This is a genomic window from Mesorhizobium sp. WSM3866 (assembly GCF_002294795.1).
Classification (GTDB): domain Bacteria; phylum Pseudomonadota; class Alphaproteobacteria; order Rhizobiales; family Rhizobiaceae; genus Mesorhizobium.
In genome coordinates, this window is record NZ_NSGC01000007.1 from 230687 (window position 1) to 339610 (window position 108924).

Below are 108924 nucleotides of genomic sequence, written 5' to 3' on the forward strand. Positions count from 1 at the left end.
GACCACGTGCCGGGTACCGTCTTCGAAAACCTGACCTACAAGAACCTCGGCTTTTCCGATGCGGCAGAGGCCTTCGTTTTGATCTCCGGCATCTCGGTGGCGCTCGCCTATGGCACCAAGTTCAAGCCGGGGGGCAGGCTGCTGGCGACCCTCAAGATGTGGCGGCGCGCCGGCGTGCTCTACGTCACCCACATCGTCATCACCATGCTGGTGATCGCCCTGTTTTCGGCCACGGCCGTGTTCGCCCACCGCCCGGAGCTGTTGAAGATGATCAACATCGAGCCGCTGATGAAGGACACGCCGGAGGTGCTTTTCGGCATCGTCACCCTCGGCCATCAGCTCGGCTACAACAACATCCTGCCGGTCTATGCCGCGCTGCTTCTGGCGGCGCCGGCCTTCGTTCTGTTCGTCAGCTACAGGCCCGTGGCGGCACTGACGGTATCCGGGCTGCTGTGGCTGGTCGCCGGCATCTGGCAGATCGCTCCGCCGAATTATCCCGAGCCGGGTCTCTGGTTCTTGAACCCGCTGTCCTGGCAGTTTCTGTTCAACATCGGCCTTGCCGCCATGCTGCATATCAAGCGCGGCGGCACCATCCCCGTAAACCGGTGGCTGGTGGGTTTCGCCGGCGTCTATGTGGTGGGCGCGGCGATCTGGGTGCACAGCCCACTCTGGGGGCAGATCACCTGGTTCAATCTGCCGGTGGTGATCGGCGGCTTCGACAAGACCTTCCTGTCGCTGCCGCGGCTGCTGCATATCTTGGCCGTCAGCTATCTGGTAGTCGCCCTGCCGGCCGTATCGAACCTTTTCCGCGCCAAGCCCGACAATCCGCTGGCGATCCTCGGCAAGCGTTCGCTGCCCGTCTTCGTTGCCGGCACGCTGATTGCCATGGCCGCTCAGGTGCTCAAGCTGATCAATCCGGGCGGCCTCGCCTATGACACGTTGCTGATCGCTGCCGGCATCGCCATGCAGTTCGCACTGGCGCTCTATCTCGAATGGCTCGCCGGTCTCGGCCCGACCCGCATCAAACCGGCGCGTGCGGAGCCGGCGCGCACCGGGTTCGCTGCGCCGCCCATGCCGGCGCGGGTCGGCGGATATTGAGATGTGGTTCTAGGATATGGGAGCAGGGCCCGTCGAGGCCCTGACGACGAGCTCAACGCCCATCGTCTCGCGCCGCACGGCGCCGTCATAGTCGAGGATCATGCGCGCGGCCCGCCGGCCGATCTCGGTGATCGGCTGCGCGATCGTGGTCAGCGGCGGGTCGCAGAGCGCGCCGTCGGGCACGCCGTCGAAGCCGACAACGGAAACGTCTTCCGGCACTTTCAGACCGCGCGCAGTCAGCCAGTCGATGGCGATCATGGCCATCCTGTCCGACATTGCCAGGATGGCGGTCGGCCGCTCGCCGCCGGCAAAGATCGCTTCGAGCCCCGCCCAGGTGCTCCTTTGCTCGTTCTCGGTCTCGAAGACCGGGATGCTCTTCGTGTCGACACCGAAGCCGGACAGTTCCTCGAAATAGCCGGCCAGACGGTCGCGCGTTCCCGTGTAGACGGCCGAGCGGACCATTTCGGGTGTGACGAAGCCGGTGCGGTCATCACCGAGAGTAAGCGACAGCACGGCGAAACGGCGATGTCCGAGTTCGGCAAGATGCCGCGCGGCGAGCCGTCCGCCGGCGATGTTGTCGACGCCGATCGCCGAGATCGTCTCGTCATGAAAGCCGAGCTCCAACGCCACGAAGGGCAGCCTGCGTTCGCGCGTCAGCTCGACGAGACGCGAGCCACCTTCGATGCAGAACAGGATGAAACCGTCGACCAGCGCGCTCTGGATGTTCCAGGCGAGCTTCTCCTGGTTGGCCGCCGAAACCAATGCGATCCCGGCGCCGGTGGCGTCACAGGCCTCGGAAATGCCCGCCATCATGACGCGGGCGAAGGGATCCTCGAAGAAGTAGGAAAGGGGCTCAGTCGTGCCGACGCCGATGGCATTGACCTTGCCGGCGCGCAGCAGGCGGCCTTTCGGATCAGGCCCGGCGTAGCCCATCGCCTCCGCCACCGCCCTGACCCGCTCGCGCACCTCGGCGCGCACGACCTCCGGGCGACTGAAGACATTGGAGGCCGTCCCATGCGAGACGCCCGCCGCCTTGGCAATATCCGCCAGCCGGATGGGGCGTGCCTGGCCTTCGATAAGTGATGCCATGTCTGTTCTCCGAATCCGGTCGCATGTCGAACATGGACGCGGAATGTCTGACGGTCCACTTACTACTTTTATTGGATCGATTCAAATTTTCGCTTGACTACGGCGGGGCAGGGGTTATGATTTGAATCGATCCAAGTCTGTGACATGAAGCAAGATTCGAGAAGGAGGGTGCCGTGCATCCGGTCAACTTTTTGTTCGAGGACGTCTACCGCAACGATTGGGGCATTGCTTCGGCCGAGCAGAGTGAGCGGCGCCGCGGCAAGACAGGCCCGTGGAAGCGTCAGCCCCGCTTCATGGTGGAGCGCAAGCGCGCCTGAGCAGCCCGTCTTTTTCGCGTCGGTCTATTGGATCGATTCAATTCAAGGAAGTAAGTCATGCATCCCATCAGCCATCTCTTCGAGGACATCTATCGCAACTACTGGGGCATTTCGCGGCCAACCGACCGGCCGGAACGGCGGCGCGCGGCGGAGCCGGCGTCGCGCAAGCGGCGGCTGCGTCGGGGAGGGCGGTAGTCGCGGCCCATTTTCCGACGAGCCTCAGCAATGGCAAGGCGGATCTAGGACCCTGGGCGCCACTGCGCCGAGATCGCAATCGCCAGCCAGCCGACGATAAGCAGCGTGCCGCCGATCGGCGCCGACATCGGAAACAGCCGCGAACCGAGGAAATCCCGGGCGAGAAGATCGCCCGAGAACAGCAGCAGGCCGACAAGCAGCGCCAGGCTTGCGATCCTGAGATACCGGCTGCCGCCGATAAGGCCGATGGCGAGGAAGACCGGCGCATGCATCAGCAGGAAGGATGCGGCCGTGCCGGTGAAGGCGCCGCCGCCGTGCGCAGCCGCCGCCGACAGCGCCACCCCTGCCGCGCCGACGAGACCGCCTGCCAGCACGAGGATGCGGCTGCCGCCGTCTGATGGTTGCCCGGCAAGACTCATTTCGATGCTCCGTCTTCGATCGCGCGCGGCTCAGGATTCGCCGGCCTCGAGCAGCATATGCCGTGCGCGCCGCGTCTGGACAATCCAGTTATAGACCGCCCCCAGCGCCATCAGCACCGATGTGCCCAAGAACACCGCCCGCATGCCGAAATGGCCGCCGACGAAGCCTCCGGCGAGCGGTCCCGCGACCTGGCCGACATACTGCGCCGAGATCGATAGTCCGAGCACATTGCCGCCGACGCCGTCGGGGATGTTGTGACGGATGACGCTGGTGATGCAGGGCAGGAGGCCGCCCAGCGCCAGCCCCATCAGGAAGCGCAACCCGATCAGCTGCCAACCGTCGGTGACGAAAGCTTGCGGGACAAGCAGCAGCGCAGAAATCGCGAGCGCGCCGACGACCACGTTCCAGTGGCCGACCCGATCGGCAAGCTTGCCCAGCCACGACGAGGACAGGATGGTTCCAAGCGCGGCCGCCGACATCACCACGCCCGCGACCATCGTCACCTTGCTCTGGTCCGCGACGAGCTGCTGCACATAGACCGTGATGATCGGCTCGATCGACATGGTTGCAAAGGCGAGCAGCATGCCGGTCGTCAGCATCGCGACGACCGGGCGCTTGTCGGGAATCTGTGCCCAGCCGCTCTTCGGCTTTGCCGACGAGACAGGTTTGGGAGCCGGCGGGTTTTCCTTGATCAGGAAAGTCGTGGCCAGAAAAGCGAGAAAGATGACAGCGCCCGACAACAGGAAGGTGGCGCGGATGCCGATCAGCGGCGGCAGCATGCCACCAAGCAGCGGTCCGACCAGCGAGCCGGCCGTGATGCCGGCCGACAGCACGCCGAGCGCCCAGCCGGAGCGCTCCTTTGGCGTCTGCATCGCCACCAATATCGTCGAGCCCGAGGAGTAGCCGCCGGCAAAGCCGATCAGGAGCCTCAGCAACACCAATTGCCAGATGCTTTCGACCATACCGGTCAGCGACATGCAGATCGCCATGCCGAACGAGGCGCGCACCAGCATCAGCTTGCGGCCGTAACGGTCGCCGAGCCGCCCCCACAGAGGGGCGACCAGCGCCGCGGCAAAGAAGGTGGCACCGTAAGCAACTCCTGACCATTGCACGATTGCCGCGTGCCCTTCGGCACCCAGCTGTTCGACATAAAGCGGCAGGAACGGCAACAGCAGCGTCATGGCAATCAGCGTGCTGAACGAGCCGGCGAAGCAGACGGCGAGATTGCCTCGCCAATGGATATTGTAGCCGCTCTGGGTGCTATTTTCTGCCATGTCATGCCTGCTTGGTTATCCGGGATTGTTCCGGATACCATTTTGGGATACCAAGTCGGTATCCGTCATGAACCTCAACCCCGCCGCTGTCAATGCGGTGCCGAAGAGCGGAACGACAATGTCGCAAATGCAGAATGTCGAAAGGCAGCTTCGCGAAATGATCCTCGGGCTCGAGATCGGCCCGGGCGAGCGGCTGACCGAGCGTTGGATCGAAAGCCGCTTCGGCGCCTCCCGCACCCCGGTCAGGGCGGCGCTGCTGCGCCTCGAGACCGAAGGGCTGATCGCTCGTGACGGCCGCGGCTGGACGGTGGCGCCGATCGATCTCGCCGAGCTCGGCCAGATCGCCGTCTACCGCGAGGCGGTCGAGGTGGCGGCGGTGCGGTTGACGGCGTCGCTGGAAGATCGCAGCGGGATCGAGGTGATCGCGGCGATGCTCGATTCCTGCGACGCCGGTACGCCGCGCGAGGAATGGCACCGCGTTGGTCTGGATTTTCACATCGAGCTGGCCAGGCTTTCCGGCAATGAATTCCTGCTTAGGGGAGTCCGCGATGCAATGACCAGGCTCTCCCGCGCGCGTTGGCTGGAAGTGCGCGACGAGGCGGCGCTTGGCCGCGCCTGGGCCGAGCACCACGCCATCCTGGCTGCCGTGCGAAAGGGTGACGCCGAAAAGGCGGCACGGCTGCTCTCGGCCCACATCGCCGGCAGCCGCGACCGCCTGGTGACTTCGCTGCATGACGAGCGGCGCGGCCTGCGCGCCAGGGGCTTTGCTGTCGTCGGTGGCTGATCTTCGGCCATCGTCGAATATTAGAACTTCAACAAGTTCGTCAGCTTGGGCGGGCTTGCAAGATGTTCGGCACAATGCTGTAGGAGGCGACGGACATCTTTAAACGACGGACGCATGGCCTCGCCCTTACGCACCGCAGCGCGGGTATTTTATTTCATACGCAACATCACCCGCGATGTGGCGCCGCAGGCTCTCTTTCGCCAGCGGCTTGCGCGCCGGCTGGAGCAGGCACGGCTCTCCAGCAAAACGGTCCGTGATCGGGTCAACTACTACAACCGGCTCGACCATAGCTTCGTGCCGAGCGCGGCGGCGGTGCCCGCCAGTCAAATACCCAAGTTCGGGAGCATGTACTATTACGACCTGAAGGAGTTCGCCCGCTACTTCGATCGCCACCTGCTCATCGATCTCGAGTTCGGCGACGTCGTCGACGTTCCGGCGGTGCCATCAATCGTCAAGGATCGCCCGATCCGCAACGACAACGGCAACGCCGTGATCATGAAGCTCGACAAGTTCCGCCATTTCAACATGCCAAAGGACAATCTGTCCTTCGCCGACAAGCGCCCGATGGCGGTCTGGCGCGGTCATTTCAACAATCCGATCCGCAAACGGTTCGTCGATGCCGTGCGCGACCTGCCGTCTTGCGATGCCGGCTCGCCCAAGCCAAGCGCCCCGGAGAACTATCGCAAGCCGTATCTCACGATCGCGCAGCAGCGGCAGTTCCGCTACATCGTCTCGCTGGAAGGCAATGACGTGGCGACGAACCTCAAGTGGATCATGAGCTCGAATTCGCTCTGCCTGATGCCGCCGCCGACCTACGAAACCTGGTTCGCCGAGGCTGAGCTCGAGGCCGATGTCCACTACGTGCCTCTGGCGTCGGATTTTTCGGACGTCGCCGACAAGATCGCCTATTTCGAAAAACACCCGGCGGAAGCCCAACGCATCATAACGGCAGCCAACGCCTATTGCCGCCGGTTCAGCAACGAAAAGGACGAGCGGGCGGTATCGCTGCTCGTCCTCTACAAATATTTCGTGCTCAGCGGCCAGATCGAACCCGACCCGGAGGTCTGGCGTTTTATCGCCGGCTGACCTCCGCGCGTTTTCGGGTGCGGAGCACGGCGCGGATTCTTAGATATCGCTGCGGTCGAGCACCAGGTCGGCGGGGCCGAACCGGTTCTTGGCGGTGAGCTGCTGGTGCCAGTAGGGATAAAGCACCGGCGGGCGGCTGACGTCGTCGAGGCGCAGGCGCTCGTCCAGGGACAGCGTCAGGCTGGCCGCGGCGAGGTTGTCCTTGAGTTGGGCTTCGTTGCGGGCGCCGATCACCAGCGAAGAAACGGCCGGGCGGCCGAGCAGCCAGGCAAGCGCCACCTGTGCCGCCGAAACGCCGCGCGCCTTGCCGATTTCGACCAGAACGTCGACGATCCGCCACAACCTTCCCTCGTCCCGGATCGGCGGTTCGGACCAGCCGCCAAGCTGGCGGGCCGTCGGGCTGTCGCGACGGTATTTGCCCGACAGCAGGCCGCCGGCCAGCGGGCTCCACACCAGCACGCCAAGACCCTGGTCGACCGAGATCGGCAGCAACTCGTACTCCGCCTCGCGCGCTTCCAGCGTGTAGTGGATCTGCTGCGTGACGAAGCGCGGCTGATGATGGCTGTCGCTGATCGAGAGCGCCTTCATCACCTGCCAGCCCGAATAATTGGAACAGCCGACATAACGGATCTTGCCCTGGCTGACCAAAGTGTCGAGCGCAGCGATCGTTTCCTCCAGCGGCGTGACCCCATCCCACTCATGCAGGAAATAGATGTCGATGACGTCGGTCTTGAGCCGCTTCAGGCTCCGCTCGCATTCCCGGATCAGGTGATGGCGCGACAGGCCTTCGTCGTTGGGGCCGTTTCCGATCCGCATGCGCGCCTTGGAGGCGATGAGCACATCGTTCTTGCGCTTGCCGCCGAGCGCCTCGCCGACGATCTCCTCCGACAGGCCGTTCGAATACACGTTGGCGCTGTCGATGAGATTGATGCCGGCATCGATGCAGGTATCGATGATGCGGCTCGCCTCCGAGAGATCGGATTTGCCGACGGCGGCGAACGGGCCCGTCCCGCCGAAGGTCATCGTGCCAAGGGTCAATGTCGAAACCTTCAGGCCGGAACGGCCAAGCGTGCGGTATTCCATGTCAGGTCCTTGCGATTTGTTTTGAAGAGGCGCGCCGTCGCGGGCGCCGGGAAGAGGCGAAAGTATTTGTAGGACAATTCGGGCGGCTTGTCGCCCCGCCATCGATACGGGCCGATCACATATCGGCTGGTCCAGCGTTGCCGGCTCCTGCTCGCAATAAAACCGTCATTGCGCGTCTGTATCTCAGTCGGCTTACGGAGTTGTGTTTCCGGCCGCGGCCGGAGCGCATCCGAGGCGAAAGTGGCTGACAGGCAGGAGCTGCGCAATGAACGAGGTCAAGACGAATTCCGGAGCCAAGGACTGGCTGGAAGCCGAACTCGAGGACACGCTCGACGAGGACTATGAGCTGGAGATTTCCGAGCCCGCGCTCTCGCTTGAGATCGCCAGGATCTACAAGAAGTCGCATCCGCCCTCCATCGAGCGGACGACCTATTTCCGCGAGCTGCTGCGTCTGCAGTCGGAGCTCATCAAGCTGCAGTCCTGGGTTGCCTACCACAAGAAGAAGCTGGTGGTGATCTTCGAGGGACGCGACTCGGCCGGCAAGGGCGGCGTCATCAAGCGCATCACCCAGCGCCTCAATCCGCGCATCTGCCGCGTCGTCGCGCTGCCGGCGCCGACCGAGCGTGAAAGATCGCAATGGTATTTCCAGCGCTACGTGCCGCATCTGCCGGCGGGCGGCGAGATCGTGCTGTTCGACCGCTCCTGGTACAACCGATCGGGCGTCGAGCAGGTGATGGGCTTTGCCAATGCGGATCAGGTCGAAGAGTTTTTCCGCGACGTGCCGGAATTCGAACGCATGCTGGTGCGCTCCGGCATCACGCTGGTGAAATACTGGTTCTCGATTACCGACGAGGAGCAGCAGATGCGCTTTTTGATGCGCATCCACGATCCGATGAAGCAGTGGAAGCTGTCGCCGATGGACCTGCAGTCGCGCGTGCGCTGGGAACAATACACCAAAGCCAAGGAAGAGACCTTCGCCCGTACCAACATCAAGGAAGCGCCGTGGTTCATTGTCGAAGGCAACGACAAGAAGCGGGCCCGACTGAACTGCATCGATCACCTGCTGCAGCAAATGCCTTACGAAGACGTGCCGCATGAGGAGATCACGCTGCCGGAGCGCGTCTTCAACCCGGCCTACGAGCGCCAGGTGCTGCCGCGCGCGCTTTATGTGCCGGAAAAGTATTGAGCACTTCCGCATCTCCCACAGGGGAGAAGGGGGAGCCTAGCTTACGCGCGCCCGATCATCACATGCGTCGCGTCGGCGGTCGCGACCTGGCTGGTGCAGCGGTAGCCGAGCTTCGGCATGTCCAGCCCGGCGAAAAGATGCTCGCCGGAGCCGAGCAGGATCGGCGAGATCGCGAGATGCATCTCGTCGATCAGGCTTTCCTTCAGATATTGCCGGATCGTGGCGACGCCGCCGCCGACCCGCACATCCTTGTCCTTGGCGGCCGTCTTCGCCTGTTCGAGCGCCGAATGGATGCCGTCGGTGACGAAGTAAAACGTCGTGCCGCCTTCCATTAAGATCGGCGCCCGCTTGTGATGGGTGAGCACGAAGACCGGCACGTGATAGGGCGGGTTGTCGCCCCACCAGCCTTTCCAGCTCTCGTCCGGCCATTCGCCGCGGACCGGCCCGAACATGTTGCGGCCAAGGATCCAGGCGCCGACATTCTCAAAACTGCGCGCGGCGAAGCTGTCGTCGCTGCCGGTGGTGCCGCCGTCTTTGCCGATCACCATCTCACGAAAGGTGCGCGTGCCGATCATCCATTTATGCAGTCCTTCGCCGCCGACGCCGAGCGGGCTTTCGAGAGTCTGATCGGGGCCGGCGCCGTAACCGTCCAGCGACAGGGTGAAAGCGTTGACGCGCAGCTTTGACATGATCGCCTCGTGAACTAGTTGCATTTTGCAAGCAGTCATGGAGTAGCTTAACTGATTGCATTATGCAAGCGGAATTTTCCGGCGAGCGATCAACTCGTCGGGCGGCGCCCAGGTGACGCGGCGAGAATTTAAAATTGCGCCTGGGCCTAGCCCCTCAGCATCTCCGCAACGGTCGGCGCGAAATAGGTGAGGACACCGTCGCAGCCGGCTCGCTTGAGCGCGAGAAGCGATTCCAGCATCGCCTTTTCGCCGTCGATCCAGCCATTGGCGCTGGCCGCCTTGATCATCGAATATTCGCCCGACACCTGGTAGGCGAAGGTCGGCATCTGGAACTCGTCCTTCAGCCGGCGGATGATGTCAAGATAGGGCAGCCCAGGCTTCACCATCAGCATGTCGGCGCCTTCGGCCAGATCCTGCTCGGCCTCGCGCACGGCTTCATCGGAATTCGCGTGGTCGATATAATAGGTCTTCTTGTCGCCTTTGAGCAGGCCGGCGGTGCCGACAGCCTCGCGATAGGGGCCGTAGAAGGCCGAGGCGAATTTCGTCGCATAGGACATGATCGCCACGTCCTGGAAGCCGTTGGCGTCCAGCGCGTCGCGGATCGCGCCGATACGGCCGTCCATCATGTCGGACGGCGCGATGATGTCCGCGCCGGCGGCTGCCTGGATGACGGCCGCGGCCGTGACCTGCTCGACGGTTTCGTCATTGACGATGATGCCGTCGCGCAGGATGCCGTCATGGCCATGGCTGGTGAACGGATCGAGCGCTGCGTCGGTAATGATGCCGATCTCCGGCACCGCATCCTTGATGGCGCGGGTGGCTCGGTTGATGACATTGTCGGGATCGAGGATATGCGAGCCCGTCTGGTCGCGCAGCGAAAGCTCGATGTTGGGGAAAGTCGCGATCGCCGGGATGCCGAGCTTGGCGGCGCGCTCCGCTTCCTTCACCGCGAGGTCGACCGACAGGCGGTAGACGACCGGCATGGCGGCGATCGGCTCGCGCACATTTTTGCCCTCGACGACGAAGATCGGCCAGATCAGATCGTTGACCGAGAGCTGGTTTTCCTGCACCAGCCGGCGCGACCAGTCGGCCTTGCGCATGCGCCGCAGCCTGCGGCTGCCTGTGATCTCGTCGATGCTGCGGGCGCCGGCGGGCTTTGCGGGGGTGAACTTGTTCATCGCCAGAACTCTGTTGTCGTCCCGGCTTTTACCATGCGCCCCTGCCGCTGACCAATGCGACACGATTGTGCCAGTTGCTTCCGTGAAGGACGAGGGAGGGATCGCCGGCGCTGGAGCACTTCCCTTCTCCCTTGACGGGGAGAAGGTGCCGGCAGGCGGATGAGCGGCAGCGCCGACGTTTACGGCTGTCCATTCCCCGACAGAATCTGTGCCGCGCCCTTCACAGCCACGCGAAAAGCCTCGTCGAAGCTGACGCCACGCACCTGCCATTGATAGGTCTTGCCGTGTTCGGCCAGCCGCCAGTCGGCGATCCAGCCCAATTCCTTGTCGTTCCACACGATGCTGCCGGCGAGCGCCCGGTCGGCACCCGCCTGCCGGGCGAGCTGGTCGAGCTTTGCCATATCGGCAGTGCGCAGCGCCTTGTCGTCGAGGCCGGCGAGCTGGTCAGCCTTTGGAAAGCTGACATGCACCGAGAGCGGCGCCGTGGCATTGGCAAAGGATTCGCGCATTGACTCGCCGCGATCCTCGTCGGCCGTCAGCACGAAATGTTGCGCCCCTTGCTCGGCCGTTATGAAGACGGCAATCAGCGGCCGCTCGCCCTGCCATGGCTTGCTGCCGAGCTGCGCCAGGAGCTTGTCGACCACTGTGGCCTTGTAGAGGCAGGTGAGATCGTGCGGCCGGTCATGCGTGCCTTGCTCGTCATGGATCGGAACGCCTTCCAGCCGGTCGCGGTAGCGGAAGGATTGGACGAAGTCAGCCGCCTTATTGCGCAGCGCCAGCATCTCCGGCTTCTGCGTCAGCCGCTGATCGCCTGAAACCTTGACCAGCACCTTGTCCAGGCAATCCTTGAAGCCGATCTCGCGATTAGGCTCGCCGGTGCCGGTGACGATCGTCTGCGCCAGGTAGAGTTCGGAGGCTGCCTCGGCGGCGGCCGGCGCAACTCCCAGAAAGAGGAGACCTGCCAATCCAGCAACGAGACGAGAAACCCCAGCCATGTCGATTAGCTCGAAATCTGTCGCGCCGCCTACGCGCGACACTTTGCCGGTTACCTAACACCGGAAGCGGCTGGCCGCCAGCGCGGCGTTGCCGCCATTGACGCATCCTTATGCCCCCTTTAGCACTTCAATCCCCCTGGAAGGGCGGAGAGGAGGATTCTCTGGCGATGGATTTTGGCGGAGGCGACGAGATTCGCTTCGAGCGTCTAGGCAAGGCGGGCGTCGTCACACTGACGCGGCCGCAGGCGCTCAATGCCGTCACCCATCGCATGGTCAAGGCGCTTGGCAAGGCGCTTGACGCCTGGGAGGGCGATGCCGGCGTCGCCGTCGTCGTCGTCAAGGCTGAGGGCAGGGCGTTTTCCGCCGGTGGCGATATTCTGCACATTTACGAGGCGGGCCGCGCCGGCAAGCCGCCGGTCGACTTCTTCGCCGACGAGTATCGTCTCAATGCCCGCATCGCCCGCTTCAGGAAACCCTATGTCGCGCTGATCGACGGCATCGTCATGGGCGGCGGGGTCGGCATTTCCTTCCACGGCTCGCACCGCGTGCTGACCGAGAACGCGCAATTCGCCATGCCGGAAGTCGGCATCGGCTTCTTCCCCGATGTTGGCGCCAGCCATTTGCTGCCCGATCTCGGCGGCAGCTTCGGCATGTATCTGGGGCTGACGGGAAACCGCATCCGCTATGGTGATGCCCTGTGGTCGGGCCTCGCCACCCACACGATCAAGGCCGAGGACCAGGCGGGGCTTCTTGACGAGCTGGCGACAAGCGGCGACGCGAACGCGGAGTTGCGCGATTTCTTCACACCCGCAAGACGCGAGACCGAGCGGCAGGATCTGGAATCGATCGCCCGCCATTTTTCGCAACCCTCGCTCGCCGCTATCGTCGCCAGCCTGGAACGAGCATCCGCCACCGACGCTTTCGCCGCCAAGACGCTGGCGACGATCAGGACGCGTTCGCCGACCAGCCTCAACGTCGCCTGGCGCGAGATCAGCGCCGGGTCGACGCTGCCGATGGACGAGTGCATGAAGATGGAGTTCCGCATCCTCAACCGCATGCTGGCCGGCCACGACTTTTATGAAGGCATCCGCGCCGCCATCATCGACAAGGGTTCGAAGCCGGAATGGCGGCCCGCCAGCCTCGATACGGTGAGCGCGGCCGATGTCGACGCGTATTTCGCGCCGCTCGGGGCCGGGGAGCTGGAGCTGTGAGCGAGGTCACCTCCAGGCGCGTGGTGCTGCAGCCCTCGACCACCGAGATCATCTTCGCCTGGTTCCAGCGGGTCATTGCCGGCTACTGCCTGCTGTTCGGCGTCCTCTACTGGGTCCGGCTGATCGGCATCTATCCGGGCGAGCTCTGGCGCTTCGACCTGATGCCGGTGCACTGGCAGGTGGTCGCGGCCACGCTTGCCGTCTTCTTTCCTTTCGCCGCCGCGGGCCTTTGGATGCTTGCCTCTTGGGGGCCGGTGATCTGGTTCATCTGCGCGGCGACCGAGACCGTCATGTATGCCGGCTTTCCCAATCTCTTCGGACATCGGATCCTGATCGTCGTCTCACATGCCTGCGTGGCGCTGCTCTACATAGTCTTCCGCGTGGTCATCTGGCTGCAGAAGCGCCAGCTCAGGCAATAGCTTGCCGGGCGGCGTCAGGAACCTAGATATGGGTCGGCGACTGCCCTAGAACCCTTGGCTAAATCTTTAGGTTAATTGTTCTTGCTCGCATGACCGTTCGTTAAGCCTCTTTCGAAACCTCTTACCGGTAAGCTCTTGTTAGCCCTGGCGTTTAAGTCGAATTTTATGAGTATTCGATAGTGTCGCGATCAAGGTGAAGAACAAAAAATCACCGGGCGACAAACGAGAGGCAAAGACAATGATCAATTCGCGTCCGGCGGCGAAGACCGCCAACGTTTCCGACGATCGCCGCGAGGCGATCCGTTCGCTGTACATGGAATCGCTGCAGCTGGTGGAGCGTCTGCACCGCCGTCTGCTTGACGTGATCAAGGACGAGTTCGACCGCAACGGCCGCTCCGACATCAATGCCATCCAGGCGCTTTTGCTCTTCAACATCGGCAATTCGGAGCTGACCGCCGGCGAGCTGCGCTCGCGCGGTTATTATCTCGGCTCGAACGTCTCCTACAATCTGAAGAAGCTGGTCGACCTCGGCTTCATCAACCACCAGCGCTCGCGCATCGACCGCCGCTCGGTCCGCGTCTCGCTGACGCCGAAGGGCAACGAGGTGGCCGAGGTCGTCGCCGGCCTCTACGAGCGCCATGTCGGCTCGATCGAGGCCGTGGGCGGCATCAACACCGACGAGTTCAAGCAGATGAACCGCGCGCTCCAGCGTCTGGATCGCTTCTGGAACGACACGATCGCTTACCGGATGTAAGCGGATTCGAAATCTGAGACGATCGAAGCCGCGCCGAAGAAGCGCGGCCGGAGGAAACAATCAGGGCCGGTGCCGACAGGTGCCGGTTCTTTTCTTTTGCGAAAGCGCGCTGCAGCAGGGCGCTTGACCGCCGAGCAGCGCGCGTGGAAGCTCTGCAGGCAAAAGAGGAGGGCCTCATGCGTCATATCCTGCTTGCGATTTGCGCTGTGATCCTTGTTTCACCGGCCGCCGCCCGGACCCTCGCTTATGGCTCCAAGGCCGGAATGGAGGTTACGGTCGTCAAGCAATCCGGCATCAACACCTCGCATGCCAGCATCCTGACCAAACATACGAGGCAGAACGCCATCGGATACTGCCGCGACTATGTCGGTAAGGTGACCGAGGATTGCATCGCTAAGGAAATGAAAACGCCCTTGCATCTGGAGATCACAGCGGACTGCAAGAGCGGAAAATTCACCACCTTTTACGGCGCCAACATGCTGTTCCAGGGGCGCAGCCCCGCCGGAAGCGAGACGGATTATCAGATCACCGACACCGACGAGAACGTGGTGCTCGATGGCTCGGGGGCCTCGGGCTACGACTACACGCTGGAGCAGTTCAAAGCCCTCTGCCCGAACCGGGTGAAATAGGGCAAACCGAGGATGACGGCGGGCATCCTGTGAACCCGCCGCTATCGGCGATGCCAAAATGCCTCGGTCCCATTTTTTGATCATCTTGCCGGATGCAAATCGCGGGCCAAGGTCACGTTGCCGCCATAATCGCAGTGAAAGCGAGAATGCGGGTGATGCTGCGGCCGAGGCCCTGCGCTTCCTGGAGCAGGTGTCGTGGTCCTACGTTTTCACGCCCTGGTGACGCAAGTCATGGTTGGCTAATTGTTAAGATTGCCGACCCTAGAGTGCGGGCAACCCGCCAGTAGCGCGAACTGAGCGAGATTAGATATAGCTAAAATGTCTGGAACATCCATGAGAACCAGCCGCCGTTTCTTCCTGACCGGAGCCTCTGCGCTCGCCGCCGCCGTCGTCGCCGGCCATGCCAGCGCGCAGGATGTGATCGGCGACATTCTAAAATCCTCGACCCGCGGCAATTGGGACGACCAGTTCGACGCCCGTGCAAGCGAGACCGGCAAGGTTGCCTCGACGCTGCCGATCTTCAGCCTGCAGACCGTAGCCTTCACCGAGCAGGCGGTGGCGCAGTACCAGGGCATTGTCGGCCAGGGCGGCTGGGAGCAGGTTCCGGCAACCAAGAAATTGCAGCTCGGCGTCGACGATCCGGATGTCGTGCCGCTGCGCAAGCGGCTGATGGTCTCGGGCGACCTGTCGCAGAGCGCCGGCATTTCGACGGCGTTCGATTCCTATGTCGACTCGGCGGTCAAGCGCTTCCAGCTCCGTCACGGCCTGCCGGCCGACGGCTCCATGGGCAAATACACTTATTCGGCGATGAACGTGCCGGCGCCGATCCGGCTTGGCCAGCTGCAGACCAATCTGCAGCGGCTGCGCGAAAAGGCGGGCACGCTTGGCGACCGCTATGTGCTGGTCGATATTCCGGCCGCGCAGGTGGAAGCCGTCGAGAACGACCGCGTCGTGCTGCGCCACACCGCGATCGTCGGCAAGATCGACCGCCAGACGCCGATCGTGAATTCCAAGATCAACGAGATCATCGTCAATCCTTACTGGAACGCGCCGGTCTCGATCGTGCGCAAGGACATCATTCCGCTGATGCGGAAGGACCCGAACTACCTCAAGGACAGCCACATCCGGCTGTTCGCGCCTGACGGCAGCGAGGTCGATCCGATGACCGTCGACTGGTCGACGGACGATGCCGCCAAGTACCGCTTCCGCCAGGATCCCGGCGCCGGCAACGCCATGGCCTCGGTCAAGATCAATTTCCCGAGCCCGGACGGCGTCTACATGCACGACACGCCGCAGCAGAGCCTGTTCGGCAAGCTGATGCGCTTCGACTCTTCCGGCTGCGTGCGCGTCCAGAATGTGCGCGACCTCGTCACCTGGATCCTGCGTGATACGCCCGGCTGGGATCGCCAGCATTTCGAGGCGGCGATCAAGACTGGCGAGAATACGCCGGTTCAGGTGGTCAACCCGGTGCCGGTCCACTTCCTGTACCTGTCGGCATGGTCGACCGGACCCGGCGTCGTGCAGTTCCGCGACGACATTTACGGCCTCGACGGCAACAGCGAGCTGCAGATTAGTTCTGCTCTGTAACCGATTGATATAAATCAAGAAAAGGCCGCTCTTGGAGCGGCTTTTTTGTTTGCATGTCCCCAAACAGTGCGCAGCGGTTTTGGCAGAGCGACATGCGTCGAAAAGTGAGACTTAAAACGCGAGCAGCTGGAATAGCATCATGGACGTCGCCGTCTTCATTCTCGTCGTGCTTGCTTTCGTGGCGCTTTCCGGCGCTCTCGTGCGGCTGGTGCGGGTGCCGCTCCCCGTGCTGCAGATTGCGATCGGCGCCGCGCTTGCCTGGCCGGCCAAGGGACTGCATGTCGAGATCGATCCGGAACTCTTTCTGCTGGTGTTCATTCCGCCGCTTCTGTTCGGTGATGCCTTCGCGGCGCCGAAACGGGAGCTGATCCAGCTGCGCCGGCCGATCCTCGATCTCGCCGTCGGACTTGTCTTCTTCACCATCGTCGGCTTCGGGTATGCTCTGCACTGGCTGGTGCCAACCATCCCGCTGGCGGTTGCGTTCGCTTTAGCCGCCGTGCTGTCACCGACCGATGCCGTTGCCGTGTCCTCGATTGTCGACCGCAATGTCGTTCCGGCTCGGCTGATGCACATATTGGAAGGCGAATCCCTGCTCAATGATGCCTCCGGCCTGGTCATGTTCCGCTTTGCCGTTGCGGCGGCGCTGACCGGCAGTTTTTCGTTCGCCGCCGCCTCGTTGAGCTTTCTTTACGCCGTGGCGGCCGGCATCCTCGCGGGCATTGCGGCGTTGTTCGTCGCCGCCAAGGCGCTGCAGGTGCTTGGCCGCATCGGCGGCACGCCGGCGGGGGCGCAGGTGCTGGTGATGGTTCTGCTGCCCTTCGTCGCCTATCTCATTGCCGAGCATGTCGGCGCTTCCGGCATTCTGGCCGCGGTCACCGCCGGCCTGGTTACGGGCACCTCCGGCATTTTCCGCCATCTCTCGGTCTCGGCGCGGATTCAGGCGATGTCGCTATGGTCGATGCTGACCTTCGTCTTCAACGGCGCTCTCTTCATCCTGCTCGGCCTGCAGCTTCCTGACATCATCCGCAGGGTCCCGCCGGAGCTCACCAGCCGGCACTGGCTGTTCGAGCCGGTGCTGACCGTGCTCATTTTGACGCTCTGCGTGATCGGCCTGCGCTTCCTCTGGATCTGGATCGGCGACATGGCATCGATGATCGCCGCGCGGCTCGGCAAGCGCAAGGCAGAGCCCTTTGGTTTCCGCGTCAGGCTTGCCGGATCGGTGGCCGGTGTGCGCGGCGCGATCACGCTTGCCGGCATCCTGTCGCTGCCGCTCGCTCTGCAGGATGGCTCGCCCTTTCCAGCGCGAGACGTGGTGATCTTCCTCGCCGCCGGCGTCATCATCTGCTCGCTGGTCATCGCCAGCCTTGCTTTGCCGGGGATCGCCCGCGGGCTGGTCGAGCCAGGCGAGGATCCGGGTGCGGCCGAGGAGCGGCGGGCGCGTGCGGGCGCCGCCAAGGCCGCCATCGCCAAGATCGAGAGCCTCGCCAGCGAGGGCGGCGAAGGCGAGGCGGCCGAGGCCCGGCTCGCGGTCGCCGACAGCATCGTTGCCGGCTACCGGCGCCGCATCGCGGCTTCCGACGAGGCCGAAGAGGCGCGCGCCGAGGCGCGCGAATCCGGGCGGCTGGAGCTTGAGCTCAGGCACGCCGGCATAGAGGCGGAGCGCGCCGCCGTGCGCGCCATGTTCCGCACCCGCCAGATCAACGACCACACGATGCGGGCGCTGCTTTCCGAGATCACTTTGACAGAAGCGCTGCTCAAAAGCCGGCGCGACCGGAAATAGTGTTCAGCCGATTTGCTTGGCGCAATCCGGCCAGCAAATTTCGCGCCGCAAACGTGGCGGGCTCCAAACAACTGTGTTAATGGCGCGGCGACCTCGCAGACCTCCGGCCCCAAGGGAAAGCAAGCCATGTCAAATGCCGCGGCAGCCGCCAACAAATTCGAATCCTTCTTCGAGACCACGCTTGCCGACGCCGATCCGGAAATTTTCGGCGCCATCCGCAACGAGCTTGGCCGCCAGCGCCATGAGATCGAACTGATCGCCTCGGAAAACATCGTGTCCCGCGCCGTGCTCGAGGCGCAGGGGTCGATCATGACCAACAAATATGCCGAGGGTTATCCGGGCAAGCGCTATTACGGCGGCTGCCAGTTCGTCGACGTGGCCGAGGAACTGGCCATCGAGCGCGCCAAGAAGCTTTTCGGCTGCAACTTCGCCAATGTCCAGCCGAACTCGGGCAGCCAGATGAACCAGGCCGTCTTCCTGGCGCTTCTGCAGCCCGGCGACACGTTCATGGGCCTCGATTTGAACTCCGGCGGCCATCTCACGCATGGCTCGCCGGTCAACATGAGCGGCAAATGGTTCAAGGTCGTTTCCTACGGGGTGCGCAAGGACGACCACCTGCTCGACATGGACGCGATCGAGAAGACCGCGCATGAGACGAAGCCGAAGCTGATCCTGGCCGGCGGCACGGCCTATTCGCGCATCTGGGACTGGAAGCGTTTCCGCGAGATTGCCGATTCGATCGGCGCCTATCTGATGGTCGACATGGCGCATATCGCCGGGCTAGTCGCCGGCGGTATGCACCCGTCGCCGCTGCCTTATGCGCATGTCGTGACCACGACGACGCACAAGTCGCTGCGCGGGCCCCGCGGCGGCATGATCCTGTGCAACGACGAGGAGATCGCCAAGAAGATGAACTCGGCGGTTTTCCCAGGCCTCCAGGGCGGCCCGCTGATGCATGTCGTCGCGGCCAAGGCGGTGGCGCTCGGCGAGGCGCTGAAGCCGAGCTTCAAAGCCTATGCCGAGAGCATCGTCGCCAACGCCAAGGCGCTGGCTTCGAGCCTGCAGGAAACCGGCCTCGACATCGTGTCGGGCGGCACCGACAACCATCTGATGCTGGTCGACCTGCGCCCGAAAAACGCCACCGGCAAGCGCGCCGAGGCGGCTCTCGGCCGCGCCAACATCACCTGCAACAAGAACGGCATCCCCTTCGACCCCGAAAAGCCGTTCGTCACCTCCGGCGTTCGCCTCGGCACACCGGCCGGCACCACGCGCGGCTTCGGCCAGGCCGAGTTCCGCGAGATCGGCAAGCTGATCGCCGAGGTGCTGGACGGGCTGAAGGCGGCGAATTCCGACGAGGGCAATGCGGTAGTCGAGGCTGCGGTCAAGGCCAAAGTCACGGCGTTGACGGATCGCTTCCCGCTCTATCCTTATCTCGGTTGACCGGAAGCCGCGCGTCATCTTTTATCCGCCGGCAGTGCGCCGTCCTGATTGGGCGGCGTCGCGAACTGGAGACTTGATGATGCGCATTTTCCATCTTGCCGCCTTGGCCCTGGTCGGCTCGCTGGCCGGTTTCGCCGTGTCCGGCGCGGCCGGGCAGGAGCAGGCGCAGCCAGAACCGGCCACAAACACCTTCGGCAGATGGACCACGATCATCGACACGCTCGACATCGGGCAGGATGCACACAAGACCTGCGCGGCCTCCGCAGCTTTCGTCGACGGCATCGGCAATGCTGGCACGCTAACGCTGTCGATCTCGACCGGCGACGCGCTGCCGCCGGATGCCTATCCCGCCATCATGATCGCCGTCGACAACAAGGACCTGCCGACCGGCAAGGACATCGCGGCGACCTTCGGCGACCCCGGCATCAAGGTTTCCGCGAAAGTCTATTCGAATGCCGTCGGCGGTCGTCCCAGCTGGACGGTCGACAACCAGGCGAAGACAAGTCTCGCTCTGCTGCGCGCCATGCGCAAAGTCACCTCGCTCGATGTTGTTTTTGGCAAGCAGACCGTGGCCAGCATTCCGATGGACGGCTTCACCAAGGCCTACCGCAACCTCGGCACGTCCTGCGGATTCCCGACCAAGGACGTCGCGCCCTGAACCGACCGGGCACGACAGGGGCAGGGCGCTGGCAATCTTTCTCGCGCCTCGCTATCTCTGAGAAATGAAAGGCTCCAAGCCTTCCGCTCACCAGAGCGAGATGACGCTTCCTTGAATCGCCATCTCGCTCTAAGATTTTGTTTTTGAAGCATGATCTTCTCCGAAGAGTCTGCAACTTTTCGGGATCATGCTCTGAATCGCAAACCCAAGGCTCTCCATGCGCTGCCCCTATTGCCAGTCCGAAGATACGCAGGTGAAGGATTCGCGTCCCGCCGAGGATGGCGCGGCGATCCGCAGGCGCCGCGTCTGTCCGGACTGCGGCGGCCGCTTCACCACCTTCGAGCGCGTGCAACTGCGCGATCTCGTCGTCATCAAGAAGTCCGGCCGCAAGGTGCCGTTCGACCGCGACAAGCTGCTGCGCTCGGTCGAGATCGCGGTGCGCAAGCGCAATGTCGACCCCGAGCGGATCGATCGCGCCGTGACCGGCATCGTGCGCCAGCTCGAAAGCTCCGGCGAGACGGAAGTGGCCTCCGGCGAGGTCGGTCGGCTCGTCATGGAGGCGCTGAAATCGCTCGACGACGTCGCCTATGTCCGCTTCGCTTCGGTCTATCGCAATTTCCGTGAAGCCAAGGATTTCCACGAGTTGCTGGGCGAACTGAAGGGCGACGAAGAAAAGACCGAAGAGGACGCCGGCTGATCATGGCGAAAGCTCAATTGGGCGGGGCCGAGCAAGCAGCCCTTGATCGCCGTTTCATGGCGGCGGCCATCCGGCTGTCGCGCCGCAATGCCGGCCGCACCGCGACCAACCCTTCCGTCGGCACCATCATCGTGCGCGACGACGGCGCCGGCCCGATGATCGTCGGCACCGGCGTCACTGCTGTCGGCGGCCGGCCGCACGCCGAGACCGAGGCGCTGGCCGAGGCCGGCGAACTGGCCCGCGGCGCCACCGCCTATGTGACGCTTGAGCCCTGCGCCCATCACGGCCGCACGCCGCCTTGCGCCGCCGCGCTGGTCAATGCCGGCATTGCGCGCGTCGTCGGCGCGGCAAGCGATCCCGATCCGCGCGTTTCCGGCAAGGGTTACGCCATGCTGCGCGCCGCCGGCATCGAGGTCGTGGAGAAGGTGCTCGCCACAGAGGCCGCCGAGCAGATGGCCGGCTATCTGATTCGATCTTTGAAGAAACGTCCCGAAGTGACGCTGAAGCTTGCGCTTTCGAGCGACGGCAAGATCGGCCGCAAAGGCGCCGGCCAGGTCGCCATCACGGGTGAGATCGCCAGGCGCGAAGTCTATCTTATGCGCGCGGAGGCCGACGCTATCCTCGTCGGCATCGGCACTGCGCTGGAGGACGACCCGGCGCTGACCGTGCGCCTGCCGGGGTTGGAGAACCGCTCCCCGGCTCGCATCATCCTCGATCGCCAGATCCGGCTGCCGGAGTCGTCGAAGCTCGTTTCCGGGGTGGATCGTGTCCCGCTCTATGTCGCGGCATGCGCCGAGGCCGACCCGCAGCGGCGGGCTGCGCTCGAACGCGCGGGCGTGCACTTCATCGGCACTGAAACTTACGAGAGCGAAGTAGCCCTGCCGGAACTGCTCGAGGATATTGCAGCCCTCGGCATGGCGAGCGTGCTGGTCGAAGGCGGCGCCAAGGTAGCCGAGGCCTTCCTGGCGGAAGACCTCGTTGACCGCATCGTCCTGTTCCAGGGACCGGAGGCGATCGGCGAGGATGGTATCGCCTCGCCGATCGACGCTGCGCATATCCCGCCGGGATTCCGCAAATTGCGTGAGATGCGCTTCGGCGAGGACAGCTATGCCGAGTGGGTAAGACCATGATCCCAAAAAGTGGGAAATGGTTTTCGGATAAGAGCATGGTCAAACTGGAAGACACGATCTGATGTTTACGGGAATCGTTACGGATGTCGGCACTGTCGCTTCGGTGAAGCCGCTCAGCGAAGGCGTCGGCCTGCGCATCGACACGGCCTATGACCCGGAAACGATCGCGATCGGCGCTTCGATTTCCTGCGGCGGCGTCTGCCTGACCGTAACGGCGCTGCCCGAAAACGGCTCGAACGCGCGCTGGTTTGAGGTCGAAGCCTGGGAAGAGGCGCTCAGGCTGACGACTGCATCCGGTTGGAAATCGGGCACCAGGATCAATCTCGAACGGGCGCTGAAGATCGGCGACGAGCTCGGTGGCCATATCGTCTCCGGCCATGTCGACGGCACGGCGGAAATCGTGGAGCGCAGGGAAGAGGGCGATGCCGTGCGCTTCACGCTGGAGGCGCCGCGTCACCTAGCGAAGTTCATCGCGCCGAAAGGCTCCGTCGCGCTCGACGGCACCTCGCTTACCGTCAACAAGGTCGAAGCTACGCGCTTCGATGTGCTTTTGATCCAGCACTCGCTGAGCGTCACTACCTGGGGCGAGCGCCAGGCTGGCGACCGCGTCAACATCGAGATCGATACCATGGCCCGGTATGCCGCGCGCCTCGCCGAGGCGGCGAAACAGGGGCTTTGAGCGAAACCGACCGGTTCCGGGGAGGCGGCGCGGATCGCTGAGGCGCCACGTCGCGCCGGCGCCTCAGCTTCCCTTCTGCTCACGCGATCTGCGGCGCCCCGGCTGGCAACGTCTAAGTGATCAAAGAACAACGAGCCCGATCAGATCAAATTCATCGATGTGGTCAGGCTGGCGGTTACAGGCGGCCTCGAGCGGACGCGGGCACAATATGCCCGCCTGTTCGAAGGCGTCGGACTGAAGCTTGAGCGGGTGATCGGCCCTCGAGCATCGATCTCGAACATCGAGGCTTTGCCCGCTAGCTGAAGAAAGCCCCGGAAGATCGCGCGGCTTGGGATCCGGACCTTGTCGGGAGATGCTGTGTCGGGCGGCAATCTTGTGCTTGCGATCGATCCGGCTTCGGCCTAAGTCACCGGCAACCCCCCGGAGACGTTTATGGCAGGCATATCCCAACACGGCAAAGCGTTCATTCGTCCGCAGGCGAAGGCGCATCTGCTTATCGTCGAGGCGCGTTTCCACGACGACCTCGCCGACGCGCTGCTCGAAGGCGCGACCAGCGCGCTGGACGAGGCCGGCGCCACTTATGACGTCGTGACTGTTCCTGGCTCGCTCGAAATTCCGGCCGTCATCACCTTCGCGCTGGACGGTGCCGGCGAGGGCGGCGTACACTATGACGGCTTCGTCGCGCTCGGCACCATCATCCGTGGCGACACCTATCATTTCGACATCGTCGCCAATGAATCGAGCCGTGCGCTGATGGATCTTTCCGTGCAGGAAGCGGTCGCGATCGGCAACGGCATCCTGACCACCGAAAACGATGCGCAGGCCTGGACGCGGGCCAAGCGCACCGAAGGCGACAAGGGCGGCTTTGCCGCCCGCGCGGCGCTGACCATGATCGCGCTCAAAGAGAAATTCGGAGCCCAATCGTGAGCGATCCTGCCCAGACCGGTGCGGCGCGCCACGCCAACAAGCGCGGTGCCGCCCGTCTTGCCGCCGTCCAGGCGCTCTATCAGATGGACGTGGCCGGCAGCGGTGTTTTCGAGATCACCGCCGAATACGAGGCCTTCCGCCTCGGCAAGGAAGTCGACGGCGCGCTCTATCGCGAGGCCGACGCGCAATGGTTCCGCGCCATCCTGACCGGCGTCGTCGAGAACCAGAAGACCATCGATCCGATCATCCGCCAGGCGCTGACCGACGACTGGCCGCTGTCGCGGCTGGACTCGACGCTGCGCGCCATCCTGCGCGCCGGCGTCTATGAGCTGATGAAGCGCGAGGACGTGCCGGTGGCCGTGATCGTGTCGGAATATGTCGACATCGCCAAGGCCTTCTACGAGGAAGACGAGCCGAAGCTGGTCAATGCCCTGCTCGACCGTGTCTCGCGCCGGGTACGTGGCGAGGGTCGCGGCAAGGACGCATCGTGACCGCCACGGCAGTCGTCGCTGACGCCGGCAGGGAAGCGCGCCGCACGGCAGTGCTCCTCGCGGCCGCGCAGGCGATCGTCGGTTCCGCCGCGCCGATCGCCATTTCGATCGGCGCGCTTGCCGGCCAATACCTGCTCGGCCAAGACAAATCTCTGGCGACGGCGCCGGTCACCGGCTTCAACCTCGGCGTTGCGCTCGGCGCCCTGCCGGCGGCCGCCATCATCCGCCGGCTCGGCCATCGCGGCGGCTTCATGATCGGCACCATCGTCACTGCCCTCGGCGGGCTGATCGCGACGCTCGCGCTCTTTCAGGCGAGCTTCTGGCTGTTCGCCTTTGGCCTGGGCGTGATCGGTGTCGGCGGCGCCTTCGTGCAGCAGTTCCGCTTCGCCGCCGCCGACAACGCGCCGCCGCAATTCAAGGCGCGCGCCATCTCCTTCGTGCTGGCTGGCGGCATCGTCACCGCCATCCTCGGGCCTCAGATCGTCATCTACACCGGCGACCTTCTGGCGCCGGTGATGTTTGCCGGATCCTTCGCCTCCATCCCGGTGCTGGCCGCCATAGGCGCGATTATCCTTTCCTTCCTGCATACGTCCAGGCGGACGAGCAGCGCCGCCGAAGCCGCCGCAAGCGACGCACGTCCGCTGGTCGAGATCGCCACCCAACCGCGTTTCGTCGCGGCGCTGTTCTGTGCCGTAGGCAGCTATGCGCTCATGAGCTTCGTCATGACCGGCGCGCCGCTCGCCATGGTCGGCTGCGGTCTTTCGACCGACGATGCCACGCTTGGCATCTCCTGGCACGTTATGGCGATGTTCGGGCCGAGCTTCTTCACCGGTTCGCTGATCCACCGCTTCGGCGCCGAGCGCATCGTCGCTATTGGGTTGGTGCTGCTCATCGCCTGCGTAGTGGTGGCGCTCTCAGGCCTTGCGCTATGGCAGTTCTGGACCGCGCTGATCCTGCTCGGCCTCGGCTGGAATTTCGGTTTCATCGGCGCGACCGCCATGGTCGCCGCGAGCTACCATCCATCCGAAAAAGGCAAGGTGCAGGGCTTCCATGACTTCGTCCTGTTCGGCTCCGTCGCCTTCGCCTCGCTGATGTCGGGCGCGGTCTACAATGCCTGGGGCTGGACCATGCTGAACTGGATCGTGTTCCCGGTCGTTGTGCTCTGCTTCCTGGCGCTCGGCACCCTGAAGCTGCCGGGCTTGCGCCGCGCCAACTGACATTGCGCCGTTTGCCGGTGCGCAATCGATCTAAATGCACGGCGGCCCCTGCCGGTGAGTCGCGGCGTTCGTCTTTCCGGCGAAAGCGGGCAAAAACCGAACAATATCTTGACGTTCCCAGCCCTGTTTCGCATACACCTTAGCCAAGGGGTGGATTCCGCGTGCGGCGTTCATCTCCGTCCCAACGGCCCAGGGAGGGGTTCTTCTGGGCCATCAATCGAGGAAAATTCGGCAATGACCATCATTACCGCCGTCATCGCCTGCGGCTTGCTGTCAGTCCTGTACGCCATCTGGGCGACACGATCGGTCCTGGCGTCCGATCAGGGCAACCAGCGCATGCAGGAAATCTCCGCCGCCATTCGCGAAGGTGCTCAAGCCTATCTGGCGCGCCAGTACACCACCATCGCCGTCGTCGGCATCGTCGTGCTTCTTCTCGCCTGGTGGCTGCTCTCCATCACGTCCGCGATCGGCTTCCTGATCGGCGCGGTGCTTTCGGGCGCTGCCGGCTTCATCGGCATGCATGTCTCGGTGCGCGCCAATGTCCGCACCGCGCAGGCTGCTTCCAACAGCCTCGCCGCCGGCCTCGACATCGCCTTCAAGTCGGGCGCCATCACCGGCCTGCTGGTGGCGGGCCTGGCGCTGCTCGGCGTCTCCATCTACTACCTCATCCTGACCGGCCCGATGGGCCTGCAGCCAAACGACCGCATCGTCATCGACGCGCTGGTCTCGCTCGGCTTCGGGGCCTCGCTGATCTCGATCTTCGCCCGTCTCGGCGGCGGCATCTTCACCAAGGGCGCCGACGTCGGCGGCGACCTCGTCGGCAAGGTGGAAGCCGGCATTCCGGAGGACGATCCGCGCAACCCGGCCACCATCGCCGACAACGTCGGCGACAATGTCGGCGACTGCGCCGGCATGGCCGCCGACCTGTTCGAGACCTATGCGGTGACGGTCGTCGCCACCATGGTTCTGGCCGCAATCTTCTTCGGCGGCACGGCGGTGCTGGGCGCCGCCATGCTCTATCCGCTCGCCATTTGCGGCGCCTGCATCCTGACCTCGATCGTCGGCACCTTCTTCGTCAAGCTCGGCTCCAACGGCTCGATCATGGGCGCGCTCTACAAGGGCCTGATCGTCACCGGCCTGCTGTCGATCGTCGGCCTGGCCGTCGCCACTTCGGCGACGCTCGGTTGGGGTGAGGTCGGCACCGTCGCCGGCATCGTCATCACCGGCAAGAACCTGTTCATCTGCGGCCTGATCGGTCTTCTGGTGACCGGCCTCATCGTGGTGATCACCGAATACTACACCGGCACCAACAAGCGCCCGGTGAATTCGATCGCCCAGGCCTCGGTGACCGGCCACGGCACCAACGTCATCCAGGGCCTCGCGGTCTCCTTGGAATCGACGGCGCTGCCGGCCATCGTCATCGTCGGCGGCATCATCGCCACCTACCAGCTTGGCGGCCTGTTCGGAACTGCGATCGCCGTCACCACCATGCTCGGTCTCGCCGGCATGATCGTGGCGCTCGACGCCTTCGGCCCGGTCACCGACAATGCCGGCGGCATCGCCGAAATGTCGGGCCTGCCCAAGGAAGTGCGCCACTCCACCGACGCGCTCGACGCGGTCGGCAACACCACCAAGGCCGTGACCAAGGGCTATGCCATCGGCTCCGCCGGCCTCGGCGCGCTGGTGTTGTTCGCCGCCTATTCGAACGACCTCAGGTTCTTTGCCGCCAATGGCGACAAGTACCCGTACTTCCAGGGCATGGGCGAGATCTCCTTCGACCTTTCCAACCCGTATGTCGTTGCCGGCCTGATCTTCGGCGGCCTCATTCCGTATCTGTTCGGCGGCATCGCCATGACCGCCGTCGGCCGCGCGGCGGGCTCGATCGTCGAGGAAGTGCGCAAGCAGTTCCGCGAGGACAAGGGCATCATGGCCGGGACCTCGAAACCGAACTACGCGCGCGCCGTCGACCTGCTGACCCGGGCAGCGATCCGGGAAATGATCATCCCGTCGCTGCTGCCGGTGCTGGCGCCGCTCGTCGTCTATTTCGGCGTGCTCCTGATCTCGGGCTCGAAGGCCTCGGCCTTCGCGGCCCTTGGCGCCTCGCTGCTCGGCGTCATCGTCAACGGCCTCTTCGTCGCCGTCTCGATGACCTCCGGCGGCGGCGCCTGGGACAACGCCAAGAAGTCGTTCGAGGACGGCTTTACCGACAAGAATGGCGTCAAGCACCTGAAGGGCTCCGAGGCTCATAAGGCCTCGGTCACCGGCGACACCGTCGGCGATCCCTACAAGGACACCGCCGGCCCGGCGGTCAATCCGGCGATCAAGATCACCAATATCGTGGCGCTGCTGCTCCTGGCCGTGCTCGCGCACGGCTGAGCCACATTCTTTCTGCACCAAGTGACCCGCGGGAGCGAGCCCGCGGGTTTTGTTTACGGCCAAGCCGTTTCGGCGAAACAAAAAACCCGCCGAAGCGGATTCGGCGGGTCTTGGTCCGTGGACGTCGCTGACAGCGAACTCAGGGCGTGCCGCCGCCCGGGATCCCGGGCGCCAGCTTGCTGGCGCCGTTGATGATCTGGCTGAGGAAGTTCTGGTCCTTGCCGCCCGTCGGCGTCGTCCTCGAGATGAAGTCGAAGACCTTGCCGTCCTTCAGGCCGTAATTGGCGATCTGGGTGACGCGGCCGTCGGCGCCGAAATAGACCGCCAGCACGTGCTGGTCGACGATGCGCGGGTTGTCGAAGGCGACGTAGCGCTTGCGCGTCTGTGAGATATAATAGAACGCCTCGTTGTCGAAGGTCGCCGTCGTCGACGGCGTGCCCAGCGCAAGAAGAACCTGCTCGCGACTCGATCCGACCGGCACCGAGTCGATCGCCGCCTGGTCGATGACGTAGCCTTTCGTCAGCGTCTCGCTCGGACGCAGATCACCGAACATCTTGGACGAATTGCAGGCGGAAAGCGCGGATACCGCCACCAGCAGAGTGGCCACGCCCGCCCGCACAGGCATGAAAAACGACTTGAATTTCAGCGCACCCAACAACAATTCTCCATCACATCCCCGCAGCTTGCGCTGGGCCGCAAAACCGGTAAACCAGCTTGCATGCCGATGCAACAAGGCCAAATCAAACAAAAGGTCCCGGGAGACCACCCTCAATGTTCCAGCGCCTTTTTGGTCGCGAACGTCACGCCAACCGCGCCATCACCGAGGCGCTCTACGCACAAATCGTGGCGGCGGCGCGGCAAACGGTGTTTTATTCCGACTGGAATGTGCCGGATACGCCGCTCGGCCGCTTCGAGATGCTGTCGCTCCATATGTACCTGATCCAGCACCGGCTGCGCGGCGAGGGCGGAGCCGCGGCCGAGGTCGCTCAGGTGCTGATCGACGAGTTCTTCCTCGATGTCGACCATTCGCTGAGGGAACTCGGCATCAGCGATGTCGGCGTGCCGAAGCGCATGAAGAAGCTGGCAAAGATGTTCTATGGCCGCACTGCGGCCTACGACGAAGCCTTGCGGGACGACGACGGCGCGGCGCTTGCCGTGGCGCTCGCCCGCAATGTCAGGCCCGAGGCCGGCGAATGGCCTGAGGCGTCGCTGCTGGCGAATTATGTTAGCGCGGCGACCGGGCAGCTTGCCGCTCAGCCGACCGAATCAATCATGGCTGGCGCCGTCGCGTTCCCGGCCGCCGGAGCCACCTGAAGGAGGCGAGAATGAAGCACGCCGAACCGCAGAGCCCCGTATCCTTTGTCGCCAATGTCGCCCGCCTCCCGCAAAAGGGTTTGCCGGTTGCAATCGAGGCCGACGAAAGGCAGCGCACTGCGCTTGCCGCCGAACATGACCTGCTTTCCGTCGAGAGCTATCGCGCCGAGCTCTTGGTGGCGTCCTGGAAACGCAACGGCGTTAAGGTCAGCGGTCGCGTCGAAGCCGACATCACCCAGGCCTGCATCGTCACACTCGATCCGGTCGCGGCTCACATCGACGAGCCCGTCGAGGCGCTGTTCTTGCCGGAGCAGTCGAAACTCGGACGCGAAGGCTTCGACGGCGGCGGCGAGATCGTCCTCGACGCCGACGGGCCCGACAGCCCGGAAACTTTTTCCGGCGACACCATCGATGTCGGGGCGCTCGCCGAGCAGTTTTTCGGCCTGGCGATCGACCCTTATCCGCGCAAGCCCGGCGCCTCGCTCGAGGGCGCGGGTGACGATCAGCCCGAGGAAAGCGAATTCCAGAAAAAGCTGCGTTCGCTGCTCGGAAAATCCTGAAGGCGGCCTGGATTTTGGAAAAGTTGGTTGTGCGGCAGCCCAAAACCGCTATTTTCGCCGAACCTTCGCGAGCCCCCTTACCTCGGCAGGCGCCCGCCGCTAGCCAGGCAAACCGTGAGAAAAACACCGCGTGATCAGGATTTCCATCGATGCCATGGGCGGGGATCACGGACCAGGCGTCGTCATCCCCGCGCTGATGACGGTCGCCATCCGCCGCCCTGACATCCGTTTCGTCATCTATGGCCGCGAGGACGCTGTGCGTCCCGAACTGGCCAAGTTTCCCAAGCTCGCCGAGGTGAGCGAGTTCGTCCATTGCGAGATCGCTGTCAGGATGGACGACAAACCGAGCCAGGCGCTGCGCCACGGCCGCTGGAAATCGTCGATGTGGAAAGCGGTCGAGGCGGTGAAGAACGGCGCCGCGCAGGCCTGCATCTCGGCCGGCAACACCGGCGCGTTGATGGCGATGTCGAAATTCTGCCTGCGCACCATGGCCACCATCGACCGCCCGGCGATCGCGGCGCTTTGGCCGACGACGCGCGGCGAGAGCGTGGTGCTCGATGTCGGCGCCACCATCGGCGCGGATGCGCATCAGCTCGTCGATTTCGCCATCTTGGGCACCGGAATGGCGCGCTCGGTGTTCGGTATCGAGCGGCCGAGCGTCGGCCTGCTCAATGTCGGCGTCGAGGAGATCAAGGGCCAGGAGGAGGTCAAGGAGGCCGGGCGCATGCTGCGCGAGGCCAACATGGCCTCGATGAACTATCGCGGCTTCGTCGAGGGCGACGACATCGGCAAGGGAACGGTCGACGTGGTCGTCACCGAGGGCTTTGCCGGCAACATCGCGCTCAAGACCGCCGAGGGCACCGCAAGGCAGATCGCCGGCTATTTGCGGGCCGCCATGAGCCGCACGCTGATGGCCAGGATCGGCTACGTGTTTGCCAAAGGTGCCTTCGACCGGCTGCGCGAAAAGATGGATGTCGGCCGCTCCAATGGCGGCGTCTTTCTGGGCCTGAACGGCATTGTGGTGAAGAGCCATGGCGGTGCCGATTCGGATGGCTTTGCCGCGGCGATCGAGCTCGGCTACGACATGGTGCGCAACAATCTGCTTGACCGGATCGAGGCCGATCTCGATCTGTTCCATGCGCGCAATCCGACTGCCCAGGCAAACAGGAAATCCGGCGTCGCCGTCGAGGCCGAGGAATAGGAACGAACCTTGATCAGATCAGTTGTGCGCGGCAACGGTGCCGCGCTGCCCCGCCGCATCATGAAGAATGCCGATTTCGAAGGCATGGTCGAGACCTCCGACGAGTGGATCGTCCAGCGCACCGGCATTCGCCAGCGCCACGTCGCAGCCGATGACGAGACGACGGCCTCGCTGGGCGAGGCGGCGGCGCGCGCCGCGCTCGACAGCGCCGGCCTGACGCCAGCGGATATCGACCTGATCGTGCTGGCGACCTCGACGCCTAATAACACGTTCCCGGCGACGGCTGTCGAAATCCAGAACCGCCTCGGCATGCATCACGGCTTTGCCTTCGACATGCAGGCCGTGTGTTCCGGCTTCGTCTATGCGGTCGCCACCGCCGATCTCTATATCCGCGGCGGGCTGGCAAAACGCGTCCTGGTGATCGGCTCCGAAACCTTCTCGCGCATCCTCGACTGGAGCGACCGCTCGACCTGCGTGCTGTTTGGCGATGGCGCCGGCGCCGTGGTGCTCGAAGCGGCGAAAGGGGCTGGCAACATCGCCGATCGCGGCGTGCTGGCCGCCAGCCTGCGTTCGGATGGCGTCCACAAGGAAAAACTCTTCGTCGACGGCGGCCCGTCCACCACGGGAACGGTCGGCCATCTCAAGATGGAAGGCCGCGAGGTCTTCAAGCACGCGGTCGGCATGATCACCGACGTTATCGAGGCCACTTTCGCCGAGGCCGGCATCACGGCGGAAGACCTCGACTGGTTCGTGCCGCATCAGGCCAATAAACGGATCATTGACGCTTCCGCCAAGAAGCTCGGGATAGCCGAAGAGAAAGTCGTGGTCACCGTCGATTTGCACGGTAATACCTCGGCTGCCTCCGTGCCGCTCGCTTTGTCGGTGGCCGTCGCCGACGGCCGCATCAAGAAGGGCGACCTTGTTCTGCTCGAGGCGATGGGCGGGGGTTTTACCTGGGGCGCGGTGTTGCTGCGCTGGTAAGTGCCGAGCGCGTGGGTTCGGTCCTTGACCTTGCCGGATCAATTACTTACGCTCTGCCGCTGCCTGTATCGATTTATGTTTTTGAGCTGATGGGACGGTCGCATGGGGGGAAAGACACTGACGCGTGCCGACCTAGCCGAAGCCGTTTACCGCAAGGTTGGTTTGTCGCGAACTGAATCGGCCGAGCTGGTCGAGGCCGTCCTGGATGAGATTTGCGAAGCCATCGTTCGCGGCGAGACGGTGAAGCTGTCTTCCTTCGCGACTTTCCATGTCCGCTCCAAGAATGAGCGCATCGGCCGCAATCCCAAAACCGGCGAAGAAGTGCCGATCCTGCCGCGCCGCGTGATGACCTTCAAATCCTCGAACGTGCTGAAGAACCGCATCTTGCGTTCGCACCAGAACAGCAAGGCCAAGGGCGTCAAGTAACCCTCGAATGCCGGTTGAAAACCGCGGCCCCTTTGACGCCGGGCTTGAATATCGCTTCATAAACCGCTGAAATAAGGTGCGATTCGGATCAACTCCGGATTGCGGTCCAGCGTGAGGATTCGCCCATGGACAAGAGCCCCGATGCTTTCCGTACCATCAGCGAGGTTGCGGAAGATCTCGACCTGCCGCAGCACGTGCTGCGTTTCTGGGAAACCCGTTTCAACCAGATCAAGCCGATGAAGCGTGGTGGCGGCCGCCGTTACTACCGGCCGCAGGATGTCGAACTGATCAAGGGCATCCGGCACATGCTTTATGATCAGGGCTATACGATCAAAGGCGTGCAGAAGCTGTTGCGCGAGAACGGCAACCATTTCCTGGTCGCGATCGGCAATGGCGACATGGCAGCCGTCGAGGCGATCGCGCAGCGCCGCCAGGCCGAGCAGGTGCCGCTGACCGCGGCTGCCCAGCCGCGCGGCGACGAGGATGCGCTGGTCGGTCAGCCCAAGGTGAAGCCCAGCCGCCGTTTCTTCGGCCTTGGCAAGGGAGACGACGAAGGTCCCGTGCAGCCGGACTCCTCGAAATTGTCGCGCGACAACCGGGCCTTGCTGCAGGAGGCGCTCTTCGACCTCCTGGAGTGCAAGCGCCTGCTCGACCAGGTCCGTTGAGCTTCGGGTGCCGCTCCGGCGGCTTGGACGGCCGACGTCTCTGACAGCCGGAACTGCTGTGGCATCCATGCGTTAGCCCTTCTCTGCAAGAGAAGGACATCAGGCATGGCGTGGTTTTCGACCCTTTCCGATCTTGATCTGGACAGGCAGGTCGCGGCGCTCTCGCGTCAACTTGACGATGTCAGGAAAGCCTTGGCCAAACGCGGCGACGCCTATTACGAGGACGGCCGCGAGGCGGCGTCCGATTATTATTCGCAGCTCGCCGACCGCTTTCACGAGGCGCTGCCGGCAATCAGGCGCCGGGGCAGGGCGCTCGAGCACACCGCGCGCGAGCATCCGGCCACCGTGGCCGCCGTCGGACTGGTCGTGGTCGGCCTGCTTGCCGGCCTTCTGATCAGCCGGCGCTGACTCCGGGCTGCGAAACAGAAATGGCGACCGTTCGCGCCGGCCGCCATTCCGTCAGCACGAGAGCCCAACCGGATGAAATCGGGATGGAGTGGGCTCCGGCTTCGATCAGTTCGCGAGCTTGATCCGGCTCTTAGGATCGACCTTCATGACCTGGCTGCATTTGCCGTAGACGGTGCCGTTCTTATCGGTGGCGTCGGTGTAGGTGCCCTTACAGTCGAGCTGCAGCACCAGACAGGAGCCGGAGCCTTTGCAGACCGCGCCGCCGTCGCCGGTCGGATGCGTGCCGGCAAAGGCCGGCGCGGAAACCGAGCCGAAAGCCGAGACGACGAAGGCGGCGGCGAGCGAGATACGCTTGAAGTTGGTCATTTGAGCATTTCCTTCCATTGGTTGCTGGGAGCGCTTTCTGGCGTCCCGGTCGGGTTGAGGAACGCCTTCGTGGCGTCCATGACCGCTTGGTGCGGCCTCCAATGGAAAGGTTGATGGCCCGCGCGATTTTTGTCGCCTGGCGAGCATTGCTGTGAAGGTGTCAGGGTTCAGGGATTACCGTAGGTGCCGGATCTGCCAGCAGCGCTAAGCGCTCGTTGGGCAGTGGCGACTTGATGCGGCAAGAGGTCGGGACCGCTTGACAAGCGATCGAACCCGGCTGCGCTCATCAGGGGACAGCGGGTGCTCAAAGGAGAGGCTTGTCCCACGAAGCGAAAAATTCCGATGGGAAGACTTGCGCGACCATACAATGAAGGCCTGTCTTCCCATCGGCATGTGGGAAGGATCAGGCCTTCTTCTCAACCACCTTCTTATGGTGGTGATGGTGGTGCCGGCGATGATGCTTGTGGTGGTGGTGCTTTACCACCGGGGCCGCATCGGCGCTGGTCGTGCCGAGGATCGGCGTGGTGAATGCCAGGGCCAGAGCCAGCCCGAGCGCGGAGAGGAGGGACTTCTTCATGATTTCGTTTCCTTTTACGCGGGCGTTCCGGAGTTCACCGGACCAAATCGGTGACCCAAGCCCCGCGATCGGCACTATCCTCCTGGATTTTTTCGACACTTTTTCCGGACTGTAGATTTTTGTTTCTGGATTGTTTCTGGCGAACCACCATCGCGCCGCGCGCCCTTGCGGGCGCGCATGGACGGCTCGACATCATGCTTTTCGAGCCTGATGCGTCAGCTGCGCGCCTCACATCGGCGGCGCCACGCCATGATTGCCGACCACCACCCGGCGCGAAACGAGCTTGCCGCCGCTGCCGCGCTCGGCGCTGACGAACACGGTCATGCCTGGCTTGAGATCCGCAGGCGCAGCGGGCGCGAATTTCACGATCGGCGTCGATTGCGGGATGGCGATCTCTTTCTTCTGGCCATTGCTGTAGGTCAGCGTCACGGTCCTGCCGTTGACCTCGGTCACGTCGGCGACAGTGCCGTTGGTCATTCGGCTGTTGGGCTGCAAATCCCAATCGCGGTCGCCTTCTCCGGTTCCCTTTAACGCCGCCGGGAAGATCACGACTTCCAGCGCGCCGCTGCCGCCGTCGGCCTTGGACACCGATGCGATGCCGAGGAAATCGCCCTGTTTGATATCGGCGGCCGACGCCTTGGCGACACCGGAGATCATCCAGTCGGGGGAAAGGGTGATCGTATCGGTCTTGCCGTCGCGGGCTTTCACCTTCAGCGTCGTACCGGCGAGGTCGACCACCGTGCCGCGCAAGCGCACGGTGTCCGCCTGAGCGGCGCCCGCAAAGCCTGAGATCATGCCGAGTACGATAGTGAATAGCTTCAGTTTCATGGAATCCGATCCTCTTCAAAGGGGCTGGCGTCGCCCGCCTTCCGGCAAGCGACGAGAGCTAACGAATCGGAGTGGGCAAAATGCCGGCGGGTGCGGCCTTCGGCGCTTCAAAAGATCTTGATTGGGCTTCGCGCCACCTTACATGTCGGTGGCCTGCGGCCTCGGCTCCCAGCCGATGACCACGGTCACGATGGCGTGACGGCCAAAACGGCCTCTTGGCAAATCATCCGTTAACGGCCATTCTCCCGCCCGTCTCAGGCAACGCCACATTTCATCTGTGTTGTTTCATCCCAAGGAGTTGCCATGCCCAACACCGCAAGAAACGCTGTTTCCAACAACATCATTGCCGCGTCCGGCCTCAATCCGCTGAAAGCCGTCCGCGAAACGAGGGGATATACGATTGAGGAGCTTTCCTTGACCTGCGGCCTGGCCGTGGGCGAGATCGTCGACATCGAGGACGGCAAGGATGCCGACCCCGCCAAGCTCAGGCGTATCGCTTCCGCGCTGCAAGTGCCGGAAGAGGAATTGATCATGATGCCGACCGAAGAGAATCGGCCCACACAGCAATAGAGACGCCGAAGCGTCCACGAAAAAAGCCCGCCATGGCCCGCCCTGGCGGGCTTTTTGCGCCTTCCACAGATGGTCCCCTGGCCCTTGCCAACTGCCAGCGCGCCATGCGGCAATCCCGGCCGCTGCCACGATTCGGCGGCATCGAGTGGCCAACATGCCTGATTGAGGTTTCGCTCATGAGCTTGGAATCGGTCCGCGCCTTCTTTGCCGAACACGCTCCCGACATCGAGGTGCTGGTCACCGAAGCGAGCTCGGCGACCGTGGCACTGGCGGCCGACGCCCATGGCGTGCTGCCGGCGCAGATCGCCAAGACCATCTGCCTGCGCGTCGGCGAGGAGACCATGCTGGTCGTGACCAGCGGCACTGCCAGGCTCGACAACCGCAAATGCAAGGACACGCTCGGCGGCAAGCCGCGCATGCTCGACGGCGAACAGGTGCTTGCCGCGACCAGCCACCCGCCGGGCGGCGTCTGCCCCTTCGGTCTGCCGACGCCGCTGCCGGTCTTTTGCGATGTGACGCTGCGGGCCTTCGACGAGGTCGTTCCCGCCGCCGGCGCGACGAATGCCGCCGTGCGGATTTCGCCGCAGCGGATGGCCGAACTTGTCGACGCCAAATGGGTCGACGTGTGCCAGTAGGGATTGGAGAGGACTTCTGGGGGACAAGTCTCAGGCTTGAAAAATGGTCGGAGTGGCCGGATTCGAACCGACGACCCCTTGACCCCCAGTCAAGTGCGCTACCGGGCTGCGCTACACTCCGGACCGGGTGGCGATGTATCGTGATAACCCCGTGCGGGTCAACCGAATTCGGCGGCTAATTCGCCGATGACAGTGCCGCAGCAGGGAGGGCGCGCGCCAACCGCGATTCCTTCTGGTGCCGGTATTCCAGCGCGATCGCGCCCCAGATCAGCCCGAGCAGCAGATAGAGATGGCGCCAGTGGTCGATGTCGATGAAGGTGCCGAGCCCGATATTGCCGAGATAGGCGACATAGGCGCAAAGCAGATAGGGCTGCCAGGGACGAGCGCGCAGGAGGATGCGGAACCCGGCGCAGATCGTCCACAGGGTTAGGGTCAGGAACGAGACGAAGCCCAGCCAGCCATAGTCCATCAGCGCCTTCAGCCAGATGTCGTGCGTGTCCTCGCCGTAGATCGTGCCGAAGACCAGCGGGCCGATGCCGAACGGGTGTTCCAGTGCCAGCTGGAAGCCGATCGTATAGCGTGCGAAGCGGCCGAGGCGCGCGGTATCGTAGCTTTGCTCGAGATGCGCGCGCTGGGTGAACATGTCCGACACGCCGGGCAGCTGCAGGATGACGAGGATGGCGATGATCAGCAGCGCGAGCGCGGCGATCGTCATCACCACGACCCGCAGGCGGAACATGCCGCTGGCGCTCTGCAGGAAGAGGCAAGCGGTGAGCAGCACCGCCGAAACCGCGAACATGCCCCAGGCGCCGCGCGAGAAGGAGAAGAAGATGCCGGCGGTGATGATCAATAGCGGCACCGCCAGAAGCGGCATGCGCGATACCGGGCCGGTCAAGAGCAGATAAAGCAGGTAGGTGCCGGGCAGCACCAGGAACGGACCGAACACGTTCGGGTCCTGAAAGGCGCCGGCGGCGCGGTCGTATTTGGTGAACATCTCCGCGCCCGGAAAGGCATGGAAGTAGCCGGCTATTCCCAGCAGCGAGGTCGCCACAGCCGAGACCACATAGGCGATGAAGATCAGCCGGTAGAGGTCAGGCTGGACCGATGTCACCGAGGCGAAGAAGACCGCGCTGAAGGCGAGAAACAGCGAGACCGCCAGATAGAGCGGCGTGTTGGCGAGGTCCGCCATCTGCGTCATCGCGATCATGCCGCCGATGTTCATCGCCACCAACAGCAGCAGCAGCGGCAATATCGCTCGCGATATTCTGAGGCCGAACAGCGCCCAGACGGCGATCAGCCCGGCCATGTAGAGCTCGTAGGGTGCCGGCTCGCTGATGACGAAGCCGGAAAGCAGAATGCCGACGACGATAGCGGCCGACGAGATCAGCGCGATCAGCTTGGCGTTGACCGCCTGCGGCGGCAACTGGTTGACCGCCTGCGGCGGCAACTGGTTGACCGCGACCGCCGGCAACTGATGCGCGAGCGCGCTCAATAGGCGTTTTCCGTGTTGAGCAGGCGGACGGGCGTCAGGAACAGGATGCGCAGGTCGAACAGCATCGACCAGTTCTCGATGTAGTAGAGATCGTATTCGGTGCGCATGCGGATCTTTTCATTGGTGTCCATCTCGCCGCGCCAGCCGTTGATCTGCGCCCAGCCGGTGACACCCGGCTTGACCTTGTGGCGGGCGAAATAGCCGTCGACCACCTCGTTATAGAGCAGGTTGTGCGATTGGGCGGCGATCGCATGCGGGCGCGGCCCGACCAGCGACAGCGAGCCGAACAGCGAGTTGAAGAACTGCGGCAGCTCGTCGATCGAGGTCTTGCGGATGAAGCGGCCGACGCGGGTGACGCGCGGGTCGTTCTTGGTCACCGTCTGCTTGGCGGTCGGGTCGGACCTGTCGGTATACATCGACCTGAACTTGTAGACCTCGATGACCTCGTTGTTGAAGCCGTGGCGCTTCTGCTTGAACAGCACCGGCCCCTTGCTGTCGAGCTTGATGGCGATCGCGGTGGCGAGCATCACCGGCGAGAATACGAGGATGCCGACAAGCGAGAAGATGATGTCGAAGCTGCGCTTGGCGACCGAGTCCCAGTCGTTGATCGGCTTGTCGAAGATGTCGAGCATCGGCACGGAGCCGATGTAGGAATAGGCGCGCGGGCGGAACTGCAGCGCATTTGAATGCGCCGAGAGCCGGATGTCGACCGGCAGAACCCAGAGCTTCTTCAAAAGCTGCAGCACGCGCGATTCCGCCGTCAGCGGCAGCGACACGATCAGCATGTCGATGCGGGCGATGCGGGCAAACTCGATTAGCTCGGAAATGGTGCCGAGCTTCGGATAGCCGGCGACGATCGGCGGCGAACGCTTGTCGCCGCGGTCGTCGAAGATGCCGCAGATGCGAATGTCGTTGTACGGCTGCTTCTCGACCGAGCGGATCAGCATTTCGGCCGACTTGCCGCCGCCGACAATGAGCGCGCGGCGCTCCATGCGCCCGTCGCGCGCCCAGCGCCTGATCAGCCTGGACATCACCAATCTGAGCCCGAAGATCAGCACGAAGCCAACCACGAACCAGCTGCCGAACAGGAGGCGCGAATAGTCCTCCGAGGCCTTCACGGCGAAGGCCGTGAGAGCCATCAGCGCGAAGGTGCCGGCCCAGACGAGGAGCACGCGGCCGAAATTGGCGAGGGGGCGCATCAGCGCCGCGATCTGGTAGCTGTCGCTGACGTCAAGCAGCACCACCGCCAGGAACGAAGCTGCCGCGATCGTCAGCGGATATTGCCAGGCGAGATAGTTGAAGAACCCGACATAGTAGAAATAGAGGCACATGCCTGACAGGAAGAGCACGGCGAATTCGACCATGCGCAGCACGCCGCTGACCATGATCGGCGACATCGTATCGCGCCGGTACTGCGAGGCGACCTGTCGCGCCACGTCATTGATGCCGGGCACTTGAGCTTCGGCCGGGCCGTCGAATTTGCGCACCGCCTCCATCGAAAAGCGGTGCGCGGGGTCGATCTCGTTCATGGGGATTGTCCGCGAGCTTCGCGCGAGTGAATAGCAAAAGAGAGCTAAGAAAGCCTTGAAACAACAGGTGGCTTTGAATGCGTATTGTTGCTTGCGACGACTAGCGGTTTTTTCACGCCTATTGCAGATTAGTAAATTCTAAATCTTTAGCGCCGCGAAGTAAGCCTTCTCGATCTCGGCCGCCATCACGTCGGCCCCGAATCGCGCCTTCAACTCGGGGTTTTGCGGCATCAGCTTGCGGTAGGCGCCGCGATCGTCGAGAGCCGTTCTGAGCCTGTCGGCAAGTTGGCGGGCATCGGGTCGGATCAGGGCAGGGGAGTCTTCGCCGAAGATCTCGGGAATGCCGCCCACGGCGGTGGCAATCATCGGCATGCCGGCTGCCAGGGCCTCGAGCACGATATAGGGCATTGCTTCCGCGCGGGACGGGACGACGATTAGCTCGGCCAGGGCGAAGGCTTCTCTGGCCGGCATCGGCGGCAGGAAGCGGACGTGGCCCTTCAGTCCGAGTCGCTCCACCTGAGCGTGGTAGCGTGGCAGGTCGTCGCCGGCACCGACCATCACCGCGCTTAGCCGGCGTCCGATCTCCCTGCCGGCGCGCGCCAGCGCATCGATGAAGATGTCGGGGCCTTTGAGATCGCGCATCATGCCGATGTATATGAGATCGGCCGCATCAGCCGCCGGCGCCACCGGTTCGAACTCGACGGCCCGCAGGCCGTTATAGACCAGCCTGTTGGGGATGGGCGGCTCGCCGACCTTCCGTCGATAAGTTGTCCGCTCGTAGTCGGAAACGAACAGAAGGCAGTCGCTGAAGCGGGCCATGAAACGCTCCAGCGCGAAGAACAGCTTTCCGGTCGCCGTCGTTTCGTCATAGTGCAGCGAGCCGCCATGCGGCGAATAAAGGCGGGCCACGCGAGACCTTGAAACCCGCAACAGTGAGCCGAACAGACGGGCATAGGCGCCACCCTTGGCGCCATGCCCGTGCAGCACGTCCGGCCGCAATTCCTTGATGATTTGATAGGTGCGCCAGGCCGCGGTGATGTCGCCCGGTCCGATATGGCGCTGCATCGGCGTGCGATGGATGCCGAGCGCCAGGCGCTCCTTCATCGCTCCGAACAGCCGCTCCTCATAGTCGCCGCCCGTGGTCGAATCGCAGACGATACCCACGGAATGGCCGGCGGCGACCTGCGCCTCGGTCAGGTCGCGCACATGCCGGAAGATTCCCCCGACAGGTGAGCGGAAGCAGTGGACGATCCGGAGGTGAGCCGCCACGTTGATTGTCAGAACAGGCGTTCGCGGACGTAGACGGTGTCGCCGGGCAGGAGCGGATCGGATGTCTGCACCCTGCCGGTCATGACCTTGCCGTTGATGTCGCGGGTGATGTCGACGCTTTCCTGGTTGGCGCGCGGCGTGAAGCCGCCGGCGATCGCGATCGCCTTCTGCACCGTCAATCCCGGCACATAGGAATATTGCCCTGCGGCGCCGACTTCGCCCATGACGAAGATCGGCCGGTAGCGGTCTATCTCGACCGAGACGTCGGGATCGCGCAAATATCCCTGGCGCAATTTATCGGCGATTTCCTTTTCGAGCTGCTGGGCGGTGTGGCCGCGCGCCGGCACGGCGCCGACGAGCGGGAAGGAGATGTAGCCGGACTGGTCGACGCTGTAGGTGTTGGTCAGCCCGTCCTGCTCGAACACCGTGACGCGGATGCGGTCGCCGGCGCCGAGTCTGTATGGCTGGTCGAGCACTTCATGAAAGGCGGCGGGCGCCGGCCGGTAGCTGGAACAGCCGGTAAGCAGCGACAAGGCGAGCATGGCGCGAAAGAGATGAGCAGTGCTTTTCATGATCGGACACGAACCTTCGTCGCTCTCGCCACCGGTGAGGCGGCCAACCCCAGGAAGTGCGCCCGTTATCATCCTGTTAGGGTTAATGGTCGGTAAAGGATGGGCCTTAGACTCGTCGGCTGCTGGCAAAAAACCCAATTGTTCTATTGCATTCGCAGGACGTTCTTTGAGTGGGTTCTAATAAGTACGCATCCTGATCTTAACGGCTGAGTTACCATAGTTGTTTACGGTCCATCCTCGACTCAAAGTTCGGAGCAGGATGCATGTCCGTTCAGTCCGCGGCCGCAGATGTCGATGTCGACCTGAGACAGCTCTTCGCCAGCCTGGCGAGGAATTGGCTGCGCATTGTTCTCGTCACGCTTGTCGTGACCGGGCTGGCGTTTGCCTTCGCCTGGCTGGCGACGCCGCAATATAAGGCAGTGGCCAAGCTGGAGATCGGGTCGCGCGAATCGGTCTTCACTCGGCCGGCCGGCACAACCAGCGACGACAAGCCGGCGACCGATGAGGAGGCTGTAGCCACCGAAGTCCAGATCATGTCCTCGCCCGATATCCTCAAGAAGGTTGCCTCGGACCTCAACCTGGAAAAGTTGCCGGAATTCGACGAAGCGTTGAAGATGTCGGCGCTCAGTCGCGCGCTTGTGCTTGTCGGCCTGAAGAGCGACCCCTTCGACATCCCGCCGGAAGAGCGCGTGCTCAAGGCAATGCACGATAAGCTCAACGTCTACGGCGTTGAAAAATCCCGCGTAATTGCCGTTGAGTTCTCCTCGAACAATCCAAAGCTCGCCGCCCAGGTCGCGGACGCCATTGCGCAGGCCTACCTTGCCTCAAAAGGCATTGCGAAGATGGAATCGAACACCGCCGCCACAGGCTTCCTCGGCCCGGAAATCACCGATCTGCAGAATCGGGTGAAGGATGCCGAAGCCAAGGTTGCCGCCTATCGCGCGCAATCCGACCTGTTGATGGGCGGCAACAATTCGGTGCTCGCGACGCAGCAGCTCTCGGAACTGTCGAGCGAGCTTTCCCGGGTGCGCGCCCATCGCGCCGCCGCAGAGGCGACCGCTGACAGCGTGCGCAAGGCGCTGCAGAATGGCGGCACGCTGGACAGCGTGCCGGAAGTTCTGTCTTCCGAGCTGATCCAGCGCCTGCTCGAGCGGCAGGTAGAGCTCAGGACCAATATTGCCGATCTGTCGACGACGCTGCTCGACAACCATCCTCGCATCCGGGCGCTGAAGTCGCAGCTTGCCGATCTCAATGGCCAGATCCGCAACGAGGCGCAGAAGATCCTCAAGGGATTGGCGACTCAGGCACAGACCGCCAAGGCTCGCGAGGACCAGCTGGTCCAGGAGGTCAACACGCTGAAAGCCGCTTCGGCCCGCGCCGGCGAGCAGCAGGTGGAGCTCGATGCGCTGCAGCGCGACGCCAATGCCCAGCGCCAGCAGCTCGAATCCTATATGGCAAGCTACCGCGAGGCGGCCTCGCGCGCGGACCGCAACTATCTGCCGGTCGACGCCCGTCTGCTTTCGAAAGCACAGGTGCCGACCGAACCGTATTTCCCGAAGATCGGCCCGATCACTGGTGCCGCCGCCGCCGCGTCGCTGCTGCTGATGGCGATTAGCACGCTTCTGAGGGAATTGTTCTCCGGCCGTGCCATGCGTCCGGCCGCCGGAGCCCGATTCGAGCCGATCGAACAGGTGGCGATGCCGGTGGCGCGCACCGAACCGGCGCTCGCCGATGCCGAGGATGAAGCTAGCGACGATTCGGTCGCTGACGAGCGGATCGGGCAGGGCACCGTCATGGAGGCAGCGCCTGCCGAGCCGGTAGATCCACCAGACCCGGCACAGCCCGAAGCGCGCCGGTCATGGCAGCCGAGACTTGGCGAGATCGATGTCGAGAAGGCGGCGGAAAAGCTGATTGCCTCGAGCGCCGCGCGCGCCATCTTTGTCTCCCCGGAAGGTGACGAGGCCGCCGCCACCGCCGTGCTGGTGGCGCGCGAAGTGTCGGATGCGGGCCTGCGGGTGCTCCTGCTCGATCTCACCGCCTCGGGCGCCGCCTCGCGCCCGATGCTGGACAGCGGACTGCTTCCCGGCATCACCAATCTGCTGGCCTCCGAGGCGCAGTTCAGCGACGTCATCCATCCCGATCTCTATTCGGACGCGCATGTGATTCCGGTCGGTACCGCCGATCCTATCCGCGCCATGCGCGCCGCCGACCGGCTGCCGATCATCATGCAGTCGCTGACCACGGCTTACGACCTCGTCGTCGTCGAATGCGGCCCTGCCGACGCACAAGGCATCGGCCGCCTGGTTGGCGATGGCACGGAAGTCTTCCTGTCGATGCTCGAAGCCGATGACGAGGTCACGCAGGCGGCGGTCAAGCTGATCGAGAACGGCTATCCGGATGTCACGCTGGTCACGCCGGTTGGCCATGAACCGGGAGATCCGTTGCCCGGACGCCGGTCGGCGGCCTGAGCAGATATCGCCCGCGAAGTGCTCGGATTTGAGTCTCGGGCTGACGGTCGACGGTCAGGCGTCGTCCTCGGCAACAATAGGGGCGGCCTGTCCGGCAGCCTTCCGGCGCAAGCTCTTGGTCAGTTTCCACACCGTCGGACTGTTCTTGATGAGGGCCTTCGCCCGCGCGCCTTGCCGCAACCCTGTGGCTAGCACGCGACCTTTCAGCGTCAGCGGCATCAGCACCTCGAAATGCTGGACCTCGATGTCGCACCAGAGCCGCTTGTAGGGCTCGTCGCCGACCGAGAAATCGTAGAGGTCGAAGCCTTGCTCGCAGGCTTCCTGGATGTTGTCGAAGAACAGGAAGTCGCCGGGGCTGGTGAAGGCGAGATCATCCTCGGCGATCGCGCCGAACTCGCAGATCAGGCGCTTGCCTGAGCGTCTGGAGCCGGTAACGGCGCGAAGTTTCCCCGCTACCTCCAGCCCGTGCAGCAGGAAGGATGGCTCCTGCTCGGCAAGCGCATCGGCAAACAGCGCCCGGAAGAAGGCGCGCACGCCTTCATCGCCGAACACGTTGGCGATGCCCATCTTGGCGAAGCGCGCCTGCTTCATGTCGAAGAAAGCGTCGAGCAACCTGTCGACCTCCTTGCGGCTTCGCCCCTCGATACGGCGGAAGCTGCCGACGGCCTCGAACTTGCGCGTCTGCGAGCGGTGCTTCTTGCGCTTCCGCTTGCCGCTCGCGCGGCTGAGCAGCGCCTCGAAGCCGCCATCGAGGTCGACGGCCAGCGCAAGGTTAGGGCTCGCAAAATTGGGCAACGCGGCGAGCGGGTTGGCGGTGCCGTCGAGATCGGGCAGCAGCCGCTCCAGCGAAACGAGGTCGATGTCGGGCCGTGCCGTGGCGATTGACGAGAGCAGGGAGCGGATCGCAGGACCGTTTACAGCAGGCAAAAGCCGTGGGTCGGTTGCGGGGAAATTGCCGTTGGCATGACGTCCGCCGGCGAGACGAGCGACGCGGAACGGGCCGTTTCGGACCACTTCCAGCGCCAGCGAAAGAGCCGGTCGACCCTCGATGCTTAGCGTGGCGACCGCCATATCGGCTTTGGTCTTGGCCGCCCAGTTGCTCACCCAGGACGCGCTCTGCGCCGGAGCAAACAGCGCCGAAGCGCAGAATTCCGCATAGCCCGCAAGACCGGTGCCATCGGTCACCGCCGCCGTCAGTCTGCCTCGGCTCGAGGCAGGCGCACGCGCCGGCGCTTCGTTGGCAGCGACGCGATTGCCGTCAAATGACGCGGCGGCGTCAACCATCCCTCAATCCTTAAGACGTATTGGTTGCAACCTGGGGTTCGCGTAGGTCCTTGGATGAGCCTAGGCGCAAAAGGTGAAGGAATGATCGACGGGGCCGAGGCAATCCGGAAGCTGGCGTTGAACGTTGCCCGCTACACCGGTCTCGCTCCGCTGGCGAGGCCGTTTGTCGGCGGCATCGGTGCCATCTTGATGTTGCATCGCGTGACCGCGACGCCCGAGAAGCCGAACAGCGTCAATCGCCATCTGAACATCGCCCCTGCCTTCCTCGACAAGCTGATCGCCGACATGAAGGAAAGGGGCTATGCCTTTGTTGCCCTTGATGAAGCGATCGAACGCATCGAAGCGGGCGGCAAACACGGCCAGTTCGCCACCATCACCGCCGACGATGCCTATCGCGACAACATGACGGAGGCGCTGCCGGTATTGGAGAAGCACGGTGCGCCGATCACCATCTATGTCGCGCCCGGCCTGATCGACGGTGCCGTCGACCTGTGGTGGGAAGTCATCGAGGATATCGTCGACACCGGCTCACACCTGACGCTGAAGACTGCGAGAGGATCGAAGGTCGTCGATTGCTCGACACCCGGCCGAAAGATCCAGGCGATTGCAAGGCTGAACGCGTGGTTGACCCTGGAGGTCCCGGAGGAAGAGCAGGGCGTCGCGCTGCGTGAACTGGCGCGCTCCAACGGCATCGAGCTCGGCACCGGCCGCTCCGGCACCCTGATGAACTGGGATGAGATTCGCAGGGTGGCCGCCCATCCGCTGGTGACGATCGGCGCGCACACCGGCAACCACCGCAACCTCAAGCGGTTGTCCGAGGCGGAAGCGCGTCACGAGATCGGCGACGTCCGCCGTATCCTCATGGAACGGCTGGGCGCAGAGCCGCGCCACTTCGCTTACCCCTACGGTTATGCCAGCGCGGTTGGCTGCCGCGAGGTCGGCTTCGCTCGTGATGCCGGCTATGTCTCGGCGGTGACGACCCGGCATGGCGTTCTGAGAGCCGAGCATGCCGGCTTCCTGCATGCGCTGCCGCGCATCTCCGTCAACGGCCGCTACCAGAGCGTCGCCCATATCCGCACGATGCTGTCGGGTGTGACGACGCCGCTTGCCAATGCCGGCAAGATGGTCGTGACCATTTAGCCCGAAGGGGCGTCAGCATCTGTGGAAATAGCGGTAGGTGTCCGGCGCGCTCATCCATTTGAGCTGTGACGCAAGCCCGCCATGCGCGTTGATCCAGCCTCGGATGTCGGCAGCATAGGCATTCCACAAGACGGCGGTCATGTCGGTGCGGTGCGCCAGATGGAAGCCGAAGCTTGCCGCAGGCATCACGCAGATGCGGCTGCGGGGAATGTAGCCGAGCAGCACCGTGCAGGCCGACTGGCATTTGCCGACGATGCGGACATTGACGCCGCGCGCGGCGAGCCCCTTCCAGCGCTGGCTGTACGCGGCGACGCTGCCGCCATGGTCGTCCGACACGTTGATGGTTTCGGCGGCTGCCATCGAGACCGCCATGCAGGCGATGATCAGGATCAATCCCGCGAACGAGGCTTTTGGCATGGCGCAAGCCCTCCCTGCCATGCGGTCAAGCCAGGCAAGTTAGTCCCAATGCGCAATCACGTATGAATCACGTTAGCGTTGGCGCGGCCGCGCTCAGCCCTTCTGAGGCGGCTCCATGATCAGCCATTTGATGATGCCCATCGCCGGCAGCACCCAGAGCAGGCCGCTGAGCAGGAAGAACAGGAAATGCGCCAAGGAGCCGTATTCGGCGAGCCTTGTGACCGCGATGGCCGAGGCGATCAGCGCGTAGATGACGACCAGCGCCACCAGCAGGATGGTTCCGATCAGCTTTTTCAGGCGAATGGGCATGTCGCGGTCCCGTTGACCCGCCTCGCTTAGGCCGATTGGGGAGCGGGCGCAACCGCCGCGGGCCGGCGCGACGGCGTGCCGCGCTGTCCGGTCTTGCCAGCCGGGCGGCCATGGTCCACCAATCCCGCGATTTCAACTGCCGGGAAATTCCCATGGCCGCCATAACCACCACGGCCCCATACGCCGCCCGCGATCGCGATCTCCACAACCGCGCGCTGGTGCGCGGCTGGCTTTATTTCGTGCTGGTCGTGCTGGCCGCGCTGGTGCTGGTCGGCGGCGCCACAAGGCTCACCGGTTCCGGCCTGTCGATCACCGAATGGCAGCCGATCCATGGCGTGATCCCGCCGCTCAACGATGCCGAATGGCAGGAAGAGTTCCAGCGCTACCAGCAGATCCCCCAATATACAGAGCTCAACAAGGGTATGAGCTTAGAAGCTTTCAAGTCGCTCTTCTGGTGGGAATGGGTGCACCGCATCCTCGCCCGCAGCGCCGGCGCGGTCTTCGCATTGCCGCTGCTGTTCTTCTGGGCGACGCGCCGCATCGAACGCGGCCTCGGGCCGAAGCTTCTAGGTATACTTCTGCTCGGCGGCCTGCAGGGCGCCATCGGCTGGTGGATGGTGGCCTCGGGTTTAGTCGACCGTGTCTCGGTCAGCCAGTACCGGCTGGCGACGCATCTGACTCTCGCAGCGCTAATCTTCACCGCCACCATGGTTGTCGCGCGAGGATTGGCGCCGCACTCCGAGCGCGCCGCCGACCGCTCGACCCAGCGGCTTGCCGGCGCGATCGTGCTCTTGGCACTGATCCAGATCTATCTCGGCGGCCTGGTTGCCGGCCTCCACGCCGGCCTCTCCTACAACACCTGGCCGCTGATGGACGGCAAGGTGATCCCGGCCGATCTCCTGCTCTTGAAACCCGCATGGCTGAATTTCTTCGAGAACCCGAAGACGGTGCAGTTCGTGCACCGGCTCGGCGCTTACACGCTCTTTGCGGTGGCGCTCTGGCACATGATCGCCACCTGGCGGCGTCAGCCCGGCACCACGCATGCCCGCCGCGCCACGCTGCTGTTCCTGCTGGTGCTGGCGCAGGCCTCGATCGGCATCGGCACGCTTTTGATGCAGGTGCCGCTGCATATGGCGCTCACCCATCAAGGCGTCGCGCTGATCGTGCTCGGCTTCGCCGCCGCGCACTGGCGCGGCACCAAGGGTGCCTATTCGCTGCCGACCGAGATCGCTGTCGGAGGCTGAGGCGCGCCTTGCGCATCGTCGCTCAATGCTTGATGCCGAGCATCAGGTCGAGATTCTGCACGGCAGCGCCGGAAGCACCCTTGCCGAGATTGTCGTAGACGGCCAAGAGCAGCGCCTGCGCCCGCTCGTCATTGGCAAACACATAGACCTTCATCCGGTTGGTGCCGTTATAGGCCTCCGGATCGATCTCCGGCATGCGCTCCATATGCGTATAGGGCGCAACCTCGACCACGCCGCCGCCGACCGACGCATAGTGACCGGCGATCGCCGCATGAAGCTCCGCGCCGCTCGGCACACGGTTGAGGCCGCCGAGCTGCAACGGCACCACCGTGATCATGCCTTGCGCGAAATTGCCGACGGCGGGCTGCATGATCGGATCGTGCGACAGCTTCGCGTAGGTCCTGAGCTCCGGCACATGCTTGTGCTGCAACGTGAGCCCATAGGGCAGGAATTCAGGCGCGTCCTCGCCCTTGCCGACATAGTCCTCGATCATCGGCCGGCCGCCGCCGGAATAGCCGGAGATGCCGTTGACGGTGACGGGGAAATCGGCAGGCAGCAGGCCGGCCGAGACCAGCGGACGCAGCGTCGCGATAGGGCCCTGCGGCCAGCAGCCGGGATTGGCGATGCGTTTTGCGCTGGCGATCTTGTTGGCCTGATCCTTGTCCATCTCGGCAAAGCCGTATTCCCAGCCTTCGGCCACACGATGCGCGGTCGAAGCGTCGATGACCTTGGTCGTATCGTTCTCGATCAGCGATACGCTTTCCTTGGCCGCGGCATCCGGCAGACAGAGGATCGCGACATCGGCGGCGTTGAGGAATTCGGCCCTGGCCGCGGCTTCCTTGCGGCGATCGGCGGGAATGGAGATGATCTCCAGGTCGCCGCGGTCGGCCAGCAGCGCCCTGATCTGCAGGCCTGTCGTGCCATGTTCGCCGTCAATGAAGATTTTCGGTTTCATCGGTTGCCAAAATCCCTGCAATTCCAGAGCTAAATGCCTTGGGCGTGATGTAGCACGGCATGAGTGCCGTTGTTCAGGTCGTCGAGCCGCGCCTTCCTTTCGGCCACCAGGCCGAGATAGTGCATGGCGATGATCGATCCGGCGATCGCCGTAATATCGGCATGATCATAGGCCGGCGCAACCTCGACGACGTCGGCGCCGACGATATCGATCTGGCCGAGTTGGCGCAGCGTCGAAAGCATCTTGGCCGAAGACGGGCCGCCGGCCACAGGCGTGCCGGTGCCCGGCGCGAACGCCGGGTCCAGGCAATCGATGTCGAAGGTAAGATAGGTCTTCCTGCCGCCTGTGCGCTCCACGATCGCGTAGGCGATGTCGGAGGCGCGCATCTCCTCGACTTCATGGCCGTAAATGATCTTGATGCCGAACGTGTCCGGCGCATGGGTGCGGATGCCGATCTGGATCGAGCGGTCTGGATCGATGACGCCTTCTTTGACCGCGCGGGCGACGAAGGAGCCGTGATCGATGCGCCTGCCGTCGTCCGGCCAGGTGTCCTGATGCGCGTCGAACTGCACCAGGGCCAGCGGCCCATGGATCGCTGCATGCGCCTTCAGCAGCGGCCAAGTGACGAAATGATCGCCGCCGAGCGTCAAAAGAAATGCGCCTGAGCTCAGGATCTTGGCCGCCTCGCGCTCGATCGTACCGGGCGTCTTCTGGTGGTTGCCGCTGTCGAGCAGGCAATCGCCGTAGTCGACCACGGCGAGCTGTTCGAACAGGTCGCGCGAGAACGGATATTGCGGATCGTTGTCGAGGATCGCCGAGGCGCGGCGAATCGCCTGCGGCCCGAAGCGCGCGCCGGGACGATTGGTGACCGCGGCGTCGAAGGGAATGCCCCACACGACGGCGTCCGCGCCCTTCGCATCCTTCGTATATTTGCGCCGCATGAACGATAGCGCGCCGGCATAGGTCGGCTCGAGCGACGCCCCCGTTTTGGAACGGGCGGTGAAGGCGTGGTCGATCTCTTGGTTCGCCATTACGGGTCCTCGGTTGTCATCGGGGAGCCACAACTACAGAACCGGCACGCAACTTGCCAGTCACAGCTTGCCGATATCGAGCGGCGCGGCGCATCGGGCCGGCAGCATGCAGGCCGGCAAGACGCTTTATGCCGAGAATTCGCTTGCCGCGGTCGAGGGCTCGATCGCGATCGGCGCCGAGATCGTCGAGGTCGATGTGAGGCGCTCGAAGGACGGCGCGTTCGTCATCATGCATGACAGCTGGCTCGACCGCACCACGAACTGCAAGGGCGAGGTGGTGGAATATACGCTGGCGGAACTGAAGAAGTGCCGGCTGGTGATCGAGGGCACCGGCGCCGTCACCAGCGAGCCGGTGTTGACGCTGCGCGAGATGCTGCTGACGACCAGGGACAGGATCCTGATCAATCTCGACAACAAGCTCGAGGTGACGGACCTGCCAGGCATGATCGCGGTCGCCCGCGATCTCGGCATGGCCGATCAGGTGATCGTCAAGGAGAACCTGTGGAACCAGGCGCGCATTGAAGCCGCGAAGGCCGCGCTCGCCCAGGCGGGCGGCGGCTTCCAGTTCATGCCGATCCTTGCCGATGACGCCGTGCACGATGCCGCCTTTGCCGGCGAGGTCGACAAGGCGTTCGCGCCACGCGCGATCGAGCTGATCAACTGGCGCAACGGCGCCGAGACGTTGACCGCAAACGGCGGCCCGCTGTTCAGCACGCGCATGCGGGCTACAGCCGTCCGCGGTGACTGGCACCTCTGGGCCGATACTTATGCCATCGTCAACAAGCCGGGCGGCTTCCTTGCCGGCGGCCGTGGCGACGAGCTGGCGGTCGCTGCCAGCCTGCCGCGCGAGGCTTGGGGTTTTTGGGTCGATCGCGGCGCCACCATCATCCAGACCGACGAGCCAAAAGCGGCGATCGAATGGCTGGCTGCCAATGGCTATCGCGTACCGTACACGACGGACATCAAGCAAGCCGAGTCGGCGCATACGGCCAGTATTAATTAAGCTGACGTCGGCGCTTCACCCGCCCGGCGCTTCGCGCCGACCTCCCCATCGAGGGAGGTAGAGCGTCGTGCCAGCCTGCCGTCGCTGCATGCCTGCGACATTCATGAAATGCTAAACCCGTTTGAGCGTAAAGCGCGGCGCCTTACCTCCCCTTGATGGGGAGGTCGCGCCGCAGGCGCGGGCGGGGCGCTGCGCCGACCTACGCCGCTTTCGCCACCCCATTCAACTCGCGCAGCACATCCGCCGACAGCTCCAACTCCGCTGCCGCAAGGTTCTCGCGCAGATGCCCGACCGACGACGTGCCCGGGATCAAAAGGACGTTGGGGGAACGCTGCAACAACCACGCCAGCGCAACCTGCATCGGCGTCGCGCCGAGCCGCTCGGCCACGCCGGACAGCGTCGACGATTGCAACGGGCTGAAGCCGCCAAGCGGAAAGAACGGCACATAGGCGATGCCGTGGCGCGCCAGTTCATCGATCAGCGCGTCGTCCTCGCGATGCGCCAGATTGTACTGGTTCTGCACGCAGACGATGTCGCAAATCTTGCGGCCTTCCTGGATTTGCGCTCGGGTGACGTTGCTCAAGCCGATATTGCGCACCAGGCCCTTGCGCTGAAGCTCGGCGAGCTTGGTGACCTGCGCCTCGATGGAGCCCTCCGCTGGACCATGCATCCCGAACATGATGCGCAGATTGACGACGTCCATCACCTCGAGGCCAAGATTGCGAACATTGTCGTGTACGGCCTGTTCGAGTTCATCGGCTGTGAAGGCCGGCAGCCAGGAGGCGTCTTCGCCACGACGGGCGCCGATCTTTGTGACGATGGTGAGGTCGTCGGGGTAGGGCGATAGCGCCTCGCGGATCAGCTTGTTGGTGACGTGCGGGCCATAGTAATCGCTGGTGTCGATATGGTTCACGCCTTGCGCTATCGCTTCGCGCAGCACGGCGATGGCCGCGTCATGGTTCTTTGGCGGACCGAACACTCCTTTGCCTGCGAGCTGCATGGCGCCGTAGCCGAGGCGGCGGACCGAGCGGTCGCCGAGTTTATAGGTGCCGGGTTTGTTTACGCTGGACATCGTGCTTCTCCTTCGTTGCCGGCGAGGGAGATAAGGCATAGCCGCTGTCCCGATAACCGGCTATATTCGGCACAGCTTGTACGAAATTGGGGACAATGGCGGCCGAACTCAACGATCTCCAGGCATTCATGGCCGTGGCCCGCGCCGGCGGCTTTCGCGAAGCAGCTCGCGCCACGGCCGGCAGCGCGTCAGCGCTCAGCGAAGCCATCCGCCGTCTGGAAACCCAACTCGGTGTTAGGCTCTTCAACCGCACCACGCGCAGCGTTGCTTTGACCGAAGCTGGTGCCAGCCTGCTGGCGCGGCTCGGCCCCGCATTGGGCGAGGTAGAAGCTGCGCTCGATGTGGTGAACGGCTTTCGCGACCGGCCCGCCGGAACCTTGCGTCTCAACGTGCCGATAAGCGCCTCGCGGCTGGTGCTGCCCAATATCGTTCCGCGATTTCTCGCGGCCTATCCCGCCATTCGCCTGGAGGTGATCGCCGAGGAGAACTTTGTCGATGTGCTGGTGGCCGGCTGCGACGCCGGAATCCGCTATGACGAGCGGCTGGAGCAGGACATGATCGCGGTGCCGATCGGACCGCGCGCGCAGCGCTTCACGACCTCCGCCGCGCCGTCCTACCTTGACCGGCACGGTCGGCCGCAGCACCCGCGCGACCTGCTTGGCCATGCCTGCGTGCGCGGCCGCTTCCCGAGCGGGGTCATGACGCCCTGGGAATTCGAGCGGGAGGGCGAGGTGGTGCGGGTCGATCCGACGGGGCCGTTGGTCGTCAGCATCGGTGGAGGCGTCGATCTCGCTGTCGATGCGGCGATCGCCGGCGTCGGCATCCTTTGGCTCTTCGAGGACTGGGTGCGCCCGTATTTCGACAGCGGCGTTCTGGAACCTGTGCTCCAGCCCTGGTGGCAAAGCTTCTCGGGGCCGTTTCTTTATTACCCTGGCCGGCGCTTGGTGCCGGCGCCGCTGCGCGTGTTCATCGACTACATAAAAACGCCGGCCGGGCACTGGTGACGGAAACAAAAAAGCCGCCCGGAGGCGGCCTTTTCGAAAGCTGGGGACCCGTAGCGCTTAGCGCTTCGAGAACTGGAAGCTGCGGCGCGCCTTGGCCTTGCCGTATTTCTTGCGCTCGACCACGCGGCTGTCGCGGGTGAGAAAGCCGCCCTTCTTGAGCACCGAACGCAGGCCCGGCTCGTAATAGGTCAGCGCCTTGGAGATGCCGTGACGCACGGCGCCCGCCTGGCCGGAGAGACCGCCGCCGATGACGGTGGCGACGATGTCGTACTGGCCGGCGCGGTTGGCGGCGACGATCGGCTGGTTGAGGATCATCTGCAGCACGGGACGCGCGAAATAGGTCGCGAATTCCTTGTCGTTGACGATGATCTTGCCGGAGCCCGGCTTCACCCAGACGCGCGCGATCGCGTTCTTGCGCTTGCCGGTGGCATAGGCGCGGCCCGACTTGTCGAGCTTCTGGACATGGACAGGCGCGGCCGGCTGCGCGGCGGTCGTGACAGTCCCGAGTTCTGCGAGCGAGGAAAGCTCAGCCATTACGAGGCCCTCTTGTTCTTGGAGTTCAGCTTGGCCACGTCGAGCGTGACGGGCTGCTGGGCCGCGTGCGGATGCTCAGTGCCTGCATAGACGCGAAGATTCTTCATCTGGCGGCGGCCAAGCGGGCCGCGCGGGATCATGCGTTCGACAGCCTTCTCGACGACGCGCTCGGGGAAGCGGCCCTCGAGCAGCTGGCGCGCGGTGCGCTCCTTGATGCCGCCGGGATGGCCGGTGTGCCAGTAATAGACCTTGTCGGTGTACTTCTTGCCGGTGAACACCACCTTGTCGGCATTGATGACGATGACATTGTCGCCATCATCGACATGCGGGGTGAAAGTGGGCTTGTGCTTGCCGCGCAGATGGTTGGCGATGACAGTGGCAAGGCGGCCGACGACGAGACCCTCGGCGTCGATCAACACCCACTTCTTCACCACATCCGCAGGCTTCTGCGAAAAGGTAGCCATGTTTTGCTCTCAGGTTGACCGTCCTATCCGCGAACGGCAGGAACAGGCGTTTTTTGTTGCTTGAATTGACGGAGAGGCCAAGCCGTCCGGCAATAACAAAACGGCGGCCCTTGCGGCCGCTGTTTCGTGACGGCTTATAGGCGAGGGCGCCGGATGCGTCAAGCCAAGCGGAAACTCTACTGGCGCTGAAAATAAAGCAAAAACAATCAATTGGCGAAACGGTATTATTTTACCTCATCCATTCGCTTCGGCGGGATCGAATAGGTCCCGGTGGCGTGGGCCACCGTGTGCCGGTCGGCCCCGGCGACGATGTCGATGTCGAAGACCATCAGGCTCTTTCCGAGCTTGAGGATACGGCAATGGCCGTCAATCGGTCCGGCCTCGGCCTTGCGCATGAAGTTGATGTTGAGATTGGTCGTCACCGAAAGCGCATCCGGCCCGGCATGGCTGAGCACGCACACATAGCCGCCGATGTCGGCAAGCGTGAACAGCGCCGGACCCGAGACGGTGCCGCCGGGACGCAGATGCCGCTGGTCGGCATTGAGCCGCACCGTGCAGCCGCCCGGAAACACTTCCAGCGCCTCATAAAAGGAGAACTGGTCGTTGAGCTGCGGATAGACGCTTGCCATCAGCCCGTTTACTTCGGCTGCGGTCAGCACCGGCTTGAGATTGCTTTGAGCGGGCATGCGCGATTCCTATATACGGGAAGTTCCAGGCGGCGCGCCTGGACCAAACGGTGCCACGGAGAAAACACGGCTCGCGGCTGTTCTTCAATCGGCAGCATGTTAGTTCTGTTGCTCCATAACCCGGGACCGCTGATCGAGAGGTTCAAAAATGGCCGAAGTCGTTGCTATCAAGCCCGCCGTCGCCGACGGCCAGGTTCTTGTCAGCCAAGACAAGGGCGTGCTGCGCCTCACTCTTGCAAGCCCGCCGGCCAACGCGCTGTCGCTGGCGACGATGGCGGCGCTGCAGGCCGAGTTCGACCGCGTGAAGGACGACAAATCCGTACGCGTCATCATCCTGGCAGCGTCAGGCAAAGTGTTTTGCGCCGGCCACGACCTCAAGGAAATGACGGCGCGCCGCGCCGAACCGGATCGCGGCCGCGCCTTCTTCGAAAAGACCTTTGTCGCCTGCGCAAAGCTGATGCAGACCATCGTGCGCCATCCGAGGCCGGTGATCGCCGAGGTCGACGGTCTGGCTACCGCGGCCGGACTGCAGCTTGTCGCGAGCTGCGACCTCGCCGTCGCCTCGCACGAAGCGACCTTCTGCACGCCCGGCGTCAATATCGGCCTGTTCTGCTCGACGCCGATGGTTGCGCTGTCGCGCAACGTCTCGCGCAAGCAGGCGATGGAAATGCTTCTCACCGGCGAGACGATCGATGCGGCGACGGCCAAGGAGTTCGGTCTCGTCAACCGGATCGTGCCGCGCGAATATCTGAATCAGGTTGTCAACAAATACGCGCAAACGATTGCTTCAAAATCGTCTTTGGTGGTCAAGACCGGCAAGGAGGCGTTCTACGCCCAGGCCGAAATGGGGCTGGCCGACGCCTACGCCTATACCGGCCGTGTGATGGTGGAAAACATGCTGGCGCGCGACGCCGAGGAAGGCATCGGCGCCTTCATCGGCAAGCGCAAGCCGGAATGGGCCGACGAATAATTGACCCGAGAATGCAGCGCGCTTTTTTATGATTGAAGGTCCGACGTGGCTGCCCGCAAGCAACTGACGCGGCTGAAAGCGCCCTATCTCAAGCGCATTCTGCTTGAGTCTTCGCGCGTCGCGGATTGGGACGGATATCCATGGAGCCTGCCGATCTTCCGGGATCGCGAGTTCGAGTTCGAATTCACGTCGGCCATCACCATCATCGTTGGCGAGAACGGCACCGGCAAATCGACGCTGCTCGAAGCCATCGGCGCGCTGGCCGGCTATGACGAGGCCGGCGGCGGCAAAGGCTATATGCCCGTCGACCACTCAGGCGCCATCGACAAGAGTGGTGCTGCACTTGCCGCTGCGCTGCGCTGCCATTGGCTGCCGAAGGTCACCGCGGGCTGGTTCTTCCGGGCGGAGTCCTTTTACTCCGTGGCTCGTTATCTTGACCAGGCGGCGCTGGAGTCTGGCGGAGCGCCGCCGGACTTCCTGTCATGGTCGCATGGCGAAGGGTTCATCCGCTTCTTCGAGGAACGCTGCCGACGACAGGGCATCTACATCCTCGACGAGCCCGAAAGCGCGCTCTCGCCGACGCGCCAGATCGAGTTGCTGAAGCTGCTTCAGCGCATGGAGCGGTCCGGCACCGCGCAGGTGATCATGGCGACGCACTCGCCGTTGCTGATGGCCTGCCCGAACGCGCGGCTCTTCCGCATCAGCCGCTTCGGCCTCGATCTGATTGATTTTCAGGACACCGATCATTTTCGCATGATGCGTGACTTCTGCAGCGATCCGGCTGCCTTTCTCGCCGATGCGCTGTATGAGGACGAGCCATGAATCACGACGCCTACGACAACAGCTACATTGCCGGCATTCTGAACTCGGTGAAGACCATTGCCATGGTCGGCGCCTCGCCCAACGACGTGCGGCCGAGCTATTTCGTGCTGAAATATCTGCTGGCCAAGGGTTTTTCGGTGTTGCCGATCAATCCCGGTCATGCTGGAAAGCAGATCCTTGGACAGACGGTCTATGCCAGCCTGGCCGACCTGCCGCACCCGGTCGACATGATCGACATTTTTCGCGGCTCGGCCGCTGTCCCTGGCATCGTCGAGCAGGTACTGAAGCTCGATCCGCTGCCGAAGGTCGTTTGGATGCAGCTAGGTGTTCGCCATGACCAGGCCGCCGCGCGCGCCGAGGCAGCCGGCATCAAGGTGGTCATGAACCGCTGTCCCAAGATCGAATATGGCAAGCTGTCGGGCGAGATCGGCTGGACCGGCGTCAACTCTGGCGTGCTGTCGTCGAAGAAGCCATTGATGCGCAAGGGTTTCCAGAGTTTTGGCGTGCGCCAGAAATAGACGGACAACCAGGCGCGCAAAATTATTCCGGGAAGAAATGGATTTTCCTGGGCGTTCGCCGCAGATCGCACGCCGAAAGGTATTTTGTTCTTTGCATTCACGACCGCGCTTGGCCAAGAATGCCCGGCGATTTTCGCAAGTTTGAGAGGGAGGCTTCGATGACCCGTACGCCCGGTTTCAACACGCTCGCCGTCCATGCCGGCGCCAAGCCGGACCCGGCGACCGGCGCGCGCGCCACGCCGATCTATCAGACCACCTCCTATGTCTTCGATGACGCCGACCACGCCGCCTCGCTGTTCGGGCTGAAGGCCTTCGGCAACATCTATACCCGCATCATGAACCCGACGCAGGCGGTTCTCGAGGAGCGTCTCGCCGCGCTCGAAGGTGGCACTGCCGCGCTGGCCGTCGCCTCCGGCCACGCCGCCCAGGTCATCGTCTTCCACAATCTGATGCGGCCGGGTGACAATTTCGTATCTGCCACAAAGCTTTATGGCGGCTCCATCAACCAATTCGGCCACGCCTTCAAGAATTATGGCTGGGAGGTCCGCTGGGCCGATACCAACGATCCATCGACCTTTGAGAGCCAAATCGACGACAACACCAGGGCGATCTTCATCGAAAGCCTCGCCAATCCGGGCGGCATCTTCGTCGACATCGAGAAGATCGGCGACATCGCTCGCAGGCACGGCCTGCCGCTGATCGTCGACAACACGCTGGCCTCGCCCTATCTCGTGCGGCCGATCGAGCATGGCGCCGACATCGTGGTGCATTCGCTGACCAAGTTCATCGGCGGCCACGGCAATTCGATCGGCGGCGCCATCGTCGACGGCGGCACCTTCGATTGGTCGAAGTCGGGCAAATACCCGATGCTGTCGGAGCCTCGCCCTGAATATGGCGGCCTCGTCCTGCACGAGACTTTCGGCAACTTCGCCTTTGCCATTGCCGCGCGCGTGCTCGGCCTGCGCGACCTCGGCCCGGCGATCTCGCCCTTCAACGCCTTCCTGATCCTGACCGGCCTGGAAACCTTGCCGCTCAGGATGCAGCGTCATTGCGACAACGCAGCGAGCGTCGCCGCCTGGCTTTCCAACCATCCGAAAGTCGCCTGGGTGAACTATCCCGGACTGCCGAGCGACAAGAACAATGCGCTGCAGAAGAAATACTCGCCGCAGGGTGCCGGCGCCGTTTTCACCTTTGGCCTCAAGGCCGGCTACGAGGCCGGCGTCAAGTTCGTCGAGGCGCTGGAACTGTTCTCGCACCTCGCCAATGTTGGCGACACCAAGTCGCTGGTCATTCACCCGGCCTCGACCACGCACCGGCAACTGTCCGACGAGCAGAAGGTAAAGGCCGGTGCCGGCCCGGACACGGTCCGCCTGTCGATCGGCATCGAGGACGTCAACGACATCGTCGCCGACCTCGAACAGGCGCTGAGCAAGGTCTGAGCGCGATGTCCGCCTTTCTCGCGCTTGATCCCGAAACTGTCGAGCCGGAGGCCGGCGCGCCGACCCCGGAACGCTTGATCTCCGGCGATCCGAAATTCCGCACCTGGAATGTCGAGGAGCGGGACGGCAGCCTTTATGCCGGCATCTGGGAAGCGACGCCGGGCAAGTGGCGCATCGTCTATGACGAATGGGAGTTCTGCCACATCCTGTCCGGCGTCTCGGTGATCGCCGAAGACGGCGGCGACGCGCGCACGGTCAAGGCCGGCGACAGTTTTGTGCTGCGGCCGGGTTTCAATGGCACCTGGGAAGTGCTCGAGACGACGCGTAAGGAATATGTGATCAAGCTGTGAAGCGCGCTTGCCGGCGGTTAGAGCAGCCGGTCGACATCCGCATCGGAGAAACCGAATCCGGCCATCAGGTCGCGGTGCCAGCGGCTTCCAAGCAGGTCGCCCAGACCGTCATCGACACGCCGCCTCAACGCGTCGTTGCCTTTGGCGACCGCAAACGCGCCGGCGGCGGGCAACCGTTCGGACGCGGGAACGTCAATGACATCGGCCAGCGCAGCCGGTCGCCGCGCGATGTAGCCGCGATGCGCCATGGCAACGCTGGCATAGGCCTGCACCATGCCGGTAGCCACCGCCTCCGCTGCCTCGGCCTGCGTGGCGAACACACTGATCCGCTCCGGCGGCACGCCATTCTCAAGTGCCGTCCGATGCTGGATCTGATTCGATATCACGCCAAGCCCCGCGGAAGGGTGGCCTGCAAGAGAGCGATAGCCCTCAAGGTCGAGCGGGTTGCCCTTGGCGACCATCAAGCCGTCCGGCAGCGACCAGATCGGGCGACTGAAGTCCACCAGCTTGCTGCGCTCTTCTGAGATGAACAGACCGGTGGTCATGTCCCAGCGACCGTCGGCCAGTCCCGGCAGCAACTCGGCGAATTCAGTCTCGACGGGCGTGAAAGCCATCGTTTCGGACATCGCGAAGATCTTCTCGGCCAGCATAGCGTCGCAGCCGCCGACTTTCCCGGATGCATCGGTGAAGCAGAAGGGAGGTTCCTGCAGAAAGGCGAATCTCATTTTCCAGGCCTTCGGATTTTTGCGGCTCAGAAGCGCACCGAGAGCGCTTCCAATCCATGAAAATGATAGGTGTCGCGGAAGCGCGGCTCTTCCGTCAGGCCTAGATCCGGCAGCCGGTCGAACAGCGTCTTCAGCGACACCTGCAACTCCAGCCTGGCCAGCGGCGCGCCGATGCAGAAGTGGATGCCGGCGCCGAACGACACGTTCTTCTGGTCCGTCCGCGCCGGGTTGAATGTGGCCGGTCCGGCGAAAGCCAGCGGGTCGTGATTGGCCATGCCGAGCAGCAGCGCCACCGTCTCTCCGGGCTTGAGCAAAATGCCCGGAGCAGCTTCCATCTCTTCATAGGCCCAGCGCAGGAACATGTGCAGCGGCGCATCGTAGCGCAGGCATTCCTCGACCGTGGCGGCATTGGCCTCCGGTGTTGCAAAGAAGCGGCGCCCATCGCCGCCCTGCGCGAGGATCGTTCTCACGGCATTTCCGGTCTGGTGCACAGTCGCTTCGTGCCCTGCGTTGAGCAGAAGGATAGCTGAGGAAACCAGCTCCTCCTCCGAGAGCTTCTGGCCGTTGTCCTGGGCCTCGATCAGCAGCGAAAGCAGATCGTCGTCGGGTCTCTTGCGCCGCTCGGCGACATAGCCGCGCAGGAAAGCCGCGAAATCGTGCGCGGCGCGGTTGGCCGTCTCCTCGGTCTCGCGCGTGCGGCCGTGCATGTACATGGCGACCATCTGATGCGACCAGTCGAGCAGTTGCGGCCCCATCTCGACCGGAACGCCGAGCATCTCGGCGATGATGGTGATCGGCAAGGGCGAGGCGTAAGCGGGCAGAAGATCGACGGAGCCCGGCTCGAAGCGGTCGATCAGCTCATTGGCCAGAGCCTCGATGCGCGGCCGCAGCCGCTCGACCTGGCGCGAGACGAAGGCCCGATTGACCAGTGTCCGCAACCTCGTGTGCACCGGCGGCTCGAGCTCAAGCATCGAATTGGCTTCGATGGCGTCGAAGGCGGTCAGGTGCGAACGGTCGTCGCCAACCCCGCGGCTGTCGGGAATGCCGGCCGGGTTCTGGCGGCCGAAGCGACGATCGCGAAGCAGGCGGTTGACGTCGTCGAAGCCGCCGAAACACCAAAAACCGTAATTCTCCCAGAAGAAGGCGTTCGAAGCGCCGTGCAAGAAGGCGTAGCCCTCATACGGGTTCTGCACAAAGGCCGGTTCATGCGGGTCGAGGCGCAGGCGGCGGCTGACGGGGTCGAACGTGAGATAGGGTGGCATCATGTTCGACCAATAGCGCGCCTTGCCGGCCCGATGCCAGACCGCATCGCCGAGCCGGTCGTGCCGATATATTGAGCCAGGCTGGCCGCTGGAGAGGAAGAGCGGGTGGCGCGCCCATGGCTCCGGCGCAGCGCTTCAGCGTCCCGTTTTCAGGATACCGGCCACCTTGGTGGCGATCGCGGCATCGAGCACCTGCCAGTTCCCGAGCAACTCGCGCGGGAAGCGGTAGGTGAGGCTGAGATCGTCGCCGACCTGGATGTCGCGCTCGCAGGGGGCCAGCGATTCCTCGGCACTTGGGCCGCTCAGGCAGCGGGCGACGAACGGGTCTTTGCCGGGGCGGTCGGCGACCGCCAGGACCTCGTTGAGATAGCCCGATTTCTCGGCGAAGCCGTAGAGCGTCGTCCCGCCCGGGCCGGGTGTGCCCGGCTTGACGATCAGGGCGCTGTAGATCGGCGCGAAACGGCCGCTCATGTCGCGCGACATCATCCGCGGCTCGAATGACAGGAAGATGATCTTCCTGGTCGTGGTGTGGTTGAAGTCGCCGCGCGCGGCGGTGCTGTAGCCGTCCATTTCAGGATAGCGCAGATAAAGGTCGAGTCGCGAGGCGTTTCCGTCGCGCCTGGCCTGGTCGAAGCGGATGAAGTTGGCCGGCACACTGATCACATTGTTGCCCATGACGACCTGGCGCACGGTCGTGTCGTCGGTGTAGCCGGCCATGGCGATCGACCGGCCGAGCCATTTGCCGCCGAGACTGATAGCCACCGAAAGCAGGGCGAGCGCCGCGAAGACATAGAAGACCCGCTTCATCAAGGTCGAGTCGACAACCTCGAATTCCTCCGCGGCGGCTGCCTCTCTCATCCCAATTCCCCGATCCGCTCACCTGTCCTCAGGTGGCACAATTGGCGCGGCATGGCTCTTGCAGCGCGTCGGCACGACTGTGCGGTCTCATGGTAAACGGTTGGTAAAGATGGATCTCATGCTGCTCCCTCTCTACGCTTTTGCGGTCGGCCTGACGGCTTGCGGCCTCGCCGGCTCGGCGATGGAAATCGTCTGCGGTGGCCGGCTGGCCTTCGCCGAACCCTATGTCACGCCTGCCCATATTGTGCGCTCGCTCGCGGTGACCGCCTGCGCCGGCCCGTTCATGCTCACCAATGATGCTCTGGCTGCGCGGCGCGAGGGACGCATCGGCACGCTGGCGCTGCTTTCCTGCGGCTGCACGGCGATTGCCTGGGCACTGGCGCTCGGCATCGTGCTGATCACCATTGCTTCCTGGGCAACGGGTCTCCTAAGCTCCGCCGAATTCTCGGCTTGAGACGAATCGGAGAAAAGATGCCGATCTATGCGATCGACGGGAAGGCGCCCCGGTTCGAGGACGCCGAAACCAATTGGGTGGCGCCCGACGCCACGCTGATCGGCGATATCGCGATAGGCCGCAATGCCGGCTTCTGGTTCGGCGTCGTCATCCGCGGCGACGGTGAAACGATCACCATCGGCGCCGACACCAATGTGCAGGAACATACGGTCATGCACACCGATCCGGGCTATCCGCTCACCATCGGGCAGGGCTGCACGATCGGTCATCGCGCCCTGCTGCATGGCTGCACGGTCGGCGACAGCAGCCTGATCGGCATGGGCGCCATCGTGCTCAACGGCGCGAGGATCGGCAAGAATTCGCTGGTCGGCGCCGGCGCTTTGGTGACGGAAAACAAGGTTTTCCCGGACAATTCGCTGATCGTCGGCTCGCCCGCCAAGGCGATAAGGGTGCTGGATGACGCGGCAATCGAGAGGCTGCGGGTCTCGGCCGCGCACTATGTCGCCAACGGCAGGCGCTTCAAGACCGGATTGAAGGAGCTGTGACAGCGGTTCAGTCCGCCGCTTCGCCCGCGACCTTATTCACTGCGTCGGGACATTGCCTGACGCAGCAGCGACGCCCCCGCTTCGAAACCGGCGCGGTCTGCACCTTCCAGGGCGGTTTCACAATCATCGATGCGCGTCCTGAGCGACGGATCCGCGCCCGACGCCAGCAGCAGGCGGATTGCCTCGGCGTCGCGCTGCGCCACGGCGTAATGCAGAGGCGTCCAGTCGTTGACCCCGCGCATGTTCGGGTCGGCGCCCTGCTCGAGCAGGATCTGGATAAGCTGCAGCCTGTCCGGCCGCTCGGTGGATAGCGCGGCGATGATCGACGGGAAGCCGGCGGGATCCTCGTAATTCGGATTCGAGCCTGCATCAAGCAGCGTGACGATGAAGCCGGCCGGGCTCCAATAGATCGCGTATTCCAAGGGATGGCCGAGGCCGAGCTCGAACGGCATCCTCTCGTCGTACCATTGCGCGGAGCCGCCGAGCGCCTTGCCAAGCCCATCGAAATCGCCCGCCTTGAAGGCGTCGTCTATCGCCTTGAACAGCTTGGCGCGCTCGCAGCGGTCGTCAGGGATTTCCAGCATCGCCGTCCATCCAAAAATAAACGGCCATAGTGCTCCGGTCTGCCGTTACGAGAAAGGCCCGCAGGCGGCGGCAAAAAAAGCGGAGCCGGCCCGGGGACAGGGCCGGCTCCTAAAACCCGGTCGTTGGGGACGGGGAGGGTGGGGACTCGACCGGGCTTTTTCCAGGCACGCCGTATGAATGCGGCGTGCTTAATCTCTTCGTGTTGCCCCAAAAGCCCTGCGCATCTTGGGGCAGCATGCATTGGGATCCTAGCGGACGCTGGCGACCGCGTCCTCGCGGCCGTCGTTGATCGAAACCCAAACGCCTGAATTCTTTGTCGATTGACGTTTGAGGTAGGTGTAGACCGTGTCGTTCCAGGCGAGCACTTTCGGCTCGAGATTGTCGAGGATGAACTCGCCGAGGCTGGTGCGCACCGTCAGCACCGCGTGGCCGTCGCCGTTCGGCTGGCGCACGACCGTCATCAAAAGGTCGCCGGCGGGGACACCGGCGGCCATTAATTCGCGGCGCTTCTCCAACGCGAAGTCCTCGCAGTCGCCGAAACCGTTGTCGGGATAGGCCCAGTATTCCTCGACCCCGTAGATCTCCATATCGGTACGTGGCTTGACGCGGGTGTTGACCGAATTGTTGACCTTGATCATCGTCGCCCACAGCTTGCGGGTCAGCTCGACAGGAGACCCATTCGGCGTCCTCTCATTGCATTCGATGGGGATACGCTGGCAGAGTTCATAATGGCCGACGGGCTGGGTGGTGCGGCCACCCGTATGCATGAACAGCGGTCCCGCGCTTGCCGTGCCCCAGGCGGAAAGCTGCATCGCCATTGCCAAGAGCAACAGCTTGCCCCTCGTCATTTTCATTATGGTAGTCTCCCCGTTTGAGAGAGACTGTGCCACGTTGGGATTTATTTGACGCAAAAACCGGAAGTAGAGATTGAGTAAAACGCCCGTAGATTAAATATAAAATTTGAACTATCTCGACTGCGGATTGTTGAGAATCTAAACCGGCCGCCGCACCCGGATCACGTGGCGTCTCGACATGCCGCCCGGCTGCTAGAAGGCCCTGATCCGGCCAACAAAAAACCGGCCGCTGGAGGCCGGTTGGATGCATGTCCGCATTCTAAGCGGTCAGGACCGCGGCGCGTTGAATTCCGAATCCAAGGTTTCCGGCCGCTGGATGACGGCAAACTCAATGGCGACGCCGTCCTCGAAGTGACGCACGACCTGGCCGCGCATCGTTCCCAGCATGACCTGCACGCCGATTGCTGGTTTGACGTCGATCTCGATCGCCGCGCCCGAGAGCGACAGGTCGATGATGCGGCACTGATACTGTCGCCCGTCGGTGAGCTGCAGCACGCTCATCGGATTGCGCGGCGCGACGCGCTCGTGGCGGCGGTCTTCCGGCAGGTCGAGCTCATGCTTGTTCGCAAGCCAGGTGAGCTGCGCGGCGAGCTTGTCCTTCTTGCGGTCCGAAGCGATGACGGTCATCGCGAAACCGTCCTGCGAGGTGCGCGTCACGATGCCTTCGATGCGACCGATGTGATCGATATAGGCAATGACCTTTTCCCCCGGCATGCCGACGCGATCGGTGCGCAAGGCGACATTGCCTGGCGACATGTCTATCACCTGGCACGCGTGTTCCGTGCGGTCCTCCAGCATGAAGCGTCCGTAGATTTTCACCCGGACACGCTGAAAATTGCGCCGCTCCACACGGGACGGCGCAAATTCCGCCGCTGACCTCATGACTGCCTACACCCCGTTGGCATTCCGCGCGACGTGCGAGGAATTTCACCGGAAAAAGCTACAGCAAAGCAGGTTAACAAACGGGAAAAAGCCGGCCCAAATGGGTTGGGGGCGGACGCCCACGCAAGGCAAAGGCCTGGACCAGATCGGGGCAAAATCTCGCGCTCCGCTCTACTCGTTGCGCCCGCCGTCGAAGACGACGAGATGCCGTATCCGGCGTACGCGGCCGAGCGCCGAAATGGTCTCGGGCGCGTCGAACTCCGTCGGCACGAGCGACGGAACATCGATCGCCGGCCGGTTCTTCAGGAACATCGGGTCCTTGTCGGGATCGATGACCCGGATCGCGTCAATCAGGGCGTCGGCGAGCGGGTCGGCACCAAGCCAGAACGGCCGATCCGCGGCGCTGACGATGCCGAGGCAGCGAGGGCTCTCGACGCCGCCATCGAGCGGCAGCGCCAGCAGCTCGAACTTGCTGGAACGACCGTTTCGGCTGAATCCTTCATAGGTCAGAAGCAGCACCGATTTCTGGTCGAAGACGCCGTGGATGAGACGCGACATAAGCCGCTGGTCCTTCTCGCGCCAGAGCGAGGGGAAGGAAAACCCTTTGAGCTCGCGGCCGTAATAGGCGCAGAGCCTGGTGCCGGCCAGCCGGAACACGGCTTCGGCGCGTGTGTCGCGCTCCAGGATGAACGTATCGGCCAGGAGCGTCTTGATGTCCGCCGGCTCCACTTCCGAGCGTTTCGGAGCCGGGCGGCCATCACGCAGCCGGTTCCAATATTGGAACAGCGCGATTGATCCGTTCTGATTCATTTCCATTCCGCTCCGGCAATCTGTCTTTCTTGTTGTCCCATCGGCGAACAGACAGGGCGCCCTCCGATGACCTTCATGCGGTGCGGAGCAGGATGCGTGCCAGCATCGTTAACGTTTGTTCACGTCTCGGGGCCGTTAAGGTTAACAAGTGGTTTACGTTGCACGCCGACGGGGCCTGTGGCACATCAACAACCACTCCAAAACGGTCGTTTCAGCAGCGATCGGCAGCACTTCAGTCAGTTTTCGGGGAGCAGGGGACTCGACCGGCCGTTCAGGGAAACCTGGACGGCTTTCTTTTGATTCGCGTCGCCGATCCAGGCCCTATCCGATTCAGCTTGGGGCGATTCGCGATTTGTGATTCGATCAGGCGTGAACTACATGCTCGGCCGAAATCGAGTCTCCAGCCAGCTGCGAAGAGGCCATGAGCGAGCCGGTAACACCGACCGAATCCGAATTGCAACCAGACGACGAAGCGCCGGAGCCGCGCCGCGAGCCGATGTTCAACTTGCCGCCGGTTGTGCTGGCGGTGATGGGGATCTGCGCGATCGTCTTCCTGCTAGAGCGATATGTGCTGAACGACAACCAGCAAATGACGCTGCTCTACGACGGAGCCTTCATTCCGGTGCTCTACACCGGTCAATACGGCTTCGACTGGTTCCTGTTCACGCGCCCCTTCACCTATGCCTTCATGCATGGGGGCCTCGCTCACATTGCCGTCAACATGGTCTGGCTTGCCGCTTTCGGCTCACCGCTCGCCAATCGTTTTGGCGCGGCCCGGTTTGCGGTGTTCTACGCCGTGACCGGGCTGGCTTCGGTAGCGCTGTTCTGGGCCATGCACCCTTATGGCGAGATGCCGCTGGTCGGCGCTTCGGGCGCGATCTCGGGCATGATGGGAGCGGCGGCGCGCTACGGCTTCCGGATCGATCGCTCGTCAGGCCAGGCGGCCTTCGCCGGCGAGCCGTTGCCGATCGCAATCGTGCTGCGTTCGCGCGGCGTCATGACCTTCCTCGGCGTCTGGATGGTGATCAACCTCGCCACCGGCCTTCTCGGCTTTGCGCCGGGGATCGAAGGACAGATCGCCTGGGAAGCCCATATCGGCGGCTTTGTCGCAGGCTTTTTCGGCGTGCGTTTTTTCGATCGGCCCCAGCCGTCAGAGTAGCGCTGCGGCGCACTTGAAATGCAACCAATCACGGCGCACCATGTTCACCGGAACGTGAATGCCGGTCAGGGCAGGAGCCGGCGGGCAAGGCACAGGAGGACGCCATGACTGTGAAGGCAATTCTTGAGCAAAAAGGCCATGACGTGTTCACACTCGGGCCTAATGAAAAGCTGAGCGAAGCCATTCGCATCCTGACCGAGCATAGGATCGGCGCGCTGGTCATCACCAATGGCGACCGCAAGATCGTCGGCATCCTTTCCGAGCGCGACATCGTGCGAGTGCTGGCCAGGGAGGGCGCGGCCGCGCTCGATATTCCGGTCCGATCGGCCATGACGCCGAAGGTCAAGATCTGCAACGAGAACCACACGGTCAACGAGGTCATGGAGATCATGACGAAGGGTCGCTTCCGCCACCTGCCGGTGGAGAAGGACGGGATGCTCGACGGCATCGTGTCGATCGGCGATGTGGTCAAGCGCCGGATCGAGGATGTCGAGCGCGAGGCCGAGGAGATCCGGGCCTACATCGCCACCGCCTGATACAGGCGGGAAGGTGCCGCCAGCACAGCCCGTGGGCTTACAAGCGCAAGCTGCCTGGAGGCCTGCGCGCGGCTTTGGACTTGTCTCAAGGAACGGTTTGCACTAGCGAGTGATGCGATTTTCGCAACGCGATAAGCAAAATCGCGCCAGCCACAAATGCGACCCATAGGCCTCCATGAGCATCATCGATACCCGCACGCCCGACCCGAAACGCCTGATCTCCGGCGCCACCGGCGACTGGGAAATCATCATCGGGCTCGAAGTGCATGCGCAAGTGACGTCCGAGGCAAAGCTGTTCTCCGGCGCCTCGACCTCTTTCGGCGCGGCGCCCAACGCCAATGTCAGCCTGGTCGACGCGGCGATGCCCGGCATGCTGCCGGTGATCAACGAGGAATGCGTCAAGCAGGCGATCCGCACCGGGCTGGGCTTGAAGGCCGCGATCAACCACAAGTCGGTCTTCGATCGGAAGAACTATTTCTACCCGGACCTGCCGCAGGGCTATCAGATCTCGCAGTACAAGCAGCCGATCGTCGGCGAAGGCAAGGTGATCGTCTCGGTCGGACCGGACCGGCAGGGCGAGTTCGAGGACATCGAGGTCGGCATCGAGCGCCTGCATCTGGAGCAGGATGCCGGCAAGTCTATGCACGACCAGCATCCGACAATGTCCTATGTCGACCTCAACCGGTCCGGCGTTGCGCTGATGGAGATCGTCTCCAAGCCGGACATGCGCTCTGCCGACGAGGCCAAGGCCTATGTCAGCAAGCTGCGCACCATAATGCGCTATCTCGGTACCTGCGACGGCAACATGGACGAGGGTTCGCTGCGCGCCGACGTCAATGTCTCGGTGCGCCGCCCGGGTGGCGCGTTCGGCACGCGCTGCGAGATCAAGAACGTCAACTCGATCCGCTTCATCGGCCAGGCCATCGAGTCCGAAGCGCGCCGTCAGATCGCCATCCTCGAAGACGGCGGCTCGATCGAGCAGGAGACGCGCCTATTCGACCCCAACAAGGGCGAGACGCGCTCGATGCGCTCCAAGGAAGAGGCGCATGACTACCGCTATTTCCCCGACCCCGACCTTCTGCCGCTGGAGTTCGACCAGGCCTATGTCGATGATCTGGCACAGCATCTGCCGGAACTCCCGGACGAGAAGAAGGCGCGGCTGATCGGCTCGCTAGGCCTATCGCCCTACGACGCCTCGGTGCTGGTCTCGGAAAAGCCGATCGCCGACTATTTCGAGAAGGTGGCCTCGGGGCGCGACGGCAAGCTTGCCGCCAACTGGGTCATCAACGACCTGCTGGGCGCTCTCAACAAGGCTGGCAAAGATATTGAAAACGCTCCGCTTTCGCCTGAGCAGCTCGGTACCGTCGTCGACCTGATCAAGGAAGGCACGATCTCCGGCAAGATCGCCAAGGACCTGTTCGAGATCGTCTGGAACGAGGGCGGTGATCCGCGCCAACTGGTCGAAAGCCGCGGCATGAAGCAGATGACCGACACCGGCGCCATCGAGAAGGCGGTCGACGAGGTCATCGCCGCCAATCCGGACAAGGCCGAGCAGGCGCGCGCCAAGCCGACCATGGCCGGCTGGTTCGTCGGCCAGGTGATGAAGGCGACCGGCGGCAAGGCGAACCCGCAGGCGGTCAACGAGCTGGTCAAGGCCAAGCTCGGCATCGAATAGAGCGATGTTCGTCCGCACCGCCAGCGAGCGCGATCTTGTTGCGATCCGCGCGCTGCTGGTCGAGACGTGGCATGCGACCTATGACGCCATCTACGGCGCCGAGCATGTAACGGCGATCACCGACGACTGGCATTCTCTTGCTTCGCTCAAGGCGCAACTGGCCCGGCCGAATTCCGAATTCCTGGTCGCTGACGATGGCAAGCGGCTTGGCGGCATGGCTTTCGCGGCCGCGACCGCCGACCCGAAGATCGTCCTTCTGAACCAGCTCTACGTATCTCCGGATTGTCAGCGGCAAAGGATCGGCCAGGCGCTGCTCGACGAAGTCGAGGCCAGTTTTCCGCAGATGCGGACGCTGCGTCTCGAGGTCGAGCAGGCGAATGCGGCGGCGATCGCCTTCTACGAGGCGAACGGATTTCGGACGGCAGGCAGGACAGCGGATTGCGGCGGCAGTTCGGGATGGCCCGCACTCATCCTGGAGAAGCGGCTCGGCTAAAGCGCCGGCGGATGCCCATTGCCTCATCGCAGGGTTTTGATTGATCGCGCCGATCCCCGCGATCAAACCTGCCCTCGCACAGGTGCACCTCGGCCAGCGGATGGTGCGGTGCGCGATGGACTGAACGCTGCCTGAGACGCCGGGCTGATCAGCACAGATCAGGTAGCTGGGACTTCCACATTGTCGATCAACCTGGTGGTGCCGAGCCAGGCCGCCGCGAGCAGGCGGCCGTCGCGGTCTCGTCGCCAGGGCGCGAGCGTTGCGGCCTCCCGCGCGGCGACGTAGTCGACCTTCCGAAAGCCCGCGCTGACGAGCGCTTCCGCAGCCGCATTCACCGCACGTGCCTCATCCGCGCCGGATGCGAGCTCGGCCGCGGTCTGACGCAGAACCACGTTGAATTTGCGCGCGATCTTGAGCTCGGCCGCGCCGAGATAGGCGTTGCGCGACGACATGGCGAGGCCGTGGGAATCACGCACGGTCGGCGCGCCGACGATCTCGACCGGCAGATCGAGATCACGGCACAGCTGCCTGACAACGCAAAGCTGCTGGTAGTCCTTCTCACCGAACACGGCACAGTCGGGCGCTGCCTGCAGGAAAAGCTTGGCCACGACAGTGGCGACGCCGTCGAAGAAGGCAGGCCGAAAATCCGTCTCCAGGCCGGAGGAGGGGCCTCCGACCGAGATTTTGGTGGCGAAGCCGGCCGGGTACATTTCCGCCACGCCTGGCGTGAAGGCCAGATGTGCGCCTGCTTCCCGCAGTTGGTCGAGATCGCGGGCCAATTGGCGCGGATATTTTTCCAGGTCCTCGGTCGGCGCGAATTGGGTCGGATTGACGAAGACGGAGACGACGCAGCGCTCGGCCTTTTCGAGCGCGATCCTGACCAGCGAGATGTGGCCGTCATGCAGCGCGCCCATGGTCGGCACCATGGCGATCTTGAGGCCAGCCCGGCGCCAATCCCGGATCTGCGCGCGAAGGGCCGCAACGCTCTCGACGACGATTGGCCCGCTCATGCCTGGTCCTTGCCCGATGCCGCCGAAAAAACGTGGTCAGGTGCGGGAAATGCGCGGCTGCGCACCTCGTCGGCGTAACGCGCCGCCGCATCCGCAATGGTGTCGCGCAGCACTGCGTATTCCTTGACGAATTTCGGCACGCGGTCGACGGTCATGCCGATCATGTCGTCTACCACCAGGATCTGGCCGTCGCAGTCGCCGCTGGCGCCGATGCCGATGGTCGGGATCGCGATATGACGGGTGAGGTCCGAAGCCACCGCCTCGACCGTGCCCTCGATGACGACCGAGAAGGCGCCGGCCTTTTCAACCGCTTCGGCGTCGCGAAAAAGGGCGGCGATGTTTTCCCTGCTCCTGCCCTTGATCTTGTAGCCGCCGTCCTTGTCCACCGACTGCGGCTGCAGGCCGATATGGCCCATGACCGGGATGCCTTCCGCGACGATTGCCGCGATCTGCGCGGCCATGTCGACCCCACCCTCGAGCTTGACCGCCTGGCTGCCCGTCTCGCCGATGATGAGCCTTGCCGAGGCAACGGCTTGCGCCACCGAGGCCTCGTAGCTGCCTGCCGGCATGTCGACCACCACACAGGCCTTCGCCGAGCCGCGCATCACCGCTTGTCCGTGCGCGATCATCATCTCCAGCGAAGCGCCGAGCGTCGTGGCATGGCCATGCAGCACCATGGCGACGCTGTCGCCGACCAGAAGCAGGTCGACATGCGGATCGAGCATGCGGGCTATCGGATAGGTATAGGCGGTGAGACAAACGATCGGCACGCCGCCCTTGCGGCGGCGAATGTCTTCGGCGCCGATCCGATTGCCGGTGGACCGTTCTGGGGCCAATCGTCACCTCCCTCAACCGGCGCGGGCCGGCCGCCAGCTTTGCCGGGCGTGCGAGCTTTAGAAACTGCGCAAACGCTTGGCAAGACGAGGTGGCGATATCTCCGCGCGTGTATCGATTTAGCGCACGAAGCATTTACATCGCAGGCTGGGCAAAACCCTTGCCTTCGCGTTGACCTGACGCCATAAGCAGGAAACGGCGCGGCCGCTGCCGCAACGAGGATCTGGATGAAGACTTTCCTGCTGCAGTTTTTCACCTGGTGGAACAGCCAGACGCTTGGCACGCGCTTCCACACCTGGCGCTTCGGCCACAAGGTCGGCGAGGACGAGGTCGGCAACGTCTATTACGAGGGCGGCATCGATTCGGAAGGTCGCACCCGCCGCTGGGTCATCTATCGTGACTATTCCGAAGCCTCGAAGATCCCTCCGGGCTGGCATGGCTGGATGCATCATCGCGTCGACACGCCTCCGTCGAGCGAGAGCTATAAGGCTCGTGATTGGCAGAAGCCGCACCGGCCCAATCTCACAGGAACGCCGGGCGCCTATCGCCCGCAAGGTTCCATTCTGACCAACCAGCATCGCCCGCAGGTCACCGGCGACTACGACGCTTGGACGCCCGGTTCGTAAACGCGTTTTCGGTCTTTTGTCGCCACAATTGGCGTTTAGCTGCTTGCTGATAGCGCAGCCCTGACTAGCCTTGGGCGATTGAGAGAATCACCCGGGCGCAACCACCGGTATCCCTGCATGAACTCTTTCGGCCGACTCTCGACGGGACTGTTCGCGGCAGCGTCCGTTCTGGCTGCCTCGACGGCAGGGTTCGCCGCCGCGCAGACACCGGCGGCGCCGGCGGTTTCCGACCGCATCACCAATCCGGTCGCCGAATTCGCCGGCATCGACAAGATCACCGGCCGCATCATCACCTTCGACGTCTATATCGACGAGACGGTGCAGTTCGGCGCCCTGCAGGTGACGCCGCGCGTCTGCTACTCTCGGCCTGAGACCGAACAGCCGAAGACCGATTCCTTCGTCGAGGTCGACGAGATCACGCTCGATCGCAAGATCCGCCGTATCTTTACCGGCTGGATGTTCGCCGAAAGCCCCGGTCTCAACGCGGTCGAGCACGCCGTCTATGACGTCTGGCTGAAGGGCTGCAAGCAAAAATCGGACGTGCCGCCGCCGACCGCCGCCAAAGCCGATACGGGCAAGCCGAAGACGAATGCCGCCAAGCCGAAGCCGCCCGTGCAGGAGCCGCCTGCCGAGGCAGCGCCTGAGCCGTCGGACGCGGCGCCCGCGCCGGATGGCGCCGACACCACAGACACGAACTGATCTCGGAACTCTCGGAACCCTCTTTTTCGCAATCCGTTGGATAAACGGTGATGGCGACGGGAGATTTCCATGGCAACGATCAGGCCTATCACTGCCAGCAAGAAAGAGCTTCTCGATATCGAGAAAGGCTTCTGGACCGGCGATTCCGCGTATTTCGCGGCCCACGCCGATGTGGATTGCCTCGTCGCCTTTCCGGAGATGGCGCAGGCGATGACCAATGCCGATCTGGCCAAGACCGCCACCAAGCCCAATCGCTGGCGCGATCTCGACATTCGGCTGAAAGGCATGGTCGAACCCGGCAGCGATATCGTCATGCTAACCTACGAGGCGCGCGCGACGCGGGAAAACGGCGAGCCCTATGCCGCTCTCGTCAGCACCGGCTATGTTCATCGCGCCGATGGCTGGAAGATGATGTTTCATTCCCAGACGCCAATTGAAACTGCGAGCGGGTGACCGCTTACCTCAGGGATAAAAGACCGCGTCGCCCTTCAGGGCCTCGGCCAGCATTTTTTCGTAGCGGCTGCGCGGCACGTCGATGGCGCCGAAGCGCTTCAGGTGCTCGGTGGTGAACTGCGTGTCGAGCAGCGCGAAGCGGCGTTCGTTCAGCCGCTCGACGAGATAATAGAGGCAGGTCTTCGAGGCGTCGGTTTCCCGGGCGAACATGCTTTCGCCGAAGAAGACGCGCCCGAGTGACACCCCATAGAGACCGCCGGCCAGCCGGCCCTCGCGCCACGCCTCGACGGAATGGCAGTGGCCCAGCCGATAGAGCTCGACATAGGCTTCGCGGATCGGCGCGTTGATCCAGGTCGAGCGGCGCTCGTCGCGCCTTTCCGCGCAGCCGTCGATCGTCGCCTCGAAGTCGAAATCGTAGCGGATGTCGAAAGGGTGCCTGCGGATCGTCTTCTTCAGACTGCGCGGCGTGTGGAATCCGTCGAGCGGGATGATGCCGCGCGTCTCCGGCCGCACCCAGAACACTTCCGGGTCGGTGGCGCTCTCTGCCATCGGGAACACGCCCGAGGCATAGGCTTTCAGCAGCAGGTCGGTCGGGATGCGGTAGCCGGGCGCGTAGGGACGAGTCATTGCGCCATTATAACCGCAAGATCCTATTCCTCCTTGGCCAAATATTTCTCGAGCCAGTGGATGTCGTAATCGCCGTTGGCGATATCCGGATTGCCGACGAGGTCGCGGAACAGCGGCAGCGTCGTCTTGATGCCGTCCACGACGAATTCGTCGAGCGCCCGGCGCAGCCGCATCATGCATTCGACGCGGTTGCGGCCATGCACGATCAGTTTGCCGATCAGGCTGTCGTAATAGGGCGGGATCCGGTAGCCGGAATATACGCCGGAATCGACGCGGATGCCGAGGCCGCCCGGCGTGTGGAAATGCGTGATCGTACCGGGCGACGGCGTGAACGTGCGCGGATCCTCGGCGTTGATGCGGCACTCGATGGCGTGGCCGTTGAACTTGATGTCTTCCTGCTTGACCGACAGTCCGCCGCCGGAGGCGACACGGATCTGTTCATGCACGAGGTCGATGCCGGTGATCGCTTCGGTCACCGGATGCTCGACCTGCAGGCGTGTGTTCATCTCGATGAAATAGAATTCACCGTTCTCGTAGAGGAATTCGATCGTGCCGGCGCCGGAATAGCCAAGATCGGCGATCGCCTTGGCGCAGATGCCGCCGATGCGCGCACGTTCCTCGGCGTTGAGGGCCGGTGAGTTCGCTTCCTCCCACACCTTCTGGTGGCGGCGTTGCAGCGAGCAGTCGCGCTCGCCGAAATGCACGCCGCGTCCGGCGCCGTCGCCGAACACCTGCAATTCGATATGGCGCGGCTTTTCCAGATATTTCTCGATGTAAACGGCGTCGTCGCCGAAGGCAGCGCCGGCTTCTGATCTGGCGGTCTGCAGCGCCACTTCGAGGTCGGCTTCGGTGCGGGCGACCTTCATGCCGCGGCCGCCGCCGCCGGCCGAAGCCTTGATGATCACCGGATAGCCGATCGCGGCGGCAATGCGCTTTGCTTCCTTCTCGTCGCTGATCGCGCCGTCCGAACCAGGCACCACCGGGATGCCGAGGCGCTTTGCCGTGCGCTTGGCTTCGATCTTGTCGCCCATGATGCGGATATGGTCGCCGGAAGGGCCGATGAAGGTGATGTTATGGGCGGCGAGGATATCGGCGAACTTGGCGTTTTCTGACAGGAAGCCGTAGCCCGGGTGCACGGCATCGGCGCCGGTGATCTCGCAAGCGGCGACGATCTGGTGAATGTTGAGATAGCTTTCGCGTGACGGCGGCGGGCCGATGCAGACGCTTTCGTCGGCAAGCCGCACATGCATGGCGTCGGAATCGGCCGTCGAATGGACCACCACCGTCTGGATGCCGAGCTCCTTGCAGGCGCGCAGCACCCGAAGCGCGATTTCGCCGCGATTGGCGATGAGGATTTTTTGGAACATCTGCCCGCTGTTCCCGGCTCTACTCGATGACCACGAGCGGCATGCCGTATTCGACCGGCTGGGCGTCCTCGATCAGGATCGCCGTCACCGTGCCGGCGCGCGGCGAGGGAATCTGGTTCATCGTCTTCATCGCTTCGATGATGAGCAGCGTCTGGCCTTCCTTCACCTTCTGGCCGATCTCGATGAACGCCTTGGCGTCGGGCGAGGGCGCGAGATAGGCGGTGCCGACCATCGGCGAGGGCACGGCGTTCTTGGAAGGATCGGCTGCCGTCGCGGGCGCGGCCGCTACCGCCTGAGCCGGCCCGGCAACCGCCGCGGACGGCATAGGAAGCGGAGCAGCGACCGCGTGGACGGCCTGAGACTGACGCGACACGCGCACTTTCAGATCGCCGAGCTCGACCTCGATCTCGGTCAGGTTGGTGTCGTTCAGTATGCCCGCCAAGTCGCGGATCAGCTGCTGGTCAACACCGTTCTTCTTTATCGACATTTTCGAGCCTTCTGTTTGGGAGCCGGTCACAGGCGCGCCGCCAGTGCCTGCAGCGCAAGCGTATAGCCGAGTGGCCCGAACCCGCAGATCATGCCGACAGCGACCGGCGCGACCATGGAGACGTGGCGGAAAGGCTCCCGCGCGTGGATATTGGAAAGATGGACTTCAGCGACGGGCAGCGGCGCGATGGCGCGGATGGCGTCGTGAATGGCAATCGAGGTATGGCTGTAGGCCCCGGGATTGATGACGATGCCTGCGGCCTTTTCACCGGCTTCCTGGATCCAGTCGACGAGATCACCTTCGTGATTGGACTGACGAAAATCGATCTCGAGCCCGAGCGCCGTGCCGGCGGCCTTGCAATCCTCGGCGATGGCGGCAAGCGTCTTGCCGCCATAGATCCCCGGCTCGCGCTTGCCGAGTGCATTGAGATTGGGACCGTTCAGGACGAAAATCGTTTTCAAATATGCCGACCTCTTCGGCGCCGGCCTCAAGCCGGCGCGCCGGACCTCTATAATGGGCATATCCGCCCGCGAAAAGAGCGCAAGTACGTTCTTTCGCTGTCCACAACAGGCGGAAAACCGCCTGTTATCGCGACTCGCAATCGCTTAGAGCATGATCCCGAAAACTGTGCAGCGGTTTTCGGAAAAGACCATGCCCAAACCTAGAGCGCGCTCTTGGCCTGCTCGATCTTCTCCGCCAGAACCTGCTGTCCGAGCGCGCCGAACACCACCTCATTGCCGACCACATAGGACGGCGTGCCGGTGATCGACAGCTTGGTGGCGAGATCGTAGGTGCGCGAGAGCGCTTCGTTGATGCTCGGATCCTTCATCTTCTCGCGCAGCTTCGCCTCGTCGGCACCGAGCGAAACAGCGACCTTCATGGCGGTGGATTCGGTGGCACGGCCCTGGCTGCCGAGCAGCGCAGTGTGGAACTCGCTGTACTTCTCCGGCATCATCAGATGGAAGGCCATCGAGACCACGCTGGCCTTTTGCGAATCCGGGCTGAGGATTGGAAACTCCTTGAGCACGAAGCGCAGGTCCGGATCGGCTTTGGTCAGCGCCTTCATGTCCTCAATGGCGCGTTTGCAGAAGCCGCAATTGTAGTCGTAGAACTCGACGATGGTGACTTTGCCCTTCGGGTTGCCGACCACGCCGTCGAAGGTGGAGTTGAAGATCTCGTCCTTCGCATCCTTGATGACGCCGAGTGCGGCGAGCCGCTGCTCTTCCTTCTGCTTGGCCTCGAGCGCGTCCTGAACCTCGAGCAGGACCTCGGGGTTTTTCAGCAGATAGTCGCGGATGATTCCTTCGACCTCCTTGCGGTCAATCTTGCTGTCCGCCGAGGCCACCTGGATGGCTTGCGTCGTGTCGGCCCTAGCGGCCTGCGGGCTTCCTGCCACGAAGCCGAATGCCAGCATGCCGAGCGCCACCGCCACGCCGGCGCTGCCGAGCAGGATTGCCTTGTTCATGATCAGTTCCTTCTGCCTGTCCCGGTCCAACCTGGTCGCCGTGCGCGGCCGGGAGGTTCACTTGAGTTTGTTAGATGGCGTGTAGTTTATGATATCCTGCGCGCGAAGCCAGCGGGGCTCGCCGCGCTTCAATTTCTGTTGAGCGCGCATGGCGAAGATCTTCGCGTTCTTATAGTCGGCCGAATAGAAATGGCCCTCCGCTGTCGCAAGGTCGGCGGCCGGGATTTGCCCCAATTCGGCATAGGCTTGAGCCAGATAGCGGTAGGCTACGGCGTTTTCCTTGTCGCGCCCGATCCCGCTGTTGAGCTGCGCCACCGCTTTGTTGATTGAGTCCGGCGTGCCGACCGCCATCAGCGCCTGGCCGAGCGAGACCAGCAGCAAGCCGGACCGCGCCGCGTCGAGGCTCGCCGCTTTGGCATAGGCATCCGCGGCGTCCTTGGGCCTGTTGGCCTTCATCAGGATGTCGCCGCGCAGTTCCTGGAAATAGGGGTTCTTCGGCTGTTCCTTGATTAGGGCCGCGGTTTTCGTCAGCGCGGCGCCAGGATTGCCGTAGAGATAGGTCTGCTGCGCGTCGCCATAGCGCGAGGCAAGGCTGGTCGGGTTCTTGCGCATCAGCCGCGCCACGGCCGCCTGGCCTTGCATATAGGCCGCGATCTTGATGCGCATCATGTCATGCCGCTGCTGCAGCGCCAGCGCGTCGACCTGGCTGACATATGGGCTCGCCTTGACCAGCACCTCGAGATTGGCGATGCGCTCCCGGGGCATCGGATGGCTGATCCGGTAAGGATCGAGCTGGGTGCCCGATAGCGAAAGCGCGCTCTGGAAGCGCCCGAAGGTCTTCAGCATGCCCATGCCGGACTGGCCGGTGGCATTGAGGTAGGTGATCGCCGAGCGGTCGGCGGTGATTTCTTCGCCGCGCTGATAAGCAAGGATGCTGCGCTGCGCCATCTCGCCGCCGCCGGCGGCGACGCCCATGCCGGCGCCGGCAAGGCCGCGGCTGTTGGTGGTGGCGCCGGCCACGATCGCGCCCGCCCCGAGCAGCGTGGCGATGATGGCCATGGTCTTGGCGCGATCGAGTTGATCGCGCAGCTTCTGCTGGTGGCCGCCGGCAATATGGCCGGCCTCGTGCGCGATGACGCCGATGATCTCGTTCGGCGTCTCGGCCGTCACCAGCGCGCCGGTGTTGATGAACAGGCGGCGGCCGGTCACGAATGCATTGAAGCTCTGGTCGTTGACGAGAACGATGTCGATCCCGTCATTGGCAAGGCCCGCCGCCTTGAAGATCGGTCGGGCATAGTCGCGCACCAGCGCCTCGATCTCGGCGTCGCGCACCACCGGCACGCCTTGCGCGAAGGCGCTCAGCGAAGTGGACACCGCGACGGCGGCGGCAAGCAGGAGCGTCGCGAACCCGCGCGCGGTTCGCCCTATTGCGGTCGATCTATCGATCATCGTTCGGGTCGGCTCAACATGACAGGTCCACTGGTAGACGAGCGGGCGAAGGATGAAAAGTCGGCGCCGATAACTTCCTGCGCGCTTGTGATCCCCACACCAATCGGGCATTTGTGCGGCGCTGCCGTCGAACTCCCGGCAGTTCCAGGGCAAGCGAGCGATGGTTTGCCTGTGGATTTGCCAACCAAAGGCAGGCTGAAGAGTCAGATGGTCGTTTCGCTTTCACGCCGCGGCGAGGTCGAGCCGTTCCACGCCATGGATATTCTGGCCGAGGCCAACCGGCTGAAGGCGACCGGGATTCCCGTGGTATCGATGGCGGTCGGCCAGCCGTCGGACCCGGCGCCGGTCGGCGTCCGCGAAGCCGCCGCTCTCGCGCTGAAGCACGGCCGCATCGGCTACACCGATGCTCTTGGCCTGGCGGAGCTGCGCAAGGCGATCGCCGCGCACTATGGCGAGCATTACGGAATCGATGTCGCGCCCGCCCGTATCGCCGTCACAACCGGATCGTCCGCCGCCTTCAACCTGGCTTTCCTGGCGATGTTCGATCCCGGCGACCGCGTCGCCATCGCCGCGCCCGGCTATCCGGCCTACCGCAACATCATGGCCGCGCTTGGCATCGAGATCGTCGAGATCGAGCTTGGATCGGACGCCTATCTGCATGCCGACCACCTGAAGAGCGCACACCGCGAGAAGCCGTTGAAAGGCGTGCTGTTTGCCAGTCCAGCCAATCCGACCGGCGCGGTCATTCCAGCCGACGAGCTTTCCGCGTTGGTGAAGACCGCAGGCGAGCTTGGCATCGCGGTGATCTCGGACGAAATCTACCACCGGCTGGCCTATGCTGCGCCCGATGTCACTGCACTTGCCTGTGGCGCCGGCGTGACGGTGATCAACTCCTTCTCGAAATACTATTGCATGACCGGCTGGCGCATCGGCTGGATGGTGCTGCCGGAGGATCTGGTGCGGCCGGTCGAGCGCATCGCGCAGAGCCTTTACATCTCGCCGCCGGAACTGTCGCAGGTCGCGGCGATCGAGGCCTTCAATGCCACGCAAGAGCTCGAAGCGGTGAAGGCGCGTTATGCCTGGAACCGCGACCTGCTGATGAAGCGTCTGCCGGAGCTGGGCTTCCCGCTCGCAGCGCCCATGGACGGCGCCTTCTACGCCTTCTGCGATGTCACGCGGCACACCAATGACAGCATGGCCTTCGCGCGCAAGATGCTGGCCGAGGCGCATGTGGCGGCCACGCCCGGCCGTGATTTCGATCCGCTCCAGGGTCATCGCACCATGCGCTTTTCCTATGCCGGCAGCCATGACGACATGGTCGAGGCGCTGGCGCGCATCGAAAGTTGGCTGAAATAGACGCTATGCCCGAGCTTGAACAGGCGCTGGCGGAAGTGGCCGCCGAAATGACCGAGCGCAGCGATCGCGGCGATGTCGCCACCTATATCCCGCAGCTCGGCAAGGTCGATCCGAAGAAATTCGGCATTGCCGCCGTGACCAATGACGGGCGCATCATCGTTGCCGGCGATGCCGATCAGCCCTTTTCGATCCAGAGCGTCTCGAAGGTGTTCACGCTGACCCTGGCGCTGGGCAAGGTCGGCGATGCGTTGTGGCAGCGTGTCGGCCGCGAGCCGTCGGGCAATCCGTTCAACTCGATCGTCCAGCTCGAGCATGAGAGCGGCATTCCGCGCAATCCGTTCATCAACGCCGGCGCCATCGTCGTATCCGACATCCTGCTTGCCGGCCACCAGCCGCGCGAGGCGATCGGCGAGATCCTGCGCTTCGTCCAATTCCTGGCCGACGACGACACGATCATCATCGACCGCGAGGTCGCGGCCTCGGAACGCGCTACCGGCTACCGCAACTTCGCTCTGGCCAATTACATGAAGTCCTTTGGCAATCTCGACCATGAGCCGGAGCTGGCGCTGGGCGTCTACTTCCATCATTGCGCCATCGCCATGAGCTGCCGGCAGCTCGCCATGGCCGGCCGCTTCCTCGCCAATGGCGGTCGGAACCCGGCGACCGGGCTGTCGGTAGTGTCGACCGAGCGTGCGCGCCGCATCGGCGCGCTGATGCTGACCTGCGGCCACTATGACGGCTCCGGCGATTTCGCCTTCCGTGTCGGCATTCCGGGTAAGAGTGGCGTCGGCGGCGGTATTCTTGGCATCGTGCCGGGCGTCGCCTCGCTCGCCGTCTGGTCCCCCGGCCTCAACGAGAACGGCAATTCAAAGCTCGGCTCCATAGCGCTTGAGAAGCTCGCCAGGATGATGAACTGGTCGATCTTCGCGCCTTAGCAGGTGCTGGGGCGCAAGATTGGAAGGCCAGAAAACGAAAATCCCGCGCCGGGCGGCACGGGATCTTCTGTTTAACAACTAAGCCTAATGAGCTGACAGAGCTTAGAAAAAGCCCTTCCGCTGCCACCAGCCGGCACGCTTCGGCTTTTCTTCGGTCTTGGCTTCCTCGCTGACGTTGGACGAAACGACGGGGACAGCCGGCGTGTCGATCGACTGCGGTTTGCGCCGCGTCGGATGGGCATTGACCTGCGCTTCGGCCTCGGTCGGAGCAGCAGCGGCCGCTGTCAGCTCCGGTTCGGCGGCCGCAGGTTCAGCGGGAAGTTCCGCCGCCCGCTCGGGCGCTTTCTCGGAGACGGTTTCCTCGACAGCCTTCTTCGATCGCGGTGCACGGCGAGGCTTCTTCGGCTTCTCCGTTTCCGCGAAATCGTCATTGGCGGGCGAGGGCGCGGCCTGCTCTTCGGCTGCAGCGACCGGCGGCGCGCCCTCGGGAGCTTCGACTTCCGCTTCTTCGCCTTCGAGACCATCGCCGGCATCGGCATCGGCAGCGATCTCGCCTTCCTCGCGGCGATTGCGCTTGCCGCCGCGCTTGCCGCGACGGCGCTTCTTGCCCTGCCCCTCTTCAGCTGCTTCCGCCCCGGCCGGTGCTTCAGCCGTTACCTCGGCTGCTGCTTCGCCAGCAATCGTGCCGGCGTCCGCAGGTGCGGGGGCCGAGACGGCATCGCCATGGCCTTGATGCTCGCGGTCGCGATCCTTGCCGCCGCGCCGCCGACGGCGTTTGCGGCGCTTGCGGCCGCCTTCGCCGTCCTCGGACCGATGCGGATGCTGTCCCTGCTGTGGATGGCGCGGCTGTTCGGCCTGAACCGATACCTCTTCTTCCTCCTCGACGACGATCTCGTCCTCGGGCTCTTCCGGCTCGACATAGGTCGGCAGGCTGCGCACCTCGAGGAAGCCTTCCGGCTTCTCAGCCACCGCGCCGCGGAAGATCGCGTAGTGTTGCGCGCCCAGCGTCTCGTCGGCTTCGAGCGTGATGCTCAGGCCGAACCGGGCCTCGAGCTCGACCAGATTGGCGCGCTTGTGGTTGAGCACATAAAGCGCGGTCGCCGCCGGCGTGCGCACTGTGATGTGGCTGCGCGAATCCTTGAGCAGGAATTCCTCGATTGCCCGCACCACCATCAGCGCCACCGAGGAGTCCGATCTCACATGGCCTGTGCCGCCGCAATGCGGGCAGGGCTTCATCGTCGATTCCAGCACGCTGGCACGGATGCGCTGGCGCGACATCTCCATCAGGCCGAAATGCGAGATGCGACCGACCTGGATGCGGGCGCGATCGTTCTTGAGGTGATCCTTCAGCCGCTTCTCGACCGCGCGGTTGTTGCGGTTCTCCTCCATGTCGATGAAGTCGATGACGATCAGGCCGGCAAGGTCGCGCAGCCTGAGCTGCCGCGCGACTTCCTCGGCGGCCTCCAGATTGGTGTGGAGCGCGGTGTCTTCGATCGAATGCTCCTTGGTGGAGCGGCCGGAGTTGACGTCGATCGAGACCAGCGCCTCGGTCTGGTTGATGATGATGTAGCCGCCACTCTTCAGCGTCACTTGCGGCTGCAGCATCCGGTCGAGCTGCGCCTCGATGCCGTTGCGCACGAAGATCGGCGTGGTGTCGCGGTAGGGCTGAACCACCTTGGCATGGCTCGGCATCAGCATCCGCATGAAGTCCTTGGCCTCGCGGTAGCCGTCCTCGCCGGAGACCAGGATCTCGTCGATATCCTTGTTGTACAGGTCGCGGACCGAGCGCTTGATCAGGCTGCCTTCCTCATAGACCAGGGCAGGGGCCGTGGACTGCAGCGTGAGATTGCGGACATTCTCCCAAAGCCGCATCAGATATTCGTAGTCGCGCTTGATCTCGGCCTTGGTGCGGCTTTCGCCGGCGGTGCGCAGGATGACTCCCATGCCCTGCGGCACCTCGAGATCGGCGACGACCTCCTTCAGCCGCTTGCGGTCCTGGGCATTGGTGATCTTGCGCGAGATGCCGCCGCCACGCGCGGTGTTCGGCATCAAGACCGAATAGCGCCCGGCGAGCGACAGATAGGTGGTCAGCGCCGCGCCCTTGTTGCCGCGCTCTTCCTTGACGACTTGGACCAGCAGGATCTGGCGGCGCTTGATGACTTCCTGGATCTTGTACTGGCGGCGCACCGGCTTGCGGCGGTTACGGACCTCTTCAAGCGCATCCTCGGCGCCGACCGATTCGATTTCGTGTTCGTCCGAATGTGCGGACGAAACTTCTTCGAGCATGCCGCGATCATCGTCGCTGGGAGCGGCTTCCTCGGCCGGAGCGACCTCGCTGGTCGATTCGGCCTGCACCGGTTCCGAAATCACATCCGCATCGATGCTCGCGGCGATCGAAGTGGGGCCGCTCTCGGAAGGCTGGCGATTCTCGCTGTCGGTCGCATCGGCGTCTTCGGTGTCGCTGCCGGCTTCGGGGGCCTTGTTCTCCTCTTCGCCGGCTGCCTCGGCTACGGTCTCAACGGTTTCGGAGCCTTCGGTGGCTTCGGTCGAGGTATCGGCCGCATCGCCGGGCTCATCAGCGGAAGCGCTGGAAGCTGCGACCTCATCGGCGCTTTCGCCGCCTTCGTCGGCACCGGCAGCATCGGAACCGCGCTTTTGCTCGGCCCGGTCGCGGTTCTTGCCGCCGCGCCGGCGGTTGCGGCGGCCGCCGCGATCGCGCGCCTGCTGTTCCTCGCCGGTCTCGGCCTCCTCGTCCTCTTCGTCGTCCGCCTCCTGCGCTTCGGCGCGCAGCAGGGCCTGACGGTCGGCTACCGGGATCTGGTAATAGTCGGGGTGAATTTCACTGAAGGCGAGAAAACCGTGACGGTTGCCGCCATATTCGACAAAGGCTGCCTGAAGGGAAGGTTCGACGCGGGTTACGCGGGCGAGATAGATGTTTCCTTTGAGCTGCTTCTTGTCCTGGGATTCAAAGTCGAATTCTTCGATGCGGTTACCGCGAACGACAACAACGCGTGTTTCCTCCGGGTGGGAGGCGTCTATCAGCATCTTGTTGGGCATTATTTCGTTTCCTCCCGGCAGCCATCAGCCGCAGCTGGCGAGGCAGACCCCGCCGCTGTGTGCCTGGATTTGTGTGGCTGCCGGATAATTGAATGTCCGCCGGCCGGAGCTTGAGCGCGATGGCGGTGCCGCCCGCAGCCACAATGGCGCGGTTCGATGCGGACCTTTCCATGATTGCGCTTGAAGCCATCGGCACCCAGCAGAACCTTTTGAACCAAAGCCCGGGCTTGGCCGGACCAGCTTGTTTGCTCGCACAGAGCCGGCGCGGGAGATCCCGGCCGTTTTCATCGCGCAAGCGATTCCCCCGCCACGGGAGCACGCCTGCGAAAATCGTCGCGATCACCTGAAACCCGGAAGCGCCTTGCACATCTTACCCTGGCGGGAAGCTGCAGGGCGGGCGGTTCCGGGATTGCAGTGATCCAATGTCGCTTTTATGATTTGGCGGGGTGGAAGGCAACCCCGATTTCGGATGCCGGCAAAAAGCGCTTCCGCAGGGGAAGGTCGCGCTCCACCTGCTGCATGAAAAGGCTTGGTTAACCTTCTCTGGATACCAATCGTTAATCGGGTTGGCCGCCAGACAGGCCGTTCTGCCAAACAGGCCGGCGCGAGGCGCCTAACGGGGAGCGACTGGAATAGAGATGGGACTGGCAGGCACCGCAGACAAGGAGCGTGGCGCCGCCGGGCATCTGCGGCTCATGGCAAGGGCTGTTTTCCTGCTGGTGATCCTGCTTGGCCTGACCGCCGCCTCGCGGGCCGACGGGTCGCTTGGCGCCACCGGCTACAAGATGGCCGGCGATGCCACCAAGATGCGCATCGTCGTGAGCTTCGACAGAGAACCGGACGTGAAGTGGTTCCTGCTGCGCGGTCCCAGCCGCCTTGTGGTCGATCTGCCGCGCACGCGATTCGCCCTCAACGCCAAGGACGTGAAGCCGCGCGGGCTGGTGCGCGCCGTTCGCTACGGCGATCAGGGCAAAGGCTCGCGGCTGATCCTCACCGGCAAAGGACCATTTGCCGTCGACAAGCTCGAGGTGCTGAAGAATGACGATGGCAGCGGCTATCGCGTCGCCATCGACATGTCGGCCGCATCGGAAAGGGAATTCGACGAGGCTTTGGCCAACCAATCGCTGACGACCGGCTCGACCGTTTCCACCGATAAGGGCGGCCGTGTCGGGACCGGGCCGATTTCGGCGCCTGGGCACCGCTTCACAGTGGTCATCGATCCGGGTCATGGCGGCGTCGACGGCGGCGCGGAGAGCGCCGGCGGCACGGTCGAGAAGAACGTCACGCTCGCCTTTGCCACAGAATTGCGTGACAAGCTGGCCGCGGTCGGCAGCTATGATGTCTATATGACGCGGGACAGTGACGTATACCTGCCGCTCGACGAGCGCGTGCGCATCGCTCGCCAGCACGAAGCCGATCTGTTGATCTCCATCCATGCCGATACGATCGCAGTGAAGGGACTCCGCGGCGCCACGGTCTACACGCTCTCGGACAAGGCCTCCGATCCCGAGGCACAGGCGCTCGCCGATCGCGAAAACCTGTCCGACCAGTTCGCCGGTCTGAAGATCGAGGACGACAACAAGGAGGTCACCGACATCCTGATCGACCTGATCCGCCGCGAGACCCACGGATTTTCGATGAGCTTTGCGCACACGCTGGTCGGCCAGTTGTCGACCAGCGTCGGTCTGATCAACAATCCGCAGCGCTCGGCCGGCTTCAAGGTGCTGAAGGCGCCCGACGTGCCCTCGGTTCTGGTCGAGCTTGGTTACCTCTCCAACAGCAAGGACGAGGCGCAATTGCTCAGCGCCGACTGGCGCGGCAAGGCGGCTCAGAGCATAACCAATGCCGTTGCCCTGTTTGCCGCAGCGAAAGCGGGAGCCAGGGCCGGGGGCTGACGGGACCCACCTGCCCACAACCTTGAGCCGTCCTACAACCGCAAGCAGCGTTGCGCGACGACAACACGTGGCGTTATTATTTGGCGGACTGAGTTCCTGAAACTTCGTGCTGCCGTATTTTGTCCACATGGTCGCGACAATGGGTTTCCATTGCGGATTGGGACCGCTCCTGAAGCTTGCGCGACTGTCGGCTTCGTTTAGGAAATCCCGGACCTCGGACTGGAGCGGGCATGATTCGTCTCATCGGCTATTTCTTCGGCATCGGCACGACGCTGGCGCTGCTGGTCGCTGCGGGCCTTGCCATCTACATCGGCCATCTGACGAAGGATCTACCCGACTACGAGGTTCTGGCCAAATATGAGCCGCCGGTGACGACGCGCATCCATGCCTCGGATGGCTCGCTGATGGCCGAATATGCTCGCGAGCGGCGCCTTTATCTGCCGATCCAGGCGATCCCGGACCGCGTCAAGGCAGCCTTCATGTCGGCCGAGGACAAGAACTTCTATAACCATCCGGGCATCGACATCACCGGCCTCGGCCGCGCCATCATCGTCAATCTGCAGAATTTCGGCTCCGGCAGGCGTCAGGTCGGCGCCTCGACGATCACGCAGCAGGTTGCAAAGAACTTCCTGCTGACCTCCGACCAGACCTACGAGCGCAAGATCAAAGAGATGATCCTGGCCTTCCGCATCGAACAGGCCTATTCGAAGGACCGCATCCTCGAGCTCTATCTCAACGAGATCTTCTTCGGCTTCGGCGCCTATGGCGTGGCCGGCGCCGCGCTGACCTATTTCGACAAGTCGGTCAACGAACTCACCGTCGCTGAAGCCGCTTACCTTGCTTCGCTGCCCAAGGGCCCCAACAACTATCATCCCTTCAAGCATGCCGACCGGGCGATCGAGCGCCGCAATTGGGTCATCGATCAGATGGTCGAGAACGGCTACGTCACGCGCGAGGAGGGCGACAAGGCCAAGGCCGAGCCGCTCGGCGTGAAGCCGCGCCGCAACGGCTCCTACCTGTTCGCGGGCGAGTATTTCACCGAGGAGGTGCGTCGCCAGATCATCGCCCGCTACGGCGAGAATGCGCTCTATGAGGGCGGCCTGTCGGTGCGCACCACGCTCGATCCGAAAATCCAGCTCATCGCCCGCAAGGCAATGCAGAACGGATTGCTGAAATACGACACGCTGCGCGGCTACCGCGGACCGGTGACCCATATCGACGTTTCCGGCGACTGGGGCGTGCCGCTCGGTGCGGTCAAGGGGCTGGAGGACGTGCCGGAGTGGACGCTCGCCGTCGTGCTCGACAGTTCGGCCGATGGGCTGACGATCGGCATGCAGCCGGCGCGTCAGGTCTCCGGCGACCTCGTCAAGGACCGCGTCGAGGGCACCGTCAGCAAGGACGACATGGGCTTTGCCATGCGCCATTTCGTCAACGGCAAGTCCGTCAGGGCGAAATCTCCGGCGGAAGTGCTTGAACCCGGCGACGTCATCTTCGTGCAGAAGAACGAGGGCTCCGACAACGCCTATAGCCTGCGCCAGGTGCCCGAGGTCGAAGGCGGCCTGGTTGCCATGGATCCGCATACCGGGCGTGTGTTGGCCATGGTCGGCGGCTTCTCCTACGCGCAGTCGGAGTTCAACCGCGCTACCCAGGCGATGCGCCAGCCGGGCTCCTCGTTCAAGCCGATCGTCTATTCGGCGGCGCTCGACAACGGCTACACGCCGGCTTCCGTGATCATGGACGGGCCGATCACCATCCAGAGCGGCAACACGACCTGGACGCCGAAGAACTATGACGGCACGGCCGCCGGCCCGGCCACCTTGCGCTCGGGCATCGAGAAGTCGCGCAACCTGATGACGGTGCGGCTGGCCAACGACATGGGCATGAAGCTGGTCGTCGAATATGCCGAGCGTTTCGGCGTTTACGATCATCTTGCGCCCTATCTGCCGATGGCTCTGGGCTCCGGCGAGACGACGGTCATGCGCATGGTGTCGGCCTATTCGATCATGGCCAATGGCGGCAAGTCGATCAAACCGTCGCTGATCGACCGCATCCAGGATCGCTACGGCAAGACCGTGTTCAAGCAGGACGAACGCGGCTGCGAGGGCTGCAACGCCGCCGAATGGAAGAACCAACCCGAGCCGGAACTGGTCGACAATTCCGAGCAGGTGCTCGATCCGATGACCGCCTACCAGATCACCTCCATGATGGAGGGCGTGGTGCAGCGCGGCACCGGCGCCACCATCGCCGAGCTCGGCCGCCATATCGCCGGCAAGACCGGAACCACCAATGACGAGAAGGACGCCTGGTTCATCGGCTTCACGCCGAACCTCGTCGTCGGCCTCTATATGGGCTACGATACGCCGCGCGGCCTGGGCAAGGGGGCCACGGGTGGTGGCCTCGCCGCGCCGATCTTCAAGGACTTCATGCGCGTCGCGCTCGACGGCACGCCCAATGTCGACTTCCAGGTTCCGGAAGGCATGAAGCTGATCGCCATCAACCGCAAGACCGGCATGCGCGCGGCCGAAGGCGACCCCAACACCATCATCGAGGCGTTCAAGCCCGGCACCGGCCCGGCCGATAGCTATTGGGTCATCGGCATGGGCGCGGACGGCTCCAATGGTGCCGGCGGCGCGCTGTCGCCGCAGGCCAATCAGGCCATCCAGGACGGTGGCGGCGGCCTTTACTGACTTCCCCAGGTTTCGAATGGGCCGGCAGCTCAACGCCGGCCCATTTCGCTTTACAGGCGGCGGTGCCGTGCCTATGTATCGCGCCGATTCCGAAAAGAACGACAAGTACAGGACAGAACGAAGAGCCATGCGCGCGGAAACGCAGAACATTGTCGACGAGATCAGGCAGGCGATAACCCTGCTGAGGAGGCATCTTTGACTGGGATGCGGCCCTCAAGCGGCTTGAATATCTGAACTCGCGCGCGGAGGATTCCAGCCTCTGGAACGACCCCGCGGAAGCGCAGAAGCTGATGCGGGAGCGCCAGAGCCTCGATGAGGGGATCGCGGCGGTCAAAGGGCTGACCCAGGCGCTCGAGGACAATATCGGCCTGATCGAACTCGGCGAGGAAGAGGGCGACGAGGGCGTCGTCGCGGAAGCCGAAGCGGCGCTGCGTTCGATGCAGGGCGAGGCCAAGGCCCGTCAGGTCGAGACCCTGCTGTCGGGCGAGGCGGACGCCAACGACACCTATCTTGAAATCCATGCCGGCGCCGGCGGCACCGAGAGCCAGGACTGGGCCTCGATGCTCTTGCGCATGTACACGCGCTGGGCCGAGCGGCGCCGCTTCAAAGTCGAGGTGCTGGAAGTCCATGAAGGCGAAGAGGCCGGCATCAAGTCGGCCACCGTGCTTATCAAGGGGCACAACGCCTATGGCTGGCTGAAGACAGAATCTGGCGTTCACCGCCTGGTGCGCATCTCGCCCTACGACAGCAATGCGCGCCGCCACACCTCCTTCGCCAGCGTCTGGGTCTATCCCGTCATCGACGACACGATCGAGATCAACGTTTCGGAATCCGACGTGCGCATCGACACCTACCGTTCATCCGGGTCGGGCGGGCAGCACGTCAACACCACCGACTCGGCGGTCCGCATCACCCATCTCGCGACCGGCATCGCAGTTGCTTGCCAAGCCGAACGCTCGCAGCACAAGAACCGGGCCAAGGCCTGGGAGATGCTGCGCTCGCGGCTCTACGAGGAAGAGCTGAAAAAGCGCGAGGCCGTGGCGAACGCCACCGAGGCGTCGAAGAGCGATATCGGCTGGGGCCACCAGATCCGTTCTTACGTCCTCCAACCCTATCAGCTGGTGAAGGATCTGCGCACCGGCGTCGAAAACACCAGCCCGTCAAGCGTGCTCGACGGCGATCTCGACGAATTCATGGAGGCCTCGCTGTCGCATCGCATCGAGGGCGGTGCAGGTGAGGCGATGGCGGACCTCGACTAGGTATTCCGAAAACTTTCCGCCGGGTGGCGGCTGGCAGGGGGTGAGACCTTGGCAAATCCGGAAAAGGCCAGGTGCTCGTACGCTTGCCGGGCAATGCTTCTGCAGCCTCGTCCGCTACGAGGTGACCGATGAATTCGCCTACGCGGTGAATTGCCATTGCTCGAACTGCCGCCGTACTACAGGGTCGGCTTTCAAGCCCATTGCCGGCATCGCGCGCGACAAGTTTCATCTCACCGCGGGCGACGACAGGCTGCTGATCTATGGCGATGCCGGCGGCCACGATGCGCATTGCGGGCAGTGCGGCTCCTTGCTCTACTCCTTGGTGCGGGAGGGTGCCTACGTCCATGTTGCCATGGGGACCCTGACAGGCGATCCGAGCATTCGCCCAAGTGCACATATCTTCGTCGGTTCCAAGGCGCCATGGTTCACGATTACGGACGACCTGCCGCAATATCGTGAACATGTCACCGGCTGACGGTCGGAACTTCCGTCGGCAGAATTTCGTTCTTAGGCACCCCTGGTCGCAGGCTTGTCGTAGTTATTGTTAACCAAGTCGGCGCACCCTTTTCTGCGGCCGCTGCTGAACCCCGGTGCGATTCCGAGGGCACGCCCAGTTCTTGCGCCGGCCAAGGAATCAGCCCAGCATTCGGGCTGGGTATAGAAGCATGTATGGCCGGACGCGGCATATCTGCGACTGACGATCCGGCCACTGGGAAGACACGTTCCGGGAACGGGCAAGCGACAAAACGCTTGATGCTCGAAAGGAACGCTTCGATGTCTGCTGCCAAGTCAAGATCGGCCCGAGCCGTTCGCCCGGCCGGCCGGCTCCTGTTGTCCCTGTTCGCCACCTTCGGGACCATGATGCTGACCGCTACTGCCGTCGCGCACGACGCCAAACCTACGGCGGTGCTTCCGCAAGCCTGGAGCTATCCCTTTGCCTGCTGCGCCAACTACGACTGCAAGGAGGTGCCACAGACATCGATCGGCGAGCGGCCGGAAGGCTATGTGATAAAAGGCACGGGCGAGGTGGTCGCCTACAGCGACAAGCGGGTCAAGGATTCGCCTGATGGCGAATATCACTGGTGCGCGCACCAGGCCGGATTGGACGCCGGCAAGACCATCTGCCTGTTCGTGCCGCCGCCCTCTTACTAGGATTGCCGCGGCCAGGCAGTGCCGAAAGCAATGTGAGCCTCTCGACCGGGCGCTACCGCGCCTGTTGACGGACGGTTGTCAGGACGACTTCTTTATGTTGCCTTGCTGCCACAGAAGTTCCGCGGCGTCTTCCGCACGGAACTGTGCGGGGCAGGCGGACAAGGGAGAGATCCATGATGATCAAGGGAAGCTGCCACTGCAAGGCCACGACTTTCGAAGTCTCCGAGGCGCCGCAGACGGTGACGCAATGCACCTGCTCATTCTGCTCCAAGCGCGGGTCGCTCTGGGCCTATTACGTCCCGTCGCAATTCAAGCTCACCAGCCCACCTAAGAACGTCTCCTTCTACCGCTGGGGCTCGAAAACCATAAAGCATGGTTTCTGCTCGACCTGCGGCTGCGGCACCTTCACCGAAACGCCGGACTGGTCGACGGGCCAGCCCGACTTCGACAACCCGAGGATCAGCGTCAACTCTCGCCTGTTCGACGACTTCGACCTGGACAGGGTCGAAGTGGTGGTGATCGACGGCAAGAACCTCTGGTAGCTTTGCCGTTCCGCTTTTTGCCGCAATTCATGGTACAACGCGTGCGGAAGGGCTGATTTGGCGCGGCTGCAACGGCCGCGATTTGGAGAGGGACAATCTTATGAAGAAGACCGTGCTCGTCGCCGTGGCGACGGCTGTGCTCGTGAGCGCCTGCACCACCACCGATCCGTATACCGGCGACCAGAAGATCTCCAACACCGCGGCCGGCGCCGGCCTCGGCGCGTTGGCGGGTGCCAGCCTTGGTCTGCTGGCCGGCGGCAACGACCGCCGCAACGCGCTAATCGGTGCGGGCATCGGCGCCCTTGCCGGCGGCGCGATCGGCGCGACGATGGACCAGAACGAGGCCGAGCTTCGCCGTCAGCTGCAGGGCACCGGCGTCAGCGTCACCCGCAGCGGCGACCAGATCATTCTCAACATGCCGTCCGACATCACCTTCAACGTCGACCAGGACGCGGTGAAGCCGGGCTTCTATCCGGTGCTGAACTCGGTGGCGCTGGTGCTGAACAAGTTCCGCCAGACGACCGTCGACGTCTTCGGCCACACCGACTCGACCGGCGGCGACGAGCACAATTTCGACCTGTCGCAGCGCCGTGCGCTGGCCGTCGCCAACTACCTGTCGGGCCAGGGCGTCGATTCCCGCCGCTTCGCCGTCACCGGCTTCGGCAAGACACGTCCGGTTGCTTCCAACGCGACGGCTGCCGGTCGCGCCCAGAACCGTCGCGTCGAGATCCAGCTGTCGCCGCTGACCTGATAGAAGCTGCTGCCAGGAGAACTACTCTACTATGCAAAACGGCCCCGCGAGGGCCGTTTTGTTTGACCTCGAGATGGGAAAAGCCGTCGGGGCTAGTTCTAATTGATGCCTTTCCATCGCCTTGGAAAGGACTAGCATCGACGCTGTCCAGCGGGGACGAGGCGGTACAACCGGCCGCGCAATCAGCATTTTTCCGCCTCGGTCTTGCACGGCCAGTTCAAGAATCTGGGAGGAATGCATGACAAGAACGACTCGCCTTGGGCGCTGCGGCGTCCTCGTTTTAACTGGCCTCTTGGGCGCATGGGTTGGAGCCGCCACGGCCCGGGCCGAAGACGCCAACAAGGCCGACATCGAAGCTCTGAAAAAATCGCTGGCCAAATATGAGGACTACACGGCCGCCGTTCGCGACCTCTATCTGTCGACCGTCGGCTGCGTCTATTACTCGGGCGAGAAGATTCCGGGCACGATGGAATATCCGAAGGGCGCCATGGGCATCCATTTCGTCAACGTTCCGAGCGTCGGCCAGAAGCTCGACCCGATGAAGCCCAACGTGCTCATTTACGAACCGACCAAGGAAGGCTTGAAATTGGTCGGCGTAGAATGGCTGGTGCCCTTGACCCCGGATGTCAAGGAACCACCGAGCCTATTTGGCCAGAAATTCATGGGTCCGATGGAGGGGCATTATCCGCTCATCCCGAAGGAGTTCGTCCATTACGATCTTCACGCCTGGCTGTTCAGGGACAATCCGAACGGCATGTTCAGCCCGACCAACCCGAAGGTGAAATGCAGCAACGCCGAGTTTCCGATGCTGGAGAAGCCGACCAAGATGATGCCCGGGCCGATGTAGGCAGCAGCAGGACAATCCCGGCAAAGCGCTTGTATCCTTCAAGCGAAGCGGCAGTAGAGGAACGGCCCCATTCGGGGCCGCCTCGTTGTTGCCGACGCGGTATTGAGGTCAGACCTTCGCGACGATGCGCATGAACGCGGGCACGTCATCGCCGAAGCCGACGGTCGCGTCGTCCTCTTCATGGCGGTGGCGGCCAGGGCGGCTGTGGTCGCGCTGAGGACGGGAAGCCCCGCGCTGCTCGTTGCGGTTGTCGAAACCCTTGCGGTCGTTCTCGGAACGGATCGCATCCTTGCGGGCGCGGCGCTCGGCAATGTCGGCAATCTCGGCCACCGGCTGCTCTTCGCGTGGTGTCTCCGGCGTCTCGTCGTCGCTGTGCCTGGCGTGGCGGTCCGCGCTTTTCTTGCGCTCGCCACGGCTCTTGCGGTCCTCGTCCTTGCGACCGGCGCGCCGCGGCGCGCCGCGGCCACGGCGAGGCGCTTCTTCGTCTTCGCTCTCGGCGACCGTTGACAGGTCGCCGTCATGCCATTCGATCTTGGTGCCAATCAGCTTTTCGATGGCGTCGACATATTTGGTGTCGGAGCGCGTCGCGATGGTGAAGGATTTTCCGGAGCGGCCGGCCCGGCCGGTGCGCCCGATACGGTGGACATAATCCTCTGCATGGATCGGCACGTCGTAGTTGAAGACGTGGCTGACGTCTGGAATATCGAGGCCGCGGGCGGCGACGTCCGAGGCGACGAGGTAACGCAGCTTGCCATCGCGGAAATTGGCAAGCATCTGCATGCGGGCGCGCTGATCCATGTCGCCATGCAGCGCGCCGGCGTCGAAATCATGCTTCAGCAGCGAGCGGAAAAGCTCCGACACTTCGACCTTGCGGTTGCAGAAGATGATGGCGTTCTTCAGATCGGACTCTTCGGCCCGCATGAGATTGCGAAGCGTCTCGCGCTTGTCCCACGGCTTGGAGCCTGACTTCACCAGGCGCTGCGTGATGCTGGTCGCGGTGGAAGCGGCTCTGGATACCTCGACGCGCACCGGCGCATGCAGGAACTTTTCGGTGAGCTTGGTGATTTCCGGCGGCATGGTCGCCGAGAAGAACAGCGTCTGGCGCGTGAACGGGATCATCTCGCAGATGCGCTCGATATCCGGGATGAAGCCCATATCGAGCATGCGGTCGGCTTCGTCGATGACGAGGATCTCCACGCCGTTGAGCAAGAGCTTGCCGCGCTCGCGGTGGTCGAGCAGCCGGCCGGGCGTGGCGATCAGCACATCGGCGCCGCGCTCCAGCTTCTTGTCCTGCTCCTCGAAGGAGACGCCGCCGATCAGCAGCGCGATGTTGAGCTTGTGGTTCTTGCCGTATTTGACGAAGTTTTCCTCGACTTGGGCGGCGAGCTCGCGTGTCGGCTCGAGGATCAGCGTGCGCGGCATGCGGGCACGCGCACGGCCCTTTTCCAGCCGGGTCAGCATCGGCAGCACGAAGGAAGCGGTCTTGCCGGTGCCTGTCTGGGCAATGCCCAACACATCCTTGCCAAGCAGCGCATGCGGAATGGCGCCGGACTGGATCGGGGTAGGCTTGGTGTAGCCGGCATCGGTGACTGCGGAGAGGACCTTCGGCGACAGGCCGAGGTCTGTGAACGTCAACGCTTCTTGAGCGGTCTGAGTGTCTGCGGACAAGTTGTGGCTGTCTTTGGCTGGTTCGGGAAAAATCGCAACACGCGTTGCGGCGGGCGCCGCGCGCCTGCAAGATCGGGTTGCAGTTAGGCGCAAGTCCGCGATTTGTCAACAGAAACGGCCGGGAATCCGGCGGATTGTGAACACGTAACCTTAATTGCGATGCTTAATCGGGGTTATTGTCTTCTACCGGCTCAATAGCGGAATTGCTCGGCAAGAATACGCTCGTTCCATGAATGATTGGGATCGAACAGCAACGTCGCCGTCGCGGTCGGCGATTCCCGCACCGTGACAGAGGCGATCGCTTTGACCTCGGTGTGGTCGGCGGCTGCGTTCACCGGGCGCTTTTCCGACTCCAATATGTCGAAGCGCACGATCGCTCTGTTGGAGAGCAGCGCGCCGCGCCAGCGCCGAGGCCGGAAGGGGCTCACCGGCGTTAGCGCCAAAAGCGGCGCGTCGAGCGGTAGGATCGGCCCGTGCGCCGACAGATTGTAGGCTGTCGAACCAGCGGGTGTCGCGATCATGACGCCGTCGCAGTTCAATTCCTCCAGCCGCACCTGCTCGTCGACGGTGATGCGTATTTTCGCCGTCTGATAGGACTGGCGCCAAAGCGCCACTTCGTTGATCGCCAGCGCCGAGATCGTTTCGCCCTCGTGAGTCACCGCCTGCATCTCCAGCGGGCGGATCGTCTCGGATACCGCTTTCGAAATGCGTTCATCGAGACCGCCGGCGCGATATTCGTTCATCAGGAAGCCGATGGTGCCACGGTTCATCCCGTAGACCTTCTTGCCCGTGCTCATCGTGTCGCGCAGCGTCTGCAGCAGGAAGCCGTCACCGCCGAGCGCGATGATGATCTCCGCCTCGGCGACAGGTATTTGCCCATAACGCGCCGACAAGGTTTCCAGCGCCGCGCGGGCGTCGTCGGTGTCGGAAGAGACGAAGGCGAAACGGCTGGTTTCTTTGCTCATGGATCCCGAACGGCGACCGCTACCGCCTGCCGGTCGCGCAGGCGACGGCGTAGCATGCGCCGACCGCATCTGCAAAGGGCGGTGCGCCCCGCCATGCGGATACGCGTTGGCGCTCGCGCTTCGTGACAGCCATGCAACGAATGTGATGGCTGCAATGGTTAAGACCAGGCTTAAACACTCGTAAAGCCGGATCGATCATGTTAGCCGGCAGTGGATGGGTTGGCGGGGGCTGGCCAGTCGAGAGACCTATCTATTGCCAGTGACGCGTCTGATCATAGTCTTCCTGATGATGGGAAGTTTCGCCCTCATGTTCGCCGAGCTTGTGCGCCACTCGGAGGAGATGAGCCAGCGGCCGCATCCGACGGCCTCCCGCTGCGGCGACGCCGCCGGGATGCCTTGTCCGCAAAGGGCGCTTTGAAGCGCTAGCGGTTCTGCAGCAGGTGACAGCCCGCCTGCCGCTTCTGCGCAAGATACTCGTCGATCAACTGGCGGTAGCGCACGTTGCCGAAGCTCGGGAAATGGCCGCCATGCACGACCGAGACGTCGAGGTCGCGCATGGCAAGCAGCGTCTCGACATAGTCGCCGATATCGGAGTGGTAGACGTCGTCGATCAGCGGCCCGTCATAGACGATGTCGCCGGACAAGAGGATGCGGGTCTTTCGCTCGTAGAGCGCGATGCCGCCGGGTGAGTGGCCAGGCGTGTGGATGACCTCGAAGGCACGATCGCCGAGATCGACGACGTCGCCATGCTCAAGCAGCCGGTTGGCCGGCGCAGGCGGGATGCGGTAGCTGGCCGCATCCCATCCGTCGGGCATGCCGTCGAACATATCGTCAGTCGCGTAGCGGTCGGCGACCGTCCATTCGTTGCGCGGATCGGCGAGGATCTGGGCTTCAGCGGAATGCACGCAGCGATCCGGAAATTCGTGGTGGCAGCCGATGTGGTCAAAATGCGTGTGGCTGGCGACGCAGACAAGCTTGCGTTCGGTGACCAGCGGCACATGGCGCCGCAGGCTGACATGGCCGAGGCCGGTATCGAACAAAAGATCGCGGTCGCGGCCGCGCACATGCCAGATGTTGCAGCGGAAGAACGGCTTTATCCATGGCTCATGGATGAGCGTGACGTCGTCGCCCATGCGGATGCTCTCGTACCAGTCCGGAGCCTCGATGACCGGAAGCATGCTCATGGATCAGTCCGCCAGCAGGATGATGTCTTTAGCGTCGCATGAAACCGCGACCGTGTCGCCGGCTTGGACGGTCGCGGGAGCTGGTGCCTTGGCGATGAACTGCAATGCAGGATCCTGCGCCGAGGTGGCGAGCACCCGCTTGAAGCTCCCTTGGAAGACGACGTCGCTGACCCTCGCGGTGCCGAGCGCAACGTCGCCTTTCGCTCCCGCAAGGATGAGGTGCTCAGGCCGGATGGCAAGCGCCACAGCCGCGCCAGCCGGCGCCGTGCCGGGCAGCGAGATCGGCCCGAGCCTGGTCGCCACTGCGAAGCGTCCATCCTGTGTTTCGCCGGCTTTGCCGGCAAGAATGGTGCTTTCGCCCATGAAGGTCGCCGAGAAGCGAGTCTTCGGCCGCGCATAGACTCGCTCGGGCGGTCCTTCGTCCTCGATGCGCCCGTCATTCATCACCACGCAATGGTCAGCCAGGGCCATCGCTTCTTCCTGGTCGTGCGTGACATGGACGAATGCGGTGCCGACCCGCTTCTGGATCGCTTTCAACTCGTCCTGCATCTGCCGGCGCAGCTTAAGATCCAGCGCGCCGAGCGGCTCGTCGAGCAACAGCACCGCCGGCTCGATGACCAGCGCGCGCGCCAGCGCCACGCGCTGGCGCTGGCCACCGGAGAGCTGGTGCGGCCTCTTGTCGAAGGAGTCTGCAAGCCCGACGAGGGCGAGCGCTTCGCGCGCCTTTGCCATCCGCGTCGCGCGATCGACGCCCTGCATGCGCAGCCCGAAGCCGACATTCTTACCGACGCTCATATGCGGGAACAGCGCGTAGTCCTGGAAGACGGTCGTCGTCGGGCGCTTGGCCGGCGGCACGGCGGTGCAATCCGCGCCGCGAATGAACACCTTGCCTTCGCTGGGGGTGACGAAGCCGCCAAGGATCGAAAGCAGCGTCGTCTTGCCGGAGCCGGACGGGCCGAGGAGGATCGTGTAGCTGCCGGGCTCGATCGCGAGCGAGACGTTCTTCAAAACGGGAAGGAGGCCGAAACGATGCGAGACGTTGCGGATGTCGACCAATGGGGCGCTCATGCCGGCTTTCTCCGCAGCAGGGTCAATTCGAACAGCACCACGAGCACAATCGAGACCGCAAAGACCAGCGAGCCGACGGCATTGGTCTTGGGGTTGAGGCCGGAGCGCAAGAGGTTCCAGATCTCGACCGGGAGCGTCGTCTCGAAACGGGTGAGCAGGAAGGAGATGACGAACTCGTCCCAGGAAAAGGTCATCGACAGGAAGAAGCCGGCGAAGATCGCCGGCGCCATGACCGGCACCGTGATCATCAGCAGCACCTTCCATTCGGGAGCGCCGAGGTCGCGCGCGGCGCGCTCGATGTTGATCTGGTGGTCGCCCATCTGGCTGTAGATGATGGCGAAGCAGAGCGGCAGGTTGATCACCACATGACCGATGCCGGCGGCGATGAGCGATTTCGGCACGCCGGCCCAGTTGAACAGCACCAGCAGCCCCATGCCGATGATCAGATAGCTGACGGTGAGCGGCAGCGTGATCAACCCGCGCAGCAGGGCCGAGCCCGGCAGCACGAAGCGCGCGAAACCCCAGGCGGAAAGGAAGCCGAGCGTGACGGATGCGAGCGAGGACAGCACCGCCACCAGCAGCGAATTGACCAGCGCGGAGGTGAGGCGTGCATCGGACAGCACCGCCTGGTACCAGCGCAGCGACGGGCCGGTGAAAGGCGGGATCGGGAAAGAGGTCGCCTGCAGCGAGAACAGTATCAGCACGACCACCGGCAGGAAGATGAAGCCGTAGACGGCGATCGCGTAGAGCCAGGCGGCGAGGCGGACGGCAGCACGCATGGTCAAGCCCGCTCGATCTTCAGCCAGCGGGCGCAGGCGAGATAGGCGACGGTGACGACGGCCATCAGGATGATCGAAAGCGCCGAGGCCAGCGGAAAATCGCCGCGCCGGCCGATCTGCATCATGACCAGCTGCGGCATGACCAGCTCGTTGTTGCCGCCGAGGATCTGCGGCGTGATGTAGTCGCCGATGCAGAGTACGAAGGTGAGGAAAGCCCCGACCATGATACCGGGCAGGGTCAGCGGCAGCACGACATGCAGGAAGGTCCGCACCGGCCCGGCACCGAGGTCGGCGGCCGCCTTGCGATAGCTCGGGCTAAGTTGTTTCAGATTGGCGAATATGGTGAGCGTCAGCAGCATGACGAAGAAGTGGACGAAGCCGGTGACGGTAGCGAACCGAGTGTTCGCAAGCTGCAGCGGCTCTGCGACCAAGCCGACGCCGGTGAGCGCCCGATTGATGACGCCGTTCTGCGCCAGCACGAGCAGCCAGGAATAGGAGCGCACGACGTAAGACGTCCAGAACGGCAGCACGGCGAGCATCAGTGCCAATCGCTGCCAGCGCTCCGGCACTTGCTCGGCGAGGATCCAGGCGAATGGATAGGCGAGCACGATCGAAATCACGGTGACGATTGCGGTCACCTCCAACGAGTTCACCATCGCCCGCCAGTAGGATGGATCGGTGAAGAACTGGCTGTAATTGGCCAAAGTGAAGCCGCCGCCTTCATGCGCCGTCAGGCTCGACAATCCCATGGCGACGAAGGGCAGCACGAAGAACAGAAGCGTCCACGCCAGCGCCGGCGTGACCAGCGCCCAGGGCAGGGCACGCAGGTTGCTTCCGGCAACGCTCATCGGCCGATTACTGCGCCTGCAGCATTTCGGTCCACATGTCCTGCATCTTCTTGTCGAGATCGGCGTTCGGCGCCGGATAGGCCTGGGCGCGGGCGAGGAAGCCGGGCTGCTCGTCGAAGCGCAGGATCTTCTTCTGCTCGTCGGTGAGCGCTGCCTTCTTGTTGGACGGCATGCCCCAGTAGCAGGAGGAGGTGGCAAGGCGCGCCTGGCCTTCCGGGCTCAGAATGTACTGAATGAATTTTAGCGCCATGTCCTTGTTCTTGGAATCCTTGAACATGGCGAGCGACTGCGACCACAGCACCGCGCCTTCCTTGGGGATCGAGAAGTCGAGCGCCGGGTTTTCCTTGGCGAGCCCCGCCGTCACCCACTCGCCGCCGCCGACAAGGACGTCCACTTCGCCGGTCGCAAGCGCGGTCTGGCTGGCGGTGACTTCGCCGACCAGCTTGGCGTTGGCCTTCATCTTGAGCAGCTCGGCCTTGAGAGCGGGCAGGTCTGCCTCGGTGAGGTCGGCCGTCTTCTTGCCGATCGCCAGAGCCGCCATGCCGATGACCGGCAGGTAATAGTCGTAGATCGCGATCTTGCCCTTGTATTTGTCGCTGGTCAGCGAAGCCAGCGACTGCATGTCGGCCGGATCGACCTTGGTCTTGTTGAAGCCGATCGTGTTGTAGCCGAACTTTTCGGTGATGCCATAGCGCTTGCCGTCGACCACGGTGGACTTGTCCATCTTCACTTCCGGAAAGAGGTCGGCGAAAGGCAGCTTTTTCTCCGGCAGCGGCTCGAACAGGCCTTTCTCGACACCGCGCGGCACGTCGATGGAATCGATCACCATCACGTCCCAATCGCCCGGCTGCGATTGATCGACGATCGCAAGTCCTGCGCCTGTGCCCTCGAATTCCTTGACGTTGACCTTGACGTTGTTGGCCTCCTCGAAGGGCTGCAGCAGCGCCGGATCGGAGTGGTCGCACCAGATCAGCGCGTTGAGATCGGCGGCCTGAGCGCCGCCCGCGGCGAGCAGCGCCACAGCAGCGCAGGCGGCTCCGAGACGGGACTTGAGGCTGGAAAGCAGATTCCGGACATTGACGGTCATCGAGTGTTCTCCCTGCCTTGCTGGCTTGTTGAGGAAAAGTTGAACCAATTCTAAAATTGAGTCAATTATGATTTTATGGCAGAAAGGCCGATATGAGCGGATTGCGCGCACGCCAGAAGGCGGACAGGCACCGCCGCATCATCGATGCGGCGACGGAGCTTTTTCGTGAGGCCGGCTATGAAGGCGCCAAGATCGAGGCCATCGCTGCGCAAGCCGAAGTCTCGATCGGCACGATCTACAATTACTACCAGAATAAGGGTGACATCCTCGGCGCCATCGTCGCTATGGAGGTCAACGAGGTGCTGAATGCCGGGCAAGGCGTGGTCGGCAGCCCGCCGGCCGATGTCGGCGACGCGCTCGACAGGCTGATCGGCATCTATATCGAGCACTCGCTCAATTACCTGAGCAAGGAGATGTGGCGGCAGGCGATGGCAATCTCGACCCAATTGCCCGACAGCCCTTTCGGCCAGGCCTATACCGCGCTCGACCGCGCCTTGACCGAACAGATCCGGGCGCTGATCGCCCGCCTGCAGGAGATCGGCCTGGTGCGGTCAGACATCGATGGCCCGGCGGTGGGCGAGCTGATCTTCAACAACATGAACATGATGTTCATCGAGTTCGTGAAGCGCGACGAGGCGAAAATCCCGGAGCTGCGCGCGGCGATAAAGCGGCAGAACCGGATCTTGGTGGCTGCGATCGGCGTATAGAAGATCAAGAGCGAGCGGGTAGAGGGCTTTCAGCAAAGCGCTGCGGCCGAACTACTCAGTTACGGTTGATCAGCCACAGAATGGTCGAGAGAACGACACTGATCAGAATTCCCGTGGTGATGGGAAAGTAGAGCCTGAAATTCTCGCGCTCGATCACGATATCACCGGGCAACCTGCCGAGGCCGATCCTGGTCACCCATGGCCACAGCAGGCCAGCGGCAACTATGCTGAGGCCAATGACGATCAGAGTTCGCGACATGGCAGCACCTGCCGGAAATAGCGCATTGCCAGAATATAGTGATGCTTCGAAAGCTGGCAGAGCGAAGGATGGTGCCCCCGGCAGGGATCGAACCCGCGACCTTCGGTTTACAAAACCGCTGCTCTACCAGCTGAGCTACAAGGGCACGGCGCTCCGGTAGCACATTTCGTGCGCCAGTAAAGACAAAACTCCGTTTTGGGTTGCTAATGGACCGCTTGGCTTAGTCGGCATGCTGAAAGAGGCGCGCCGCTTCCTACATCTCTGTCGGGTGCAATCGCGTCGAACGGGGTGTCGCATGATCAGATTCGTCATCATCCTGCCGCTCATCGTCGTGACCTGGCTTCTCCTGATGAAGGCCGTCAGCGATCTGAAGAAGGCCAACATCGACTGGACGGGCGTCACCACGATCATCGGCTTCATCGTGCTGGCCTTCTGGCTGCGGCACGTGACGGGAATGGGGTGAAGGGGAGTGAATGGTTAATGGTGAAAGGCGGCGTTTTCTCGACCATTCACTCATTCACCCATCCATCGAACCTTTTGCCGCCGCTCCGCCACAACTGATCACCAGAGGCGAATGGTCGCCTCGATCAGAGATAGGAGCAGTCCCGAAAGATTTGAGCCGCTTCCGGGCACTCAAAAAAATCAGAAAAAAACTTCGAACCTTTTCCGCGCTGCAACGACAGATGATCAAGAGGCGGATGGATCGCCTCGGTCAGGAACCAAGGAGATCATCATGTTCAAGCGCACGCTCGTTTCGACCCTTATCGCCACCTCTGTCGCCGCCGGCACGCTGGCCGGCACCGTCCAGCCTTCGGCCGCTCACGACCATCATCACCGCCGCGAGCTCGGCATCGGCATCGCCGCCGGCGTTGGCGGCTTCGTCCTGGGCAACCTGCTCGCTCAGCAGCCGCGGACGGTCTATGTCGAGGATGGCTACCACGGTTCCTGGCATGTTCGCCGCTGCATGGCCCGCTATGCCAGCTACGATCCGGGCTCGAACACCTACATCGGCTACGACGGCTATCCGCATTACTGCCGCCTCTGAGAGCAATTCCAGGAAAAGCGCATAGCGGTTTTCCGTCCGGAATTGCGTAAAACAGAGGAGAGCCACCGTCCGGAAAGGGGGCTTCGCGGCCCCTTTTTCGTTTGGTGCTACGAAGTCTTGGCCTCGATCGCCAATCCCGCGCTGCGGCAAGCGCCGGCAACGGCAAGCCCGGCATTAGACGTTTCACCGCTCATCGCGACAAGTTCGAAGCTGTTTCCGGCATCCGGGTTGACCTTGGCAATGAAGGCTTTGCCGTCGCTGGAGCCGCCGGCCGAGCGCTTGTCGTCGACAAAGCCGCAAACCACGATCTCATGGCGGCCGTTCAACGTCCGCTCACCGGCAAGCATCGTCCCGAACTTCGCCGAGACTGGATCCTTCAAGTGCTGGCGGACGCCGGCGGTAATGATCTCCTCGAGGGCAAGCGAGATCGGTATGGAATCGACGCGCTGCCCGTTCGAGTCCGGCACCGGTGTCGTGGCAGCGCATCCGCAAAGTGAAGCGGCGAGCAATAGTTGAACCGTTTTCCGCATCCACGCCCTTTCGCATGCATTCGAACGCCTCGGCAAGACGGCAGGGCCCATGCAGCCGAGGGTGTACAGCGATACGTTTAGTCCGGCCGTCCCGAGATGGTGGCCAAGAGCGCGCTGCCCGGCGCATGACGCCGGGGTCATGCGCAAACAAAAGCTGTCGCAGTCAGTAGACTTTCACGCCGCCGATCATCTTCGTCACCTCGGCCGCGGCCTCGCGCACCAGCGGACCGATCTCGGCCAGGCGCTCGGGCGTCACCCGCACCGTCGGGCCGGACACGGAAACGCCGCCGATCGGCTCGCCGAACTCGTTGAAGATGGCAGCGGCGACGCAGCGCATGCCGGGATGGCGTTCCTCGTCGTCGACCGACCAGCCGCGATGCTTGATGGTCGCCAGATCATGAGCCAGCGCCGAGATGTCGGAGAGCGTCTTGTCGGTGAAGCGCTGCAGGCCGGCCTTGCGCAGGATGGCGGCGACCCGCTCCGGCTCGAGATGCGCCAGCACCGCCTTGCCGATGCCTGATGCATGGAAGGAACTGCGCGTGCCCGGCCGGAAGAAGGCCCGGATCGCCTGATGCGTCTCGACCTGACTGACGAAAACCACGCAATCGTCCTCGGCGACGCCCAGATTGGCGGTCTCGCCGGTCTTTTCCATCAGTTCCTGCATGACGATGCGGGCGCGGTCGACTAGCTTGCGGCGGCGCAGGAAGGCGGCGCCCATGCGGTAGGTCTCGACGCCGATCGACCAGAGCTGGTCGGTCGAGTCGAACTCGACCATGCCGTGGTTCTCCAGCGTCGTCAGCATGCGGTAGGCCGTTGAGGCGGCGATGCCGCTGCGCGCCGCGATCTCGCTCAAGGACAAGCCGCTGGCGTCCGCGACGATCGCCAGGATGCGCAGCGCGCGGTCGAGCGACTGCACTGAAGCCGCTTCCTGCGGGCCGTTGAAGGCACGCGGCCGGCCGCGTTGGCGTTTTTCCGTGGTTTCCATGCACGCATTCTCCGCAATTTCGTGCGGAGCACAATGAAAAAGTTTTTCACTAGCCCGTCGTGGCGATTTTCTGGAAAAGGAAAAGATCAGGGAATTCAGCCAGGTACAACAGTTTTCTAGAAATGAAAAAATATTCTGAAAAAATTGAAAAATCGAGAACGCGTTGGCATTCTAAAGCCAACCAACGAAGTGGAGGCTGAACATGGCCAGGATGCGCGCTGTCGACGCGGCGGTTCTCGTTCTAGAAAAGGAAGGCATCACCAATGCCTTCGGCGTGCCGGGCGCGGCGATCAACCCGCTCTATTCGGCGCTGAAGGCGCGCGGCACCATCCGCCACGTTCTCGCGCGCCATGTCGAGGGCGCCTCGCACATGGCTGAAGGTTTTACCCGCGCCAAGCCCGGCAATATCGGGCTCTGCATCGGCACCTCAGGTCCGGCCGGCACCGATATGATCACCGGGCTCTATTCCGCCTCGGCGGATTCCATTCCCATCCTCTGCATCACCGGGCAGGCGCCGCGCGCTCGCCTCAACAAGGAGGATTTCCAGGCCGTCGACATCGCTTCGATCGCAGCACCCGTCGCCAAATGGGCCGTCACCGTCATGGAACCCTATCTGGTGCCGATGGCGCTGCAGAAGGCGTTCCACCTGATGCGCTCCTCGCGACCGGGCCCGGTGCTGATCGACCTGCCGCTCGATGTGCAGCTTGCCGAGATCGAATTCGACATCGAGGCCTATGAGCCGCTGGTTCCCTTCAGGCCGGCAATGACGCGCGCCCAGGCCGAAAAGGCTTTGGCAATGCTCAACCAGGCGCAAAAGCCGCTGATCGTCGCCGGCGGCGGCATCATCAACGCCGATGCTTCCGATTTGCTGATCGAGTTCGCCGAAGTCACCGGCGTGCCGGTCATTCCGACGTTGATGGGCTGGGGCGCGATCCCCGACGATCACCGGCTGATGGCCGGCATGTGCGGCCTGCAGACCTCGCACCGTTACGGCAACGCGACAATGCTTGAAGCCGACTTCGTCTTTGGCATCGGCAACCGCTGGGCCAATCGCCACACCGGGTCGGTCGACGTCTACACCAAGGGCAAGAAATTCATCCATGTCGACATCGAGCCCACTCAGATCGGCCGCGTCTTCGCGCCGGATCTCGGCATCGTCTCGGATGCGGGCGCGGCGCTGAAGATGCTGCTCGACGTCGCCACCGAGTGGCGTACGGCCGGCAAGCTGCGCGACTGGTCGGGCTGGGCGAAGGAATGCCAGCAGCGCAAGAAAACCATGAAGCGCAAGACGCATTTCGAGCAGGTGCCGCTGAAGCCGCAGCGCGTCTATGAGGAGATGAACAAGGCCTTTGCCCGCGACACCACCTATGTCACCACGATCGGCCTGTCGCAGATCGCCGGCGCGCAATTCCTGCATGTCTACAAGCCGCGCAACTGGATCAACTGCGGCCAGGCCGGCCCGCTCGGCTGGACGCTGCCGGCCGCGCTCGGCGTGCGCGCCGCGGATCCCGATCGCGCCATCGTCGCGCTCTCCGGCGACTACGACTTCCAGTTCATGATCGAGGAGCTGGCGGTCGGCGCGCAGCACAACCTGCCTTACATCCACGTCGTCGTGAACAACGCCTATCTCGGGCTGATCCGCCAGGCGCAGCGCGGCTTCTCGATGGACTACGAGGTGAGCCTCGCCTTCGAGAACGTCAACCGGGCAAACGATCCCGAGGCCGGCTACGGCGTCGACCATGTCGCGGTCGCCGAGGCGATGGGCTGCAAGGCGGTTCGCGTGCGCAAGCCGGAAGAGTTCGCCGGCGCCTTCAAAGAGGCTGAGCGGCTGATGAAGGACCACCAGGTCCCGGTCGTTCTCGAATTCATCCTTGAACGTGTCACCAACATTTCCATGGGCACCGAAATCGACAAGATCACCGAATTCGAGGAGCTTGCCGAAAGCCACGAGGATGCGCCGACGGCGATCGTGATGCTCGATTGAGGTCCGGCGGAAAGAAGGAGCAAAAAGAATGCCGCGTTTTTCAGCCAATCTTTCGATGCTCTTCGGGGAGCACGAATTCCTAGATCGTTTCGATGCCGCTGCCCGCGCCGGCTTCAAGGGCGTCGAATATATCGGGCCGTACGACCATGCGCCGGACGTTGTTGCCGCTCGCCTCAAGAAGAACGGCCTGACGCAGGTTCTCTTCAACCTGCCGGCCGGCGACTGGGCAAAGGGCGAGCGCGGCATTGCCGTGCTGCCCGACCGCGTGCCTGAATTTCGCCAGGGCGTCGCCAAGGCGATCACTTATGCGCACGCGGTTGGCTGCGAGCAGGTCAACTGCCTCGCCGGCATCGCGCCGCAGGGTGCCGATCGCACTACTTTGGAAAACGTCTTTGCCGAAAATCTCGCTTTCGCGGCCGAAAAGCTGGAGCAGGCCAGCATCAAGCTGCTGATCGAGCCGATCAACACTCGCGACATTCCGGGCTTCTTCCTGAATTACACCGATCAGGCGCTGGCGCTGATCGACCGCATCGGCTCGAAGAACCTGTTCCTGCAATACGACATTTATCACATGCAGATCATGGAGGGGGATCTCGCCCGTACCATCGAGGCAAACCTTGGCCGCATCGCGCATATCCAGCTTGCGGACAATCCCGGCCGTCACGAGCCGGGGACGGGCGAGATCAATTATCCCTTCCTCTACGACCATATCGACCGGCTCGGCTATTCCGGCTGGATCGGCGCCGAATACAAACCGAAGGCCGGCACGGAGGTGGGACTCGGCTGGTTCCGGCAGTTCGCCGGGCAGGGGAGTGCGGCGGCTTAGGCGCTTCTCAACCAGCCTCGGCGCTGCCCCTCACCCTTACCCTCTCCCCGTGAAAAACGGGGGAGAGGGGGGTCGCCAGCGCTGGAGCTTGTCCCCCTTCTCCCCATCCTTCACGGGGAGAAGGTGCCGGCAGGCGGATGAGGGGCGGCGCCAGCCTTCGATCCATTCGGACAAAGACCTTCAGGAGACCGCAAAATGGAAACCATCGGCTTCATTGGCCTCGGCATCATGGGCGCGCCGATGGCGGGGCATCTGCTCGACGCCGGCTACCCGGTCATCGCCAGCGACCATCGCTCGAAGCCGCCGGCCGCTCTCGCGGCCAAGGGGCTGAAGACCGTCACCGGCCATGATGCGGTGGCCAGCGCCGCCGGCATCATCATCACCATGGTGCCCGACACGCCGCAGGTGACGGATGTGCTGTTCGGCGAAAACGGCGTCGCTTCAGCTCTGTCGAAAGGCAAGCTCGTCATCGACATGAGCTCGATCTCGCCGATCGCCACCAAGGACTTCGCCAAGAAGATCAACGATCTCGGCTGCGACTATCTCGACGCGCCGGTATCCGGCGGCGAGGTCGGCGCCAAGGCAGCCTCGCTTACCATCATGGTTGGCGGCGAGGAAGAGGCGTTCGAGCGCGCCAGGCCGGTGTTCGAGAAGATGGGCAAGAACATCACGCTGGTCGGGCCGAACGGCGTCGGCCAGACCACCAAGGTCGCCAACCAGATCGTCGTGGCGCTCACCATCGAGGCGATCGGCGAAGCCCTGGTCTTCGCCTCGAAGGCCGGCGCCGATCCTGCAAAGGTTCGCCAAGCCCTGATGGGCGGTCTCGCCGCCTCGCGAATCCTCGAAGTGCATGGCGAGCGCATGATCAAGCGCACCTTCGCGCCCGGTTTCCGCATCGAACTGCACCAGAAGGACCTCAACCTCGCGCTGGAAGGCGCCAAGGCGCTCGGCGTTGCGCTCCCCAACACCTCGACGACGCAGCAACTGTTCAATTCCTGCGCCGCCAATGGTGGGGCGAAGGAGGATCACTCGGCGCTGGTCAGGGCGCTGGAGCGGATGGCGGGCCACGAAGTGGCCTAGAAGCGAATAGCGAATAGGGAGTAGCGAATAGGGATTGCAGGCCGACGGGCCGCCGTGTTTCGGCTATTCGCTATTCGCTATTCGCTATTCGCTATTCGCTATTCGCTATTCGCTATTCGCTATTCGCTATTCGCTATTCGCTATGAATTTTCTGGCCGCATAAAGGCTCACCGCCGCTGCGTTGGACACGTTGAGCGAGCGGATGGCGCCGGGCATGTCGAGGCGGGCGAGCGCGGTCACCGTCTCGCGCGTCTTCTGGCGCAGGCCCTTGCCCTCCGCCCCCAGAACCAGCGCAATTTTTCCTCCGGCGAAGCTCTTTTCCAGCTCCGCCGATCCCTCGGAATCGAGCCCGATCGTCTGGAAGCCGGCATCGTGCAGTTGACCCAGCGCGTCGGCGAGGTTCTTCACCTCGATCTGGTCGATGTGCTCCAGCGCGCCCGAGGCCGATTTCGCCAGCACGCCCGATTCCTGCGGGCTGTGGCGGGCCGTCGTGATCAGCGCGCCGGCGCCGAAAGCCACCGCCGAGCGCAGGATAGCGCCGACATTGTGCGGGTCGGTGACCTGGTCGAGCACCAGCACCAGCTTTGTGTCGCCGAGCGTGTCAAGGCGCTTGGGTTTAAGCGGTTCCGCCTCGATCAGCACGCCCTGATGCACGGCGTCCGAGCCGGTGATTTTGTCGATATCTTTCGGCTCGACCAACTCGGCCTTGAAGGGCAGGGCGGCAACATCGCCGATCGCCAGACGCTCGGCGGCATTGCGGGTCACCAGCATTCTTTTGATCTTGCGTCGCGGATTGTCGAGTGCGGCCCGCACCGTGTGCAGGCCGTAAAGCCGCACCAGTCCGTCGGCGGGGCCTTCGCCCGGCGGCACCGGTTGGCGCGGCCGGAATGCCGGCGCGCCGCCCGCCTTCTGGTCGCGATGCGCGCGCCTCAGCTTGGCGTAGTGGGTGTCCTTCGGGGTGCCCGGTTTGCTGCTTTTGTTGTCGCTCATGCCGACCTCTATAACCGTCCCGGCCGGCTAAGGATACGGGCTGCGGCGACGAATGCCGAACATCCTCGAAAAACCCTGGCCGCGCCGGTTG

117 protein-coding genes and 2 tRNA genes (1 of these 119 running past the window's edge) are annotated in these 108924 nt (G+C 63.5%); 66 read left to right on the forward strand and 53 right to left on the reverse strand.

Annotated elements, in window-relative coordinates:
• On the forward strand, positions 1–1098 hold the 3' portion of the coding sequence (gene opgC, locus CK222_RS17925; RefSeq protein WP_067330202.1) for an OpgC domain-containing protein. The gene continues 75 nt to the left of window position 1, outside the view; 1098 of the gene's 1173 nt are visible here — the last part of the coding sequence; the start codon falls outside the window, past its left edge; the stop codon is at positions 1096–1098.
• A 9-nt stretch (positions 1099–1107) separates the two neighbouring features.
• Here opgC and CK222_RS17930 read toward each other — a convergent pair whose 3' ends face one another.
• Positions 1108–2187, reverse strand: a complete 1080-nt coding sequence (locus CK222_RS17930) for a substrate-binding domain-containing protein (RefSeq protein WP_067000691.1) — start codon at positions 2185–2187, stop codon at positions 1108–1110.
• Positions 2188–2360: 173 nt separating this feature from the next.
• Between CK222_RS17930 and CK222_RS32310 the strand changes: the two genes are divergently transcribed.
• Entirely contained in the window at positions 2361–2504 is a 144-nt protein-coding gene (locus CK222_RS32310) for a hypothetical protein (protein ID WP_095801261.1), read from the forward strand.
• A gap of 57 nt (positions 2505–2561) precedes the next feature.
• Positions 2562–2699, forward strand: a complete 138-nt coding sequence (locus CK222_RS32315; RefSeq protein WP_095801262.1) for a hypothetical protein — start codon at positions 2562–2564, stop codon at positions 2697–2699.
• A 44-nt stretch (positions 2700–2743) separates the two neighbouring features.
• On the opposite strand, the gene CK222_RS17945 is transcribed toward CK222_RS32315, so the two are convergent.
• Positions 2744–3118, reverse strand: a complete 375-nt coding sequence (locus tag CK222_RS17945) for a DUF423 domain-containing protein (protein ID WP_095801263.1) — start codon at positions 3116–3118, stop codon at positions 2744–2746.
• Positions 3119–3148: 30 nt separating this feature from the next.
• On the reverse strand, positions 3149–4393 hold the full coding sequence (locus tag CK222_RS17950) for a multidrug efflux MFS transporter (protein WP_095801264.1): 1245 nt from the start codon (positions 4391–4393) through the stop codon (positions 3149–3151).
• Positions 4394–4511: 118 nt separating this feature from the next.
• Between CK222_RS17950 and CK222_RS17955 the strand changes: the two genes are divergently transcribed.
• The gene (locus CK222_RS17955) at positions 4512–5177 is read left to right on the forward strand and encodes a GntR family transcriptional regulator (protein ID WP_095801356.1); all 666 of its coding nucleotides are present in this window, start codon (positions 4512–4514) and stop codon (positions 5175–5177) included.
• A 114-nt stretch (positions 5178–5291) separates the two neighbouring features.
• Positions 5292–6263 (forward strand): glycosyl transferase family 90, encoded by a 972-nt coding sequence (locus CK222_RS17960; RefSeq protein WP_067330017.1) that lies wholly within the window; start codon positions 5292–5294, stop codon positions 6261–6263.
• 39 nt (positions 6264–6302) lie between these two features.
• Here CK222_RS17960 and CK222_RS17965 read toward each other — a convergent pair whose 3' ends face one another.
• The gene (locus CK222_RS17965; RefSeq protein ID WP_095801265.1) at positions 6303–7346 is read right to left on the reverse strand and encodes an aldo/keto reductase; all 1044 of its coding nucleotides are present in this window, start codon (positions 7344–7346) and stop codon (positions 6303–6305) included.
• 265 nt (positions 7347–7611) lie between these two features.
• On the opposite strand from CK222_RS17965, the gene ppk2 reads away from it, so the two are divergent.
• Positions 7612–8532: a polyphosphate kinase 2 gene (gene ppk2 / locus CK222_RS17970; RefSeq protein WP_095801266.1), complete on the forward strand. Its 921-nt coding sequence runs from the start codon at positions 7612–7614 to the stop codon at positions 8530–8532.
• Between the two features lie 41 nt (positions 8533–8573).
• On the opposite strand, the gene CK222_RS17975 is transcribed toward ppk2, so the two are convergent.
• The 3 genes from CK222_RS17975 to CK222_RS17985 all read right to left on the reverse strand — a co-directional run bounded on the left by CK222_RS17975 (position 8574) and on the right by CK222_RS17985 (position 11394).
• Positions 8574–9221, reverse strand: a complete 648-nt coding sequence (locus CK222_RS17975) for a dihydrofolate reductase family protein (protein WP_067330027.1) — start codon at positions 9219–9221, stop codon at positions 8574–8576.
• Between the two features lie 146 nt (positions 9222–9367).
• Positions 9368–10399, reverse strand: a complete 1032-nt coding sequence (hemB, locus tag CK222_RS17980) for a porphobilinogen synthase (RefSeq protein ID WP_095801267.1) — start codon at positions 10397–10399, stop codon at positions 9368–9370.
• Positions 10400–10578: 179 nt separating this feature from the next.
• Entirely contained in the window at positions 10579–11394 is an 816-nt protein-coding gene (locus CK222_RS17985) for a DUF2066 domain-containing protein (RefSeq protein ID WP_095801268.1), read from the reverse strand.
• 167 nt (positions 11395–11561) lie between these two features.
• Here CK222_RS17985 and CK222_RS17990 point away from each other — a divergent pair, with 167 nt between their 5' ends.
• From CK222_RS17990 to CK222_RS18060, 15 genes are all read left to right on the forward strand, one after another.
• Complete coding sequence (locus CK222_RS17990) at positions 11562–12605, forward strand: enoyl-CoA hydratase/isomerase family protein (RefSeq protein ID WP_095801269.1); 1044 nt, start codon at positions 11562–11564, stop codon at positions 12603–12605.
• Positions 12602–13024, forward strand: a complete 423-nt coding sequence (locus tag CK222_RS17995) for a DUF6163 family protein (protein WP_095801270.1) — start codon at positions 12602–12604, stop codon at positions 13022–13024. The genes CK222_RS17990 and CK222_RS17995 overlap by 4 nt, the downstream gene beginning before the upstream one ends.
• A 238-nt stretch (positions 13025–13262) precedes the next feature.
• Entirely contained in the window at positions 13263–13778 is a 516-nt protein-coding gene (locus CK222_RS18000; protein ID WP_067001002.1) for a winged helix DNA-binding protein, read from the forward strand.
• 176 nt (positions 13779–13954) lie between these two features.
• Positions 13955–14407 carry a hypothetical protein gene (locus CK222_RS18005; RefSeq protein WP_095801357.1) on the forward strand — a complete coding sequence of 151 codons (453 nt, stop codon included), beginning with the start codon at positions 13955–13957 and terminating at the stop codon, positions 14405–14407.
• A 333-nt stretch (positions 14408–14740) separates the two neighbouring features.
• On the forward strand, positions 14741–15994 hold the full coding sequence (locus CK222_RS18010; RefSeq protein ID WP_095801271.1) for a L,D-transpeptidase family protein: 1254 nt from the start codon (positions 14741–14743) through the stop codon (positions 15992–15994).
• Between the two features lie 139 nt (positions 15995–16133).
• Complete coding sequence (locus CK222_RS18015; RefSeq protein WP_095801272.1) at positions 16134–17774, forward strand: Na+/H+ antiporter; 1641 nt, start codon at positions 16134–16136, stop codon at positions 17772–17774.
• A gap of 126 nt (positions 17775–17900) precedes the next feature.
• A complete protein-coding gene (gene glyA / locus CK222_RS18020) occupies positions 17901–19214 on the forward strand; it encodes a serine hydroxymethyltransferase (RefSeq protein WP_095801273.1) in 1314 nt (437 codons plus the stop codon).
• Positions 19215–19293: 79 nt separating this feature from the next.
• The gene (locus CK222_RS18025) at positions 19294–19872 is read left to right on the forward strand and encodes a hypothetical protein (protein ID WP_164747361.1); all 579 of its coding nucleotides are present in this window, start codon (positions 19294–19296) and stop codon (positions 19870–19872) included.
• A 217-nt stretch (positions 19873–20089) separates the two neighbouring features.
• Entirely contained in the window at positions 20090–20569 is a 480-nt protein-coding gene (gene nrdR / locus CK222_RS18030) for a transcriptional regulator NrdR (RefSeq protein WP_059184872.1), read from the forward strand.
• 2 nt (positions 20570–20571) lie between these two features.
• A complete protein-coding gene (gene ribD, locus CK222_RS18035) occupies positions 20572–21699 on the forward strand; it encodes a bifunctional diaminohydroxyphosphoribosylaminopyrimidine deaminase/5-amino-6-(5-phosphoribosylamino)uracil reductase RibD (protein WP_176477669.1) in 1128 nt (375 codons plus the stop codon).
• 61 nt (positions 21700–21760) lie between these two features.
• Positions 21761–22378, forward strand: coding sequence for a riboflavin synthase (locus CK222_RS18040; RefSeq protein WP_095801276.1), 618 nt, complete (start codon positions 21761–21763; stop codon positions 22376–22378).
• A 432-nt stretch (positions 22379–22810) separates the two neighbouring features.
• Positions 22811–23305, forward strand: coding sequence for a 6,7-dimethyl-8-ribityllumazine synthase (gene ribH, locus CK222_RS18045; protein ID WP_067000738.1), 495 nt, complete (start codon positions 22811–22813; stop codon positions 23303–23305).
• Positions 23302–23796 (forward strand): transcription antitermination factor NusB, encoded by a 495-nt coding sequence (gene nusB, locus CK222_RS18050; RefSeq protein WP_067000741.1) that lies wholly within the window; start codon positions 23302–23304, stop codon positions 23794–23796. The genes ribH and nusB overlap by 4 nt, the downstream gene beginning before the upstream one ends.
• The gene (locus CK222_RS18055; RefSeq protein ID WP_095801277.1) at positions 23793–25013 is read left to right on the forward strand and encodes an MFS transporter; all 1221 of its coding nucleotides are present in this window, start codon (positions 23793–23795) and stop codon (positions 25011–25013) included. The genes nusB and CK222_RS18055 overlap by 4 nt, the downstream gene beginning before the upstream one ends.
• A 234-nt stretch (positions 25014–25247) precedes the next feature.
• Positions 25248–27389: a sodium-translocating pyrophosphatase gene (locus CK222_RS18060; protein ID WP_067330052.1), complete on the forward strand. Its 2142-nt coding sequence runs from the start codon at positions 25248–25250 to the stop codon at positions 27387–27389.
• A 139-nt stretch (positions 27390–27528) separates the two neighbouring features.
• Here CK222_RS18060 and CK222_RS18065 read toward each other — a convergent pair whose 3' ends face one another.
• Positions 27529–28044 carry an outer membrane protein assembly factor BamE gene (locus CK222_RS18065; protein WP_067000750.1) on the reverse strand — a complete coding sequence of 172 codons (516 nt, stop codon included), beginning with the start codon at positions 28042–28044 and terminating at the stop codon, positions 27529–27531.
• Between the two features lie 116 nt (positions 28045–28160).
• Here CK222_RS18065 and CK222_RS18070 point away from each other — a divergent pair, with 116 nt between their 5' ends.
• From CK222_RS18070 to CK222_RS18100, 7 genes are all read left to right on the forward strand, one after another.
• Complete coding sequence (locus CK222_RS18070) at positions 28161–28703, forward strand: ubiquinol-cytochrome C chaperone family protein (RefSeq protein WP_095801278.1); 543 nt, start codon at positions 28161–28163, stop codon at positions 28701–28703.
• Positions 28704–28714: 11 nt separating this feature from the next.
• Positions 28715–29263: a DUF177 domain-containing protein gene (locus CK222_RS18075; protein ID WP_067000755.1), complete on the forward strand. Its 549-nt coding sequence runs from the start codon at positions 28715–28717 to the stop codon at positions 29261–29263.
• Between the two features lie 130 nt (positions 29264–29393).
• A complete protein-coding gene (gene plsX, locus CK222_RS18080) occupies positions 29394–30464 on the forward strand; it encodes a phosphate acyltransferase PlsX (protein WP_067000757.1) in 1071 nt (356 codons plus the stop codon).
• Positions 30465–30473: 9 nt separating this feature from the next.
• Complete coding sequence (locus tag CK222_RS18085; protein WP_067000775.1) at positions 30474–31445, forward strand: beta-ketoacyl-ACP synthase III; 972 nt, start codon at positions 30474–30476, stop codon at positions 31443–31445.
• A gap of 102 nt (positions 31446–31547) precedes the next feature.
• A complete protein-coding gene (locus CK222_RS18090) occupies positions 31548–31871 on the forward strand; it encodes an integration host factor subunit alpha (RefSeq protein ID WP_067000778.1) in 324 nt (107 codons plus the stop codon).
• A gap of 125 nt (positions 31872–31996) precedes the next feature.
• Complete coding sequence (locus CK222_RS18095; RefSeq protein ID WP_067000781.1) at positions 31997–32536, forward strand: MerR family transcriptional regulator; 540 nt, start codon at positions 31997–31999, stop codon at positions 32534–32536.
• A gap of 105 nt (positions 32537–32641) precedes the next feature.
• Positions 32642–32944 carry a DUF883 family protein gene (locus CK222_RS18100; protein WP_067330064.1) on the forward strand — a complete coding sequence of 101 codons (303 nt, stop codon included), beginning with the start codon at positions 32642–32644 and terminating at the stop codon, positions 32942–32944.
• A gap of 105 nt (positions 32945–33049) precedes the next feature.
• Here the strand turns inward: CK222_RS18100 and CK222_RS18105 are convergent, their stop codons facing one another.
• The 3 genes from CK222_RS18105 to CK222_RS18115 all read right to left on the reverse strand — a co-directional run bounded on the left by CK222_RS18105 (position 33050) and on the right by CK222_RS18115 (position 34715).
• On the reverse strand, positions 33050–33310 hold the full coding sequence (locus CK222_RS18105; protein WP_067000787.1) for a hypothetical protein: 261 nt from the start codon (positions 33308–33310) through the stop codon (positions 33050–33052).
• Between the two features lie 403 nt (positions 33311–33713).
• Positions 33714–33887 (reverse strand): hypothetical protein, encoded by a 174-nt coding sequence (locus tag CK222_RS32320; RefSeq protein WP_176477670.1) that lies wholly within the window; start codon positions 33885–33887, stop codon positions 33714–33716.
• Positions 33888–34115: 228 nt separating this feature from the next.
• Positions 34116–34715 (reverse strand): hypothetical protein, encoded by a 600-nt coding sequence (locus tag CK222_RS18115; protein WP_095801280.1) that lies wholly within the window; start codon positions 34713–34715, stop codon positions 34116–34118.
• 303 nt (positions 34716–35018) lie between these two features.
• On the opposite strand from CK222_RS18115, the gene CK222_RS18120 reads away from it, so the two are divergent.
• Together CK222_RS18120 and CK222_RS18125 are read left to right on the forward strand one after the other, a co-directional pair.
• Positions 35019–35285, forward strand: coding sequence for a helix-turn-helix transcriptional regulator (locus CK222_RS18120; RefSeq protein WP_067330074.1), 267 nt, complete (start codon positions 35019–35021; stop codon positions 35283–35285).
• Between the two features lie 176 nt (positions 35286–35461).
• Entirely contained in the window at positions 35462–35920 is a 459-nt protein-coding gene (locus CK222_RS18125) for a YbaK/EbsC family protein (RefSeq protein WP_067330215.1), read from the forward strand.
• Between the two features lie 44 nt (positions 35921–35964).
• Here the strand turns inward: CK222_RS18125 and CK222_RS18130 are convergent.
• The 5 genes from CK222_RS18130 to CK222_RS18150 all read right to left on the reverse strand — a co-directional run bounded on the left by CK222_RS18130 (position 35965) and on the right by CK222_RS18150 (position 40782).
• Positions 35965–36041 (reverse strand) — tRNA-Pro (locus tag CK222_RS18130).
• A gap of 54 nt (positions 36042–36095) precedes the next feature.
• Positions 36096–37343, reverse strand: a complete 1248-nt coding sequence (locus tag CK222_RS18135; RefSeq protein ID WP_095801358.1) for an O-antigen ligase family protein — start codon at positions 37341–37343, stop codon at positions 36096–36098.
• A 65-nt stretch (positions 37344–37408) separates the two neighbouring features.
• Entirely contained in the window at positions 37409–38941 is a 1533-nt protein-coding gene (locus CK222_RS18140) for an undecaprenyl-phosphate glucose phosphotransferase (protein ID WP_095801281.1), read from the reverse strand.
• Between the two features lie 138 nt (positions 38942–39079).
• On the reverse strand, positions 39080–40210 hold the full coding sequence (locus CK222_RS18145) for a glycosyltransferase (protein WP_095801282.1): 1131 nt from the start codon (positions 40208–40210) through the stop codon (positions 39080–39082).
• Between the two features lie 8 nt (positions 40211–40218).
• The gene (locus CK222_RS18150) at positions 40219–40782 is read right to left on the reverse strand and encodes a polysaccharide biosynthesis/export family protein (protein WP_067000804.1); all 564 of its coding nucleotides are present in this window, start codon (positions 40780–40782) and stop codon (positions 40219–40221) included.
• 263 nt (positions 40783–41045) lie between these two features.
• On the opposite strand from CK222_RS18150, the gene CK222_RS18155 reads away from it, so the two are divergent.
• Positions 41046–43250, forward strand: a complete 2205-nt coding sequence (locus CK222_RS18155) for an exopolysaccharide transport family protein (protein WP_095801283.1) — start codon at positions 41046–41048, stop codon at positions 43248–43250.
• Between the two features lie 54 nt (positions 43251–43304).
• Here CK222_RS18155 and CK222_RS18160 read toward each other — a convergent pair whose 3' ends face one another.
• Positions 43305–44534 carry a GNAT family N-acetyltransferase gene (locus CK222_RS18160; protein WP_095801284.1) on the reverse strand — a complete coding sequence of 410 codons (1230 nt, stop codon included), beginning with the start codon at positions 44532–44534 and terminating at the stop codon, positions 43305–43307.
• Positions 44535–44615: 81 nt separating this feature from the next.
• On the opposite strand from CK222_RS18160, the gene CK222_RS18165 reads away from it, so the two are divergent.
• Positions 44616–45674: a polysaccharide deacetylase family protein gene (locus CK222_RS18165; protein WP_095801285.1), complete on the forward strand. Its 1059-nt coding sequence runs from the start codon at positions 44616–44618 to the stop codon at positions 45672–45674.
• Positions 45675–45686: 12 nt separating this feature from the next.
• Here the strand turns inward: CK222_RS18165 and CK222_RS18170 are convergent, their stop codons facing one another.
• The gene (locus CK222_RS18170) at positions 45687–46091 is read right to left on the reverse strand and encodes a hypothetical protein (protein ID WP_095801286.1); all 405 of its coding nucleotides are present in this window, start codon (positions 46089–46091) and stop codon (positions 45687–45689) included.
• Positions 46092–46184: 93 nt separating this feature from the next.
• A complete protein-coding gene (locus tag CK222_RS18175; RefSeq protein WP_095801287.1) occupies positions 46185–46400 on the reverse strand; it encodes a DUF2842 domain-containing protein in 216 nt (71 codons plus the stop codon).
• Positions 46401–46552: 152 nt separating this feature from the next.
• Here CK222_RS18175 and CK222_RS18180 point away from each other — a divergent pair, with 152 nt between their 5' ends.
• A complete protein-coding gene (locus tag CK222_RS18180; RefSeq protein WP_095801288.1) occupies positions 46553–47644 on the forward strand; it encodes a COX15/CtaA family protein in 1092 nt (363 codons plus the stop codon).
• A gap of 22 nt (positions 47645–47666) precedes the next feature.
• Here the strand turns inward: CK222_RS18180 and argC are convergent, their stop codons facing one another.
• Together argC and speB are read right to left on the reverse strand one after the other, a co-directional pair.
• Positions 47667–48599 carry an N-acetyl-gamma-glutamyl-phosphate reductase gene (argC, locus tag CK222_RS18185; protein WP_095801289.1) on the reverse strand — a complete coding sequence of 311 codons (933 nt, stop codon included), beginning with the start codon at positions 48597–48599 and terminating at the stop codon, positions 47667–47669.
• 29 nt (positions 48600–48628) lie between these two features.
• On the reverse strand, positions 48629–49630 hold the full coding sequence (speB, locus tag CK222_RS18190; protein ID WP_095801290.1) for an agmatinase: 1002 nt from the start codon (positions 49628–49630) through the stop codon (positions 48629–48631).
• A gap of 106 nt (positions 49631–49736) precedes the next feature.
• On the opposite strand from speB, the gene CK222_RS18195 reads away from it, so the two are divergent.
• Positions 49737–50633, forward strand: a complete 897-nt coding sequence (locus tag CK222_RS18195; protein WP_095801359.1) for a glycerophosphodiester phosphodiesterase family protein — start codon at positions 49737–49739, stop codon at positions 50631–50633.
• A gap of 199 nt (positions 50634–50832) precedes the next feature.
• Here the strand turns inward: CK222_RS18195 and CK222_RS18200 are convergent, their stop codons facing one another.
• Positions 50833–51705 carry an aldo/keto reductase family oxidoreductase gene (locus tag CK222_RS18200; protein ID WP_095801291.1) on the reverse strand — a complete coding sequence of 291 codons (873 nt, stop codon included), beginning with the start codon at positions 51703–51705 and terminating at the stop codon, positions 50833–50835.
• Positions 51706–51800: 95 nt separating this feature from the next.
• Here CK222_RS18200 and CK222_RS18205 point away from each other — a divergent pair, with 95 nt between their 5' ends.
• Entirely contained in the window at positions 51801–52709 is a 909-nt protein-coding gene (locus CK222_RS18205) for a LysR family transcriptional regulator (protein ID WP_095801292.1), read from the forward strand.
• 57 nt (positions 52710–52766) lie between these two features.
• Here CK222_RS18205 and rpsI read toward each other — a convergent pair whose 3' ends face one another.
• The 3 genes from rpsI to CK222_RS18220 all read right to left on the reverse strand — a co-directional run bounded on the left by rpsI (position 52767) and on the right by CK222_RS18220 (position 54393).
• Entirely contained in the window at positions 52767–53243 is a 477-nt protein-coding gene (gene rpsI, locus CK222_RS18210; RefSeq protein WP_066989448.1) for a 30S ribosomal protein S9, read from the reverse strand.
• The gene (rplM, locus tag CK222_RS18215; RefSeq protein WP_066989450.1) at positions 53243–53707 is read right to left on the reverse strand and encodes a 50S ribosomal protein L13; all 465 of its coding nucleotides are present in this window, start codon (positions 53705–53707) and stop codon (positions 53243–53245) included. The genes rpsI and rplM overlap by 1 nt, the downstream gene beginning before the upstream one ends.
• Before the next feature lie 224 nt (positions 53708–53931).
• A complete protein-coding gene (locus CK222_RS18220; protein ID WP_095801293.1) occupies positions 53932–54393 on the reverse strand; it encodes a PaaI family thioesterase in 462 nt (153 codons plus the stop codon).
• A gap of 148 nt (positions 54394–54541) precedes the next feature.
• Here CK222_RS18220 and CK222_RS18225 point away from each other — a divergent pair, with 148 nt between their 5' ends.
• From CK222_RS18225 to CK222_RS18245, 5 genes are all read left to right on the forward strand, one after another.
• Positions 54542–55363 (forward strand): enoyl-CoA hydratase, encoded by an 822-nt coding sequence (locus CK222_RS18225; RefSeq protein ID WP_095801294.1) that lies wholly within the window; start codon positions 54542–54544, stop codon positions 55361–55363.
• Between the two features lie 45 nt (positions 55364–55408).
• Entirely contained in the window at positions 55409–56185 is a 777-nt protein-coding gene (locus tag CK222_RS18230; protein WP_095801295.1) for an AAA family ATPase, read from the forward strand.
• Entirely contained in the window at positions 56182–56703 is a 522-nt protein-coding gene (locus CK222_RS18235; protein ID WP_095801296.1) for a CoA-binding protein, read from the forward strand. The genes CK222_RS18230 and CK222_RS18235 overlap by 4 nt, the downstream gene beginning before the upstream one ends.
• 158 nt (positions 56704–56861) lie before the next feature.
• Positions 56862–58142 carry an O-acetylhomoserine aminocarboxypropyltransferase gene (locus CK222_RS18240; protein WP_066989881.1) on the forward strand — a complete coding sequence of 427 codons (1281 nt, stop codon included), beginning with the start codon at positions 56862–56864 and terminating at the stop codon, positions 58140–58142.
• A 5-nt stretch (positions 58143–58147) separates the two neighbouring features.
• Entirely contained in the window at positions 58148–58492 is a 345-nt protein-coding gene (locus tag CK222_RS18245; RefSeq protein ID WP_067330127.1) for a cupin domain-containing protein, read from the forward strand.
• Between the two features lie 17 nt (positions 58493–58509).
• Here CK222_RS18245 and CK222_RS18250 read toward each other — a convergent pair whose 3' ends face one another.
• From CK222_RS18250 to CK222_RS18260, 3 genes are all read right to left on the reverse strand, one after another.
• Positions 58510–59217, reverse strand: a complete 708-nt coding sequence (locus CK222_RS18250) for a transporter substrate-binding domain-containing protein (protein ID WP_082954116.1) — start codon at positions 59215–59217, stop codon at positions 58510–58512.
• A 26-nt stretch (positions 59218–59243) separates the two neighbouring features.
• A complete protein-coding gene (locus CK222_RS18255; RefSeq protein ID WP_095801297.1) occupies positions 59244–60482 on the reverse strand; it encodes a cytochrome P450 in 1239 nt (412 codons plus the stop codon).
• 132 nt (positions 60483–60614) lie between these two features.
• The gene (locus tag CK222_RS18260; protein ID WP_095801298.1) at positions 60615–61337 is read right to left on the reverse strand and encodes a hypothetical protein; all 723 of its coding nucleotides are present in this window, start codon (positions 61335–61337) and stop codon (positions 60615–60617) included.
• Positions 61338–61446: 109 nt separating this feature from the next.
• Between CK222_RS18260 and CK222_RS18265 the strand changes: the two genes are divergently transcribed.
• Entirely contained in the window at positions 61447–61791 is a 345-nt protein-coding gene (locus CK222_RS18265; protein WP_095801299.1) for a hypothetical protein, read from the forward strand.
• Positions 61792–61808: 17 nt separating this feature from the next.
• Positions 61809–62336, forward strand: a complete 528-nt coding sequence (locus CK222_RS18270; protein WP_095801300.1) for a gamma carbonic anhydrase family protein — start codon at positions 61809–61811, stop codon at positions 62334–62336.
• A gap of 32 nt (positions 62337–62368) precedes the next feature.
• Here the strand turns inward: CK222_RS18270 and CK222_RS18275 are convergent, their stop codons facing one another.
• The 4 genes from CK222_RS18275 to CK222_RS18290 form a co-directional block, all read right to left on the reverse strand.
• Entirely contained in the window at positions 62369–62920 is a 552-nt protein-coding gene (locus CK222_RS18275; RefSeq protein WP_095801301.1) for an ankyrin repeat domain-containing protein, read from the reverse strand.
• Positions 62921–63169: 249 nt separating this feature from the next.
• Entirely contained in the window at positions 63170–63775 is a 606-nt protein-coding gene (locus tag CK222_RS18280) for a transglutaminase-like cysteine peptidase (protein ID WP_095801302.1), read from the reverse strand.
• Between the two features lie 267 nt (positions 63776–64042).
• Positions 64043–64657, reverse strand: coding sequence for a PilZ domain-containing protein (locus CK222_RS18285; protein WP_067321610.1), 615 nt, complete (start codon positions 64655–64657; stop codon positions 64043–64045).
• Between the two features lie 171 nt (positions 64658–64828).
• Entirely contained in the window at positions 64829–65467 is a 639-nt protein-coding gene (locus tag CK222_RS18290; RefSeq protein WP_067321654.1) for a PAS domain-containing protein, read from the reverse strand.
• Between the two features lie 421 nt (positions 65468–65888).
• On the opposite strand from CK222_RS18290, the gene CK222_RS18295 reads away from it, so the two are divergent.
• From CK222_RS18295 to CK222_RS18310, 4 genes are all read left to right on the forward strand, one after another.
• Positions 65889–66626, forward strand: coding sequence for a rhomboid family intramembrane serine protease (locus CK222_RS18295; protein ID WP_095801303.1), 738 nt, complete (start codon positions 65889–65891; stop codon positions 66624–66626).
• Between the two features lie 104 nt (positions 66627–66730).
• Entirely contained in the window at positions 66731–67162 is a 432-nt protein-coding gene (locus tag CK222_RS18300; RefSeq protein ID WP_066989480.1) for a CBS domain-containing protein, read from the forward strand.
• Between the two features lie 175 nt (positions 67163–67337).
• A complete protein-coding gene (gene gatB / locus CK222_RS18305) occupies positions 67338–68837 on the forward strand; it encodes an Asp-tRNA(Asn)/Glu-tRNA(Gln) amidotransferase subunit GatB (RefSeq protein WP_095801304.1) in 1500 nt (499 codons plus the stop codon).
• A 4-nt stretch (positions 68838–68841) separates the two neighbouring features.
• Positions 68842–69330, forward strand: a complete 489-nt coding sequence (locus CK222_RS18310; RefSeq protein ID WP_095801305.1) for a GNAT family N-acetyltransferase — start codon at positions 68842–68844, stop codon at positions 69328–69330.
• Positions 69331–69488: 158 nt separating this feature from the next.
• Here the strand turns inward: CK222_RS18310 and panC are convergent, their stop codons facing one another.
• Positions 69489–70340 carry a pantoate--beta-alanine ligase gene (gene panC / locus CK222_RS18315; RefSeq protein WP_095801306.1) on the reverse strand — a complete coding sequence of 284 codons (852 nt, stop codon included), beginning with the start codon at positions 70338–70340 and terminating at the stop codon, positions 69489–69491.
• Positions 70337–71176, reverse strand: coding sequence for a 3-methyl-2-oxobutanoate hydroxymethyltransferase (gene panB / locus CK222_RS18320; protein WP_095801307.1), 840 nt, complete (start codon positions 71174–71176; stop codon positions 70337–70339). The genes panC and panB overlap by 4 nt, the downstream gene beginning before the upstream one ends.
• A 225-nt stretch (positions 71177–71401) precedes the next feature.
• Here panB and CK222_RS18325 point away from each other — a divergent pair, with 225 nt between their 5' ends.
• From CK222_RS18325 to CK222_RS18335, 3 genes are all read left to right on the forward strand, one after another.
• Positions 71402–71800, forward strand: a complete 399-nt coding sequence (locus tag CK222_RS18325; protein WP_095801308.1) for an NADH:ubiquinone oxidoreductase subunit NDUFA12 — start codon at positions 71402–71404, stop codon at positions 71798–71800.
• A 117-nt stretch (positions 71801–71917) separates the two neighbouring features.
• On the forward strand, positions 71918–72499 hold the full coding sequence (locus CK222_RS18330; RefSeq protein WP_067321586.1) for a DUF2155 domain-containing protein: 582 nt from the start codon (positions 71918–71920) through the stop codon (positions 72497–72499).
• A 69-nt stretch (positions 72500–72568) separates the two neighbouring features.
• A complete protein-coding gene (locus tag CK222_RS18335) occupies positions 72569–72952 on the forward strand; it encodes a hypothetical protein (RefSeq protein WP_066989496.1) in 384 nt (127 codons plus the stop codon).
• A 9-nt stretch (positions 72953–72961) separates the two neighbouring features.
• Here CK222_RS18335 and aat read toward each other — a convergent pair whose 3' ends face one another.
• The 6 genes from aat to CK222_RS18365 all read right to left on the reverse strand — a co-directional run bounded on the left by aat (position 72962) and on the right by CK222_RS18365 (position 78347).
• Positions 72962–73579 (reverse strand): leucyl/phenylalanyl-tRNA--protein transferase, encoded by a 618-nt coding sequence (gene aat, locus CK222_RS18340; protein ID WP_066989498.1) that lies wholly within the window; start codon positions 73577–73579, stop codon positions 72962–72964.
• A 23-nt stretch (positions 73580–73602) separates the two neighbouring features.
• Positions 73603–74946, reverse strand: a complete 1344-nt coding sequence (gene accC / locus CK222_RS18345) for an acetyl-CoA carboxylase biotin carboxylase subunit (RefSeq protein WP_066989500.1) — start codon at positions 74944–74946, stop codon at positions 73603–73605.
• Between the two features lie 19 nt (positions 74947–74965).
• Positions 74966–75433, reverse strand: a complete 468-nt coding sequence (accB, locus tag CK222_RS18350; protein ID WP_067321651.1) for an acetyl-CoA carboxylase biotin carboxyl carrier protein — start codon at positions 75431–75433, stop codon at positions 74966–74968.
• Positions 75434–75459: 26 nt separating this feature from the next.
• Positions 75460–75894 (reverse strand): type II 3-dehydroquinate dehydratase, encoded by a 435-nt coding sequence (gene aroQ / locus CK222_RS18355; RefSeq protein WP_066989889.1) that lies wholly within the window; start codon positions 75892–75894, stop codon positions 75460–75462.
• 200 nt (positions 75895–76094) lie between these two features.
• The gene (locus CK222_RS18360) at positions 76095–76898 is read right to left on the reverse strand and encodes a DsbA family protein (protein ID WP_067321649.1); all 804 of its coding nucleotides are present in this window, start codon (positions 76896–76898) and stop codon (positions 76095–76097) included.
• 57 nt (positions 76899–76955) lie between these two features.
• On the reverse strand, positions 76956–78347 hold the full coding sequence (locus CK222_RS18365; RefSeq protein ID WP_095801309.1) for a M48 family metalloprotease: 1392 nt from the start codon (positions 78345–78347) through the stop codon (positions 76956–76958).
• Between the two features lie 207 nt (positions 78348–78554).
• On the opposite strand from CK222_RS18365, the gene CK222_RS18370 reads away from it, so the two are divergent.
• Together CK222_RS18370 and CK222_RS18375 are read left to right on the forward strand one after the other, a co-directional pair.
• Positions 78555–79703: an aminotransferase class I/II-fold pyridoxal phosphate-dependent enzyme gene (locus CK222_RS18370; protein ID WP_095801310.1), complete on the forward strand. Its 1149-nt coding sequence runs from the start codon at positions 78555–78557 to the stop codon at positions 79701–79703.
• Between the two features lie 5 nt (positions 79704–79708).
• Positions 79709–80638, forward strand: coding sequence for a glutaminase (locus CK222_RS18375; protein ID WP_176477671.1), 930 nt, complete (start codon positions 79709–79711; stop codon positions 80636–80638).
• A gap of 102 nt (positions 80639–80740) precedes the next feature.
• On the opposite strand, the gene CK222_RS18380 is transcribed toward CK222_RS18375, so the two are convergent.
• The gene (locus CK222_RS18380; RefSeq protein WP_095801311.1) at positions 80741–83695 is read right to left on the reverse strand and encodes an Rne/Rng family ribonuclease; all 2955 of its coding nucleotides are present in this window, start codon (positions 83693–83695) and stop codon (positions 80741–80743) included.
• Between the two features lie 92 nt (positions 83696–83787).
• Here CK222_RS18380 and CK222_RS18385 point away from each other — a divergent pair, with 92 nt between their 5' ends.
• From CK222_RS18385 to CK222_RS18430, 9 genes are all read left to right on the forward strand, one after another.
• Positions 83788–84042, forward strand: a complete 255-nt coding sequence (locus tag CK222_RS18385) for a hypothetical protein (RefSeq protein WP_067321574.1) — start codon at positions 83788–83790, stop codon at positions 84040–84042.
• A 291-nt stretch (positions 84043–84333) separates the two neighbouring features.
• Complete coding sequence (locus CK222_RS18390; protein ID WP_067321571.1) at positions 84334–85590, forward strand: N-acetylmuramoyl-L-alanine amidase; 1257 nt, start codon at positions 84334–84336, stop codon at positions 85588–85590.
• Positions 85591–85820: 230 nt separating this feature from the next.
• A complete protein-coding gene (locus tag CK222_RS18395) occupies positions 85821–88277 on the forward strand; it encodes a penicillin-binding protein 1A (protein WP_095801312.1) in 2457 nt (818 codons plus the stop codon).
• A gap of 127 nt (positions 88278–88404) precedes the next feature.
• Positions 88405–89536, forward strand: a protein-coding gene (prfB, locus tag CK222_RS18405; RefSeq protein WP_141247076.1) for a peptide chain release factor 2 whose coding sequence is annotated in 2 segments (ribosomal slippage) — positions 88405–88470 and positions 88472–89536 — 1131 coding nt in all. Because the reading frame shifts where the segments join, the coding sequence is not laid out codon by codon here.
• Positions 89537–89591: 55 nt separating this feature from the next.
• Positions 89592–90011, forward strand: a complete 420-nt coding sequence (locus CK222_RS18410) for a GFA family protein (protein ID WP_095801361.1) — start codon at positions 89592–89594, stop codon at positions 90009–90011.
• Positions 90012–90310: 299 nt separating this feature from the next.
• Positions 90311–90688: a hypothetical protein gene (locus CK222_RS18415; protein WP_095801362.1), complete on the forward strand. Its 378-nt coding sequence runs from the start codon at positions 90311–90313 to the stop codon at positions 90686–90688.
• 173 nt (positions 90689–90861) lie between these two features.
• Positions 90862–91230, forward strand: coding sequence for a GFA family protein (locus CK222_RS18420; protein WP_095801315.1), 369 nt, complete (start codon positions 90862–90864; stop codon positions 91228–91230).
• 100 nt (positions 91231–91330) lie between these two features.
• Entirely contained in the window at positions 91331–91981 is a 651-nt protein-coding gene (locus CK222_RS18425) for an OmpA family protein (protein ID WP_095783284.1), read from the forward strand.
• 238 nt (positions 91982–92219) lie between these two features.
• Entirely contained in the window at positions 92220–92828 is a 609-nt protein-coding gene (locus tag CK222_RS18430) for a hypothetical protein (protein WP_095801316.1), read from the forward strand.
• A 108-nt stretch (positions 92829–92936) separates the two neighbouring features.
• On the opposite strand, the gene CK222_RS18435 is transcribed toward CK222_RS18430, so the two are convergent.
• From CK222_RS18435 to CK222_RS18470, 7 genes are all read right to left on the reverse strand, one after another.
• The gene (locus tag CK222_RS18435) at positions 92937–94496 is read right to left on the reverse strand and encodes a DEAD/DEAH box helicase (protein WP_164747527.1); all 1560 of its coding nucleotides are present in this window, start codon (positions 94494–94496) and stop codon (positions 92937–92939) included.
• A 191-nt stretch (positions 94497–94687) separates the two neighbouring features.
• The gene (locus tag CK222_RS18440) at positions 94688–95461 is read right to left on the reverse strand and encodes an NAD kinase (RefSeq protein WP_095801318.1); all 774 of its coding nucleotides are present in this window, start codon (positions 95459–95461) and stop codon (positions 94688–94690) included.
• A 422-nt stretch (positions 95462–95883) separates the two neighbouring features.
• A complete protein-coding gene (locus CK222_RS18450) occupies positions 95884–96645 on the reverse strand; it encodes an MBL fold metallo-hydrolase (protein WP_095801319.1) in 762 nt (253 codons plus the stop codon).
• A gap of 3 nt (positions 96646–96648) precedes the next feature.
• The gene (locus CK222_RS18455; RefSeq protein ID WP_095801320.1) at positions 96649–97713 is read right to left on the reverse strand and encodes an ABC transporter ATP-binding protein; all 1065 of its coding nucleotides are present in this window, start codon (positions 97711–97713) and stop codon (positions 96649–96651) included.
• Positions 97710–98492, reverse strand: coding sequence for an ABC transporter permease (locus tag CK222_RS18460; RefSeq protein ID WP_095783289.1), 783 nt, complete (start codon positions 98490–98492; stop codon positions 97710–97712). The genes CK222_RS18455 and CK222_RS18460 overlap by 4 nt, the downstream gene beginning before the upstream one ends.
• A gap of 2 nt (positions 98493–98494) precedes the next feature.
• The gene (locus CK222_RS18465; RefSeq protein ID WP_095801321.1) at positions 98495–99340 is read right to left on the reverse strand and encodes an ABC transporter permease; all 846 of its coding nucleotides are present in this window, start codon (positions 99338–99340) and stop codon (positions 98495–98497) included.
• Between the two features lie 7 nt (positions 99341–99347).
• Positions 99348–100427, reverse strand: coding sequence for a spermidine/putrescine ABC transporter substrate-binding protein (locus tag CK222_RS18470; RefSeq protein WP_095801322.1), 1080 nt, complete (start codon positions 100425–100427; stop codon positions 99348–99350).
• Positions 100428–100519: 92 nt separating this feature from the next.
• Here CK222_RS18470 and CK222_RS18475 point away from each other — a divergent pair, with 92 nt between their 5' ends.
• A complete protein-coding gene (locus CK222_RS18475) occupies positions 100520–101134 on the forward strand; it encodes a TetR/AcrR family transcriptional regulator (protein WP_095801323.1) in 615 nt (204 codons plus the stop codon).
• A 55-nt stretch (positions 101135–101189) separates the two neighbouring features.
• On the opposite strand, the gene CK222_RS18480 is transcribed toward CK222_RS18475, so the two are convergent.
• Both CK222_RS18480 and CK222_RS18485 read right to left on the reverse strand, forming a co-directional pair.
• Entirely contained in the window at positions 101190–101393 is a 204-nt protein-coding gene (locus tag CK222_RS18480) for a DUF2905 domain-containing protein (protein WP_095801324.1), read from the reverse strand.
• Positions 101394–101462: 69 nt separating this feature from the next.
• Positions 101463–101538 (reverse strand) — tRNA-Thr (locus CK222_RS18485).
• 150 nt (positions 101539–101688) lie between these two features.
• On the opposite strand from CK222_RS18485, the gene CK222_RS18490 reads away from it, so the two are divergent.
• Together CK222_RS18490 and CK222_RS18495 are read left to right on the forward strand one after the other, a co-directional pair.
• Positions 101689–101856, forward strand: coding sequence for a hypothetical protein (locus tag CK222_RS18490; protein ID WP_082953745.1), 168 nt, complete (start codon positions 101689–101691; stop codon positions 101854–101856).
• 270 nt (positions 101857–102126) lie between these two features.
• Positions 102127–102438 (forward strand): BA14K family protein, encoded by a 312-nt coding sequence (locus tag CK222_RS18495; RefSeq protein WP_066989901.1) that lies wholly within the window; start codon positions 102127–102129, stop codon positions 102436–102438.
• A gap of 107 nt (positions 102439–102545) precedes the next feature.
• Here the strand turns inward: CK222_RS18495 and CK222_RS18500 are convergent, their stop codons facing one another.
• Positions 102546–102905, reverse strand: a complete 360-nt coding sequence (locus tag CK222_RS18500; protein ID WP_245433076.1) for a hypothetical protein — start codon at positions 102903–102905, stop codon at positions 102546–102548.
• Positions 102906–103131: 226 nt separating this feature from the next.
• Positions 103132–103953, reverse strand: a complete 822-nt coding sequence (bhcR, locus tag CK222_RS18505; RefSeq protein ID WP_095801326.1) for an HTH-type transcriptional regulator BhcR — start codon at positions 103951–103953, stop codon at positions 103132–103134.
• Positions 103954–104155: 202 nt separating this feature from the next.
• Between bhcR and gcl the strand changes: the two genes are divergently transcribed.
• The 3 genes from gcl to CK222_RS18520 all read left to right on the forward strand — a co-directional run bounded on the left by gcl (position 104156) and on the right by CK222_RS18520 (position 107843).
• Complete coding sequence (gene gcl / locus CK222_RS18510) at positions 104156–105937, forward strand: glyoxylate carboligase (protein WP_095801327.1); 1782 nt, start codon at positions 104156–104158, stop codon at positions 105935–105937.
• Positions 105938–105965: 28 nt separating this feature from the next.
• Positions 105966–106763 carry a 2-oxo-tetronate isomerase gene (gene otnI, locus CK222_RS18515; protein WP_095801328.1) on the forward strand — a complete coding sequence of 266 codons (798 nt, stop codon included), beginning with the start codon at positions 105966–105968 and terminating at the stop codon, positions 106761–106763.
• 195 nt (positions 106764–106958) lie between these two features.
• Positions 106959–107843 carry a 2-hydroxy-3-oxopropionate reductase gene (locus CK222_RS18520; protein WP_095801329.1) on the forward strand — a complete coding sequence of 295 codons (885 nt, stop codon included), beginning with the start codon at positions 106959–106961 and terminating at the stop codon, positions 107841–107843.
• Positions 107844–107969: 126 nt separating this feature from the next.
• Here the strand turns inward: CK222_RS18520 and CK222_RS18525 are convergent, their stop codons facing one another.
• Positions 107970–108833, reverse strand: coding sequence for an RNA methyltransferase (locus tag CK222_RS18525; protein WP_095801330.1), 864 nt, complete (start codon positions 108831–108833; stop codon positions 107970–107972).
• Positions 108834–108924: the final 91 nt, after the last annotated feature.

What these genes read in the sequence shown, in the direction of transcription:
- CK222_RS18325 (WP_095801308.1), top strand. Translation starts at nt 71,402, where the DNA reads ATGAAGACTTTCCTGCTGCAGTTTTTCACCTGGTGGAACAGCCAGACG.
- CK222_RS17985 (WP_095801268.1), bottom strand. Translation starts at nt 11,394, where the DNA reads ATGGCTGGGGTTTCTCGTCTCGTTGCTGGATTGGCAGGTCTCCTCTTT.
- CK222_RS18420 (WP_095801315.1), top strand. Translation starts at nt 90,862, where the DNA reads ATGATGATCAAGGGAAGCTGCCACTGCAAGGCCACGACTTTCGAAGTC.
- CK222_RS18200 (WP_095801291.1), bottom strand. Translation starts at nt 51,705, where the DNA reads ATGTCCAGCGTAAACAAACCCGGCACCTATAAACTCGGCGACCGCTCG.
- CK222_RS18180 (WP_095801288.1), top strand. Translation starts at nt 46,553, where the DNA reads ATGGCCGCCATAACCACCACGGCCCCATACGCCGCCCGCGATCGCGAT.
- CK222_RS18310 (WP_095801305.1), top strand. Translation starts at nt 68,842, where the DNA reads ATGTTCGTCCGCACCGCCAGCGAGCGCGATCTTGTTGCGATCCGCGCG.
- CK222_RS18360 (WP_067321649.1), bottom strand. Translation starts at nt 76,898, where the DNA reads ATGAACAAGGCAATCCTGCTCGGCAGCGCCGGCGTGGCGGTGGCGCTC.
- CK222_RS18255 (WP_095801297.1), bottom strand. Translation starts at nt 60,482, where the DNA reads ATGATGCCACCCTATCTCACGTTCGACCCCGTCAGCCGCCGCCTGCGC.
- CK222_RS18455 (WP_095801320.1), bottom strand. Translation starts at nt 97,713, where the DNA reads ATGAGCGCCCCATTGGTCGACATCCGCAACGTCTCGCATCGTTTCGGC.
- hemB (WP_095801267.1), bottom strand. Translation starts at nt 10,399, where the DNA reads ATGAACAAGTTCACCCCCGCAAAGCCCGCCGGCGCCCGCAGCATCGAC.
- CK222_RS18365 (WP_095801309.1), bottom strand. Translation starts at nt 78,347, where the DNA reads ATGATCGATAGATCGACCGCAATAGGGCGAACCGCGCGCGGGTTCGCG.
- CK222_RS18270 (WP_095801300.1), top strand. Translation starts at nt 61,809, where the DNA reads ATGCCGATCTATGCGATCGACGGGAAGGCGCCCCGGTTCGAGGACGCC.
- CK222_RS18285 (WP_067321610.1), bottom strand. Translation starts at nt 64,657, where the DNA reads ATGAGGTCAGCGGCGGAATTTGCGCCGTCCCGTGTGGAGCGGCGCAAT.
- CK222_RS18235 (WP_095801296.1), top strand. Translation starts at nt 56,182, where the DNA reads ATGAATCACGACGCCTACGACAACAGCTACATTGCCGGCATTCTGAAC.
- CK222_RS18440 (WP_095801318.1), bottom strand. Translation starts at nt 95,461, where the DNA reads ATGAGCAAAGAAACCAGCCGTTTCGCCTTCGTCTCTTCCGACACCGAC.
- CK222_RS18005 (WP_095801357.1), top strand. Translation starts at nt 13,955, where the DNA reads ATGCGTCATATCCTGCTTGCGATTTGCGCTGTGATCCTTGTTTCACCG.
- accC (WP_066989500.1), bottom strand. Translation starts at nt 74,946, where the DNA reads ATGTTCCAAAAAATCCTCATCGCCAATCGCGGCGAAATCGCGCTTCGG.
- CK222_RS32320 (WP_176477670.1), bottom strand. Translation starts at nt 33,887, where the DNA reads ATGAAGAAGTCCCTCCTCTCCGCGCTCGGGCTGGCTCTGGCCCTGGCA.
- panC (WP_095801306.1), bottom strand. Translation starts at nt 70,340, where the DNA reads ATGAGCGGGCCAATCGTCGTCGAGAGCGTTGCGGCCCTTCGCGCGCAG.
- CK222_RS18470 (WP_095801322.1), bottom strand. Translation starts at nt 100,427, where the DNA reads ATGACCGTCAATGTCCGGAATCTGCTTTCCAGCCTCAAGTCCCGTCTC.
- CK222_RS18140 (WP_095801281.1), bottom strand. Translation starts at nt 38,941, where the DNA reads ATGAACGAGATCGACCCCGCGCACCGCTTTTCGATGGAGGCGGTGCGC.
- gatB (WP_095801304.1), top strand. Translation starts at nt 67,338, where the DNA reads ATGAGCATCATCGATACCCGCACGCCCGACCCGAAACGCCTGATCTCC.
- CK222_RS17965 (WP_095801265.1), bottom strand. Translation starts at nt 7,346, where the DNA reads ATGGAATACCGCACGCTTGGCCGTTCCGGCCTGAAGGTTTCGACATTG.
- CK222_RS18240 (WP_066989881.1), top strand. Translation starts at nt 56,862, where the DNA reads ATGACCCGTACGCCCGGTTTCAACACGCTCGCCGTCCATGCCGGCGCC.
- CK222_RS18390 (WP_067321571.1), top strand. Translation starts at nt 84,334, where the DNA reads ATGGGACTGGCAGGCACCGCAGACAAGGAGCGTGGCGCCGCCGGGCAT.
- rplM (WP_066989450.1), bottom strand. Translation starts at nt 53,707, where the DNA reads ATGGCTACCTTTTCGCAGAAGCCTGCGGATGTGGTGAAGAAGTGGGTG.
- glyA (WP_095801273.1), top strand. Translation starts at nt 17,901, where the DNA reads ATGTCAAATGCCGCGGCAGCCGCCAACAAATTCGAATCCTTCTTCGAG.
- CK222_RS18060 (WP_067330052.1), top strand. Translation starts at nt 25,248, where the DNA reads ATGACCATCATTACCGCCGTCATCGCCTGCGGCTTGCTGTCAGTCCTG.
- CK222_RS18475 (WP_095801323.1), top strand. Translation starts at nt 100,520, where the DNA reads ATGAGCGGATTGCGCGCACGCCAGAAGGCGGACAGGCACCGCCGCATC.
- gcl (WP_095801327.1), top strand. Translation starts at nt 104,156, where the DNA reads ATGGCCAGGATGCGCGCTGTCGACGCGGCGGTTCTCGTTCTAGAAAAG.
- CK222_RS18335 (WP_066989496.1), top strand. Translation starts at nt 72,569, where the DNA reads ATGGCAACGATCAGGCCTATCACTGCCAGCAAGAAAGAGCTTCTCGAT.
- CK222_RS18260 (WP_095801298.1), bottom strand. Translation starts at nt 61,337, where the DNA reads ATGAGAGAGGCAGCCGCCGCGGAGGAATTCGAGGTTGTCGACTCGACC.
- CK222_RS18525 (WP_095801330.1), bottom strand. Translation starts at nt 108,833, where the DNA reads ATGAGCGACAACAAAAGCAGCAAACCGGGCACCCCGAAGGACACCCAC.
- CK222_RS17975 (WP_067330027.1), bottom strand. Translation starts at nt 9,221, where the DNA reads ATGTCAAAGCTGCGCGTCAACGCTTTCACCCTGTCGCTGGACGGTTAC.
- CK222_RS18385 (WP_067321574.1), top strand. Translation starts at nt 83,788, where the DNA reads ATGTCCGCCGGCCGGAGCTTGAGCGCGATGGCGGTGCCGCCCGCAGCC.
- CK222_RS18160 (WP_095801284.1), bottom strand. Translation starts at nt 44,534, where the DNA reads ATGGTTGACGCCGCCGCGTCATTTGACGGCAATCGCGTCGCTGCCAAC.
- CK222_RS18225 (WP_095801294.1), top strand. Translation starts at nt 54,542, where the DNA reads ATGGCCGAAGTCGTTGCTATCAAGCCCGCCGTCGCCGACGGCCAGGTT.
- CK222_RS17945 (WP_095801263.1), bottom strand. Translation starts at nt 3,118, where the DNA reads ATGAGTCTTGCCGGGCAACCATCAGACGGCGGCAGCCGCATCCTCGTG.
- nrdR (WP_059184872.1), top strand. Translation starts at nt 20,090, where the DNA reads ATGCGCTGCCCCTATTGCCAGTCCGAAGATACGCAGGTGAAGGATTCG.
- CK222_RS18025 (WP_164747361.1), top strand. Translation starts at nt 19,294, where the DNA reads ATGCGCATTTTCCATCTTGCCGCCTTGGCCCTGGTCGGCTCGCTGGCC.
- CK222_RS18100 (WP_067330064.1), top strand. Translation starts at nt 32,642, where the DNA reads ATGGCGTGGTTTTCGACCCTTTCCGATCTTGATCTGGACAGGCAGGTC.
- CK222_RS18120 (WP_067330074.1), top strand. Translation starts at nt 35,019, where the DNA reads ATGCCCAACACCGCAAGAAACGCTGTTTCCAACAACATCATTGCCGCG.
- speB (WP_095801290.1), bottom strand. Translation starts at nt 49,630, where the DNA reads ATGGCGAACCAAGAGATCGACCACGCCTTCACCGCCCGTTCCAAAACG.
- CK222_RS18205 (WP_095801292.1), top strand. Translation starts at nt 51,801, where the DNA reads ATGGCGGCCGAACTCAACGATCTCCAGGCATTCATGGCCGTGGCCCGC.
- CK222_RS18375 (WP_176477671.1), top strand. Translation starts at nt 79,709, where the DNA reads ATGCCCGAGCTTGAACAGGCGCTGGCGGAAGTGGCCGCCGAAATGACC.
- CK222_RS18275 (WP_095801301.1), bottom strand. Translation starts at nt 62,920, where the DNA reads ATGCTGGAAATCCCTGACGACCGCTGCGAGCGCGCCAAGCTGTTCAAG.
- aat (WP_066989498.1), bottom strand. Translation starts at nt 73,579, where the DNA reads ATGACTCGTCCCTACGCGCCCGGCTACCGCATCCCGACCGACCTGCTG.
- CK222_RS18040 (WP_095801276.1), top strand. Translation starts at nt 21,761, where the DNA reads ATGTTTACGGGAATCGTTACGGATGTCGGCACTGTCGCTTCGGTGAAG.
- ribH (WP_067000738.1), top strand. Translation starts at nt 22,811, where the DNA reads ATGGCAGGCATATCCCAACACGGCAAAGCGTTCATTCGTCCGCAGGCG.
- CK222_RS18480 (WP_095801324.1), bottom strand. Translation starts at nt 101,393, where the DNA reads ATGTCGCGAACTCTGATCGTCATTGGCCTCAGCATAGTTGCCGCTGGC.
- CK222_RS18330 (WP_067321586.1), top strand. Translation starts at nt 71,918, where the DNA reads ATGAACTCTTTCGGCCGACTCTCGACGGGACTGTTCGCGGCAGCGTCC.
- argC (WP_095801289.1), bottom strand. Translation starts at nt 48,599, where the DNA reads ATGAAACCGAAAATCTTCATTGACGGCGAACATGGCACGACAGGCCTG.
- CK222_RS18000 (WP_067001002.1), top strand. Translation starts at nt 13,263, where the DNA reads ATGATCAATTCGCGTCCGGCGGCGAAGACCGCCAACGTTTCCGACGAT.
- CK222_RS18490 (WP_082953745.1), top strand. Translation starts at nt 101,689, where the DNA reads ATGATCAGATTCGTCATCATCCTGCCGCTCATCGTCGTGACCTGGCTT.
- CK222_RS18010 (WP_095801271.1), top strand. Translation starts at nt 14,741, where the DNA reads ATGAGAACCAGCCGCCGTTTCTTCCTGACCGGAGCCTCTGCGCTCGCC.
- CK222_RS17955 (WP_095801356.1), top strand. Translation starts at nt 4,512, where the DNA reads ATGTCGCAAATGCAGAATGTCGAAAGGCAGCTTCGCGAAATGATCCTC.
- CK222_RS18245 (WP_067330127.1), top strand. Translation starts at nt 58,148, where the DNA reads ATGTCCGCCTTTCTCGCGCTTGATCCCGAAACTGTCGAGCCGGAGGCC.
- CK222_RS18495 (WP_066989901.1), top strand. Translation starts at nt 102,127, where the DNA reads ATGTTCAAGCGCACGCTCGTTTCGACCCTTATCGCCACCTCTGTCGCC.
- otnI (WP_095801328.1), top strand. Translation starts at nt 105,966, where the DNA reads ATGCCGCGTTTTTCAGCCAATCTTTCGATGCTCTTCGGGGAGCACGAA.
- CK222_RS18430 (WP_095801316.1), top strand. Translation starts at nt 92,220, where the DNA reads ATGACAAGAACGACTCGCCTTGGGCGCTGCGGCGTCCTCGTTTTAACT.
- CK222_RS18370 (WP_095801310.1), top strand. Translation starts at nt 78,555, where the DNA reads ATGGTCGTTTCGCTTTCACGCCGCGGCGAGGTCGAGCCGTTCCACGCC.
- CK222_RS18280 (WP_095801302.1), bottom strand. Translation starts at nt 63,775, where the DNA reads ATGAAAATGACGAGGGGCAAGCTGTTGCTCTTGGCAATGGCGATGCAG.
- CK222_RS18395 (WP_095801312.1), top strand. Translation starts at nt 85,821, where the DNA reads ATGATTCGTCTCATCGGCTATTTCTTCGGCATCGGCACGACGCTGGCG.
- CK222_RS18175 (WP_095801287.1), bottom strand. Translation starts at nt 46,400, where the DNA reads ATGCCCATTCGCCTGAAAAAGCTGATCGGAACCATCCTGCTGGTGGCG.
- CK222_RS18090 (WP_067000778.1), top strand. Translation starts at nt 31,548, where the DNA reads ATGGGGGGAAAGACACTGACGCGTGCCGACCTAGCCGAAGCCGTTTAC.
- CK222_RS18265 (WP_095801299.1), top strand. Translation starts at nt 61,447, where the DNA reads ATGGATCTCATGCTGCTCCCTCTCTACGCTTTTGCGGTCGGCCTGACG.
- CK222_RS18220 (WP_095801293.1), bottom strand. Translation starts at nt 54,393, where the DNA reads ATGCCCGCTCAAAGCAATCTCAAGCCGGTGCTGACCGCAGCCGAAGTA.
- CK222_RS18250 (WP_082954116.1), bottom strand. Translation starts at nt 59,217, where the DNA reads ATGAGATTCGCCTTTCTGCAGGAACCTCCCTTCTGCTTCACCGATGCA.
- CK222_RS32315 (WP_095801262.1), top strand. Translation starts at nt 2,562, where the DNA reads ATGCATCCCATCAGCCATCTCTTCGAGGACATCTATCGCAACTACTGG.
- CK222_RS18425 (WP_095783284.1), top strand. Translation starts at nt 91,331, where the DNA reads ATGAAGAAGACCGTGCTCGTCGCCGTGGCGACGGCTGTGCTCGTGAGC.
- CK222_RS18465 (WP_095801321.1), bottom strand. Translation starts at nt 99,340, where the DNA reads ATGAGCGTTGCCGGAAGCAACCTGCGTGCCCTGCCCTGGGCGCTGGTC.
- ribD (WP_176477669.1), top strand. Translation starts at nt 20,572, where the DNA reads ATGGCGAAAGCTCAATTGGGCGGGGCCGAGCAAGCAGCCCTTGATCGC.
- CK222_RS18155 (WP_095801283.1), top strand. Translation starts at nt 41,046, where the DNA reads ATGTCCGTTCAGTCCGCGGCCGCAGATGTCGATGTCGACCTGAGACAG.
- CK222_RS17950 (WP_095801264.1), bottom strand. Translation starts at nt 4,393, where the DNA reads ATGGCAGAAAATAGCACCCAGAGCGGCTACAATATCCATTGGCGAGGC.
- CK222_RS18380 (WP_095801311.1), bottom strand. Translation starts at nt 83,695, where the DNA reads ATGCCCAACAAGATGCTGATAGACGCCTCCCACCCGGAGGAAACACGC.
- CK222_RS18195 (WP_095801359.1), top strand. Translation starts at nt 49,737, where the DNA reads ATGCAGGCCGGCAAGACGCTTTATGCCGAGAATTCGCTTGCCGCGGTC.
- CK222_RS18295 (WP_095801303.1), top strand. Translation starts at nt 65,889, where the DNA reads ATGAGCGAGCCGGTAACACCGACCGAATCCGAATTGCAACCAGACGAC.
- CK222_RS17930 (WP_067000691.1), bottom strand. Translation starts at nt 2,187, where the DNA reads ATGGCATCACTTATCGAAGGCCAGGCACGCCCCATCCGGCTGGCGGAT.
- bhcR (WP_095801326.1), bottom strand. Translation starts at nt 103,953, where the DNA reads ATGGAAACCACGGAAAAACGCCAACGCGGCCGGCCGCGTGCCTTCAAC.
- CK222_RS18170 (WP_095801286.1), bottom strand. Translation starts at nt 46,091, where the DNA reads ATGCCAAAAGCCTCGTTCGCGGGATTGATCCTGATCATCGCCTGCATG.
- CK222_RS18125 (WP_067330215.1), top strand. Translation starts at nt 35,462, where the DNA reads ATGAGCTTGGAATCGGTCCGCGCCTTCTTTGCCGAACACGCTCCCGAC.
- CK222_RS18095 (WP_067000781.1), top strand. Translation starts at nt 31,997, where the DNA reads ATGGACAAGAGCCCCGATGCTTTCCGTACCATCAGCGAGGTTGCGGAA.
- CK222_RS18015 (WP_095801272.1), top strand. Translation starts at nt 16,134, where the DNA reads ATGGACGTCGCCGTCTTCATTCTCGTCGTGCTTGCTTTCGTGGCGCTT.
- CK222_RS17960 (WP_067330017.1), top strand. Translation starts at nt 5,292, where the DNA reads ATGGCCTCGCCCTTACGCACCGCAGCGCGGGTATTTTATTTCATACGC.
- CK222_RS18150 (WP_067000804.1), bottom strand. Translation starts at nt 40,782, where the DNA reads ATGAAAAGCACTGCTCATCTCTTTCGCGCCATGCTCGCCTTGTCGCTG.
- rpsI (WP_066989448.1), bottom strand. Translation starts at nt 53,243, where the DNA reads ATGGCTGAGCTTTCCTCGCTCGCAGAACTCGGGACTGTCACGACCGCC.
- CK222_RS18115 (WP_095801280.1), bottom strand. Translation starts at nt 34,715, where the DNA reads ATGAAACTGAAGCTATTCACTATCGTACTCGGCATGATCTCAGGCTTT.
- CK222_RS18300 (WP_066989480.1), top strand. Translation starts at nt 66,731, where the DNA reads ATGACTGTGAAGGCAATTCTTGAGCAAAAAGGCCATGACGTGTTCACA.
- CK222_RS18450 (WP_095801319.1), bottom strand. Translation starts at nt 96,645, where the DNA reads ATGAGCATGCTTCCGGTCATCGAGGCTCCGGACTGGTACGAGAGCATC.
- CK222_RS18290 (WP_067321654.1), bottom strand. Translation starts at nt 65,467, where the DNA reads ATGAATCAGAACGGATCAATCGCGCTGTTCCAATATTGGAACCGGCTG.
- CK222_RS18105 (WP_067000787.1), bottom strand. Translation starts at nt 33,310, where the DNA reads ATGACCAACTTCAAGCGTATCTCGCTCGCCGCCGCCTTCGTCGTCTCG.
- CK222_RS18075 (WP_067000755.1), top strand. Translation starts at nt 28,715, where the DNA reads ATGAAGCACGCCGAACCGCAGAGCCCCGTATCCTTTGTCGCCAATGTC.
- accB (WP_067321651.1), bottom strand. Translation starts at nt 75,433, where the DNA reads ATGTCGATAAAGAAGAACGGTGTTGACCAGCAGCTGATCCGCGACTTG.
- CK222_RS18415 (WP_095801362.1), top strand. Translation starts at nt 90,311, where the DNA reads ATGTCTGCTGCCAAGTCAAGATCGGCCCGAGCCGTTCGCCCGGCCGGC.
- CK222_RS18460 (WP_095783289.1), bottom strand. Translation starts at nt 98,492, where the DNA reads ATGCGTGCTGCCGTCCGCCTCGCCGCCTGGCTCTACGCGATCGCCGTC.
- CK222_RS18520 (WP_095801329.1), top strand. Translation starts at nt 106,959, where the DNA reads ATGGAAACCATCGGCTTCATTGGCCTCGGCATCATGGGCGCGCCGATG.
- CK222_RS18165 (WP_095801285.1), top strand. Translation starts at nt 44,616, where the DNA reads ATGATCGACGGGGCCGAGGCAATCCGGAAGCTGGCGTTGAACGTTGCC.
- CK222_RS17990 (WP_095801269.1), top strand. Translation starts at nt 11,562, where the DNA reads ATGGATTTTGGCGGAGGCGACGAGATTCGCTTCGAGCGTCTAGGCAAG.
- ppk2 (WP_095801266.1), top strand. Translation starts at nt 7,612, where the DNA reads ATGAACGAGGTCAAGACGAATTCCGGAGCCAAGGACTGGCTGGAAGCC.
- CK222_RS18070 (WP_095801278.1), top strand. Translation starts at nt 28,161, where the DNA reads ATGTTCCAGCGCCTTTTTGGTCGCGAACGTCACGCCAACCGCGCCATC.